We start from the raw sequence: 98,187 nt of genomic DNA on the forward strand, positions 1-98,187 counted from the left end.
GGCCGCGGCGCTGGCGTCGGCCGCGGGCACCAATGGCGCGACGGCGATGCGCAGCGCGCCGCCGCGGGTGCCCGCCGAGGAACTCGTCGGCGTGCACGCGCAGGCCACGAAGCTGGCCGAATGGCTCAGCCTCGCGCTCGACGAACCCGAGCTGCTCAAAACCCTCGGTGCCACACCGCATCTCGGGGTGCTGATCACCGGGCCCGCCGGTGTCGGCAAGGCCACCCTGGCCCGCTCGGTGACCGCACCGCGGCGCATCGTCGAACTGGACGGGCCCTCGGTCGGCGCGGCGGAGGGCGGCGCTCGGCTGCGCGAGGTGGCCGAGGCGGTCGCCGATGTCGCGTCCGGGCGCGGCGGGATCCTGCTGATCACCGACATCGATGCACTGCTGCCCGCCGACCCCGAGCCGGTCGCGACGCTGATCCTCGACCAGTTGCGCGCGGCGATGGCCGAGACCAGCGTGGCGTTCATCGCGACGACCGCGCATCCGGCCGGTGTGGACGCGCGGCTGCGCGCGCCGGATCTGTGCGATCGGGAACTCGCGCTTCCGCTGCCTACCGCGACGATGCGCAAGGCGCTGCTGGAGCAACTGCTGCGCAAGGTGCCGACCGGTGATTTGAAACTCGAGGCGATCGCTTTGCGCACACCGGGTTTCGTGGTGTCGGATCTCGCGGCGCTGTGCCGGGAGGCGGCGCTGCGCGCGGCGTCGCGGGTCAGCAAGGAGCAGGCCGACCCGCGCCTGACCCAGGAGGACCTAGTCGGCGCGCTGGCGGTGATCCGTCCGCTGTCTCGTTCCGGCATGGAGGAATTGGCCATCGGCAGTCTCGGCCTGGACGACGTGGGCGACATGGTCGAGACCAAGCAGGCGCTCACCGAGTCGGTGCTGTGGCCGCTGCGCCATCCGGATTCCTTCGCCAGGCTCGGCATCGAGCCGCCGCGCGGCGTGCTGCTCTACGGCCCGCCCGGCTGCGGCAAGACCTTCCTGGTGCGGGCGCTGGCGGGCTCGGGCCAGCTCAGCGTGCACGTGGTGAAGGGCGCGGAGCTGTTGGACAAGTGGGTCGGCGCATCCGAGCGCGCGGTCCGCGAATTGTTCCAGCGGGCACGGGATTCCGCGCCGTCGCTGATCTTTCTCGACGAGGTGGACGCGCTCGCGCCGCGGCGCGGGCAGAGCTCCGACTCCGGCGTCGGCGACCGGGTGGTCGCCGCGCTGCTCACCGAGCTCGACGGGGTGGAGCCGCTGCGGGACGTGGTGGTACTCGGCGCGACGAACCGGCCCGAGCTGATCGATCCCGCGCTGCTGCGGCCCGGCAGGCTGGAGCGGCTGGTGTTCGTGCCGCCGCCGGACGCCGCGGCGCGGCTGGAGATCCTGCGCACCGCGGGGCGGTCGGTGCCGCTCACCGACGACGTCGATCTCGTCGCACTGGCCCAGGACCTGGACGGCTACTCCGCCGCCGACTGCGCCGCGCTGCTGCGCGAGGCGGCGCTGGCGGCGATGCGCCGCGACGTGGCCGCCGCCGACGTCAGCGCCGCGGATCTCGCCGCCGCCCGTGCGGTGGTGCGTCCGTCGCTGGACCCGGACCAGGTCGAAGCGCTGCGCAAGTACGCGGAAAACCGCAGCTGACAGACATTCGACATGCGGCGGCAATCCGTCGGCAATCACCGGTTCGGCGCCGCGGCGCGGGTATGTTGCCCAGGTGCGGCGATGGATCGGCGACGGAGTCGACGTGGTCACGGCCTTCCTCGGGGCCGCGGTCGCGGGAATCGCGCTGTTCCTGCCGATCACCTTCAGCTGGACCGCGCAGAGCACCCCCTACCGGATCGCCAGCCTGATCAACAGCGTGCCGCGCGGCGCGACGATCGGCATGATCGTCGCGGTCACCGTCGCGGTGCTGATCACCACCTTCGCCAGGCCGCTCACCGGCTGGATCGTGGCGTTCGGCGGCGCGCTCGGTCTGTTCGTCAACCACTTCGCCGGCCGCAACGTCTCCTCCGCCGACCTGCTCACCACGCTGAACTACATCGACGTGGTGTTCGGCGGAATCCTGTTGGGCGCGTTGGGCACCGCCGCACTGCGCAGACCGGACACGGCCTTCGGCTACGCGCTCGGCGCGGCGAGCTTCTTCGTCTTCGGAGACCTCGCCGACCTGCTCGACCTGTCCGATCAGGACCCGTGGGCGATACTCGAGACACCACCGCGCTGGATGATCGGCACCGCGGTGGTGCTGCTGTTCGTCGCCGTCGCCCGCCATCGCAACCGGGTCGGACCGCACAGCGACTCGACCGTGCCGATCGATCTGCCGATCGCGCCGATCCTCGCGGCGACCGTGCTCGGCCTGATCGTCCTTGCGGCGACCGAATGGCTGGCGGGCCAGTACAACAACGTCTCGGCCCCGGGCGACAACCGGCTGGAGATCTCGATCGCCGTCGCGGCCACCATCATCGCCGCGCTCATCGCGGCCATGCTGCTGCCGGGTCGCGACGGGATCGGCGTGCTGCTCGCGGTGAGTCTGGTCGCGACCGCCGACGCGCTCGGTTACGCGCCGCGGCCCTGGTGGAGCGTCTTCGCGGTGCTCGCGCTCACCGCGCTCGGCCTGTTCGCCGGTCTCCGCGCGCCCTCGCCGTTCCTGGCGCTGCTCGCGCTGATGGGCGTCACCGTGTTCGCGTTCGTCGACGCGCACGGCGACGGCGCCGTGCACTACATCGTCGCGACCGTGCTGCTCACGGTGACCACCGGATACTGCTGCGGCGCCGCCCGGCCCCACTACGGCCCCAGCGCCGTGCTCGCCCTCGGCGCGCTCTTCCTCCCGAGCATCGTCACCGCGCTGCCGGTGGAGGACGAGACCTGGCCGCCGCGGGACAATATGGCCGCCGCCACGACTCCGGGCCGGGTGGCCTTGGTGATCGTGTCCGGCTGTGCGATCGCCCTGCTCCTGCTGTACCGGCTGCGGCAGCACCCGCACCGCAAACCCGCGCCCCCTGCGCGGGAAGACAAGGTAGCGGACATATAGCCGAGGCGCGCCGACATGGCTGACGCCATAGTCGGCGCTCACGCGAAAAACCCTGGCTCCACGTAGGCTGAAACCGCACCACCGCCCGCCACGACCTGACGGAGTGCAGTTTGCTCGTAATCCTGCTCGCGCATGCGCTTGCCGCACTGGCCGCGCCGCTGTGCGTACGGGTATTGGGCCGCAACGCGTTCGCGGTGCTCGCGCTGGTGCCACTGGCCGGCTTCGGCTGGGTGGTCGCGAATTGGAATAGCACGCAGCAGGTTCGGCTGACCTGGGCGCCCGGCATCGCGATGAACATCGATCTGCGCTTCGACTCGCTGGCGGCCGTCATGGCCGCGCTGGTGCTCGGTGTCGGCACGCTCATCCTGCTCTACTGCACCCGCTACTTCGAGGACGACGAACCTCGGCTCGGTCTGTTCGCCGCCCAGTTCGTCGGCTTCGCCGGAGCCATGTTCGGACTGGTCACCAGCGACAACATGCTGCTGCTCTACGTCTTCTGGGAGACGACGACGGTGCTGTCGTTCCTCCTGGTCGGCCACAACGCCGAGCGCGCGATCAGCAGGCGCGCCGCTCTGCAGGCCCTGCTGGTCACCGGCGCGGGCGGGCTGACCATGCTGATCGGCATCGTCGTCCTCGGGCAGACCTGCGGCACCTATCTGCTGTCGGATCTGCTTGCCATGGACAACCCGCCGAGCGGGGTCGCGGTGTCGGTGGCGGTTGCTCTCCTGCTCGTCGGCGCGCTCAGCAAGTCCGCGATCGTGCCGCTGCACTTCTGGCTTCCCGGCGCGATGGCCGCGCCGACCCCGGTCAGCGCGTACCTGCACGCGGCGGCCATGGTGAAGGCAGGCGTGTATCTGGTGGCGCGGCTCGCGCCGGTCTTCGCGAGCAGCCCGCCGTGGCATCCGATGGTGCTCGTCCTCGGCGCGGTGACCATGCTGCTCGCGGGCATTCGCGCGTTGCGCGTGACCGATCTGAAGCTGCTGCTCGCGTTCAGCACCGTGAGCCAGCTGGGTTTCCTGATCGTGCTGCTCGGGCTCGGCACACCGGACGCGGCGCTGGCCGGGACGACGCTGGTCGTGGCGCACGCGCTGTTCAAGGCGTGCCTGTTCATGGTGGTCGGGATCGTGGATCACGGTGCGGAAACCCGGGATCTGCGCGAGTTGTCCGGACTGGGGCGGCGGGCTCCCGTGCTGTGTGGCGTAGCCGTGCTCGCGGCGCTGAGCATGGCGGGGATTCCGGTGCTGCTCGGGTTCGTCGGCAAGGAGAGCGCGCTCGGCGCGATCCTGGACGCCGAGACCCTTGCGGCGCCCGCGCGCACGGCGCTGTGCGCGGCGATCGTGCTCGGTTCCATGCTGACCGTGGGATACAGCGCCCGCTTCGTGTGGGGCGCGTTCGGCGACCGGCCGCTCGACAAGGATGTGTCGTGGCATGCGCCGGGATGGCTGTTCCTCGCGCCGCCTGCCGTGCTCGCGCTGGCGGGCCTGGCGGCGGGCCTCGGCGCGCAACGGCTGGACGAGCTGCTGCGCGGATACCCGGAAACGCTTCCGGGAGAATTGGTTTCGCACCTGGCGCTATGGCACGGATTCACCGTGCCGCTGGCATTGTCGGTCCTGATCATCGCCGCGGGTTCCGCACTTTTTCTGGTGCGCAACCGATTCGGCGAGACCGCGCATCCGCGCCTCGGCAATGCCGACCGCGCCTACGACGCCACCCTGCGCGCGATGGACCGGCTCTCGCTGCGGATGACCGGCTCGGTGCAGCGTGGTTCGCTGCCGCTGACCCAGGCCACCATCCTCGGCACCCTGATCATCCTGCCCTCGGCCGTGCTCGCACTGCGCACCAGGACGGGAATCGAACTGCGCCTGTGGGATTCGCCGCTGCAACTGGCCATCGCCGGAATCATGGCGGCCATGGCGTTCGCGGCCACCGTGCTGCGCAACCGGCTCGCCAGCGTGCTCGTCGTCGGCGTCACCGGCTACGGCTGCGGCGTCGTCTTCGCGCTGCACGGCGCGCCCGACCTCGCCCTCACCCAGTTCCTCGTGGAGACGCTGACGCTGGTGGTCTTCGTGCTGGTGCTGCGTGCCTTCCCGGCCGAGATCGAAGAGAGCAGGACCGCCGCCTTCAAGGCGCGCCGCGCCGTGCTCGCCGTCGCGGTCGGCTCGACCGTGGCGGTGCTTGCCGGGTTCGCCACCGCCGCCCGCGGCGCGGAACCGATCTGGCACCGCATCCCCGAGGCCGCCTACCGGATCGGCGGCGGCAAGAACGCGGTCAACGTGCTGCTGGTCGACATCAGGGCGTGGGACACCCTCGGCGAGGTCTCGGTGCTCATCGTCGCCGCCACCGGCGTCGCCTCGATGGTGTTCCGCACCAGGCGTTTCGGCGCCGCGCCCCGCGCCGCCGACGCGCCGGACTACAACCCGGACCTGGTCAGCTGGCTTCCTGCGGGGCGGCTGGTGGATCGCCGGGAACGCTCGATGGTCTTGCAGATCACCACCCGCCTGCTCTTTCCGACGATCATGGTGATGTCGATCTACTTCTTCTTCGCGGGCCACAACGCCCCCGGCGGCGGCTTCGCGGGCGGACTGACCGCGGGCCTTGCGCTGACCCTGCGCTATCTCGCGGGCGGCCGCTACGAACTCGGCGAGGCGCTGCCGATGGAGGCGGGCCACGTGCTCGGCGCCGGGCTCACGCTGGCGGCGGGCACCGCGGCCGGCTCGCTGCTGCTCGGCGCCCCACCGCTGTCCTCGGCGATCGTCGAGCTGACGCTGCCGCTGTTCGGGCACGTCAAGCTGGTCACGTCACTGTTGTTCGACCTCGGCGTCTACCTGATCGTGGTCGGCCTCGTTCTCGACGTGCTGCGCAGCCTCGGCGCCCGCCTGGACAGCGAACTCGCCGGCACCACGGCCGAGCCGACCCAGACCCCGCGAGGCGGCGGCGCATGAGCGAACGCAGTGAGCGAATCATGTCGCAGCGCGCTTTCGCGCATGCCGGAGCCGAGCGCCAGCGAGGTGCAGGCATGAGCGAACGCAGTGAGCGAATCGTGTGGCAGCGCGCATCGCGCATGCCGGAGCCGAGCGCCAGCGAGGCGCAGGCATGAGCGCAAACCTGACCCTGCTCGTCCTCATCGGCGTCCTGACCGCGTGCGGCGTGTATCTGATCCTGGAGCGCGCCGTCTCCAAGATGCTGCTCGGCATGATCCTGTTCGGCAACGCGGTGAACCTGCTGATCCTCACCGTGGGCGGCCCGGACGGCGAGCCGCCCATCGGCGACGGCGAAGGCGCGCCCGAGGGGATGACGGACCCGCTGGCCCAGGCGATGGTGCTCACCGCGATCGTCATCACGATGGGCCTCGCGGCGTTCGTGCTCTCCCTCGCCTACCGGTCCTACATCCTCACCACCACCGACGACGTGCAGAACGATCCCGGTGACGCGGAGGTGGCGGCCCAGCGCGACCGAGAGGATCCGGAAGATTGACCCTCTCGCCCCACCTGTTGCCCGCGCTGGCGCCGCTGCCGGTACTCGTTCCGCTGCTCGGCGCGGCGGCCACGCTGGTGTTCGGACGCCGGCCGCGCATCCAGCGCACGGTCACCCTGTCGGCACTGACCGCGGTCGTGGTCATCACCGGCCTGCTGCTGTACCTGGCCGACCGGGACGGCACCACCGCGGTGCAGGTCGGCGGATGGGACACCCCCATCGGCATCACGCTCGTGGTGGACCGGCTCTCCGCGGCCATGCTGCTCATCTCGGCCATCGTCCTGCTCGCCGTCTCCGTATACGGCGCGGGCCAGAACATCCGCGACGGTGACGCGCGTCAGCCGACGTCCATCTACCGCCCCACGTATCTCGTTCTCACGGCGGGTGTTTCGGCGGCCTTCCTGGCCGGTGACCTGTTCAATCTCTTCGTCGGCTTCGAGATGTTGCTCGCCGCGTCGTTCGTGCTGCTCACCGTCGGCGCGACCACCGAACGCATCCGTGCGGGCGTCGGGTACGTCATGGTGTCGATGCTCTCGTCGCTGATCTTCCTGACCGGCATCGGCCTGGTCTACGCGACCACGGGGACGCTGAATCTGGCGCAGATCGCCGTGCGTCTCGGCGCGGCTCCCGAGGGCGTGCGCGGGGCGATCTACGCGGTGCTGCTGGTGGCCTTCGGCATCAAGGCGGCGGTGTTCCCGCTCTCGAACTGGCTGCCCGATTCCTACCCGACGGCGCCCGCGCCGGTGACCGCCGTCTTCGCGGGCTTGCTGACGAAAGTCGGTGTGTACTCGATCATCCGGACGCACACGCTGCTGTTCCCCGACGGTGGTTTCGACAACGTCCTGCTGATCGGCGGCCTGCTCACCATGGTGATCGGCATTCTCGGCGCGATCGCCCAGCACGACATCCGACGGCTGCTCTCGTTCACCCTGGTCAGCCACATCGGATACATGATCTTCGGCGTCGGGCTGGCCACCACCGCAAGCCTGGCGGGCGCGGTGTTCTATGTGGCGCACCACATTCTGGTGCAGACCACCCTGTTCCTCGTGGTCGGCCTGATCGAGCGGCAGGCCGGATCGACCTCGCTGCGCAGGCTCGGCGGACTGGCCACGGCGAGTCCGGTGCTCGGCGTCCTCTTCCTGGTCCCCGCACTGAATCTCGGTGGGATACCGCCCTTTTCGGGGTTCATCGGCAAGGTCGCGCTGCTCCAGGCCGGCGCGTCCGACGGCAGCGTGCTGGCCTGGGTGCTGGTCGCAGGCGCGGTGCTGACCAGCCTGTTGACGCTGTACGCGGTCGCGCGGGTCTGGGCCAAGGTGTTCTGGCGGCCGCGCTCCGAAGCGCCGGAAGGGCACCTCGCGGCTGCGAGTCCGCCCACCCTCATCGAGGATTCGACCGACGTGCTCTACGACGAGCGCACCGATCCCGGCCGCATCCCGCCGCTCATGCTGGTGTCGACCGCGGCGCTGGCCGCGGTCGGTCTCGGCCTGACCGTGCTGGCCGGGCCGATCCTCGGCATCGCCGACCGCGCCGCGGCCGACCTGCACGATCCCGCGGTGTACGTCGGCGCGGTGCTCGGCGAACCGGAGGCGTATCGATGAGCGCGGGCGACGAGATTCGCGAACCGCCCGACGAGCCCGGCGGGCGGCGGATCGGCAGGGACAGCGTGGTCCGCGGCGGGGTGCTGCTCTGGCTTGCCGCCGTCTACATGGCGCTGTGGGGCGATCTGAGCATCGGCAACCTGGTGGCCGGGCTCGCGGTCGGCGCGCTGGTCATGGTGGCGCTGCCGCTGCCGAGGATTCCGGTGAGCGGCAGGCTCAACCTGCTCTCGCTGGCCGAGGTCACGGTGGTGAGCGCCTACTACGCGCTCGAATCCAGCCTGCAGATCGCCTGGTTCGCCATCCGGCCTGCTGGGCCGCCGGTCTCCGGTGTGCTGCGGGTGGGGCTGAGCACGAAGTCGGACCTGGTGCTGGTGCTCACCACCGACCTGCTGAACCTGATCCCCGGCACGATGGTGCTCGAGATCGACCGGAACCGCTGCCTGGTCTACGTGCACGTGCTCGATGTCGGCAGCGACGCCGCGGTGGCGCGGTTCTACCACCAGACCCGTCGCCTGGAGCGGCTGCTGATCTCCGCCTTGGAGCGGCCCGTCCCGAAACCCACTCGGAGGTGAACGCATGACCGTCGTCGCCGTGCTCGCGGGCGCCCTGCTCGCGGCCGCCGCCGTCATCACCAGCTACCGCATCCTGGCCGGGCCGAACACGCTCGACCGGGTCGTCGGGATCGACTCGCTGATGGCCATCGCGGCGTCGGGTCTCGCCGTGTGGGCCGCCTACAGCGGCGACGCCACGATGCTGCCCGCCATCGTCGCGCTGGCGCTGGTCGGCTTCCTCGGTTCGGCCGCGGTGTCCCGCTTCCGGGTCAGGGACGACCGATGACGGCCTGGCAGTGGCTCGCGGCCGCGCTCATCCTGAGCGGCGCCGTGCTGGCCTTCACCGCCGCGATCGCCATCGTCCGCTTCCCCGACACCCTCACCCGCATGCACGCCGCGACCAAACCGCAGGTGGTCGGGCTGCTTCTGGTGCTCGCGGGCGCGGCCATCGAACTGCGCGGCAAGGGCAATGTGTGGTTGCTCGCGCTGGTCGGCCTGTTCACACTGCTCACCGCGCCGGTGATCGCGCACCTCATCGGCCGCACCGCCTATCGCGAACAGCGGCACCGCGACGGACTGTTGCGCGTCAACGAACTCGGCGACGAGCTCGACTGAGCCGGGCGCGGACCAGGCGACTCAGCGCTCGACCGGCTCGACCTCCCGCACCACGACCACCTGCTCCCGCTGCCCGGCGAACCAGGTGGCGTGGAACGCGGCCGCCACACCCGCCAGCAGCGCAAGCACGATGGTCCCCGCGGGCACCGCGTACTCCGCCATCGACACCGCCAGATAGCGGTACGAGAGCAGCAGCACGACCAGCACCGCGGTCCCGAGCGCGACGAGGCGGATACGGAACCACCCCCAGCCGCGTTCCGGCTCGCGCAGCGCGGACTCCACGGTCATGCACAGCACCGCGCCCGCGACCAGGTCGACGCCGTAGTGGTAGCCGAAGCCGAGCGTGGCCGCCAGCGTCGCGAGCAGCCAGAAGGTGCCGCCCCAGCGCAGCCAGCGCGGCGCGGGGGAACCGTCGACGTCGCGGCGGGTGTGCAGGAAGACCGAGAGCGCCCACGCGGTGTGCATGGACGGCATGCAGTTGCGCGGCGTCGCCGCGTCGAAGGGCAGCGGCGCGGGATTGCGGTCGATCGGCGGGAGCACACCCGGCCAGTAGTTGCCGACCTGGAGCCCATTGCCGTCGGCGCCGAAGGCGAACATCGGCCCGACCACCGGAAAGAGCACGTAGACGACCGGTCCGACCAGCCCGAGCACCAGAAAGGTGCGAACGAGGTAGTGGCTGGGCCACCGCCCCGAGTCGACCACCCGCCGCAACTGCCACACCGCGACGACGATCGCGGCCACCGGCAGCTCGATGTAGACCCAGTGCAGCACGGCGTAGACCACCGGGCCGAGCGTGTCGATGACCCGGCCCATCACCCAGGACGGATCGCCGAGCGCGTGGTCGGCGAGCATCACGTACTCGTCGAGCACGTCCGGGCTGCTCATCACGGTGATGTGCAGCCACACGTCGCCGACCTTGGTGGCGAGGATCAGCAGCGCGCCGAGCGCCGCGGCGCGCAGTGCGTTGCGCCGCTCGCTGCCGCTCCAGCGCAGCCAGGCGATCAGGGCCAGCGCGGTGAGCACGAGCACCGGACCGTTGCCGACCGTCGGAGCGTCACCGGCGAGCAGACGCGCGCCCGCGCACGCCAGGTCGATGGTCACCGCCGCGCCGAGCGCGACGAGCCTGCGCTGCATGGGGATACCGACCAGCGCCAGAATCAGCCCGGCCCACGGCACCGACATCGATTTCGGCGTGCCGACGTAGTCGTGCCACAGGCTCTCCAGCGGACCCTCGAATCCCCGCTGGAAGGCGACGATCTGGAGCACGATCAGCAGCGCGGGCACGGCCGCGACGGCCACGACCACCCAGACCCGAGACGGCGGTATCTTCAACCGCCGCACCGCACTTCCTACGCTGGAACCCGGGTCTTCGACAAGCACGTCGACCATAGTAAACGGGGGATGAACGCCGTCCCCCTGGCCAGCTGAACGGAATGCGACCGCTCGCCGTGGCGAAACGCTACTTGTCGAGCTCCTTGACCAGCGCGTCCACCACCGCGATCAGGTCACCCTGGGTCGCCGCGGCCACCTTGCGCTGGCGCTGATAAGACGCCCCACGCTGGGGAATTTCGGCGATATAAGACAATTCGTCGGCGCAGCCGAGCCGCTTGGCCGTCGGCTCGAGCCGGTTCAGCACGTCCATCAGGTCGTCGGTGACCAGCCGCTCGGTGTTGTCGGAGTCTGTGATGACGATCGCATCCAGGCCGTAACGCGCGGCCCGCCACTTGTTCTCCTGAACGTGCCAGGGCGGCAGCGATCCGAGATCCTCACCTTCCACGACGCGGCGGTCCAGATCCACGATCAGGCAGTGGATGAACGCGGCGAGCGCGGCCAATTCGGCCCTGGTGGAGATGCCGTCGCAGATCCGCACCTCGATGGTCCCCCATTTGGGTGCTGGCCTGATGTCCCAGTGCATGCCGCCCAGCTGCTCGATGACCCCCGTCTGCATCTGGTCGTGCACGAAATGCTCGAACTGAGCCCAGTTCTCGAACTGGAACGGTAGCCCCGCGGTGGGCAGCTGCTGGAACATCAGCGTGCGGTTGCTCGCGTATCCGGTGTCGGCGCCTGCCCACATCGGCGAGGAGGCCGAGAGCGCGAGCAGGTGCGGGTAGGTGAGCAGCAGCGAGTTCAGGATCGGAAAGACCTTCTCCCGGTGCGAGACTCCCACGTGCACGTGCACGCCCCAGATCATCATCTGGCGGCCCCACCACTGGGTGCGCTCGATCAGCTCGTCGTAGTGCGGCGAACGGGTCAGCTGCTGGGCCGACCACTGGGCGAACGGATGGGTACCCGCGCAGAACAGATCGACGCCGAGCGGATCGGCGGCGCGGCGCACCGTGTCCATGGTGCCGCTCAGATCGTCCACCGCGGCAGCCACGGTGTCGTGCACGCCGGTGACGATCTCCACGGTGTTGCGAAGCAGTTCCTTGGTGACCTGCGGCGTGCCGTCCCAGGCCCGCAGATCACCGACGGCATCGAAGACCGCCGCGGCCGTGTTGGAGAGATCGCGCGTCACCTTGTCGACGAGCGCGACCTCCCATTCGATGCCGATGGTCGGCCGGGGCGAACCTGGAAATGGAACGTTCTCGATTGCCCCGCCCATATCGACACCTTGTCTACTGGACTACACCGCACGCAACGCGGCCGCCCGCGTCGCCGGTCGCCAGCGTGTTGTCGTCCGGTCCTGCCACGCCGTCGGCACGGACGTAACGGTTGGGAATATTGCCGAAGTTGTCGGCATCGGCGTGGATGATCAGCGCGCGATTCTTCAGGTCGTCGAGTGTCACCGTGTCGGTGGTGGTGACCAGCTTGCCCTGGCCGTCCGAGCGGACCTGCAACGAGGTGAGGTCGCCGCTGGCGGGGTGGGCGTTGGCGGTGCCTACCTGGAGGTGGCCGCCCGCCGAGAGGAAGTCGCCCGCCGCACCGCCCGTGGGCGCCACGGAGTTGGCCTCACACTTGCCGACCTGGTGGAAGTGCAGACCGTGGAAACCGGGCTTCAGGCCGTGCGCCTCGACGGTGATCACGAGGTGGTTGCCGTCCTTGGCGATGTTCGCGGTGGCGACCGAGCTGCCGGAGGCGTCCTTCAGCTCGACCTTGGTGCCCGGGTCGGTGGCCGGGCTGCCGTGCTCGGTACCGGTCCCGTGTCCCTCGGCCGGGGCGGAGGCACCGGTCCACACCGGCGGGGTGGTTCCCTTGACGTCGCTCGACTCCTGACTGTTCGAGCAGGCAGCGAGGCCGAAGACCGCGACCGCAAGCACCGGGGTCACAGTCCGCCAGGACGGGCGACGAGTTGTGGACGGGGCCATCGGGGAACTCCTTTACGAGTACCGAGTTTACGAGTAAAGCTGGGTGGACACTGTCGTTACCGGACAAGATGATGCCACGAGCGCCGTGTCGCGCCTCGAAGGGGCCGTTCGACGGCGGGCTCGGTTTTCAGTTACCCGTCAAGATGACGACTACACCCGGACCGTTGTCCCCGATCACGGCCGACTTGGGTTCGGCCGTCGCGCCGATCTCCCGGGCGATGGCCATCGCCGCTTCCCGCTCACCGGCCGTATTCCCGTAGTACACAGTCGTTTTGGCGATATTGCCGCCCGCGTAGTTGCCCGGCGCGACATTGGTCCAGCCGTTCGCCGTCAACTGATCGGCGGTACGAGCGGCCAGACCGGCGACCAGACTGTTGTTCAGCACGCGCACCGGCACGGCGCGATCGACCCCGGCCGCGGGCGCGCCCGTGGTCGTCTGGGCGGCGGTCGTGGTGGTCGGCGCCGCCGTCGTCGCCACTGTGGTCGTCGCCACTGTGGCCGGCGCGGCCGTCGTCGCGGGCGCGGCCGAGGTGACCTGCTGGGCCGCGGTGGCCGACGACTCCTCGGCGTTCGTGGCGTCGGAATCGGAACTCGACAACGACATCGCACCGAGACCCGCGAACACGATGGCCAGCGCGATCAACACCATCGCCAGCGCGCGCAACGGCGGCCCGCCGGAGGTGGGATTGGTTTGACTCACGCTGTCGACCCTAGTCGCATATCGGGCCCCGATGCCTGCACCACGGCCCGGAGATGTGTCATACCTGGAAACCGAGACGCCGTGCGGCTCTGGCCTTCTGCCTGCTCGCACGGAGCCTGCGCAGCCGCTTCACCAGCATCGGATCCACCGCGAGGGCCTCCTGCCGGTCCACAACGGCGTTGAGCACCTGGTAGTACCGGGTCGGTGACATACCGAACAGTTCGCGGATGGCCTCTTCCTTGGCGCCCGCGTACTTCCACCACTGCCGTTCGAAGGCCAGGATCTCGTGTTCGCGACGGCTGAGACCGCTGCCGTCGCCCTCCTCGGCCGGGGCCGTGGCGCCCGCCGTCGTCGCTTCGCTCGCGGAAGGGCCGTCCTGGATCGCGGAAAGATTCCGAGCCGCTGCGCCGTCCATCTCGCTCCCTCGCCGAGTTACCACCAGACGAACTTGTACGTCGCGGACATTCAACCATGCGGCATCGGGGATGATCCTCCTTCCTTCCGGCGTGTTGTTTACGCCCAGGTAGGCGCACATACCGACGCCCGCGCGCGGCCCGGTAGGCTTCCTTCCCATGGCAATCCTCCCCATCGTGATCGTCGGTGACCCCGTGCTACACAACCCGACCGAGCCGGTCACCAAAACACCGGAGGACCTCGCCCCCCTGATCTCGGACATGTACGAGACCCTGGATGCCGCCAACGGCGTCGGGCTGGCCGCCAATCAGGTCGGGGTGCCGCTGCGCCTGTTCGTCTACGACTGCCCGGACATCGGTGCCGACGGCGAAGCCGTCCGGCGCCGCGGCGCGGTGATCAACCCCGTGCTGGAGACCTCCGCGGTACCCGAGACCATGCCGGACCCCGACGACAACGAAGAGGGCTGCCTCTCGGTACCCGGTGAACAGTTCCCCACCGGCCGCGCCGACTGGGCGCGGGTCACCGGCACCGACGAGCACGGCGAGCCGGTCACGATCGAGGGCAGCGGCTTCTTCGCCCGCATGCTGCAGCACGAGGTCGGCCACCTCGACGGCTTTCTCTACGTGGACGTACTGATCGGCCGCAACGCCCGCGCCGCGAAGAAGGCGATCAAGCGAAACGGCTGGGGCACACCGGGTCTCAGCTGGGTGCCGGGTACCGTTCCCGATCCCTTCGGGCATGACTGATCCGGCCCCGGCGCAGATTCCGCTCGGCAGGCGGGTGGTGATGCGCTACGAACTGCCCGCGGGACATCCCCAACCGCTGACCGACGTGATCGGCGAGCTGGTTTCGCTGGATCCGCCGACGGTGCGCGGCGCCGACGGACAGGTGGTCTCGGTGTCGCCCGATCGGGTGGTCGCGCTGAAAGCCATCGGGCCGAGGCCGATTCGGACCAGGGAGATCAGGGCACTGGAGGCGGCCGCGGCGCACGCGTGGCCGGGAGTCGAGAGCGCCTGGCTCGACGGCTGGCTGCTGCGCGCCGGGCACGGCTACACCAATCGCGCCAATGCGGCTGTGCCGCTGGGCGATTCCGGACGACCCGCCGAACTCTCCACCGACACCCTGCACCGCATCGGCGAGTGGTACACCGCGCACGGCCTGCCGCTGCAACTGCTGCTGCCCGATCGGCTCGCCCCGGTGCCGCCCGGCTGGCGCACCTGGAACGAGACCCTGGTGCTCGGCATCGACATCGACAATTTCGTGCTGCCGCAAGGCCCCCCGATGGTGCGGATCGCGCAGCAGCCCGACGAGGCCTGGCTTCGGCTGCACCGCTACCGTGGCGAAGACGCTGCGGCACATCATGTTCCGGAGCCGGTGCGCGAGGTGCTGACCGCTGTGCACGAGGGCGAGCTCGGTTTCGCCTCGCTCGGGCTGCCGAGCCCCATCGCCATCGGACGCGGCGCGTGCACGACCGCGCCGGACGGGCGCCGCTGGGTCGGGCTCACCTGCGTCGCGGTGGCCGCCGAGCATCGCAGGCACGGACTGGCCACGCTGGTGTGCGCCGAGCTGCTCCGCTGGGGGCACGAGCGCGGCGCCACCCACGCCTACGTTCAGGTGGAGACCGGCAACGCGGGCGCTCTCGAGCTCTACCGCGGCCTCGGCTTCCTCGACCACCACGGCTATCGCTACGCGGCTCCGCACGGCGGAGAATAGACCCGACAGCAAGAGGAAGGCATTTCGTGCGACTGGCGACCTGGAACGTCAATTCGATCCGCTCCCGTCTCGACCGGGTGGCGGCCTGGCTGGATCGCCAGGACATCGACGTGCTCGCCATGCAGGAAACCAAGTGCCGCGACGACCAGTTCCCGTTCGAACGCTTCGAGGAACTCGGCTACGAGGTGGCCCACCTCGGCATCAACCAGTGGAACGGCGTGGCGATCGCGTCCAGGGTCGGCCTGGAAGACGTCGAGCTGGGCTTTCCTGCCCAACCCGGTTTCGACAAGGACGCGGGCGAATCCCTCATCAGCACACCGGTCGTCGAGTCGCGCGCGCTCGGCGCGACCTGCGGCGGCGTGCGCGTCTGGAGCCTGTACGTACCCAACGGCCGTGCACTCGCCGACCCGCACTACACCTACAAGCTCGAATGGCTGAAGACGCTGCGCGACAACGCCGCCGCGTGGCTGACCGAGGACCCGAACGCCAAGATCGCGCTGGTCGGCGACTGGAACATCGCGCCGACCGACGACGACGTGTGGTCGCCCGCGTTCTTCGAGGGCAAGACGCACACCTCCCAGCCCGAGCGCGACGCCTTCACCGCCATGGTGGACACCGGCTTCGCCGACGTCATGCGTCCCTTCGCCCCCGGGCCCGGCGTCTACACCTACTGGGACTACACCCAGCTGCGCTTCCCGCGCAAAGAGGGCATGCGCATCGATTTCGTCCTCGCCTCCCCCGCCCTCGCCGCCGCCACCACCGACGCGGGCGTCGACCGCGAGGAGCGAAAAGGCAAGGGCGCCAGCGATCATGCCCCGGTCGTCGCCGAATTCGACATCCCCGTAGAGCGCCGCTGACGGCGGCGAGGTTTGTGTCTCAGCCCGCCGACGCGTTGCCGCCAGCGGCCCGGCCGTAGCGTTCGCGAGCCTGTTTCGGGGTAACCGTGACCGGGTGCTGCGGTACCCCGGCGGCAAGGTGTTCCCGGTAGAGGCGCGCGGTCATCGGGCCGAGGAAACTACCCAGCACGGCGAGCTTCGCGCGCTCGCTGCCGAGCACCTTGATCGCGGCGCGCATCGGCAGCCGGTAGGCGGCGTCGACGAGGGCGGGCTGATCGAAACCACCGGTCGACCGCATCCAGGCGGGGAGCGTGGCGATCGCCGCCGGTGCGACGAGGCGGCTGCCCGCCCATAGCTTGAAGCCCCGGTCGCGCGGGGTGTGCAGCAGGTAGTGCATGCCGCGGTGCGTGCGTTCGGAACTGCACAGCGTCGGACGGACTGCGGCGAAGTACTCGCGGACCTCCGCGCGCGACGACGGCACGTCGGCGGGCTTGCAGGTCTGCAACTCCGCGGCGATCACGCATTCGGCCCAGTAGCGCCGTTCCTCCTCCGGCGAGAGCGGGCCGGGCCCGTAGACCTCGTAGCACTTGAGCACCGAATGCCAGCCCGTGACGTGGATCCACAGCTGGGACGCGGGATTGTTTGCGCTGTAACGCTTTCCGGTGATGGGCTCGACGCCGGTCGCCTGGGCGTGCACCGTCATCAGGCGCTCGGACGCCTCGATGGCCATCCGGCTGTCGGCGACGGCGGCGATGAGGAAGTAGGCGAAGGTGTGGTCGAGCCTGCCGGTCGGATCCTTGTAGATGCCCTCGACATCGGCGACCGCCGCGGTCAGCGCCGGGTCGAAGTGTTCGAGCACCACCGAACGCTGGAAGCCGATGACCGCGGTCGGCGCGGTCCACACCTTCCAGGTCGGTGAGTCAGGGCCGAAGAATCCGTAGTCGACCTCCCGGATGGTCCGGGCGGGCGCGTCGAAATGCGGACGCGTTGCGGCGGTGGTCATCGTCTGCTCCCTTGCATGCGATGTTCCGGGCTTGCCGGAGATTCCTTCATGACGGTGGTGATCGGGCCTACGAGTTCATTTCGTAGGCGCCTGCGTGCGCGCGAGCCTCGGCGAGCACCTTGTCGAAGCGGGCGGCATCGAACGCGGGGCGGCGGACCAGGTCCAGCGCCCTTGCCTGCTGCGCCTTGGTCGCGTTCGGCTTGCTGTGCAGGGCGAGCGCGTTCTTGGCGAATTCCCGCACGAAGACGTCGAAGAGCTGGTCGAGCACGGCGGCGTCGGTGTGCTCGATCGCGGCCTGCTCCAGGATCAGCTGCGCGTACGGGATCGCCGTGAACAGTTCCCCGATCGCGAAGAGGAAGTCCACGTCGCGCTGCTGTTCGGCGGTGGGCGCGGCCGCGGCGAGCAGCGTCTGGAAGGACAGCGCCTGCTCCAGGAACACCGCGACGTTCGGCACGTGCGCGAACTTCTCGAACACCGGACGCCAGTCGGCGAACCGGATGCGGCCGAGACCCGCGCTCGGACCCTGCCGGAACAGGAATTCGTCGTCGGCGGCGTCGCGGCGGGTCGGCACCTCGGGGTACCGCGCGGCCGCGAGTTCCGCGCGCAGCTTGGGCACGGCCGCACCCGCCCGCGGGGCAAGCCGGCGGCTGGACCAGCTCAGCGCCGAGGACACCGCCCGCACCGCACCCTTGGGCGCGGCGGCCGTGCCGGGCAGCACGCGCAGTGCGGCCAGTCCGGCATCGGACGGGTGGAACATGTAGTTGGCCAGGAACTTCAGCGACAGCGCCATGTTCACGTGCACCGTGCCCTCCAGGCGGGGCAGCCCGAACAGGCCGAGCATGGCCATCGGGAAGTACATGTCGTTCTCGAAGCCGCGGGCGGCGATCACGTCGGCGAGATCCTCGATGATGCGCTGCCCCTGGCGCGTCACGGTCATCTTCTCGATCGCGTTGAACAGCAGGTAGCGCCGGTCGTCCGGGGACGCCGAGCGCAGATAGTCGATGGCTCGCTCGCTGTAGAGCTTCATGCCGATCAGCCGGGCGTAGGAGTCGGTCAGCAGCGAGCGCACCTGCGGGAACTCGGTCACCCTGTGCCCGAACAGGATTCGATTCTCGGCGTGCGTGATCGACTCGTAGAAGGCGTGTTCGCAGGCGCCGACGGCGCCGAAGCCGAGGTTGAACTTGCCCACGTTGACGGTGTTCATCGCGGCGTGGAAGGCGGCCTCACCGCGATGCAGGATGTCCTCTTCGGCCACCGGATACTGCTCCAGATCGAAAGCGGCCACGTACATCTGGCTGTCCACCACATTGCGGCGCAGCTTGTAGTTCTTGTGCTTGCTGTCCGCGACGAAGAACAGATACCCCTCGTAATCATCCTGCGCCGGTTTGGCATTCAGCGCCTTGGCGCTGTCGATGATCGGCATGTCGGCGCGGCGGCCGAACACCGAGACCATCCCGGCCAGGTTGCCGTTGCCGATGTAGTGCTTGCTGCCGGTCGCGGTGAAGCCGCCGCCGCGCTTGGGCTTCAGCACCATGTCGGTGGAGTACACGTCGGCGCCGTGCTCCTTCTCCGAGAGCCCGAACGCGAAGATCTCGCCGGAGTCGAGCAGCGCCGCCGCGCGCTGCTTGGCGGCCTTGTTGTCGCTCTGCCAGATCGGGCCGAGCCCGAGGATGGTGACCTGCCAGACGTACCAGTAGGACATGCCGTAGAAGCCGAGGATCTTGCTCATCATCGCGATCCGGCCGGTGTCCCAGCGCTTGTTCGGATCGCCGTTGGCCTCGGCCGCCGGGGTGAGGAAGGTCGCGAAGACCCGCTCACGCTTGACGAAGTCGAGGAACTCGGAGTACCAGACGCGCTCCCGGTCGTCCCGCTTCAACGCCGCCTTGCCGCGCACCTCGAACCACTCGACCGTGGCGCGCAGCAGCCGCCGGGTCTCGGCGTCGAACTCGGCGAACTCGCAGGTCTTCGGGTTGAACAGGGTCTCGGTCATCGGTGGCTCCTCGGCCGTGTCGGCGGCGCCCGGCGTCCGACCGGGCCACTTCATTCACGAATGTAGCATTATTGTTCATCAGTGTAGGAAACTGAGCAAGGGCCGCCCGACCTGGGAGAAAACCGGAGGACTTCGCTGCTATGTTGGTGCCCATGGGTACCGAGCAAGCCGTGCGACCGCGTCAGCGGGCACGGCACCTCGGACCGGAACGCCGCCGCCCGCAGGTGCTCGACACGGCGCTGGCCATCGCCGTCGAGCACGGCGTCGCGTCCGTCACCATCGCCGCCGTCGCCGAGCGGATGAACGTCACCCGGCCGGTGATCTACGCCTGCTTCGCCGATCGCGTCGAACTCATCCAGGAACTCATCCGCCGCGAGGAGGCCCATCTCGTCCGAGGCCTGCTCGAGGCCACCCCGCGCCGCGCGGTCGACGCGGGCGAGACCGTCTTCGTCGAGGGTTTCCAGACGCTGCTGGAGATCGCCGCGGCCCGGCCGGATTCGTGGCGGCTGCTCTACGGCAATCCCGATCCCGCCGTGGCGGATTCGTTCGGCCGCGGCCGCAAGCTCGCGGTCGAGCGCTGCACCGAGCTGCTGCGCCCCACATTGCGCGCGTGGGGCACCGAAGACGCCGAGCGGAAGCTGCCGATCCTGGTGGAGCAGTGGGTCTCGGCCGGTGAGGGGGCGGTGCGCTCGCTGCTGGCCGACGAGGGCGACTGGACGCCGCAGACGCTCGGCGCCTTCGTCGGCGCCGCGGTCTATCGCGCGCTGCGCCAGGCCTGACCCGCTGGTCGAACGAAATCCGCCCGTGGTGGCCGCGGCGAAGGCACGCCCCGATCGCCGCCGGACTCGATCCGCCCGAAGCCCACGCGGCCAGCTCTCGTCCGGTATTTCTCCGGCGATCCCGCTTGGTTGTAGTCGAGATGCCGCCGAGTGGATCGATACATCGGCAGATTTGCACCCACACGGGCGCGTTTCCCGATCGTCTCGGGCGTCGGCTCACTACGATGGACGTCGACTGATCCGACCGGCGATCTGGCGGGAGGTGCGAGCATGGCGTTCTATCGGCAGGTCGGCGCGGTGCCGCCGAAGCGGCACACCCAGCACCGCGACGAGCAAGGCAGGCTCTACTACGAAGAGCTGATGGGCGAGGAAGGGTTCTCCGGCGATTCCGCGCTGCTCTATCACCGCGGCCTGCCACCCGCGATCGTCGACGCCACGGTCTGGGAGCTGCCGGACCAGACGACGACGACGAACCATCCGCTGCGCCACCGGCATCTGCGCCTGCACGATCTGTTCCCCGGCGACACCGCGGCCGAGACCGATCCGGTGACCGGCAGGCGGCTGCTGCTCGGCAACGCCGACGTGCGGATCTCCTACGTCGCGGCCAAGGGTGCCTCGCCGTTGTACCGCAACGCCATCGGCGACGAACTGGTGTACGTGGAAGCGGGCGAGGCCACCGTCGAGACCGTCTTCGGCGCGCTGCCCGTCCGCCAGGGCGACCAGGTCCTCATCCCGCGCGCCACCACCCACCGCTGGCTGCCCACTGGGCCGGAACCGTTGCGCGCGTATACGATCGAGGCCGCCAGCCACATCACGCCACCCAAGCGGTACCTGTCGAAATTCGGCCAGCTGCTGGAGAATTCACCGTACTGCGAACGAGACCTGCACGGCCCGAACGGTCCGCTGCTCGAATCCGGTACCGACGTCGAGGTGCTGGTGAAGCATCGCGCGAGCGGCCGCGTGGTCGGCACCCGCATGATCTACGCGACCCACCCGTTCGACGTGGTCGGCTGGGACGGGTGCCTGTACCCCCTGACGTTCAACATTGCCGACTTCGAGCCGATCACCGGGCGCGTGCACCAGCCGCCGCCCGTGCACCAGGCGTTCGAGGGGATCAACTTCGTGGTGTGCAATTTCGTGCCGCGCAAGGTCGACTACCACCCGCTGTCGATCCCGGTGCCGTACTACCACTCCAATGTGGACTCCGACGAGATCATGTTCTACTGCGGCGGAAACTACGAGGCGCGCAAGGGGTCCGGAATCGGACCGGGCTCGGTGTCGGTCCATCCTGGCGGCTACGCGCACGGACCGCAGCCCGGCGCCTACGAGCGCAGCATCGGCATCGAGTTCTTCGACGAACTGGCCGTCATGGTGGACACCTTCCGGCCGCTCGAACTCGGGGAGGGCGCGCGGGCCTGCGAGGATCCCGCCTACGCGTGGACGTGGTCCGGTCGGGGACCGCAGTGAGGGCCCGCCTCGAGACACCGGACGATTCGCTGTTCGGCCCGGACAACCTGCCCTACGGGGTCTTCGCACCGCCCGGCGGCGGACATCGGATCGGTGTGCGGTTCGGCGATCAGGTCATCGATCTCGCTCTGGCGCTGGATGATTCGGCCTTCGTCGCGACCGACCTGAATCCGCTTCTCGCGCGAGGACCCGCGCGCTGGCGCGAGGTACGCGAGCGGGTGCGCGAACTCGTCGAGTCCGAACTTCCCGTCGAGGCGGTGCATTCGCTCGCGGACGTGTCGATGGCGCTGCCGATCCGCGTCGGCGACTACGTGGACTTCTACGCGAGCATCGACCACGCCACCAACCTCGGACGCCTCTTCCGCCCGGATGCCGAACCGCTGCTGCCGAATTGGCGGCATCTGCCGGTCGGCTACCACGGCAGGGCCGGAACCGTCGTCGTCTCCGGCACCGATATCGTCCGGCCGCACGGCCAGCGCAAAACGGACTCGGGCGCACCGGATTTCGGTCCCGCACGGCGGCTGGACATCGAGGCCGAACTCGGCTTCGTCGTGGGCGTCGGTTCCGAAATCGGCACGCCGATCGACATCGCCGAGGTCGAGGACCACCTGTTCGGCGTGGCACTGGTCAACGACTGGTCGGCGCGCGACATTCAAGCCTGGGAGTACCAGCCGCTAGGACCGTTCCTCGGCAAATCGTTCGCGACCTCGCTGTCGGCCTGGGTAACACCGCTGGCCGCCCTCGATGCGGCGCGGATCGCGCTGCCGGAGCAGTCGCCACCGCCGCTGCCCTATCTCACCGCCGCGGACCCGTGGGGGCTGGACATCGACCTGACCGTGCGCTGGAACGGCCACACCGTCGCCCATCCTCCCTACGGTCGCATGTACTGGTCACCCGCGCAGATGCTGGCGCACCTGACGGCCAATGGCGCCGCCACCCGCACCGGCGACCTCTTCGCCTCGGGCACCATCTCCGGCCCCGATCCGGACCAGCGCGGGTCGTTCATCGAATTGTCCTGGGGTGGAAAGGAACCCGTGCCCGTCGGCGACGAGAAGCGGACGTTCCTGGAGGACGGTGACGACGTGGTGATCACCGCCTCGGCACCGGGAACCGGCGCGGCCCGCATCGGGCTCGGCGAGGTGCGCGGGCGGATTCTGCCCGCGCGCAATCGGTCCTGATCTATTCGGCCCGATGCCCGCAAGGCAACGGCCTGCCACCGCGAAAGCCTGCCTTGCGGGCGGTTATTGGAGCCTCAGAAGTCAGAGCCGGATGATGCGCCCAGCCACACCCCATCCGGCGCTGGACCAGTTGGGGCCGAAGCACGCCACCGTGCCCGCCTGTCCGACAGGCAGGTCCTGGCGCACCGTGAACTGGCCGAGGGCCGGCGGAAGGGCGGCGAAGTTGTATCCGATGCAGTCGACCTCGAGCCGGTAGCTGCCCGCACCGCCTTGGCAGATCCCGTTGTAGGCCCACGGTCCGTTCATCGATCCTGAGCAACCGGGCTCGGCGGCAGCCGTTCCGGTGGCCGTCCCCGTGAGGGCGACTGCCACAGCGGGAGCTGCCAGACACATCGCTATTGCTCGAGCCGAGATTCGCATACTGAGCTCCGAATGTTGTTGGGGATTGATTACATGGGATGTATTCGACGCTGTGGCGCAACACGTTACAGAGTTGAGGCTGTGGCAAGGAGGCGAACGCGCACGAATCGCGGACGCGCGGTAGTCGGAGGTTCACCGAGATCGGCGCGGACTCCAAAGCGGGAGATAGCCCCGGTTCCCTAATAGTGATGGCTCACACTTCTATCCACAGACGTGCTCAGCATCACCATCGCTGCCGATTCAGTTCGGTCGGCCGTCCGGTCTACGGTTCGGGGGATCACCCATCGGAGGGGAGCCCGCGGCCATGTTGACCACCCTCGCTCGGTTCGCCGCAGCGCGCCCGCGCGTCGTTCTCGGCATCGCGCTCCTGCTGATGCTGCTGTGCGGCCTGTTCGGGGCGACCGCGCAGTCGCACATGAAGTCCGGCGGGTTCGTCACCGAGGACCTGGATTCGGTGCGGGCCGGCGAGTTCATCACCGACCACTTCACCGGCGGGGACCCGAACTACGTCCTGCTCATCCGCGCCGAGGACGGGGTGGACAGCGCGGCCGCCAAGGCGGCCGGACAGCGAGTCACCGATCAGCTGCGCACCTATCCCGAGGTCAGCGGCATCCAGTCGTATTGGTCGACGCGGCCCGACCTGGCGCAGGCGCTGCGCGGCGCGGACGGTCGAAGCGGGCTCGTCGTGGCCAGCATCGAGGGTGACGACGGCGAACTCAGCGAGCGCGCGGCGAAGATCAGCGCGGTGGTCCAGAGCAGCGACGAGGGCGTTACCGTTCAGGCGGGCGGGTTGGCCGCCACTTTCGCGGACATGAACGCGCAGATCAGCGAGGACCTGATCGTCGCGGAGGCGATCGCTTTGCCGCTGACCGCGCTCTTGCTGATCCTGGTGTTCGGCAGCGTGGTCGCCGCCGCGCTGCCGGTTGCGATCGGCCTGTTCGCGATCGCTGCCGCGATGGGCATTCTGCGGGCGCTGACGGCGATCACCGACGTCTCGATGTACGCGCTGAACATGACCACCGCGCTCGGTCTCGCGCTGGCCATCGACTACAGCCTGTTCATCGTCAGCCGCTACCGCGAGGAACTGGATCGCGGCCTGGATCCCGCTGCGGCCGTGGTGCGCTCGATTCAGACGGCCGGACGCACCGTGGTGTATTCGGCCTTGGTGGTCGCGCTGTCGCTGGCGGCACTCGCCGTGTTTCCGCAGTACTTCTTCAAGTCGTTCGCCTACGCGGGCATGGCGGTGGTCGCTGCGGCGGCGGGCGCCGCGGTGATCATTCTGCCCGCGATTCTGGTGCTGGTCGGCGATCGGGTGAACGCCCTGGACCTGCGGGTCCCGTTGCGCCGCATGCTCGGTCGGCCCGCACCCGCGGAGCGCGCGCCGGAGCGAAGCCTGTGGTACCGGTGGGTCGTCGGGGTGATGAAGCGCGCCGCGCCGGTCGCGGTGATCACGACCATCGGACTGCTGCTACTCGGATCCCCTTTCCTATCCGCGCATTTCGGCTATCCCGATGATCGAGCGCTGACGCAGTCCGCGCCGAGCCGCCAGGTCGGTGACGCGCTACGCAGCGACTTCTCCGCCGACCTCGGCGCGAGCGCCTATGCCGTGCTGCCCGAATTCCACGGCAGCCAAGCCGAAATCGGGGCGTACGCCGCGGCGCTGTCCAAGGTGGCCGACGTGCCCGCGGTGTTGTCGAGTGACGGCGTCTACGTCAACGGCCTGCGGGCGGCCGCCGCGCCGCCCGGGATGTCCGGCGCGGAAGGCGCTTTCCTGTCCATCGGGACCCGGCTCGATCCGTACTCGACGGCGGGCAAGGATCAGCTCGCCGAGTTCCGTGCGATCCCGGCACCCGGCGATGTGCTGTTCGGCGGCGCGGCCGCGCTCAACCAGGATTCGGTCTCCGCGATCGCCGACCGGCTGCCGCTTGCCGGCGCGCTCATCGCCGTCACCACCTTGCTCCTGCTGTTCCTCTTCACCGGCAGCCTGCTGCTTCCGGTGAAAGCCCTACTGCTCAACATCCTTTCGCTGGCCGCGACCTTCGGCGCGATGGTGTGGATATTCCAGGACGGGCACCTGTCCGGACCGCTCGGCTTCACCCCGACCGGAAAACTCGACCTCGCGATGCCGATCCTGATGTTCAGCCTCGCGTTCGGTGCGTCGATGGACTACGAGGTGTTCCTGCTCTCCCGGATCAGGGAGGAGTGGCTGGCGGGCGAGAAGACCGCGGCGGGCAATACCCACGCCGTCGCCATGGGTGTGGCGAGGACCGGCCGGATCTTCACCGCCGCCGCGCTGTTGATGAGCATCGTCTTTCTGGCGCTGGCCAGTTCCGGTGTCGCGGCCATGAAGCTGTTCGGCATCGGGTGCGCGCTCGCGGTGCTCAGCGATGCGACGGTGATCCGAGCGCTGCTTGCACCGGCGCTGATGCGGGTGATGGGGACCGCCAACTGGTGGGCGCCCAAACCTCTTGCGGCGCTGCACCGGCGCTTCGGATTGTCCGAGGAAACGGAGCGAGACGTGGTCCTCACCACTGGGACCGACGCTGGGCGGGCGCCCGTCGACAAGGTTCCCTCCGCGGTGCACGAATAGCGCCGCAGAGCCCTACGACTGCATGCCCCGCCCGACGTAGACCACGCCGACGAATTCGGTCAGATCGTCGATCAGCGTCTGCACGTCGTCACGTGCGCCGCCGTCGTCGTGGTGGTGCAGCCAGTCGGCGACCAGCTCGAACAAGCCGCCGATGGTGGCAAGGGCCAGGGCCAGCCGCCTGCGCTGAGCGCGCTCGTCCGGCGCGGGGCCCATCGACCACTCGCCGTCCAGGAATGCCGCCGCCCAGCGCCGGTTGCCGCGGCGCTGCTTCTCCACCGTCGGCGAAATGCCGCCCGCCTCACCGAAAGTCACCTTTGCCAGGCGCGGGTCGTCGGCGATCGCGTGCACGAACGCGCCGATGACCGCCGCCGCGCGCTGCGACCAGTCGAGCTCCGACACCTCCGCCGCCACCTCGGCCACGCGCTGCTGGATCTGCACCGTGATCTGTTCGAGCAGCGCGGTGTAGCAGGCCTCCTTGCTGTCGAAATGGTCGTAGAACCCCTTCGTTCCGACGTAGGCGCGCTGACAGATCTGTTCGATCGATGTACCCGAAAAGCTTTGTTCGGCAAACAGTTCGGTCGCGGCCTCCAGCAGTTGACTGCGTCGCTGCGCGCTGCGCTGCTCGGCGTCGAGGCCGCGGATCCGGCGCCGGGCCGGGGCCGGGCGGGATCGCGCGGCGGATTCGCTGCGGGTCATGTCACGACGATAGCGGTAGCCATTTCAGAAAGATGTCTTGTTGGTAACGCGAACTCGTGCTGTAATCGCTGCACCGATGAGGGAGGGACCGAGGTGTCAGTGATCAAAGGCGATCCGGCCGTGGGAAGCCCGGCGTTCGTTCGCGTCGTCGTCGCGGTGATCGTCGCCATCGCGGCCACCGCGCTCTCGGGCGGCGGCTCGGTAGTCCCGGCCGCGGCAATGCCGCTGCCGCAGCATGATTCGTTCTACGAGCCGCCCGAGGACTTCGCGAGCGCCGAGCCGGGGACCGTGCTCCGTTCGCGCGAGGTGCAGCTTGCCGTGCTCACGCTGCTACCTCTGAACGTGCGATCCTGGCAGCTGCTGTATCGCACGACCGACCTGTTCGACGAACCCGCGGTCGCGGTCACGACCGTGGTGCTGCCCGCGGGCGCCGACCCGAACCGCCCCCGGCCGCTGGTGTCGCTGCAGTTCTACTACGACAGCGCAAGCCCGTCCTGCGCACCGTCGTATGTGCTGCGGCAGGGTTCCGGGCTGCCCGGCGTCGAGGGCATCCATTCCAACAGCGAGCTGATCGCGCTGGCCGCGCTGATCAGTCAGGGCTGGGCCGTGTCGATTCCGGACTACGAGGGTCCGCTCGGTCATCTCGCGGTCGCCAAGGAGCCCGGGTACATGACCCTCGACGGGATCAGGGCCGCACAACGATTCGAGCCGATGGGCTTGGACGGCGCGAATACTCGTGCGGCCCTGTGGGGTTACTCCGGCGGCGGGATGGCCACCGGGTGGGCCGCCGAGATGCATCCGAGCTACGCGCCGGAGCTGAACATCGAGGGCGCTGCCCTCGGTGCGCCCGTCTCGGACGTCGAATCGCTTTTGCACGTCAACGGATCCCTGTTCGCCAGTCTGATCGGCATCGGGATCGCCTCGCTGTCCAACGCCTATCCGACCTTCCGTGAGGTGACCTACCGGCACCTCACGCCGGAGGGCAGGGCGCTCATGGACCGCACCAACGCGCAGTGCCTCCCGCGCAACGCGCTCACCCAGATGTTCGTGAACTACCAACGGCTGCTGACGATTCCGATCGCGGAGTACCTCGCGCTGCCGGAGATCCGCGAGGTCTTCGACGCGACGGTACTCGGCGGCAATACCCCGACCGCGCCGATCCACCTGTACCAAGGCGTCTTCGACGAAGCGGTGCCGGTGTGGACGAACGACCGCCTCGCCCAACGGTATTGCGCGGCGGGCGGCTCCGTCGTCTACACACGCGATCACCTCAGCGAGCACTTGACGCTGCCCTCGCTCGGCATGGCGGACACCTTCGACTGGTTGAAGGGCAGGCTGGCGCCGAATCCGCCGGAACAGGTCGGCTGCCGGACCGAGAACGTGGTCTCCATGCTCGCCGACGTCGACGCGCTGCTGACCCAGATCGAGATCAATCTGAATGCCGGCTTCGGCGCACTCGGGTTCCCGATCGGCCCCCGCGAACGCTGACCGCGCATGCCTGCGACCCTGACCTGAATCGGACCGGTCGCGGATTTTGTCCCGGGAGGTGCGATGAATTCGGCCGGGCTGGGAAGTCTGCACAGGCGAGGACCCGACCCGACGTCAGGAGATGGCCATGCAGAAGATCGTCACGAACCTCTGGTACGACACCCAGGCCGAGGAAGCGGCGGAGTTCTACTGTTCGCTCTTCCCGGACTCCAAGATCACCGACATCCAGTACTACGGCGAGGCGGGGCCGCGCGAGGCCGGGCTCGCCATGGTCATCGACTTCGAGCTGAACGGCCAGAAGTTCACCGCCATCAACGGCGGCGGCGAGTACCACTACACGCACGCCATGTCGCTGCTGGTCAACTGCGAAAGCCAGGTGGAGGTCGACCGCTTGTGGCTGGCGCTGCTCGCCGACGGCGGCCAGGAGATCGAGTGCGGCTGGCTCAACGACAAGTACGGCATCCCCTGGCAGATCTGGCCTGCGCAAGCCAACGAGCTGATGAAGGGCGATCCCGCCGCAGTCGCCCGCGCCACCAAGGCCATGCTCGGCATGAAGAAGATCGACGTGCAGGCCATGCGGGACGCTTACGAGGCGGTCTGACCGCTCACTCACCCCGGTTCGGTCATCGCCGGGCGTGTCCGGATGGCGGGCGGGTATGGTCGGGCGGGAAAATTCACATCGCCAACGGGGGCTCGCACCAGCGGGCTGAGAGGACGGCTAGCCCGCAAGGGCGATACAGGGCCGTCGACCGTATGAACCTGACCGGGTAATGCCGGCGTAGGGAGGAGAAGCATGGCCACCGCCAACGGCGCCGCCGCGCCCGTCGACACCGTGACCACCGGCCCCATCGAGGGCAGCGTCAAGCACTACCTGGAAGTCGACGACCTGCGCATTCCGGTACGTCGCATCAATCTCACCAACGGTGACACCTTCGACGTCTACGACACCTCGGGCCCGTACACCGACGACAGCGCGACCATCGACCTCGAGGCCGGTCTGCCCAAGCTGCGCGACACCTGGGCCAAGCCGCAGGTGGACGGCCCGCCGACCCAGCTGGCCTGGGCGCGGCAGGGGATCGTCACCCCGGAGATGCGGTACATCGCGGCGCGCGAGGGCGTCGAGCCCGAGCTGGTGCGCGACGAGGTCGCGGCCGGTCGCGCGGTGATCCCGGCCAACCACAAGCACCCGGAGCTGGAGCCGACGATCATCGGCAAGAAGTTCCTGGTCAAGATCAACGCCAACATCGGCAACTCGGCAGTGTCCTCCTCGATCGCGGAGGAGGTGGAGAAGATGGTGTGGGCCACCCGCTGGGGCGCGGACACCATCATGGATCTCTCCACCGGCAAGAACATCCACGAGACCCGCGAGTGGATCATGCGCAACTCCCCCGTCCCGGTCGGCACCGTGCCGATCTACCAGGCGCTGGAGAAGGTGAACGGCGATCCGACCCAGCTCACCTGGGAGATCTACCGCGACACCGTCATCGAGCAGTGCGAGCAGGGCGTGGACTACATGACCGTGCACGCGGGCGTACTGCTGCGCTACATCCCGCTGACGGCCAAGCGCGTCACCGGCATCGTCTCGCGCGGTGGCTCGATCATGGCCGCGTGGTGTCTGGCACACCATCAGGAATCCTTCCTGTACACCCACTTCGAGGAACTCTGCGAGATCCTGGCGAAGTACGACGTGACCTTCTCCCTCGGCGACGGCCTGCGTCCCGGCTCTATCGCGGACGCCAACGACGCGGCCCAGTTCGCCGAGCTGCGCACCCTCGGCGAGCTGACGAAGATCGCGAAATCCCATGGCGTGCAGGTGATGATCGAAGGCCCCGGGCACGTGCCGATGCACAAGATCGTGGAGAACGTGCGGCTCGAGGAGGAGCTGTGCGAGGAGGCGCCGTTCTACACCCTCGGCCCGCTGGCCACCGACATCGCGCCCGCCTACGACCACATCACCTCGGCCATCGGCGCCGCGATCATCGCCCAGGCGGGCACGGCCATGCTCTGCTACGTCACGCCGAAGGAACACCTCGGCCTGCCCAACCGCGACGACGTCAAGGTCGGCGTGATCACCTACAAGATCGCCGCCCACTCCGCCGACCTCGCCAAGGGCCACCCGCACGCCCAGCAGCGTGACGACGAATTGTCCAAGGCCCGTTTCGAATTCCGCTGGCGCGACCAGTTCGCCCTCTCGCTGGACCCCGACACCGCGCGGGAGTACCACGACGAGACCCTGCCCGCGGAGCCCGCCAAGACCGCGCACTTCTGCTCCATGTGCGGCCCGAAGTTCTGCTCGATGCGGATCTCCGCCGACGTGCGCGAGTACGCGGAGAAGAACAACCTCACCGACGTGGAGGCCATCGAAGCCGGCATGGCGGAGAAGTCCGCGGAGTTCGCGGAGACGGGGAAGCAGGTTTACCTGCCGGTGGTTTCGTAGGGTTCATCGGTTTACGCCCGTCTCGGTCTTTGTGATCGGGGCGGGCGTTGCTGTTCATGGGGGTTACCTGGCGCGGCGTGAGCGTGGGTTGGTCCCACACAGCGTTCACACTCCTCACACAGGCGGTGCCGTTGTGCGGCGTATGCGGGGTGTGTGGGATGGGAACCGCTGACCGGCAACGGGTTCTATTGCACGGTGCTGTCGATCAGGCGCCGAGCGGCCTTGTCGGTGCGGCTGGCGTCCCCGCTGATGATTCGGTCCTGGAGTATCCCCCGCAGTCCCGAAACCAGCAGAGTGGCAACCACTTCCGGCTCGTCTACTTTGATCGAACGCAACCCGTCGGCCAGTGCTGCAACAAAGGTGCCGATGGCGTCGGTGGCGTACGCCGCGTACGGACCGTCGGAGGCGCACGCCGCACCGAGCACTTGAAGCATCACCTTGACGCTGGTCGCCCCCGCACCGGTGGTGTTGGCGCACCAGAACTCCCACAGCCGGGCGCGTAGGGCAGGGGCGTCGGCGAGGTCGGCGAATACCGCCCGGATGTCCGGGCGTTGGGTGGCGAGGGCTTGGACCAGCAGTTCTTCCTTGGTGTCGAAGTAGTAGATGAGCATGCGCGAGCTGGTGCCGAGTTCGGCGGCGAGTGGGCGCAGCGAGAGTTCGGCGAGGCCGTGGGCGGCGATGTAGTCGACGACGCCGTTGAGGAGTTCGGCGCGTTTGGCGTGGTCGAGTGGGCGGGCCATGGGTTGACTGTAGCGAGTGCTACAGGTATTCATGACATCGTGACTGTAACATTCGCTTCAGAAACTACGGATTCCGTCGTCGTCACCGCCTACGCGGCCACCACTTCACTCGCCGACGACATGGATACGACCTGGTCGGAGCTGTTGCGAGGGCAAACGGGCATAGGCGTGCTCGACGACGACTTCGTCGCCGAGTTCGACCTGCCGGTGCGCATCGGCGGCAAGCTGAAGGCGCATCCGGCCGCGCAGCTGAGCAGGGTCGAACAGCGCAGGCACTCCTACGTCGAGCAGCTGGCGCTGGTCCTCGGCAGGCGGGTCTGGCAGGCGGCGGGTGCGCCCGAGGTCGAGGGCGAGCGGCTGGCGGTGGCGATCGGCACCGGCCTCGGCGGTGGCGACGCGCTGATCGACGCGGTCGATGCCATGCGCGCAGGCGGCTACCGGAAGGTCTCGCCCATGTCGGTGCCGATGGTGATGCCGAACGGTCCCGCCGCGACGGTCGGGCTCGAAATCGGTGCCAAGGCAGGTGTTTTCGCACCAGTCTCGGCGTGCTCGTCGGGTTCGGAGGCGATCGCGCACGCGTGGCGGCTGATCCGCTCCGGCGAGGCCGACGTGGTGGTCACCGGCGGGGTCGAGGGGCACATTCACGCGGTGCCGATCGCGAGCTTCGCCATGATGCGCGCCATGAGCACCCGCAACGAGGAGCCCGAACGCGCCTCGCGCCCCTTCGACCGGGATCGCGACGGCTTCGTCTTCGGCGAAGCGGGCGCGCTCATGGTGCTCGAATCCGAGCGGCACGCCAGGGCGCGCGGGGCCGAGATCCACGCCCGCGTGCTCGGCGCGGGCATCACCTCCGACGCGTTCCACATCGTCGCCTCCGACCCGGAGGGCGTCGGCGCGGCGCGCGCCATGCGCAAGGCCATCGAGACCGCCGGTCTCTCGGTCTCCGATATCGCCCACGTCAACGCGCACGCCACCTCGACACCGATCGGCGACGCGTCGGAGGCGAACGCCATCGCCGCCGTCACCCCGCACGCCTCGGTCTACGCGCCGAAATCCGCGCTCGGGCACTCCATCGGCGCGGTCGGCGCGCTCGAATCCATCCTGACGGTGCTCACCCTGCGCGACCAGATCGTCCCGCCCACGCTCAACCTCGACAACCAGGCCCCCGATATCGACCTCGACATCGTCGCGGACGCGCCCCGGCAGCAGCGAATCGACTACGCGATGAACAACTCCTTCGGCTTCGGCGGCCACAACGTCGCACTGACCTTCGGCCGCGCCTGAACCCCGGCCGCGGCACCGCGCGCTGTCCGGCCGGTTCGGCCGCTCGGCGGGCGTGGCAGAATCGTTAACCGAACGAACTATTGCCACGACCGGCAGCGGCGCCGGCCCGAGGGACGGACGATGACATGAGCGATGCCTTCTACCTCCCGGATCCGGAAGACCCGAAGCGTTTCGTCTCCACCGAACTCACGCGCGGACCGTGGTCGCCCGATGCTCAGCACGCGGGGCCACCGTCGGCGCTGCTCGGGCACGTCATCGAGCGGTGCGAACCACGCGAGGGATTCCAGGTCGGACGCGTCGCGGTGGAGATCCTAGGACCCGTCCCGCTGGAACCGCTGTTCGCCGAGGCCCGTGTCACCCGGCCGGGGCGCAGTGTGGAGCTGCTGGAGGCGACGCTGTCCACCGAGCGCGGTCCGGTGATGAAGGCCAATGCGTGGCGGTTCAAGCTGGCCGAACCCGAACTCCGGCTGCCCCAGGAAATCCAGCCGACAGGAGCGCGGCCCGGCCCCGAGCACGCGCCCGCCCCCGCCCCGTTCCCCGCGGCGCACGAGGTCGGCTTCCACACCGCGATCGAATACCGTTTCGTCACAGGCGCTTTCGGCGAACCAGGCCCGGCGATCTGCTGGATCAGGCTGAAGTATCCGATCGTCGCGGGGACCTCCCCGAGCCCGCTGGAGCGCACCCTTGCGGCCGCCGATTCGGGCAACGGCGTGAGCGCGGTGCTCGACTGGTCGCGCTACCTGTTCATCAACACCGATCTCACCGTCACCCTGCACCGGCAGCCGGTGGGCGAATGGGTCTGCCTCGACGCGGTCACCTACCCGCAGCCGCACGGCATCGGCCTGGCCGAATCGGCGCTGTTCGACGAGAAGGGCCCGCTCGGCCGCAGCACCCAGACGCTCTATCTCGGCATCCGCTGAGCTACGGCCTGGTGGAGATCTGCTGGATCGCCCAGCCGTTGCCGTCGGGGTCGGAGAAGAACACGAACCCGACGTTGTCGAGCGGATCCGGCATCTTCGTCGGGCTCTCGCCGAGCACCTGGATCTCGCCGACCTGCACACCGCGCTCGAGCAGTTCGGCGCGCGCCTTGTGCAGGTCGGGGACCACCAACTGGAGGCCTTGCAACGAACCGGGCGTCATCGAGGGCACCGCACCCTTGCCGATCACGATCGAGCACCCGGAGCCGGGCGGAGTCAGCTGCACGATGCGGACGTCGTCGCCGATCGCGGTGTCGTGATCGACCGCGAAACCGAGTTGTCGCGAGTAGAAGTCCTTGGCGCGGTCGATGTCCGACACCGGAACAATGACCACCTCGAGCGTCCAATTCATGGCGAACCCCTTCGCGTCAGACGGATGGTTCGTTCCTACCATCTCCGGCCGGACTCCGAACCGCATTCGGGCACGCCTCAGCCGCGGCGACCAGTAGTCCGCCGAGTCTCGAGCGGGCCAATAAGCAATGGATGGCCCCACCATGATGTGGCAGTATCGCCCGGATGCCAGGAGGGATGACGACCGACCAGCTTGCCGCCCGTACGTCACGGGCCCTCGACGCGGCCGTCACCGCCGGTCGCGATCTGGGGCTCACGGTGACCGACGCGGCGGTGCTCCACGACGTGTTCTCGGTTGTCGTGCACCTCGCTCCGTCGCCGGTGGTGGTGCGGGTGCCCACCGTTGTGCCGTCCTATCTCGACCCCGACGCCCAGGCGACACGACAGCGAGCGGAGCTCGATGTGGTGACCTGGCTCGCGGAACAGGGCACCCCGGTGATTCCGCCGAGTCCGCTCGTGCCACGAGAACCCGTGCGGCGCAACGGTTTCTCGATGACGTTCTGGCAGCTAGTCGAGCAGGACAGCAGCGTCGAGCCCGACTACGTGCACAACTGCCGCCTGGTCGCCGACCTGCACGCCGCGCTGCGCGACTACCCGGGCGAGCTGCCCTTCCTGTCGGCGGCCGAACCGAGAATGGTCGAAGAAGGCTTCGCCGCCCTCGAAGAGCGCCCCGACCTCATCACCCCGGCGGATCTCGACCGCGCGCGGCGGGAATGGGAGGTCTTGGCCCCCATCGTCCGCTCACGCGCAGCGTTCGAGGCGGCGTTCCCCGGCATCGATCTCCAGCCGATCCACGGGGATGCCCCCGCGGTCAATATCGTCGATACGCCGGGCGGCGCGCTGTACTCCGACTTCGAGTTGGTCACGCTCGGCCCGGTCGAATGGGATGTCGCGTTCTTCGGGCCCGAGTGCGCGGCCGCGTACAACGCCGCCGCGCAGCGACGAGGCCGCCGTCGGCTGGACGAGCGTGTGCTGCGCTTCGTCGACGCGGTGGGCATGTCCCGGACGGTGGCGTGCCTCGCGCTCGTGCCGCAGTTGCCCATGCTCGAGGAGGCGTTGCAACCGTCGATCGAGCAATGGCGAGCGACGCCGCCATTGACGTCCCTGCACTGAGCAGGAATTGCTCGCAGGCGGGTCGCACTACCCGCGCGGTTGCCAGCGCCAGGCGAATTCACCTGACTCAGGCGGCGGGCCGGGCAGGTCGCCGTCTGCCGCGAGACCCGCGACGAGCAGCGCCAGCGTCCGCCTGCGCAGCTGAGCGGTGCGCTGCGGGTCCGGCATGGCGATGGCGGCGCATGCTTCCAGGATCAGCCCGAGATCCTGCGAATTCACCTCCGGCCGTAGCCGTCCCGAGGCGTGTGCGCGGCGGATCAGTTCGGCGTTGACCTCGCCCGCGTGCAGCACATCGGGCCACATCGCGTCGTCGGGCGTGAAAGTGCCCGCCAAGTGCACGGTGAGCGAGTGCACGTCGGCGTCGACCACCCGCTCCAGGAAGCCGACCAACCCGCGCCAGCCGTCCGAATCCTCCAGTGCCGCATCCGCTTCCGCGTTGTAGCGGCGCAGCCCTTCGTGACAGAGGGTGCGCAGCAGCACCTCCTTGCTCGGATAGCGGCGATACAACGCGCTGATGCCGACGCCCGCCCGCTCCGCGACGGCCGCGATGGGGGCACTGGCGTCGGCGAGGAACACGGCCCGCGCCGCGTCCAGGATCAGGCCGTCGTTGCGGGCCGCCTGCGCCTTGCGGCCGGGCAGGCCCTTGCGAGCTGGGGCTTCTGGGGTCTTCGGCATGACTTCAGCTTAACACTTGAAACGGAATGATCCGTTCTGTTACGGTTTGAACAGAACGAAGCATTCCGTTTCAAAACGAGGAGCACCCGATGCCCGCCATCACCCCCTTCCGCATCGACATCCCGCAGGCCGAGCTCGACGACCTCCAGGCGAGGCTGGCCCGCACCCGGTGGGCCGATCAGATCCCCGGCTCCGGCGACACCTACGGCGTGAGCGTCGATCGGGTGCGTCACCTGGTCGACTACTGGCGCACCGGCTTCGACTGGCGCGCGGTGGAGTCGAAGCTCAACGCCCACCCCCAGTTCACGACCGAGATCGACGGTCAGACCGTGCACTTCCTGCACGTGAAATCGCTGCGGGACAACGCCTTTCCGCTGATCCTCAGCCACGGCTGGCCCGGCACCTTCGTCGAATTCCTCGACATCATCGCCCCGCTCTCCGCAGCCGGATTCGACCTGGTGATCCCGTCCGTGCCCGGATACGGATTCTCCGGTCCGACAAGGGAATCCGGTTGGGGCAACACCCGCATCGCCAAGGCGTGGGCGGAGCTGATGAACAGGCTCGGCTACGCCCGCTACGGCGCGGTCGGCAACGACGGCGGTGCGCAGATCTCCGCCGAGATCGGCCGGGTCGATCCCGAACACGTTGCGGGCGTGCATGTCTCGCAGGTGTACTCGTTCCCGTCCGGCGATCCGGCCGAGCTGACCGATCTCACCGAGGACGAGCAGCAGTCGCTGGCGACGCTGGAGTGGTTCGCGCAGAACAAGATGAGCTTCAACATCCTGCAGGCACAGCAGCCGCAGACCTTGGCGCACGCGATCACGGATTCGCCGACCGGGCTCGTCGGGTGGAACGCCCAGCTGCTCGGCCCCGAGCTGGACGACGAATTCGTGCTGACCAATATCGCGATCCACTGGTTCACCGCCACCGCGGGCTCGGCGATCCGGCAGTACTTCGAGAACGCCAAGGCGCAGCAACCGTCCGAGCCGACCACGGTGCCGTTGGCGCTCTGCGGCTCGACCGGCGATTTCCACGGCATCCGGCGCTTCGCCGAGCGCGACCACAAGGCCATCGTGTCCTGGAGGACGAACGACGTGCCGACCCACTACCTGCACCACTCGGCGCCCGAGCTCATCGCGGGCGAGATCACCGAGTTCTTCGCGACGTACCGGTAACGCGCACCCGGCCTCGGCGCACCTCCGTCCCCCGGGGGTGCGCCGAGGCACGTGGACGTTCGCTTATGCCATCGAGAGTCACGGCCATGGTTCGTCTCGCCTCGCGTTGATGTACTGGATTCACCAACGACACACCAGCTTTCACCGCAAGGAGAACACCATGAAAATCGCAGTCTTCGGAGCCACCGGAACCGTCGGCCGACTGGTCGTCGAGCAGGCGCTCGAGCAGGGCCACGAGGTCACCGCCTTCACCCGCAACGCCGCGGGCATCACCCAGCGGCACGAGCGGCTGCGGGTGGTGGAGGGCGACGTCTTCGACACCCACCAGGCCGAGCGGGCGGTCGCGGGCCAGGACGCGGTGGTGATCGCGCTCGGCGACGGCCGCAAGGGCCTGGTCCGCTTCGGCGGCACCAAGTCGGTCGTGGAGGCGATGCACCGCACCGGGGTGAAGCGGCTGATCTGCCAGAGCACGCTCGGCGTCGGCGACAGCCGCGACAACCTCAACTTCCTGTGGAAGCACCTGCTGTTCGGCATCCTGCTGCGCCGCGCCTACAACGACCACGTCGCGCAGGAGGAGTACGTGCGGGCCAGCAACTTGGAGTGGACCATCGTGCGCCCCAGCGCGTTCACCGACGGGCCTCGCACCGGCAGCTACCGGCGCGACTTCCCCGGCTCCGAGCGCGGGCTCACGCTGAAGATCGCGCGCGCCGACATCGCCGACTTCCTGCTCGAACAGCTCACCGACTCGACCTACCTGCACCGGACGCCGGGCATCTCGCACTGATGCCGCGCCGCCCGCGCACCCGCCATCGAGAGTTCTCACACACGCCACGCACCCATCACAGCGCCAGCGCTTATGTGAGGCGTGTGAACCCTCTGTGCGATCACCCGAGAATTCGGGTGAGGCCGCGACCCACGCCCCCTCAATTGCGCGTGGGTCGCGGCGGGTTGGGTGAGTCGGCGGCGGCAGGAGGAAGCGGACGCGATATTTCACCGGCGCGCTCACTGCGGTTGGCCACGATTCACGCGTGCTCGTGCAACTCGCCCCACGCGGGGAACGGGTCGTCGAAGTCGGCCCAAACGTCCTGGCCCGCAGCGAATTCGGCGTCGGTGAGGAGTGCGGCATCCAGCGACGTCCGCACCCGGTCGCCGTCCAGGTGCACGCCGATGAAGACGATCTCCTGCCCGGCAGGCACTTCCAGCGACGACCACCACGCGGCGGGCTCGAAGGTCAGGTTGGGTCCGGCCTGCGACCAGATCGCCGCCAGGCTCGCCCGGCTGGCGAGCCAGCAGAATCCCTTGCTGCGCAACATGCCTCGCAGTTGTTCCAGGGCCGCGGCCAGCCGAGCCGGATGGAACGGGCGTTCGGCGGTGTAGGTGATACTGCGGATGCCGTATTCCTCGGTCTCCGGAACATGGCCGCCCGCAAGCTCTTCGTCCCACCCCTCGGCCTCCGCGGCGACCCGCGGGTCGTACCGTCCGGTGCCGAGCACCTCGCCGAGCTCGACCACGCCGCGCTCGGTGCGCAGCACTCGCGCGCGCGGATTGAGCCGTCGCACCGTGGCTTCCACCGTCCCCGCGGCGTTCGCGCTCACCAGGTCGGTCTTGTTGATCACCAGTACGTCGGCGAATTCCACCTGGTCCACCAGCAGGTCGGCGATGGTGCGCTCGTCGCCCGCGCCCGCCTCCAGATTCCGTTCCGCCAGCGCCTGGCCCCGGACCACCTCGCCGAGAAAGGTCGAGGCGTCGACCACCGTCACCATGGTGTCCAGCCGGGCGATGTCGCCGAGCTTGAAGCCGTCCTCGAATTCCCAGTCGAAGGTCGCCGCCACCGGCATCGGCTCCGAGATTCCCGTCGACTCGATGACCAGCTGATCGAAGCGGCCCGCCCTGGCCAGCCTGCCCACCGCCTCGATGAGGTCCTCGCGCAGCGTGCAGCAGATGCAGCCGTTGGTGAGTTCGACGAGCTTCTCCTCGGTGCGGTCCAGGTGCCCCTGGCCCGCGACGAGCGCGGCGTCGATGTTCACCTCGCTCATGTCGTTGACGATGACCGCGACCCGGCGGCCCTCGCGGTTGGCCAGGATGTGGTTGAGCAGCGTGGTCTTGCCTGCTCCGAGGAATCCGGACAGCACGGTGACGGGCAGCAGATCGGAGCGCGATGAAGTGGTCACGCACTAATGATAATGGTTTTCATTTGCTTCGTCGCCGCCGGGTGGAACGCCCACTAAGGTCAGGCCTGTGAAACTGCTGCCCCTTCCCGCCGACGGACAGACCCCGGTCCGCGTCCTCACCATCGCAGGCACCGACTCCGGCGGCGGCGCCGGAATCCAGGCCGACTCGCGCACGATGGCGATGTGCGGGGTGCACGCGTGCGTCGCCGTCGCGGCGGTGACGGTGCAGAACTCGGTGGGCGTGAGCGGCTTCCACGAAATTCCGCCGCAGATCGTCGCCGACCAGGTGCGTTCGGTGGTCGGCGATATCGGCGTCGGCGCGGCCAAGACGGGCATGCTCGCCTCGACGGCCATCATCGAGGCGGTGGCCGAGGTCTGCCGCGAAGTGGGCATCGGCCGCGACAGCACGATTCCGCTGGTGGTCGACCCGGTGGCGGCTTCCATGCACGGCGACGCGCTGCTGCACGCCGAGGCGCTGGATGCGGTGCGCCACACGCTGATTCCGCTGGCCACGATCGTGACGCCCAACCTCGACGAGGTCAGGCTGATCACCGGGATCACGGTCACCGACCAGGCCTCGGCGCGGCGCGCGGCCGAGGCGCTGCACGCGCTCGGCGCGCGCTGGGCGATCGTGAAGGGCGGACACCTGCGCTCCTCCGAGACGAGCACCGACCTGCTCTTCGACGGCGAGAACTTCCACGAGTTCACCGCGCCGCGCCTCACCACCGGTAACGACCACGGCGGCGGCGACACCCTCGCGGCGGCCATCGCCTGCGCCCTCGCGCACGGTTACCCGGTGCCCGAGGCGGTCGAGTTCGCCAAGGAATGGACCCGGCGCTGCCTGGCCGCCGCCTACGATCTGGGCGCGGGCCACGGGCCGGTCTCGCCGCTGTGGCGGCTGCATCTTTCCTGACAGCCGCGGCGCCGAAACTTGTCGGTGGGCAGGCTCATACTGGGTATGTCGCGAACACAGCCGGCCTCAACGGCGCGGCTCGGCTAGGAACAACGGCGTTCGCAGTGGACGCGGCAAGGCCCCCGTGCCGTCCGCGGGCGGCACCTTCGGGGTCGGCTTCAGGATGATTCGGCCGAAAAGGCGAGGTGCAGGGGCAGATCGGCGTCGATGACGATGCCGTTGAGACGGGCGTTGGCCTCCGCGAGCGCCGAGGCGATCTCGGCGATGTAGGCGACGAACTTCTCGATCGGCATCGCGTTGGCCCGAAGCCGGTTCGCGCCGAGCCACCAGTCGGTGGCCGAGGCGACCGCGCCGAATATCGAATAGTTGACGAGTTCGACGCTGGCGACGTCGATCGAGTCGTCCTCGACCAGACCGGCGAACAGTTCGGCCGCGCGGCGCGCCGATTGCCTGGCCGATTGCAGCGCCCGCTCGGACTCGTCGGCCTGCTGGGTGAAGTGGCTGTGCAGCATGAAACGGAAGACGTTCGGGTGCTCGGTGACCACCAGCGCGTACTCCGCGGCGCCGCGGCGCACCAGTTCACGAGCCGAGTCGTTGCTCAGATCGATACTCGAGATGATGCGCTCCCACAACATGTCGCGCACCCGGTCGACGATGGCGTTGTAGAGGTCGGTCTTGTCCTCGAAGTGCCGGTACAACTTCGGCTTCGCGGCGCCCGCCTCCTTGGCGATATCGCCCATGCTGACTTCGGGACCGAACTTGTCCAGCGCGCGGAACGCGGCGTCGACGAACTCGTCGCGCACCTTCACCCGATGCGCACGCCACCGCTCGGTCCGGGCGTCGACCCGCTTGGGTCGCGCCTGGTCGACTTCCCGGCGGCTGTGCATCACGGATCCGACCGTACCAATTCTTCAGCCGACCTCGGTCGACTCGGTGGGGACAGGAAAGGGCGGCGTGCTCTTGCCGGTGATCCGGAAGCGCCGCCACGGATCGGGGTCGCCGACGTAGCCCTCGCGGGCGCTGTGTGCGGTGCGGATGGTGACCCTGGTGCGCGGTTCGTCACCGAGCGCGGCCGCCAGGTCGTCGTTCGGGCGGATCCGGCCGAACCACCGGTAGATGCCGTCGATCGGTTCCCGATAGCCGCGCAATTCGACCTGCACCGGGATCTCGCGGCCGTGCACGACCAGGGTCGCCGCGCCGAGGTAATCGGATCCCGCGTGCGGACTGCCTGCGAAGGCGCTGTTCATCTCGACTCCTGCGTTCGGTCGTAAAGCCCCACCCGACCTCGGCCGTTGACATCGAGTGAGACGTAGGACACACTCGTAAATGTACACGGAACCGGCGGTATTGGGTACTAGGAGTTCCGCAATCGCGGCCCCCGCCTTCCCGCACCGCCTTCCGGCACAGCGCTCGAGACCCAGCACAGAGAGCTGGTGGGGACAATGACGTCCAGCCACGATTACGGATTCCGGCCCGCCACCACGCCGTCCGGCGCGTCCGTGCAGCGCCGCCGCCACATCGGCGACCGGCAGACCACCGCGCGACGGCTGTTGTTCGCGGGCGCCGCCGAAGCGGCCTACGATCCCGATCTCGACATCGACTGGGACGCCGCGCCCGATCCCACCAAGAATTGGCTTCCGCCGGAACGCATTTCGCTCTACGGCAGCGGGCTGTGGGAGCGGCTGACCCCCGAGCAGCGGCGCGAACTCGGCAAGCACGAGCTGGTCAGCATGCTCAGCGTGGGCATCTACGCGCAGTCCATGCTGTCCATGCTGATGTTTCGAGATGTCATCGAAAGCCGCGATCCCGTCGACGATCACACCCGGTTCACGCTCGCGTCGATCCACGACGAGAGCCGCAACTCCACCATGTACAGCAGGCTGATCAATGCCACCGGCCTGCCGCCCTACCGCCTGCCCGCGCCGCTACGCGCGCTGACCAAGCTCACGCTGTGGATCCCGGACGGTCCCGCCGCGCTCGGCTTCCGCCTGCTCATCGAGGAGATGGCGGCGCAGCTGCTGCGCGACCTCACCGCCGACCCGGACATCCAGCCGCACCTGCGCCAGCTGGCGCTGCTGCACGCTGCCTCCAGTGCCCGTCACATCGAGGCGACGCGCGCGGAGTTGTTGCGCGCCATCGACTCTCGCGGTCCGATCCGCGCCGCGCTGCACCGCTGGGCGCTCAGCGCCGTGGTCGCGGTCGCCTACGCGGCGCTCGTGCACCCGGCGGTCTATCGCTCCGTCGGCATCCATCCGCTTGCCGGGGCCGTGTCCGCGGTGACCACCGGCGCCTATCGACGCAACGCACGCATCGCGACGGCGACCGTGCGCGAGTTCCTACGCGAAACGTACCGGCCCCAGTGCATTTCGGGCGTTCCCTCGATCACGAACAGGAGAGCGGTGCGATGACCACCGAAGCCACCCGACCCATCGTCACCACCGCGGGCGCCTCGACGGTGCGCCGCAAGACGGTCGGCGACCGGCAGAAGACCGCCGAGCGCCTGCTGCGCTCCTCCGCCGAACGCGCCTACGACGGCGAGGTCGACATCGACTGGGACGCACCGATCGAGCCGGGCCTGCACTGGATACCGGAACACCGGCAGTCGCTGTACGGCACCGCGCTGTGGGAACGCCTCACCCCGGAACAGCGCACCGAACTCGGGCTGCACGAGCTGGTCAGCGTGCTCAGCTTCGGCATCTTCGCGGAGGCGGGGCTGAGCACGATGCTCTTGCGCACCGTGCTGGAGAGCGAACAGCTGGTGGACGACCACACCCGCTACGCGCTGGCCGAAATCGGCGAGGAGACACGGCATTCCACGATGTTCGGCCGCCTGGTGAATCTCACCGGCCTGCGGCCGTATCTGCTGCCGAAGACCGGACGCAAGCTCGGTCGCCTCACCGCCTTCATTCCGCTCGGGCCATCCGCCTACGCGGGCACCCTGCTCATCGAGGAGATCCTGGACCGGTTGCAGCGCGAGGCGATGAACGATCCGAACCTGCAACCCCATGTGCGCCAGCTGATGAAGATCCACGTACTGGAGGAGGCGCGCCACATCACCTACGCCCGTGAGGAATTGGTGCGCGCCATCGAGGCCCGCGGCAAGGCGTCCAACGCCTTCCACCGGCTGGTTTTCGCGGTGATGGTGCTCGGCGTCTATCCCGTGCTGATCAATCCGCGTGTGTACCGATCGGTGGGCATCGATCCGCTGCACGGGTTCCTCGCGGCGTTCACCTCACCGAACTTCCGGGTGAACGCGACCTTCGCGGGCGAACCGCTGCTGCGTTTCGCCCACGAGGTGGGCATGCTCGACGGCGCGGTGACGCGGCGGCTCTACCACATGTCGCGCAGTGTGCCGCAGGACGTTCTCGACGATCTCGACCGCCGCGCGGCGGCGTGATCCGCACCGATCGGAAGTGACGCGATGACAGCGCAGCATTCGTCTCCGGTCCGCACCGAGGTGCTGATCATCGGCAGCGGATTCTCCGGCCTCGGCATGGGAATCGCCTTGGACAAGGCGGGACTCGGCGACTACCTGATCGTGGAGAAGGCCGACGAGATCGGCGGCACCTGGCGCGACAACACCTATCCCGGCTGCGCCTGCGATGTGCCGACCCACCTGTACTCGTATTCCTTCGAGCCCAGGTCGAATTGGCAACGGCTGTTCTCCGAGCAGCCGGAGATCTTCGACTACCTGAAGGAAGTCGCCGCCAAGTACCGGCTGCGCGACCGTATCCGGTTCGGCCAGCACATGGTTCGCGGCCACTGGGACGACGGCGAACGGCGCTGGCACGCATTCGGCGCCGACGGCCAGGAGTACGTCGCGCGCTTCATCGTCTCGGCCATCGGGGCGCTGCACATTCCGAGCATTCCGGAGTTCCCCGGTCGCTCCGAATTCACGGGCGCCGCTTTCCATTCGGCGCAGTGGGACCACGGTGTCGACCTGCGCGGCAAGCGGGTGGCGGTGATCGGGACCGGGGCGAGCGCGATCCAGTTCGTGCCGGAGATCGTGGACGAGGTGGGCGCGCTGACGGTGTTCCAGCGCACCGCCCCGTGGGTGCTGCCGCGCGCCGACGTGGTCTTCTCCGACCGGTTCCGCACCGCGCTGCGCCGGGTGCCCGGACTGCGGTTCGCACTGCGCAACGGCATCTACTGGGGCGCGGAGGTCGGCGCCTACGCGATGACCCGCAGACCCGACCTGCTGAAGACGCTGGAGTGGGTCGGCAAGCGGCACATCGCGCGCCAGATCGCCGATCCCGCGCTGCGCGCCGCGGTGACACCCGACTATCGCGCGGGCTGCAAACGGCTACTCGGCTCGGACACCTACTATCCGGCGCTGGCCGACCCCAAGACCACCGTGGTCACCGACCACATCGACCATGTCACCGCCCGGGGCATCGTCACCGCCGACGGCGTCGAACACCCGGCCGACGTGATCGTCTACGGCACCGGATTCCACGTCATCGATTCGTTCACCAACCTGTCCATCACCGGCCGCAATGGCGTCGACCTCGGCGAACGCTGGACCGAGGAGGGCGTGCAGGCGCACCGCGGTATCACCGTGGCCGACATACCGAACGCCTTCTTCCTGCTCGGCCCGAACACCGGGCTCGGCCACAACTCGATCATCTTCATGATCGAGTCGCAGATCCACTACGTGCTGGACGCGATCCGGCAGGTGCGGGCGCGCGGCGCGGTGGCGCTGGCGCCCCGGCGGGCGGCGCAAGACCGCTTCAACGCCGGACTCCAGCACAAGCTGGCCCGCTCGGTGTGGAACACCGGCGGCTGCCGCAGCTGGTATCTGGACGAGCACGGCAACAATCGCACGCTGTGGTCCGGCTTCACCTGGCAGTACTGGCTCCAGACCAGGCGGCTGCGCGCGGGCGAGTACGAGTTCATCGGTCCAGCGCCGAGCACGCCGGTGCGACCGACCACGGTGCTGGAAAACGAACCCGCCCAGACCTTCCCGACCACGGTCACCGGCAACTGACAGGGGAATCCCGTGCGCCACTTCGACAACAAGGTTGCCGTCATCACCGGTGCGGGCTCCGGCATCGGCCGGGCGCTCGCACTGGAGCTGGCGCGCCACGGCAGCCGCCTCGCCCTGTCCGACATCGACACCGGCGCGGTCGCCGACACCGCAGGCTGCTGCGAAAAGCTCGGCGCCACCGCGATTCCGTACCAGCTGGACGTGGCGCAGCGGGCCGCCGTCTACGCCCACGCCGAAGACGTGCGTACCGAGTTCGGCGGCGTCGACCTGGTGGTGAACAACGCGGGGGTGGCGCTGAGCGCCGACGTCCTCGATATGGACTGGGACGATTTCGACTGGCTGATGAACATCGACTTCTGGGGCGTCGCACACGGCACCAAGGCCTTCCTGCCCGACGTGATCGCCTCCGGGGATGGGCACATCGTCAACGTCTCCTCGGTCTTCGGACTGATCGGCATCCCGTCCCAAAGCGCATACAACGCCGCCAAATTCGCGGTGCGCGGCTTCACCGAGGCGTTGCGGCAGGAGATGCGCATCGCCGGGTATCCGGTCGGGGTCACCTGCGTGCATCCCGGCGGTGTGTCGACCGGCATCGCCGCGAGCGCGCGCGGCATCCCGGACGGGCTGGACCGGGAGACGGTGCGCCGCGGCTTCGAGCTGATCACCATGACCAGCCCGGAAGCGGCCGCGAAGATCATCCTGCGCGGCGTGCGCAAGAACAAGGCGCGCGTGTTGATCGGGCCGGACGCACGCGGCTTCGACCTGGTCCCGCGGCTGCTCGGGCCGCACTACGAGGATCTCGGCGTACCGCTGTATCGGCTGGGCAAGCGGGCCGCGGGCCGGTTCGGCATCGAGCTGTAGGCGGGACCGATGACGCAGGTCAATTCCCACGTACACATCCTGGAAGTGGTGGAGGTGATCAAGGAGACGGACGCGGCGGTCTCGCTGGTGTTCGAGATTCCCGACGCGCTCGTCCCTCGATTCCGCTATCACCCCGGGCAATTCCTCACCCTCGAGGTGCCGAGCGAACGCACCGGCTCGGTGGCCCGCTGCTATTCGCTGTCCAGCTCACCGCATCTGGACGACGACGCCATCGTGACCGTGAAGCGCACGGCGGACGGGTACGCCTCGAATTGGCTGTGCGACAACGCGTCCGTCGGCATGCGGCTGCGGGTGCTCGCGCCGTCCGGGGTGTTCGTGCCGAAATCACTGGACGCCGATCTGCTGCTGCTCGCGGCGGGCAGCGGCATCACCCCGATCATGTCCATCGCGAAGTCGGCGCTGATCGCGGGGTCGGGCACTGTGCTGCTGATCTACGCGAACGACGACGCGGACTCGGTGATCTTCGGCGCGGAGCTCGACGAGATGGCGGTCGAGTTCCCGGACCGGTTCACGGTGGTGCACTGGCTGGTCGACGAGCGCGGCCTGCCAACGACGACCGCGCTGCGCGACCTGTTCACACCGTACCCGCGCTACGACGCCTTCCTCTGCGGCCCAGCGCCTTTCCTCGCGACGTGCACCGCGGCGCTGCGCGCGATCGGCATGCCGGACTCACACATTCACCACGAGAAGTTCCAGTCGTTGACCGGTGATCCATTCGCCGACATCGAACTGCCGGGCGCGGACGCCGAATCCGGCACGGCCACAGCGACGGTCGAGCTCGACGGACGCACGCTGGAGCTGCCGTGGCCGCGCACCCGCACGCTGCTCGAGGTGCTGCTGGCCAACGGCTACGACGCGCCGTTCTCCTGCCGAGCGGGCGAGTGCAGCGCGTGCGCCTGCACGATCCGGGCGGGCGAGGTGCGAATGCTGCGCAACGAGACGCTGGTCGACGCCGATCTCGCGCTCGGCCTCACCCTCGCATGCCAATCCGTTCCCGTCTCCGACCGCGTCCACATCGACTTCGATCAGTGAACCTTTGCTGAAACAGCAACGAAACTGGCTCCGCCTCGCGGCCCGCGGGCACCATGCCCTGAGCGGGTTCTCCCCGCGGTCCATCCACGGCATACGCAGGTCAGGAGAGGCGTTCGATGACCGAAACCACCGCTCAGAAGTACTGGGAAGACTTCTACCGTGAGCGCGATCGAGTCTGGACCGGCAAACCGAATGTGTTGCTGGTCCGTGAAGTCTCCGATCTCACGCCGGGCTCCGCGCTCGACCTCGGCTGCGGCGAGGGCGGCGACGCCATCTGGCTGGCCGAGCGTGGCTGGCGGGTGCGCGCCGTCGACGTGTCGGTCATCGCGTTGTCGCGGGCAGCCGAGCGCGCCGCCGGGGCTGGCGTCGGCGACCGAATCACTTGGGAGCGGCACGATCTGGCGCATTCCTTTCCCGCGGGCTCGTTCGATCTGGTGACGTCTCAGTTCCTGCACTCGCCGGTCGCCGCGGACGGCGAACGCGACAAGATCCTGCGGCACGCCGCCAAGGCCGTCGCGCCCGGCGGTGTGCTGCTCATCGTGGCGCACGCGGGCTGGCCGACCTGGATGACCGAGGCGCCGTTCCTCGAATTCCCAACCATCCCCGGCACGCTCGCCGCCCTCGATCTGTCCCCCGAGGCATGGCAGGTCGAGACCGGGGAAGTCATCGATCGCGAATGGCCCGGTCCCGAGGGACAGGCGGGCCGCAGGGAAGACACGGTGCTGCGCATCCGCCGGCTGCGGTAGTTGGGGCGTACCCCCAGCAACCTCACAGCCCGGTCCCAGCGCCACGGCAGGTGCGCCGCCGACGGTAGACGCCATGACCGAAACCGTGGCCGTCGCCAGCGCGGCGCAACAGAATCGAGCCACGGGCCGCCCGCCCGTGCTCGACGTGGTGATTCCCGTCTACAACGAGGAGGCCGACCTGGGCATCTGCGTGCAGCGACTGCACGCGTACCTGGGCGGCGGCTTCCCCTTCCCGGCGCGCATCACCATCGCCGACAACGCGAGCACCGACGCGACCCTCCAGGTCGCCCGGCTGCTCGCGGCCGAATACAACGACGTGCGCGTGGTGCACCTGGACGCCAAGGGCCGCGGCCTGGCACTGCGCGCCGTGTGGGAGCACTCCGACGCGCAGGTCGTCGCCTATATGGACGTCGACCTGTCCACCGACCTCGACGCACTGCTGCCCCTGGTGGCTCCGCTGGTCTCCGGCCACTCCGACCTGGCCATCGGCACCCGCCTGACCGCGGGCTCGCGGGTGGTGCGGGGACCGAAGCGCGAATTCATCTCCCGCAGCTACAACCTGATCCTGAAAGCCGCGCTGCGCACCGGGTTCTCCGACGCGCAGTGCGGTTTCAAGGCGATGCGCACCGATGTCGCACGGCGGCTGCTGCCGCTGGTGCAGGACGGCGAATGGTTCTTCGACACCGAACTGCTGGTGCTCGCCGAACGCGCGGGCCTGCGCATCCACGAGGTGCCGGTGGACTGGATCGACGATCCCGACAGCCGCGTCGACATCGTCGACACCGCGCGCAAGGATCTCCATGGCATCTGGCGGCTGGGCCGGGCCATGGCCACCGGCGCGCTGCCGCTGGACGACGTGCGGCGGGCCATCGGGCGGGAACCGCTGCTGCCGGGCGTACTGCTGGGCATGGTGGGTCAGGCGGTGCGATTCGCGCTCATCGGCGTCGCCTCGACGGTCGCGTACCTGCTGCTCTATCTGTTGTGGCAACCGCTGGCCGGGCCGCAGGCGGCGAATTTTATCGCGCTGCTGGTGACGGCCGTCGGCAACACCGCGGCCAACCGTGCCTTCACCTTCGGTGTGCGCGGCACGAACGGCGTTGTCGCACATCACTTCCAGGGACTGCTGCTCTTCGGATTCGGCCTGCTGGTCACGAGCGGCTCCCTGTTCGCGCTGCACCGCTGGGCGCCGGACGCGCCCGTGCACTTGGAGCTGCTGGTGCTGGTGGTCGCCAATCTCGTGGCGACCCTGGCGCGGTTCGTCGGATTGCGCTGGGTCTTCCGGGACGCGGGCGACCGAGGGTACCGGACGACCGTTGTGGACGAGGGCCGCCGATGAGCACCGCGACGCTGACGCCGCCGGAATCCGTTTCGCTTCACCGGAACTCGAACTCGTCGAAGCGCGATCGCTGGGAGCATCCGGCACTCGCCGTGCTGCTCATCGGGACCGGCGTGGCCTACCTCTGCAACCTCGGCGCGAACGGCTGGGCGAACTCCTTCTATTCGGCTGCGGTGCAAGCTGGTTCGCAGTCGTGGACAGCGTTCTTCTTCGGCTCCTCGGATGCGGGGAACTCGATCACCGTCGACAAACCGCCCGCCTCGCTGTGGCTGATGGAACTCTCGGTGCGCCTGTTCGGGCTGAGCAGCTGGAGCATTCTGGTGCCGCAGGTGCTGCTCGGCGTCGGCACCGTGGCACTGCTGTGGGCGACGGTGCGGCGGTCGTTCGGCCCCGCCGCGGGTCTGCTCTCCGGGCTGGTCGTCGCCGTGACTCCCGTTGCCGCGCTGATGTTCCGGTTCAACAATCCCGACGCGCTGCTGGTGTTCCTGATGGTCGCCGCGGCGTGGGCCATGCTGCGCGCGGTGGCGGACGGACGTTGGCGCTGGCTCGTGCTCACCGGAGCTTTCATCGGTTTCGGATTTCTGGCCAAACAGTTGCAGGTGCTGCTCGTGGTTCCCGCGCTGGCGCTGACCTATCTGATCGCTGGTCCGCCCGCGCTCGGCAAGCGGATCGCGCAGCTGTGCGCGGCGGGCGTCTCGATGGTGGCAGCGGCGGGCTGGTGGCTGCTGGCGGTGGAACTCTGGCCCGCGTCTTCGCGACCGTGGATCGGTGGTTCCCAAAGCAATTCGATCCTGGAACTCACGCTCGGCTACAACGGACTCGGCCGCCTCAACGGCAACGAGACCGGCAGCGTCGGCCCGGGCGCCAAAGGCGGGCGCAGTCCGATGTGGGGCGATGCCGGGATCACCCGGCTGTTCGAACCCGCGCAGGGTGGGCAGATCGCCTGGCTGATCCCCGCGGCGGCGGTAGCGCTGATCGCCGGGATCATGCTGCGCGGCAGGGCTCCTCGAACCGACGGCAGGCGAGCCGCGCTGGTGCTGTGGGGCGGGTGGCTGCTGGTGACCGGCCTGGTCTTCAGCTTCATGGCGGGGATCTTCCACCAGTACTACACCGTCGCGCTGGCGCCCGCGATTGCGGCATTGGTCGGCTCCGGCATGGTCCTGCTGTGGCGCGAACGGGACCGCGTCCACGTGCGGGTGGCACTGGCCATCGCTACCGGCACGACCACCGCGGCGGCTTGGATATTGCTCTCGCGCAGCGCGGATTTCGTGCCATGGTTGCGGTGGACGATCCTGGTGGCCGATGTCGCCGCGACGGTGGCGCTGCTGTTTCCCCTGGGGCGCAAGCGTTCTGTCGTCGCCGCGCTGACCGCCGCGTTCGTCGGCCTGGCCGGGCCGGTGGCCTACACCGTCCACACGCTGGCCACACCGCATTCCGGTCCGATCCCGACGGCGGGGCCGAGTGTCGGTTTCGGCTTCGGCGGTCGACCGGGCGGCGGCGGCGCGACGGGTGGTGGACCGATGATGCCGGGCGGCAACGGAAGCGATAGGCCACCGAGAGGTGCTCCGGGGGCGAGCGATACCGCACCGGCTCCCGGCGGCACGGGAGACGGCGCCGCCGCGATCCCTGGCGGCACCACAGGTCCGAACGGCACAGCACCGGCCCAGTCCTCGCCAAGTGGCGGAACACGCGGCGGCCCAGCTGGTTTCGCTGGCCCGGGCGGCGGGTTCATGAGCGCCAGCACCCCCGGCGACCAACTGGTCGCCTTGCTCGAGGACAACGGTGACGCCTACACCTGGGTGGCGGCGACGGTCAGTTCCAATCGCGCGGCGGGCTATCAGCTCGCCACCGAGCTGCCCGTGATGCCGATCGGCGGCTTCAACGGCACCGATCCGTCGCCCACGCTGGCCCAGTTCCAGCAGTACGTGGCCGACGGGAAGATCCACTACTTCCTCGGCGGCGAGGACTCCCGACCGAACGGCGACGAGTCCTCGGAGAGCGCGAAGATCACCGCGTGGGTGCGGGCCAACTTCACCGCGATGGAAGTCGACGGGGTCACCGTCTACGACCTCACCACTCGCTGAAAACCGTTGCGCACCGGATCTTTCGAGATCCGGTGCGCAGCGTCATCGAACATTCAGCCGACGGCCGGGTACGTCGCTTCGACCCACTCGGCGAACGTCGGACCCGCCAGGGTGGCGTGCGGGCCGGGCAGCAGCGTGCCGTCCTCGAACTGCTCGCGGTCCGGGTTGGCCGGGTCGCTGACCTCCTGCACCCGGATCGCGTCGCCGCGCCGGGCGACGAGCACCGCGGCCGCGCCCGCCATGGTCTCGGGCCGGGGTCCGGCGATCTCCGGGAACGGTCCGACGGTGCTCGCCGGGGCCGGGTGCACGGCCAGCTCGACGAGCTTCTCGGCGACGGTGCGGGCGGCCACCAGCTGCGTGCGCATGTTCGCCAGGTAGGCGACCTCGCCCTGGGTGCCCCACTGCGTCATCACCTCCACCAGCTCGTGGAACTGCGCTGCCCGCAGGATCTGCACCGGCAGCGGGCCTTTCGCAAGCTCCTGCTCGTGCGCCAGCTTCGCGGCGTTGTAGCCGGAGACCGAGTTGTCGATACCGATGATGGACACCACGACCAGCCGCTCGACCCCTGCCTGGGTACCCGCTTCGTGGAGGTTGCGCGCGGCGGCGGTGAAGAACGCGGTGGCGACGTCCCGATCGGCGGAGGGCGTGCTGGAGGCGTCGATCACCACGTCCACCCCGGCCAGTGCCTCGGCGAGACCGACGCCGGTCTCGATGTCCACGCCGTTGGCGCGGGAGAAGGCCACCACTTCGTGGCCCTGCTCGTTCAGCACGTCGACGACGTGGCGGCCCAGACGTCCGGTGGCTCCGGCAACGGCGATCTTCTTGCTGGCGTTCATGTCCGCTCCTTGTGCTCTGCTGCGGCGGTGTTCCGCGTTCACAGGAAGGACGACACAGCGACGACGAGTGTGACATCGCAAAGAACGCGCAGGTCAGGAGCTACTGTCGGGCCATTGCTTCGCGACGAATCCACTGGAACAAGGTGGGGTTGTCGACGGTGGTGATGACGCTGATCGCTGTGCGCAGGTAGCGGTCGTCGTCCAGCACGGCCAGCAGGCTCGCCGCCAGATCCACACGGGCAGTGAACCGTCCGTCGGCGTGGCCTTCGACGACGGTGTAGTCGGTGACCGACGGCAGGTGGTAGAGCCCACTCGGGCGCACGATCGTCCAGTCCAGATCGGTGGCGCGGATCAGCGCTTCCATGCGCCGCATGTCGTCATAGAGGGTTTTGCCGAGCACCCTCGTCACATACGGGAGCAGCACCCGGTTGAACAGGATCCCACCGTCGGAGTACGGGGGTGGATCGACCCCGCTCGAGCTGACCACGGCGAGCCGACGCACCCGATGCCGCTGCATCGCTGCGACGATATTGGCCGCACCACGCGAATAGGTGCTGATCGGTTCCTTCCCGGCGGGTACCCCGAGCGTCGACAGCACCGCATCCCGCTGCGCCACGGCGGCATCGACGGCTGCCGGATCGAGCACGTCGGCGCCGACCACCTCGAGCCGATCGTGGTGCAGCGGAAACGATTTCGGCTGCCGGGTGACCGCAGTGACCTGATGCCCGGCAGTCAGTGCCTGATCGGTCAGTAGACGACCGGTGGGACCATTGGCGCCGAAGACGGTGATACGCATGACGGTTTGTCCTTCCTAGAAGCTGGAGAAGCCGGTGTGGGCGGGTAATGGGGGGCGAACACAAGTGCCCGACAGCCGCGGACCCGTGACGGCGCGGCCCTGTGACGTGCACCACCACGTCCGGGTGTCACAAAACGGTCGGTGCTCGCCACTGATGCATGACATCGTCGACGAAGCCGACAGACAGGACCCACCATGAGCGACGGCGAACGCACTGCCCCCGCCACCGAGGCCTTCGTCGTCCACCGCAACCTGCTCTTCACCGTTGCCTATGAGATGCTCGGCTCAGCCGCCGACGCCGAGGACGTGCTGCAGGAGACCTGGCTGCAATGGGCAGCCGTCGATCTCGGCACGGTGCGCGATCAACGCGCCTTCCTGGTCAAGATCACCTCCCGGCAGGCAATCCGGCGAATGCGCACCCTAGGCCGCCGCCGGGAGTCCTACGTCGGCCCTTGGCTGCCCGAGCCGCTGCTCACCACGCCCGACGTCGCCGAGGACATCGAGCTGGCCGATAGCCTCTCGATGGCGATGCTGCTGGTGCTCGAAACGCTCGCCCCGACCGAGCGGGCGGTGTTCGTGCTGCGCGAAGTGTTCGGCATGGCCTACGACGAGATCGCGCACGTCGTGGACAAAAACCCAGCCTCGGTCCGCCAGATCGCCCACCGCGCTCGCGCACACGTCGCCGCGCGCCGGCCGCGCGGCGCCGTGACTGCCGTCGAGGCCCGGCAAGCGCTCGGAGCATTCCAACGAGCAGTCGAAACCGGCGATCTACAGGGCCTGCTCGACATCCTGGCGCCGGATGTCGTCTTCCTGGGCGACGGCGGCGGAGTCAAGCAGGCAACGCTGCGGCCCATTGTGGGCGCCGATCGCGTGATACGTGTGGTGAGCGGCGGCACAGGCTGGATGGGTGGGCCGGCCTCGGCCGAACCCGCTCACGTCAACGGCTGGCCCGCACTGGTCATCCGACTCAACGGAGAGATCGACGGTGTCGTGGCGGTGCGGATCGACAACGGCCTGGTCACCGGGCTCTACTACGTGCGCAACCCCGCCAAGCTCGAGCACCTTCACCGGGAAACCGCATTGGACCGTTGACCGGTAGTGCAGACCCTCAGCGTTGTGTCGTGAGCGCCGAGTGCAGTGTCGCCGACCACTGCTGGACGATCTCCTTGCGGCGGGCCGAGTCGTCGGTGAGGACGTCGGCGAGGCCGAGGCCGCGAGCCAGGTCGAGGGTGGCCTGTACCAGGTGGTGCGCGACGGGATCGGAGTCGTCGACGCCGAGCGCCTCGACGGCCCTGCGGTGCGCGATCCGGCCGAACTTCGCTTCCAAGGGCACGATGCGTTCGCGCAGAACCGGGTCGGCGGCGGCGTGCGTCCACACCTGGAGTGCCGCCTTGAACAGCGGGGAGGTGTAGGACTCGACCAGTCCCGCCACGACGGCCTCGGTCCGCCCCACTCCTTCGGCCACGTCCGCGACCGTCCGAGCCTCCGCCGTGGCCTGATCCATGCGGGTGTCGAACATGTACTCCAACGCACCGGTGATCAGGTCTTCCCTGGTCGGGAAATGATGCTGTGCCGCACCGCGCGACACCCCCGCCCGTTCGGCGACCACCGCGACCGTGGCGGCGGCCCAGCCCATCTCGGCCAGGCAGTCGATGGTCGCCTCGAGCAGGCGCTGCCGGGTTGCTCGGCTGCGGTCCTGCTTGGGTTCGTGGGGTGTCGCCATGGCGCTTATTCTGCCCAGCTCGGTGCGCGCCGCTGCAGGAAGGCCAGCATGCCTTCGTGCACCTCGGGGGTGCCGAAGAAGCTCGCCGAACGCCGCGCGAGTTCCTCGGCCGAGGCGTCGAACCCCGCCAGGATGTCCGCGTTGACCAGACGCTTCGCCTCGGCCAGTCCCTGCGGCGAGCCTTTGCGCAGCTCGCCGATCAGCCGCGCGACTTCGGCCGCAGGGTCCTCGGCGGTGATGGTGACCAGCCCGATCTCGGTGGCGACGTCGGCGCCGAACTTCTCGCCGGTCATGTAGTAGCGGCTGGCGGCGCGCGGGCTCAGCCGCGGCAGCAGGGTGAGCGAGATCATGAAGGGCGCCAGCCCGATTCGCACCTCGGTGAGCGCGAAGGAGCTGCCCGGCCCGGCCACCACCAGGTCGCAGGCCGCGACGATGCCCATGCCGCCCGCGCGCACATTGCCGTCGATCTGCGCGATCACCGGCTTCGGGGTCTCCACGAGCCTGCGCAGCACGCCGATCATCACGCGCGTGCGCTGATCGGCGGCCACCGCGGGATCGGCGTCGCTGGCCTCGCTGAGGTCGGCGCCCGCGCAGAAGGTGTTGCCGGTATGCGCGAGCACGATGCCGCGCACCGCGGGATCGGCGGCCGCGTCATCGAGGCCGCTGAGCAGTTCGGCGACCAGGCGCGAGGACAGTGCGTTGCGGTTGTGCGGAGAGTCGAGGGTGAGGACCGCGAAGCCGTCGCGGACCTCGTAGCGAACGAGCGGCGCGGTGGAAGTGTCGGTCATTCGGGCCTCCTGTGGTTCGATCGAGAATCCCGCTCCAGCCGGTGCCGACCGGAGCGGGATCGGCTGCGTCAGTAGGACTTCGGCAGGCCCAGCGAGAACTGGGCGACGAAGTTGAGCACCATCTCACGGCTGACCGGAGCGATCCTGCCGATGCGCGACGCGGCGAGCATGGCCGCCAGACCGTAGTCCGCGGTGAGACCCGCGCCGCCGTGCGTCTGGATCGCCTGGTCCAGCGCCTTGATGCTGGCCTCGGCCGCCGCGTACTTGGCCATGTTCGCGGCTTCGGCGGCGCCCATCTCCTCGCCCGCGTCGTAGAGCGTCGCGGCCTTCTGCATCATCAGCTTGGCCATTTCCAGCTCGATCTTCACCTGCGCCAGCGGATGCGAAATGCCTTGGTGCGCACCGATCGGCGTCTTCCAGACCTTGCGCTCCTTGGCGTATTCCACGGCGCGGTCGATGGCGTAGCGGCCGAGACCGACAGCCATCGCGGCGCCCATGATCCGCTCCGGGTTCAGGCCGGCGAACAGCTGCATCAGCGCGGCGTCCTCCTTACCGACCAGGGCGTTGGAGGGCAGGCGGACGTCGTCGAGGAACAGGTTGTACTGGTGGTCCGGCTCGATGATGTCCATCTCCTGCGCCGTCTTGGTGAAGCCGGGCGCGTCGGTGGGCACGATGAACAGGGCGGGCTTGAGCTTGCCGGTCTTGTGGTCCTCGGTGCGCGAGACGATCAGCACCGCTTCGGCCTGGTCCACGCCCGAGATGAAGATCTTGCGGCCGTTGAGAATCCAGTCGTCACCGTCGCGGCGGGCGGTGGTGGTGATCTGGTGCGAGTTGGACCCGGCGTCGGGTTCGGTGATGCCGAAGACCATCCGGCCCGTGCCGTCGGCGAGCTTGGGCAGCCACTCCTGCTTCTGCTCGTCGGTGCCGTACTTGGTGATGATGGTGCCGCAGATGGCCGGGGAGACCACCATCAGCAGCAGGCCCGCGCCCTGCGCCGACAGCTCCTCCATCACCAGCGCCAGCTCGTACATGCCCGCGCCACCGCCGCCGTACTCCTCGGGCAGATTCACACCGAGGAACCCGAGTTTGCCTGCCTCGTCCCACAATTCGGTGAGCGGCTCGTTCTTGCGTGCCCTGGGCAGCACGTAGTCGCGGTAGGTGTACTTCGCGGCGAGGGCGGCTACCGCGGCCCGCAGCTGCTTGCGCTCGTCGGATTCGATGAAGGACATGAGGTTACTGCTCCTGGTTCTCGTTGACCGCGTCGTCGGGATCCACGACGGCAAGGACGGCGCCGATGTCGACCTGCTGGCCGACGGTGACATTGAGTGCGCTCAGCACACCGGAGGCGGGCGCGGCGATCGTGTGTTCCATCTTCATCGCCTCCAGCCACAGAATCGGCTGCCCGGCGTCCACCCGGCTGCCGACCTCCGCGCCGAGCCGGATCACGCTGCCCGGCATGGGCGCGAGCAGCGAACCGGTGGCCACCTGGTCGGCCGGATCGCTGAAGCGCGGTAGCCTGCGGGCGCTCACCGGTCCGAGCGGCGAGTCGACGCAGACCAGATCGCCGTAGCGCGCGACGGTGAACACGCGCCGCACCGGTCCGCGTTCGCCCGGGACGTTCAGCACCACCCGCTCGGGGCTCAGCTCCACCAGCTCGACGCCCTCGTGGCCGTCGATCGTCGCGCCGTCGCGGGTGAACCGGTAGCCGACCTCGTGCACGCCGCTGGTGCGGCTCTCGTAGGACTTGCGCTGCGACTGCGAAGGCAGGTTGCGCCAGCCGCTCGGCAGCCCGCCGCCGACCCGCGCCGCCGCGCGTTTGTCCGCGGCATCCGCGAGAGCCGCGGCGACGAGGGACAGCGCCTCGTCGGACTCCCACGCCAAAGGTTCTGCGAGCGAATCCAATCCGTGCGTCTCGAAGAACGCGGTGTCGGTGTCGCCCGCCAGGAAGGCCGGGTGGCGCAGCACCCGCACCAGCAGGTCGCGGTTGGTCACCAGACCGTGGATACGGGCCCGCTGCAAAGCCGAGGCGAGCAGACGCGCTGCCTCCGTGCGGGTCTCGGCGTAGGAGATGACCTTGGCCAGCATCGGGTCGTAGTGCACGCCGACGACCGAACCATCGACGACGCCGGTGTCCAGGCGCACGCCCGCTCGGTCCAGTAGATCGAATTCCGTAGTGACCGAAGGGATGTCGATGCGGTGCACGGTGCCGCTCTGCGGCTGCCAGTCGTGCGCCGGGTCCTCCGCGTAGAGCCGGACCTCGATCGAATGTCCGCGCATGGCGGGCGGTTCGGCGGGTAGCGCACCGCCCGCGGCCACCTCCAGTTGCAGGCGAACGAGATCCAGGCCGGTGGTGCATTCGGTGACCGGATGTTCCACCTGGAGACGGGTGTTCATCTCCAGGAAGAAGAAGTCGCCCTGTTCGTCGGCCAGGAACTCGACGGTGCCCGCGCCGGTGTAGCCGATCGCACCGGCCGCGAGCCGCGCCGCCTCGAACAACCTCTCGCGCATGCCGTCCACGCGCTCGACCAGCGGCGACGGCGCCTCCTCGACCACCTTCTGGTGACGCCGCTGAATCGAGCACTCGCGCTCACCGACCGACCAGATCGTGCCGTGCGTATCGGCCATCACCTGGACTTCGATATGCCTGCCGGTCTCGAGGTAGCGCTCGCAGAACACGGTCGGGTCGCCGAACGCGGATTCGGCCTCGCGCCGGGCCGCCGCGATCTGCGGTTCCAGGTCGGCGAGTTCGCGCACCACCCGCATACCGCGCCCGCCGCCACCGGCGGACGCCTTGATCAGCACCGGCAAGTGCGCCTCGGTGACCTCGGCCGGGTCCAGCTCCGCGAGCACCGGCACGCCCGCGGCGTCCATCATCTTCTTGGACGCGACCTTCGAGCCCATCTGCTCGATGGCCTCGATCGGCGGTCCGATCCACACCAGTCCGGCGGCCTGCACGGCGCGGGCGAATTCGGCGTTCTCCGAAAGGAATCCGTAGCCGGGGTGGATAGCGTCGGCACCGGCCGAGAGCGCGGCCTCGACGATCAGCTCGCCGCGCAGGTAGGTCTCGGCGGGGGTGTTGCCGGGGAGCCGGACCGCGGCGTCGGCCTCGCCGACGTGCGGGGCCGCGGCGTCCGCGTCCGAGTACACGGCGACGGTGCCCAGACCCATCCGCCGACAGGTGGCGAAAACCCGGCGGGCGATCTCGCCGCGATTGGCGACCAACACATTGGAAAGCCCGCCCGTCACCCGGCCGCCACCCCTCACGGAATCACTGCGTGATGCTGTCATATTCACGGCTGGCCTCACATCCGGAAGACGCCGAAGCCCTCGGCGCCCTTGATCGGGGCATTGTGGATGGCCGAGAGCGCCATGCCCAATACCGTGCGGGTGTCGCGGGGGTCGATGACGCCGTCGTCGTAGAGCCTGCCCGACATGAACATCGGCAGCGACTCGGCCTCGATCTGCGCCTCGATCATGGCGCGCATGCCCGCGTCGGCCTCCTCGTTGAACGGCATGCCCTTCGCCTCGGCGGCGGCGCGGCCGACGATCGAGATGACACCGGCCAGCTGCGCGCCGCCCATCACCGCGGATTTCGCACTGGGCCAGGCGAAGACGAAGCGCGGATCGTAGGCGCGACCGCACATGCCGTAGTGCCCCGCGCCGTAGGAGGCGCCCATCAGCAGCGAGATGTGCGGCACCTTGGAGTTGGAGACCGCGTTGATCATCATCGCGCCGTGCTTGATGATGCCCTTCTGCTCGAACTCCTTGCCGACCATGTAGCCGGTGGTGTTGTGCAGGAACAACAGTGGCGTATCCGACTGGTTGGCCAGCTGGATGAACTGCGCCGCCTTCTGCGCTTCCTCGGAGAACAGCACACCGCGCGCGTTGGCCAGGATGCCGACCGGATAGCCGTGCAGCTCGGCCCAGCCGGTGACCAGGCTGCTGCCGTACAGCGGCTTGAACTCGTCGAAATCGGAGCCGTCCACGACGCGCGCGATCACCTCGCGCGGATCGAACGGGATCTTCAGATCGGAGGGGACGATGCCGAGCAGCTCCTCCTGATCGAACAGCGGCTCGATCACCTCCGCGCGCGGCGCGGGACCCTGCTTCTTCCAGTTCAGGCGTCTGACAATGGATCGACCGATGCGGATCGCGTCCTGCTCGTCGATGGCCAGGTAGTCGGCCAGACCCGATGTCCTGGCGTGCATTTCGGCGCCGCCGAGGGATTCGTCGTCGGACTCCTCACCGGTGGCCATCTTCACCAGCGGCGGACCGCCGAGGAACACCTTGGAGCGCTCCTTGATCATCACGGTGTAGTCCGACATGCCCGGGACATAGGCGCCGCCCGCCGTGGAGTTGCCGAACACCAGCGCGATGGTCGGAATGCCCATCGCGGACAGCTTCGTCAGGTCGCGGAACATCCGGCCGCCGGGGACGAAAACCTCCTTCTGCGTGGGCAGGTCGGCGCCACCGGACTCCACGAGGCCGATCACCGGCAGCCGGTTCTCCATGGCGATGTCGTTCATGCGCAGGTTCTTGCGCAACGTCCACGGGTTGGAGGTGCCGCCGCGCACCGTGGGATCCGGTGCGACGATCATGCATTCGACGCCTTCGACGATGCCGATGCCCGCGATGACGCTGCCGCCCACGTGGAAGTCGCTGCCCCACGCGGCAAGCGGGCACAGCTCGAGGAACGGCGAGTCCTCGTCGATGAGCAGTTCGATGCGTTCGCGCGCGGTCAGCTTGCCGCGCTTGCGGTGCCGCGCCATCTTGTCCGGGCCGCCGCCCGCGACGTTCTTGGCGAATTCGGCACCGATCTCGGTGAGCTTGGTGGTCATCGCCTCCGCGGCGGCGGTGTACTCCACCGATCCGCTGTCGAGGGTGCTGTGCAGAGTCGTCATGACTGGTACCCCAATCGTTTGGCGGCGAGTGCGGTCAGGATTTCGGTGGTGCCACCGCCGATGCCGAGAATGCGGATGTCACGGTACTGGCGCTCCACCTCGGACTCGCTCATGTAGCCGAGACCGCCGAAGAGCTGCACGGCCTGATTGGCCACCCACTCGCCCGCCTCGACGGCGGTGTTCTTGGCGAAGCACACCTCGGCGATCAGGTCGGTCTCGCCATTGGCACTGCGCTGCACCACATCTCGGGTGTACACGCGGGCGACATCGATGCGCCGGGCCATCTCGGTCACCGTGTTCTGCACGGCCTGCCTGCTGATCAGCGGGCGGCCGAAGGTCTCGCGGTTGCGCACCCATTCGAGGGTCAGGTCCAGGCAGCGCTGCGCCTGCGAATACGCCTGCACCGCGAGGCCGACCCGCTCGCTGACGAACGCGCCCGCGATCTGATAGAAGCCGGAGTTCTCCGTGCCGACCAGGTTCTCGACCGGCACCCGCACGTCGACGTAGGACAGTTCCGCGGTGTCGGAGGCGCGCCAGCCCATCTTGTCCAGCTTGCGGCTGACGGTGAACCCGGGCGTGCCCTTCTCCACGATCAGCAGCGAGATGCCACCGGAGCCGGGGCCGCCGGTGCGCACCGCGGTGACCACGAAGTCGGCGCGGCAGCCGGAGGTGATGTAGGTCTTCGCGCCGTTGACGATGTAGTGGTCGCCGTCGCGGCGCGCGGTGGTGGTGAGGTGGCCGACATCGGAGCCGCCGCCCGGTTCGGTGATGGCCAGCGAACCGATCTTCTCCCCGGCCAGGGTCGGACGGGCGAAGCGCTCGATCAGGTCCTCGTTGCCGGAGGCGATGATGTGCGGCACCGAGATGCCGCAGGTGAACAGGGAAGCGAACAGTCCGCCGGAGGCACCCGCCTGGTGGATCTCCTCGCAGACGATCATGGCGTCCACACCGTCGCCGCCGGAACCGCCCGCCGACTCGGGGAACTGCGCGCCGAGCAGGCCCAGCGCGCCCGCCTTCTTGTGCAGCTCACGGGGGATCTCGCCGTCACGCTCCCAGTCGCCGAGGTATGGCAGAACCTCGCGCTCGACGAAACCGCGCACGGTGGCGCGCAATTCGCGCCGCTCCGGTGTATTCCACGGACTGACTATGGTCATGAGAGCAGCTCCACGGGGATATCGAGGTGGCGGGAGCGCAGCCATTCGCCGAGCCCCTTGGCCTGCGGATCGAAGCGAGCCTGGTAGGCCACGCCCTTGCCGAGCAGGCCGGAGATGATGAAGTTCACGGCGCGCAGGTTCGGCAGGACGTGCCGGGTGACGGTCAGCGGCGCGGCCTCCGGCAGCAGTTCCTTGACCCGCTCCACGGTGAGCGTGTGCACCAGCCAGCGCCACTGATCGTCGGTGCGCACCCACACACCGATGTTCGCGTCGCCGCCCTTGTCGCCGCTGCGGGCCAGCGCAATGGCGCCGAGCGGCGCGCGGCGAGTCTCGCTCGCGGCCAACGGCTCCGGCAGCTCGGGTTCCGAAACACTTTCCAGCGCCGTGGTTTCCGTCGCGGGCGCGACCTCGACGCGGGTGCCTTCCGGTAGCACCGCGGTGTGCGGCACCTCGACGGCGTCGACGAAACCGGGCGTGAACACGCCGTACGGCGAGCCGTTGCCGGGCAGGGTGGTGAAGGTGCACCCCGGGTAGCTGGCCAGGGCCAGCTCCACCGCGATGCTGGAGAAGGCGCGGCCGACCTTGTTCGGATCCGGGTCGCGCACCACGCAGCGCAGCAGCGCGCTGGCCTGCTCCTCGGTGTCGGCGTCCGGCCGGTCCAGCCGGGCAAGCGTCCACTCCAGCTCGGCCGGGCGCACCGCCAGCCAGGATTCCAGCTGACGTTGCGCCAGTGCGGCTTTCGCCTCGATGTCCAAGCCCGTCAGCACGAATTCCATCTCGTTGCGGAAGCCGCCGAGGGTGTTCAGCGAAACCTTGAGCTGCGGCGGCGGCGCCTCGCCCGCGACACCGCTGATCAGCACCCGGTCCCGGCCCTCCTGCGTCAGCCGGATGGTGTCGAGCCGCGCCGTGACGTCCGGCCCCGCGTAGCGCGCGCCCTGGATCTCGTACATCAGCTGCGCCTCGACCGTGTCGACAGTGACCGCGCCGCCGGTGCCCTCGTGCTTGGTGATCACACTGCTGCCGTCGCGGCGGATCTCGGCGATCGGGAAGCCGGGCCTGCCGAGATCGGCGAGTTCGGTGAACAAGGCGAAGTTGCCGCCGGTGGCCTGGGTGCTGCACTCGATGACGTGGCCCGCCACCACCGCGCCCGCGAGCGCGTCGTAATCCGTTCGGCCCCAACCGAAATGCGCGGCCGCTGGGCCCACGATCACCGAGGCGTCGGTGACCCGGCCGGTGACCACGATGTCGGCGCCCGCGTTCAGGCATTCGACGATGCCCCACGCGCCGAGGTAGGCGTTGGCGGTGAGCGGGCTGCCGAGGCCGAGTTCGCCTGCGCGCGAGAGCAAATCGTCGCCCTCGACGTGCGCGACCTTGGCGTCCAGCCCGAGATCGGCGGCCACCTTGCGCAGCTTCTCGGCCAGCCCGGCCGGATTCAGGCCGCCGGCGTTCGCGACGATCTGCACATTGCGTTCCAGAGCGAGCCCGAGGCAGTCCTCGATCTGTTTGACGAAGGTCTTGGCGTAGCCGAGGCTCGGGTCCTTCATCCGGTCCCTGCCCAGGATCAACATCGTCAGCTCGGCGAGATAGTCGCCCGTGAGCACATCGAGCTGCCCGCCCTCGAGCATCTCGCGCATGGCGCTGAGCCGATCGCCGTAGAACCCGGAGCAGTTGCCGATGCGGATGACATCCCGATCGGCGGCCAACTTACTCATCAGCCGGAGGCCTCCCTTGCGGTGGAGTTCGCGTTCCGGTGTTCAGCATCACATCCGACCGGGAAAAAATCAAGCGTGCGTGCTTGTTAATTGTTCAAGCAGGTCAGGGGCACAGGCGGGCGCCCGGCGGGCGGCCTGCCGGGGCCGGGCGGGCAGAATGAGCCCCATGTCCACCGACGTCACCGTGATCCTGCTGCTCGCCCTCGCCGGCTTCCTGATCGGCGGCGCGTACTCCACGTGGAAAACCTCCCGTCCCCTCTCCATCTCCCTCGCGGCCTGCGCCGTTCTCGCCGCGGGCGGCGCCATAGCCTGGGGCTTCGCGTAACAACAGGCGAATCCCGTGACTGCCGTCGGCCCGTCCCCGGTGAATGAGAACACTCAGTATCCGTCGGCCGAGTGCTGATCGACTGCGATCAGTCGAAGTGACCGGCCCGCGGCTGCTCACTTTCGCCGAGGCCGTCGCCGAAATCGCCGCCGCCGCAGGGCGTCCGATCGAGTTCGTGCGGGTCGAGCCGGAGGACTACGCAGCCGCGGCGCGCGGCCAGGGCCTGCCGGACGAACTGGTCGACTTCCTGATCTACCTGTTCACCACGGTGCTGGACGGCCGCAACGCCCACGTGACGGACGGCATCGATCGCGGGCTGGGTCGCAAGCCAGGCGATTTCGCCGATTACGTGCGCAAGACCGCCGCCACCGGCAGCTGGAATGCGTACGAGTAAGTGCATCGGCGCGGCTCGAACCGACGGCCTCGACCTGCGGTTCTGGTTTCCGCCAGCTCGGGGCTGACTTAGTTCCTCGATAGCCGGAAGATGCGGAGGTCTTCCGGCACACCACTGAGCGGGGCCGCGAAGAAACTGCGTCGGTAGGGCTTGACGGTCAAGCCCAGTTCCGCGAGCGTTTCCGGCTCCAGGGACTGGAGGGTGGCCTCGGAGACCATGGTGTTGCCGTTGCCGCCCGCCTCCATGACGCGTGCGGCAATGGTGACGTCGACGCCGAGCCAGTCGCCGCCGATTTCGCGCGGCGAGCCGGTATGCAGGCCCATCCGCATCCTCGGGCGATAACCGCGCAGGTCGATCTGGGACAGGTTGCGTTTGGCCTGGACGGCGGCGCGTACGGCGCGGTCTGCGGAGGGGAACACGGCCATGACGCCGTCGCCCATCCGCTTCACCACTCGGCCGCCGCGATCGGCGATCGGCGGTTCGATGGCCTTGGCGACCTCGCGCAGCAGTTCGAGGGTCACCTCGTCGCCCGCCGTGAGCGACCAACTGGAGAAGGCCACCAGGTCGGTGAACATGACGGTGATCTCTTCGCTGCCTTTGCCGCGGCCGACGCGCTCCAGCATGGCCTGCCAGACCTGCAACGCGCCGAAACCGATCTCGCGGGCCGCGCTGGGGGTGTCGCCGACCAGTTTGTCGGCGGCCCTGGCGACCGCGCGGGCGCCGCCCGGCCCGGTGACGGAAAGCGGATCGCCGAAGGACGGATCGCCAGGAAGTTGTTCGCGCGCCTTGCGGAGCACCTCGATCAGATCCGAACGCTGATTGGCCGCGTTCATCAATGCGGAGAGCTGCTTCTTGCGAAGAACCGACCCCGGACGACGGCCGCCGTCCGGCTCGTCGGTGGGCTCCAACGGAATCACCACCTCGCCGCCGTTGTCCTCCGACCGCGACCCTGGCTCGGCACCGCCGGGAGGTGTATCGCTCACGCCCCGAGCGTATCTCAGCTGAAGGAGCGTAGGCCGGTTACGCACGTTCACCCTCTCGACGCAGACGGACGCGGACTGCCCGAAACCGCCCGTGTCCGGAGGCGGGAGTAGCGAAACGACCACCGGCCCGGTGGTGAAGGGGGATTGTCTTCACGCACCGGGCCGGTGGTCCGCACAGTCCGCCGGGCAGTGGCGGACAGTGCTACCGGGTCGCGGACCTCCCGACAAGGTCGCGTCCCCGAGCCCGAGTGGCGAGGGAGGGCAACTCGGGCAGCTCTTCGGTTTTTCTCAGGCGTCGCGCTTGTTCACCACGACCAGCGCCGCGCCGAACACGAGGGCGACGAAGGCCGCGAAGTAGAGCAGCGCGGGCCAGGCGCCCCAGTGCCACGGCAGCCCGGTGTCCTCGAGGCCGAGGAAGCGGTTCGCATTCTGGAAGGGCAGGAACACCTGGATGTTGCGGCCGTACTTGCCGAAAGCGCCGATGATCGGCTCGATCAGCACCGGCCACACGATCAGCAGCGACAGCGCGCCCGCCGACTGGCGGATCAGGGCGCCGACGCCCACCGAAAGGAAGACGACCAGCGCGGCGAAGATCGGGACCGCGTAGAAGACCTTCAGGTCGCCGTCGGTGAGGCTGAGCTTGCTGCCGACATCGCTGTCGGTCAGCGCCTTCAGGATGAGGAAGCTGAGGAAGGTCAGGATCGCCGAGAGCACCGCGGCGCCGACCGCGATCATGCTCGCCTTGGTGACCAGCACCGCGGAACGGTGCGGCACGGCGAGGAAGGTGGCCTTGATGGTGCCGAAGCGATATTCGCTGGTCACCGCCAACGCGGCCAGGATCATGATCAGGATGTAGCCGAAGCCGGGGATGAACGAGACGCCGGTGATGCCGAGGCCCGCCATCACGTTCTCCGCGTACGGCGGTTCCGCCGCGATCGACGGGTCTTCCTGGTAGGCGTTCATCGACACGTTCAGCAGCAGGCTGAACAGGGCCGTGATGCCGAGGGCGAAGGCCACCGTGAGGGCGGCGCACCACCAGGGCGACCTGGTCGAGGTGAGCTTGATACGTTCCGCTGCCAACACGCCCATCAGAGCGCACCTCCCATCACCTGATCGAAACCTTCACCGTGGTACTGCACAGACCCACCTGTCATCCGCATGAACGCCTCCTCCAGCGAGGCCCGCTGCGGCGAGAGCTCGAACAGCGTGATGTCGTTCGCGCCCGCCAGCTTGCCGACGGCGTCGCTCGGCACGCCCGCCACCAGCAGCGCAGGTCCCTCCGTGCCCGCGCCGTCCTCGCGCACCGTCATGCCGTTGGAGGTGAGCAGGCTGCGCAGCTGGTCCAGCTGCGGGCTGCGCACCCGCACCGACTGCTCGGAGGCGCGCTCGATGAACTCCTGCGTCGTGGTGTCGGCGATCAGCTTGCCGCGACCGATCACCACCAAGTGCTCGGCGGTCTGCGCCATCTCCGAGAGCAGGTGGCTCGAGACCAGCACGGTGCGGCCCTCGGCGGCCAGGCGCTGCATGAACCGGCGGATCCACAGGATGCCCTCCGGGTCGAGGCCGTTCACCGGCTCGTCGAACAGCAGCACCTGGGGATCGCCGAGCAGGGCGCCCGCCAGGCCGAGCCGCTGCGACATACCCAGCGAGAAGCCGCCCGCGTTCTTGCCCGCGACCTCGGAGAGGCCGACGAGCCGCAGCACCTCGTCCACGCGCGACTTGGCGATGCCGTTGGACGCCGCGAGCCACTGCAGGTGCGAGCGCGCCGAACGGTTCGGATGCACCCACTTGGCGTCCAGCAGCGCGCCGACGGTGCGTAGCGGATGGTCGAGGTCGTGGTACGGCTTCCCCTGAATGAGCGCGGTACCCGCGGTCGGCTTGTCAAGGCCCAGGATCATCCGCATCGTGGTCGACTTACCGGCGCCGTTCGGTCCCAGGAAGCCCGTCACCTGTCCGGGTCGCACGGTGAAGGACAGATCCTGAACCGCGGCGGTCTGGCCGTAATGCTTGGTCAGGCCCCTCAGTTCGATCATGGGGTCCAGCATTGCGTAAAACCGCGCGTCGCGCGTCACTACAAAGTTGCGATCCCGTCATCCTTGCGGATGAGTTGCCCCTGAGTCTCCGGTCGGGGTTCAGAGCTCAGGGGAGGACGCCTGCGCCCAGAAGCGCTTGGGGATGCGACCGGCCTGCCTGGCGAGGTAGCCCGCCCGGACGGCGTCGGCCATCGCCGCCGCCATCAGCTCGGGACGCTTCGCCCGGGTGACGGCGGTGGCCAGCAGCACCGCGGAGCAGCCGAGCTCCATGGCGAGCGCCGCGTCGCTCGCCGTGCCGATGCCCGCGTCCAGAATCACCGGGACGCCCGCGGCGGCCACGATCATCTCGATGTTGTGCGGGTTGCCGATGCCGAGACCGGTGCCGATCGGGGCGCCGAGCGGCATGACGGCGGCGCAGCCCGCGTCCTCCAGGCGCCGTGCCAGCACCGGGTCGTCGGAGGTGTAGGGCAGCACCACGAAGCCCGCGTCCACCAATTGTTCTGCGGCGCTCAGCAATTCGATCGGATCGGGCAGCAGGGTCCGTTCGTCGGCGATCACCTCGAGCTTGACCCAGTTGGTGCCGAGCGCCTCGGCGGCCAGCTGCGCGGTGAGCACGGCCTCGGCGGCGGTGCGGCAGCCCGCGGTATTGGGCAGCGGCATGATGTCGAGCCGCTTCAGCAGGTCGAGCACGCCGGTCCCACCCGCGGCGTCCACCCTGCGCATGGCGACCGTGGTGAGCTCGGTGCCGGAGGCGACCAGCGCCTCCTCCAGCACCGCGAGGCTCTCCGCGCCGCCGGTGCCCATGATGAGCCGGGAATCGAACTCGCGGTCGGCGATACGTAGCGGTGCGTTACCCACCTTGGACCGCCGTCAGCACCTCGATGTTCCAGCCGCGGCCGACGGGCTCGTCCCAGCGCGACTTCGGGAACACCGCGCCGTCCACGGCCAGCGCCACACCCTGACAGGGCAGCTCGAGGGCAGCCAAAAGCTCACGGACGGTGAGCGGTTCGGCGAATTCGTGATCCTGCCCGTTCACGGTGACGCCGATGGGAACGGATGTCGCGGTCATCGAACTCCTTCTGCGGTGACTGGGGACGACACTGCCGTCGTCGAAAAGCGTTGCGGATCGGCGGCTTCCGCCTCGGGAAGCGGCGCGCCGCCGAGCACCCCGAGTACGGCGTCGACGGTCAGCGGCATGGTGAGCATGCCGTTGCGCCCGTGCCCGGTGGCGGCGATCACCCGATCGGCGAGCCTGCCGATCAGCGGCAGGTTGTCGGGACTGCCCGGCCGGGAACCCGCCGCGGCCTCGGTCAGTTCGTATTCGCCGATGCCGGGCAGCACGGCCTCGGCGTCGGCGATCAGGTCGCGGACACCGGCCACGGTCACCGCCGTGTCGAAACCCGCCTCGTATTGCGTTGCGCCGACGACGATTCCGTCTCGACGCGGCACGAGATACACCGGCCTGCCGTGCACGCGGGCGCGGATCACCCGCCGCGGCGCGGGCGCGGCGCCCGGCCGATGACGCAGCCGCAGGATCTCCCCCTTGACGGGCCGCACCGGCAGCTCGGGCCACAGTCGTGCCGAGGCCGCGCCCGCGGCGAGCACGATCTGATCGAAGGCAAGCGCGTCGAGGTCGGTGACCTCCTCGGCGCGCAGGTCGACGCCCGCCGCGGCCACGGCCGTCCGCAGGCCGTCGAGCAGGCGCCGGTTGTCGATGGCTGGTTCGGCCGATGCCAGCAAACCGGCGCGCACGGTGCGGGCGAGCACCGGTTCCAGTTCGCGCACGCCCGCGCGGTCGAGCACGCGCAGTTCGTGGCCGTGGCCGCCGACCCAGTCGGCGACGGTGCGCAGGTCGGCGGCGTCCGCGGCGTCCAGCGCGACGGTCAGGGTCTCGTCGGCGACGAAGACCTGCGCGCCGGAGACGGACTCCAGCCGGGCCGCGAACTCCGGCCACCGGGCCAGCGCGGCAGCGCCGAATTCGAGAACACGATCCTCACCGGGCCAGCCCTCCGAGAGCGGGGCCAGCATCCCACCGGCGACCCACGAGGCGCCGGATCCGGCGGCGGGATCGAACAGCGTGACCTGCCATCCCGCCTCGGCGGCCCGCCACGCCACCGCCAGGCCGATGGCGCCGCCACCGACGACGGCGAGTGTCCGCATCCTGTCCACCTAACCTCATCCGTGCGGGGTACTCACGCACCATGTCAACGCGCCGCGGCCACCGTGCTCGTCCCGCCTTCTGTTCGCATCCCCACGGTAGCGCGGCTACCGTCGAAGGCGTGCAACCCTCCCACCCGAACCGAACGCTGCCGCCACGGGAGCGCCTGGCTACCGCGCGGCTCTATCTGTGCACCGATGCCCGGCGCGAGAAGGGCGATCTGGCCAGGTTCGCCGAAGCCGCGCTCGCGGGCGGGGTCGACATCATCCAGCTCAGAGACAAGGGATCACCGGGCGAGGCCGAATTCGGCCCGATGGAAGCCAAGGCGGAACTCGGCGCGCTCGCCGAGCTGAAAGCCGCGACCCGCAGGCACGGCGCGCTCCTCGCGGTGAACGACCGCGCCGACATCGCGCTCGCCGCGAACGCCGACGTGCTGCACCTCGGTCAGGGCGACCTGCCGCCCTGGTACGCGCGCCGCATTCTCGGGCCGGACGTGGTGATCGGCCGGTCGACGCACAACCGCGCCCAGGCCGGGCTCGCCGCCATCGACGAGCACATCGATTACTTCTGCACCGGCCCGGTGTGGTCCACCCCGACCAAGCCGAGCCGCCAGGCTGCGGGCATCGACCTGATTCGCTCGACCGCCGACGCGCATCCGACCCGGCCCTGGTTCGCCATCGGCGGGATCGATCAGGAGCGGCTGCCCGAGGTGCTCGCGGCGGGCGCCAACCGGATCGTGGTGGTCCGCGCCATCACCGAGGCCCGCGATCCCGAGGCCGCCGCCCGCGAACTCAAGTCCGCGCTGCTGGCCAACGCCAGGCCGTAGTCAGGCCAGGACCTGTCCCCTGGTCACCGAGAGCACCTCGACCGGGGACGGCAGTTCCGCGGTGGCCTGCTCCTCGGTCGCCGCGTCGACGATCCGTGCGACGCCGCCGGGGCCTTCCGGATCGGAGTGCAGCCAGATGAACCCCTGATCGGCGAGATCGACCGTGCGCGGGAGAGCCTCGGCAACGGCTCGCGAGTCGTCGAGCTCGGTGAGGCTGACGCGGGCCGGGACGGCGCGCAGGGCGGGCCAGGCCACGGCGAAACCGGGGTGCAGCGGCCGCGCCTCGACCTCGTCCTCCGGCACCCAGGCCAGTTCGGTGCTCTCCCGGTTGGCGCTGGTCGGCAAGGTCATCACCGCGTCGGCGATCACCGTGGTGTAGGTCCAGCCGCTCAGCGCGGAGGCCGTGATGCGTTCCGCGCGCACCCGGACGTCGGCGGGATGGATGCCCGCCTCCTCCCATGCCTCGCGCACCGCCGCGTGCACCGGGGTCTCGTGACTGTCGCGCGCACCGCCCGGCAGCGCCCAGGTGCCGCCCTGATGACTCCACGGGGCGCGATGCTGGAGCAGCACCGCCGAGCCGCCCGCCGCAAGCGGCGCGCGCAGCAACAATCCGGCAGCGCCGAACTTGCCCCAGTGCTTCAGGCCGTCCGGACCTCGCGACCACCCGTCACCATCACCGCGCATCGCTAACCATCCTCATCCAGCCGCGGTCGTGTTCGCATCGCAGGCACCCCATGAGGGGGTGTTTCACACGCCACGGCACCGGTAGGACCACAATAAACTGCGACTAAGGCGCACAGGTTGGGCGCAGACCCGGAGGTGGACCATGGCTCGGACCGAGCAGCTGGCGGCCGCGCGGCCGCCGTCGGTCGCCGCCGACCATGCGCGCAAACACCTCGGCGCCGCGTCCGCCGCGTCCGTCCGCGAGCACCTCGACCCCGCCAACGTGCGGTCCTTCGCGAAGTCTTCGCCGGGCCGGCTGCTTGCCCTCGCATTGCTGCTCATCGGCCTGTGCCTGACCGCGGGCGGGGTGACCGCGTCGATGGTGAGCGATCGCCAAGAGGCGCTGCGCATTCTGCTCGACGACACCGAGCCGGACTCGCACTCCGCACACCGCCTCTACACGTCGCTGTCCATCGCCGACGCCGCCGCGAGTACCGCCTTCATCGCGGGCGGCGTTGAGCCGGAAACGGTGCGCGACAGGTACTCCCAGGCGGTCGGCGAGGCGGCGGCCGAGCTGGTCATCCAGTCCGGGCACACCGCGGGGCACGCCGACGAGAGCGCCGACGTACGGCTGCGGACCGGCATCGCGACCGGACTGCCGGTCTACTCCGGCTTGATCGAAACCGCGCGCACCAGCAATCGCAGCGGCTATCCCGTCGGCGCGGCCTATTTGAGCGAAGCGTCGAACCAGATGCAGACCACCCTGCTGCCGATGGCCGAGGAACTCCAGGATCACCGTTCGGAGGCCGTGAACGCCGCGCAGCGCGCCCACGTCCGTCCGCCGTGGACGGCGATCGGCCTGCTGATTCTGACGTTGGCCGCGCTGGTGTGGGCGCAGACCCAGCTGGCGAGGAAGTGGCGGCGCACCTTCAACGTCGGCCTGCTGCTGGCCTCCGCCGCGATGCTCGCTCTCTTGGCATGGACGGTGGTCGCGGGATCGGTGTCGGCCACCGCGATGATCAACGGTCGCGACGACGGGGCGGTGCCCGCCTCCCGGCTCATCGAAGGCCGCATCCTCACCCAGCAGGCACGCACGGCGGAGACGCTGAAACTGGTGCGCCGCGACGCGACCGGCGACTACGACCGCACCTACGACATCGGCATCGCCCGCCTCGCCGACCTGCTCGACGGCTACCCGAATGCCGCTCCCGCCGGCGAGGACGTCGCGAATGCCCGTGCCGCACTGGACCGTTGGCGGGCCTCGCACCAGCGGACCAACGAGGCGCTGGCGCGCGGCGATTTCGTGGGAGCGGCCGCGGTGGCCACCGGACCGGGCGCGGAACAGTCCACCGCGCACGTCGACGCGCTCGACCGCTCGCTCGACAGCGGCATCACCGAGACGCGAAACGCCTTGCGCGAGGAGATCTCCCAGGCCGTCCTTGTGCTCGACTTCCTGGCCACCGGCGCCATCGTGCTCGGCATCGTCGCCGCCGCCTACGTCGGCCTCGGCCTGTGGCCCCGACTACGGGAGTACCGATGACCACCGCACGCGGCCTGCTGGCCGCCGCACTGACCGCCACCGCCTTGCTCAGCGGCTGCGCGACAGGTCCCGACCCCGCCGACAACGTCGAGATCGGCACCTACACCGAGCCGCCGCTGCCCGCGAAAGCCAGTCCGGTGCAGACCGATGCGCCGCTGCCGAGCGGCGTCGAACCGCAGTGCGGCGACCCGACCGCCAGCCTGCGACCCACCGGTTCCGGCCGGGCCGCCAGCGGCCCCACCATCGACGCCATCCGGGCCCGCGGCCGGTTGCTGGTCGGCCTGGACACCGGCAGCAACCTGTTCAGCTTCCGCGATCCGCTCAGCGGCACCATCTCCGGCTTCGACGCCGACATCGCCCGCGAGATCGCGCGCGACCTGCTCGGCAGCCCGGACCTCATCGAATTCCGCAGCCTCAACTCGGCCGATCGGGAACAGGCGCTGCAGAACCGCGCGGTGGACGTGGTCGCCAAGACCATGACCATCACCTGCGAGCGGCGCACCAAGGTCGAGTTCTCGACCGTCTACCTGCTGGCCCAGCAGCGGGTGCTGGCCATGAAGAACTCCGGCATCACCGGCATCGCCGATCTCGCGGGCAAGCGGGTGTGCGTGGTGCCCGGCACCACCTCGCTGGACCGCATCCGCCTCCAACAGCCCGCCGCCACCATCCTGACCGTGCCGACCTGGGCCGACTGCCTCGTGGTGCTACAGCAACGGCAGGTCGACGCGGTGAGCACCGACGACCCGATCCTGGCCGGTCTGGCCGCCCAGGACCCGTACACCGAGTTGGTCGGCGAAAGCATCGCCGCCGAGCCGTACGGCATCGGCATCCCCAAGGAAGCCGATGATCTGGTGCGTTTCGTCAACGGCACGCTGGAGCGGCTGCGCACCGACGGCACCTGGAGCCGGATCTACAGCCGGTGGCTGGCCACCCTTGGCCCGCCGCCGGATCCGCCCGCTCCCACGTATCAGGACTGAGGGGCGATGACGACGCGATACCAACCGTTCCCGCGACCGGACGACAGCGATCAGCCCGCGGGTGGTTCCGGACCTTCCGGCTCGGAATCGGAAGAGGCCGAAGCGCCGCCGACCATCCGCTGGTCCGATCCGCTCCACGACCGACCGGACCAATCATCCAGCGGTACAGCACATTCGGATGACAACTCACAGGGCACGCAGCGGAACCCGGCGTCCTCGCGCGCCGGCGACGAGCACACCCAGTCGATCGGGCGCGGGACCGAGTCCGACGAACCACCCGACACCATGGCGGCCGTCGAACCACCGGGCACGATTGCCGCCGCCCAACCACTGGGCACCGAGATCGGCGACGACACCCGGCGTCCCGAACCGGATTCCGGTGCGGCACTGCGCTCCTCGGGCCGCAGCGTGCGCACCGCGTGGTCGCGGCCCTCGGTCCGCAGGCTCGGCGGCGGCTTGGTACCGATCCCGGCGGTGCCGCCCGCGGACCCGATGTCGGCGGTGCTCACCGATCCGGTGGTCGCCGAGGGCAGGCGCTTCTGCTGGCGCTGCGGCAATCCCGTCGGCCGGGCGACCGCGGTGCGCCCGGCGACGACGGCGGGCACCTGCGAGACCTGCGACGCGCCTTACGATTTCCGTCCGTCGCTGCACCCGGGCGACATGGTCTCCGGCCAGTACGAGATCCAGGGCTGCCTGGCGCACGGCGGCCTCGGCTGGATCTACCTCGCGATCGACCGCAATGTCAGCGACCGATGGGTGGTGCTGAAGGGCCTGCTGCACGCGGGCGACGCCGAGGCGCAGGCGGTGGCGGCGGCCGAGCGCGAATTCCTCGCCGAGGTAGCCCATCCCAGCATCGTCAAGATCCACAATTTCGTCGAGCACCCCGGCCCGGACGGCTCCCCGATCGGCTACATCGTGATGGAGTACGTCGGCGGGCGTTCGCTGCGCGCGGTGCTGGACACCTACGAGCGGCCCGCCCGGATGCCGGTCGCCGAGGCGATCGCCTACGTGCTGGAGATCCTGCCCGCGTTGGACTACCTGCATTCGGCCGGCCTGACCTACAACGACCTCAAGCCCGACAACATCATGATCACCGAGGACCAGGTCAAGCTGATCGACCTCGGCGCGGTGTCCACCATCGAGGCATACGGAAACCTGTACGGCACCAGGGGATTCCAGGCACCGGAGATCGCCAGGACCGGACCGACGGTGGCCTCCGACATCTACACCGTCGGGCGCACGCTGGCCGTGCTCACCCTGAACATGCCCATGGAGCATGGCCGCTACCTGGACGGCATCCCCGATCCCGCACAGCATCCCGTGCTGGAACGCTACGAGTTCTTCCACAGGCTGCTGCTCACCGCGACCGATCCGGACCCGGCGCGCCGGTTCGGCTCGGCCCGTGCGATGGCCGCCCAGCTGGCGGGCGTCCTGCGCGAAATCCTCGCGCTGGACACCGGCGCCGAACATCCACAGTTGTCCACAGTGTTCAGTCCACAGCGCGCCAGCTTCGGCACCGACGAACTGATCAGTCAGACCGACGCCTACGCCGACGGTATCGGCCGCAGCAGCCTGGTGCCCGCCGCGGATATCGCCGCGGCGCTACCGATTCCGCTGACAGACCCGGCCGATCCGTCCGCTCCCCTGCTGGCCGCCGCCGTGCACCCGGAACCGAGACAGGCGCTGGAGGCCCTCCACGAGGCGCGCGAACGCGCCGCGGCCGACCCCGAGAACACCCCGGAGACTTGGGCTCTGGAACTCCCCCTCGCCGAGACCAGGCTGCGGCTGGACATGGGCGAACCGGCCACGGCGCTGTATCTGCTGTCCCGAATCCCGGCCTACAACTGGCGCATCGACTGGTTCACCGGGCTCGCGGAGCTCCAGGAGCACAACTACGAGCAGGCGTTCGCCGCCTTCGAGGCGGTGCTGCACGTGCTGCCCGGCGAGATCGCACCCAAGCTGGCCCTCGCCGCGACCGCCGAACTGGTGCTCCAGCACTGGGATTCGGAGGATCCGGAACAGTGGCGGGCGTACGCGGAGAAGTTCTACGGCACCGTATGGCGCACCGATCGCGCGGTCGTGAGCGCGGCCTTCGGGCTGGCCAGGCAGCTGGCGGCGGCGGGGCGGGTCGAGGCCGCGGTGGACGCGCTCGACGAAGTCCCCGCGACCTCGCGCTCTTACGCCACCGCACGAATGACCGCGGTGCTCTTGCTGCTCACCGCTTCTCCGGTGGACCAGCTCGACGAGTCGACGCTGCACGTGGCGGCCTCGCGGGTGCAGACGCTGCCCGCCGGTGAGGGCCGCGCGCTGCAGATGCGGGTGCTCGTCCTCGGCGCCGCGCTGGCCTGGCTGCAAGCGGGGAACACCCCGAAACGCCCCAATGCCAAGCTGTTCGGCGCCGGGTTCACCGAACGGGATCTGCGCGGCGGCACCGAATCGGGCCTGCGCGCCCTCGCCCGCCACGCACCCGGTCGCAACCACCGCTACGCCCTCGTCGACCTCGCCAACACCATTCGCGCCCACACCTGGTTCTGACCCGAGAAAACCCGGCCGCTGCGGCGGAACAGCGGCCGGGCCGGATCCGGGCGCGGGAGCAGTCGGCAGCCGGGAAGGTCCCGCGGGCCGCGCCGGTCCGGGGGCAGCCGGAGCGGCTGTGGGAGGCGAGGGCATCGCTCCCGACGGACCGCGGGGCTCCTCGGATACCTGGCGACCCCGATCCGCTTCCATGCTGGCGCGGTGACCATGAGGATTCCGTGAGGTTTTCTAGAGCGCACGGCCGCCGGGATGAAAGCGCGGCCGGGTGAACCAGTCTCGCGCGCTCCGCTGCGCGAGCAGGCAGACAACCGCGACTCCCTCGATGGTGGCCTGTACGAGCCATTCAAGATCATCGGAGGGCAGGTGGCAAGCGTTGCGCTACCTACCCTGGCCTACGCGAGAAAAGGTGCGGTTCTATGGGTTTCGCCCGATCGGCTACCGCTCCGAAACCACCTGCCGGGCGGCGCGGGCGATGGCGAGTTCCTCGTTGGTCGGCACCACCAGGACCGCGACCGGCGCATCGGGCGGGGAGATTCGCCGGGCGGAGCGGTCGGCGGCCGTGTTGCGCGCCGGGTCGACCTCGATGCCGAAACCGGACAGACCGGCCAGCGCGTCGGCGCGGACCTTGGGGCTGTTCTCACCGACTCCCGCGGTGAAGGTGATGGCGTCGACGCCGCCCAGCTCGATCAGATACGCACCGAGGTAGCGGCGCAGCCGATGGATGTAGACGTCGTAGGCGAGCCGGGCCGCGGCGTCGCCCGTGTCGATCAGCCGCTGCAGTTCGCGGAAGTCGTTGACCCCGGACAGGCCCTTGATGCCGGAGTTGCGGTTGAGGAGTTCCTCGATCCGGTCGACGTCGAAGTGCGCCGAACGCACCAGGTGACCGATGATGCCGGGGTCGATGTCCCCGCCCCGCGTGCCCATGACGAGGCCTTCCAGCGGCGTCAGACCCATGCTGGTGTCGATCGGCCTACCGCCGCGGATCGCCGACGCGGACGCACCGTTGCCGAGGTGGAACACGATCTGGCGCAAGGTTTCCGGGTCGCGATCGAGCACCTCCGCGACCCGGCCGGACACGTATTCGTGCGAGGTGCCGTGGAAGCCGTACCTGCGGATGCCGTGCGCGGCGGCGACTTTCGCATCGATGGCGTACGTCCTCGCCGCCTCGGGCAGGCCGTGGAAGAAGGCGGTGTCGAAGACGGCGACCTGCGGCACACCGGGCAGCAGCTCCCTGGTGCTCTCGATGCCGGTGACATTGGCCGGATTGTGCAGCGGGGCAAGGGCGGACAGCTTCGAGATCTCCTCGACCACTTCATCGGTGATCAGCGTCGGCTCGTAGAAGACCTCACCGCCGTGCACCACCCGGTGCCCGACCGCCCGCACGCCCGCGCCCGCGAGGTCGTGGCCGGTCTCGGCGAATACGTCGAACACCAACTGCAGCCCGGCCTTGTGGTCGGCGATCGCCTCGGTGCGCTCGACGGTGCGGCCCGCGGCGCGGTGCTCGACGGCGCCCTCCCGTTCCCCGATCCGTTCCACCAGACCGGAGGCCGCCACCGCCCCCGCCTCCGGGTCGAGCAGCTGGTACTTGATGGACGAGGAGCCGGAATTGATCACCAACACAAGGTCATCGGCCGCGTTGCTCATCATGCCTCCTGCGTCTTCTTGCGACCTCGCACCGGCCTGGTGCGCGGTCCCTACCCGCGGCAACCCCGCTCACCGCACCTTTGTTCCTGACAGGCGAGTGCGAAGATTCACTGCCCCTGCGCCTGGATGGCGGTGATCGCCACGGTGTTGACGATGTCGGCGACCAGCGCGCCGCGCGAGAGGTCGTTGACCGGCTTGCGCAGTCCCTGCAGCACCGGGCCGATCGCGACCGCGCCCGCGCTGCGCTGCACCGCCTTGTAGGTGTTGTTGCCGGTGTTGAGATCCGGGAACACGAATACCGTGGCCCGCCCGGCCACCTCGGAGTCGGGCAGTTTCGTATCGGCGACCGTCGGCTCGATGGCCGCGTCGTACTGAATCGGGCCCTCCACCAACAGTTCCGGGGCGCGCTCGCGGACCAGCTTGGTCGCCACCCGCACCTTGTCCACATCGGCTCCGCTGCCGGATTCGCCGGTGGAGTAGGACAGCATCGCGATCTTCGGGTCGATGCCGAATCGCGCGGCGGTCTGCGCGGAGGAGATCGCGATATCGGCCAGCTGCTCCGAACTCGGGTCGGGGACGACGGCGCAGTCGCCGTAGGCGAGCACCCGGTCGGCCAGGCACATGAGGAACACACTGGAGACGGTGGCGACGCCGGGCACCGTCTTGATGATCTCGAACGAGGGCCGGATGGTGTGCGCGGTGGTGTGGGCCGCGCCCGAGACCATGCCGTCGGCGATGCCCTTGTGGACCATCATGGTGCCGAAATAGGAGATGTCGGAGACGGTTTCGCGGGCTCGCTCCAGAGTCATGCCCTTGTGCTTGCGCAACTCGGTGTACTCGGCCGCGAATTCGTCGAGGTAGCCGGAGGTGCGCGGGTCGAGCACCTCGGCTTCGGAGATGTCGACGCCGAGTTCGGCGGCGCGCGCCCGGATGGCGGACTCGTCGCCGAGGACGACCAGATCGGCGATCTTGCGCTGCAGCACCCGGCCCGCCGCGCGCAGGATGCGGTCGTCGTTGCCCTCGGGCAGCACGATTCGCTTGCGATCGGCCCTGGCCTGCTCGATCAGCTGGTATTCGAACATCTGCGGGGTGACAACGGAGCTGCGCGGAACACTGATGCGCCGCAACAACTCCGGCGCGTCCACGTGCTGCTCCATCAGGGCGAGTGCGGTGTTCACCTTGCGCGGGTTGCCCGCCGACATCCGGCCCCGCGTGCGGTAGGCGGCGCTCGCCGTGTCGTAGGTGCCCAAGTCGGTGGTGAGGATCGGCAGCTTCTGTTTCAGGCCCGCCATCAGGCGCGCGACCGCGGGATGCGGCAGCATGCCGCCGTTCATGATGATGCCCGACAGCGAGGGAAAGCCCTCGGCCTCATGGGCGTTCACCACGCTGAGCAGCACGTCGGAGCGGTCGCCCGGCGCGATCACCACGACGCCGTCGACCAGCCGCTCCAGGATGTGCTCGGCCGTCATGCCGCCGACCATGACCTCCAGTGCCTCGCGCTGCAGCAGTTCGTGGTCGCCGCTGTACATTTCGCCGCTCACCGCCTCGCACAGCTCGGCCATCGTCGGCGCGATCAGCAACGGCACCTCCGGCAGCGACCAGGATGGGACGGCGAAATCGCCCAGCACGGAACAGATTTCCTTCAACGCATCCGGATCGCAGCGGTTCGCGACGATCGCGACCAGTGCCGCGTGCTCCTGATGTAGTTCGCTCGCGCACAACTCGGCCAGCTGCCTGATCTCGGCCGGGGTGCGGTCGGAGCCGCGCACCACAAGCAGCACCGGCGCGCCCAGGTTCACCGCGATCCTGGCGTTGAAGCGCAGCTCGCTCGGGCTGGCCACGTCGGTGTAGTCGCTGCCGATCACCACCACCGCGTCGCAGACCTTGGCCACCTCGTGGAAGCGCATCACGATCTCGCTGATAGCGGCGTCCGGATCGGCGTGCACCTGGTCGTAGGTGACGCCGACGGCCTGGGAGTAGTCGATGTCCGCGGTGCTGTGCTCTAGCAGCAGCTCCAGGATGTAGTCGGGCTCGGTGGTCGAGCGGGTGATCGGCCGGAACACCCCGACCCTGGCGGTGGTGGCGCACAGCATCTGCAGCACGCCGAGCGCGACCGTCGACTTCCCGGTGTCGCCCTCCGGCGAGGCGATGTAGACGGTGGAGGGAGCGGATTCGACCATGATCCCGAGCTTAGTGAGCCGACACGCCGAGGCCCGGCCAACCGATGGCAAATATTCGGGAAATCACGTTCGATCGCCGAGGGGATGATCCGGGCTTGTCGGGCGACGCGGGCACTCCGCCGAACCCGGTCCCGCCGGTATATTCCGGCCCATGACGACGCAGTTCCCGGACCGGCAGTGGGGTTCGCGCACCAATCTTCTGTCCCGTGTGGCGAACAAGTTCGCCGCGACCAAGCCGGGATCGTGGGTGATTCGCAAGATCACGCCGCTGGATCGCCAGGTGCTGGAACGTACCGACGCCAAGTACACGATTCTGGGACCGATCGGCGCACCGGTCATCCTGCTGACCACCACGGGCCGCAAATCAGGACAGCCACGCACCCAGCCGCTGCTGTACGTGCACGACGGCGACACCCTGTACGTCATCGGCAGCAACTTCGGCCAGGCGCACCACCCCGCCTGGACCGCCAACCTGCTCGCCGATCCGACCGCGACCGTCGCCATCGCGGGCGAACGCATCCGGGTCACCGCGACGCCGGTCGAGGGCGCCGCCAAGGAACCGATCTTCCAACGGTTCGTCGAGGTGACCGGCGCGTACGCCGCCTACCGCGACCGAACCAGCCGCGATCTGCGAATCTTCGCGCTGACCCGCGCCTGATCCGGCCGGGCGCTGCCTTGCAGGCTTCGCAGCCCGTCTTCACGCCTCGCAGCCGCTACAACCTGTGCGAAGCGTCGACAAGGTATGCGAAGTGCGGTCGTCCGCGAACTGGTCTCAGCTTCGAGCTGGTCCGGGGATACGTGCGGCGTCCTATCGTGGTGACATGCGGATCTCGGTGGCGGCGGACGAGTACGTCGGCGTGGCAAAGGAACTGGTAGAGGAGCTGGGCAGGCGCGGATTCGGCGGCGTGCTGACGCATGGTGCGCTGTCGGAGACCGAGCGGGACGACTGGGCATGGGCCAGCGAGGCCGCGGCGCGGGACGTCGCCGAGGGGCGCGCCGATCAGGCGATCGTGTGCTGTTGGACCGGCACCGGCGCGTCCATTGCGGCCAACAAGGTGGCAGGCATCCGCGCCGCGCTGTGCGGCGACGCCGCGACCGCGGCGGGCGCGCGCAAATGGAACGACGCGAATGTGCTTGCGCTGAGCCTGCGTTCGACCTCGGCGGCCGAGCTCACCGAGATTCTCGACGCCTGGTTCGCGGGCGAGCCGAGCGCGGACGCGGCCGACCGGGCCAATATCGCGCATCTGACCAAGATCGAGCGGGGGCACTAGAACCACGGCCGTGCGCGCCGTGGCGCCGGGGACCTGTTGACAGCATGCTGTCAAATATGACAGGATACTGTCATGGCAACGAAGACAGTGCACACCGCGATCTACGACACCCTCGCCGACTGGGAGGTTGGAGCCGCCACCGCCCACATCAACAATCCGGCCTGGCAGGTCGCGCCCGGCACTTTCCAGGTCAAGACGGTCGGACTCACTCGCGAACCGATCACCACCAAGGGCGGCATGCGCATCACGCCCGATCTGGCGCTGGACGAACTGTCCCCCGCCGAGAGCGCGATGCTCATCCTGCCGGGCGCGGACACCTGGATGACCGGCGAACTCACGCCGTTCGCACGCAAGGCGCGCGAATTCCTCGACGCGGGCGTGCCGGTCGCGGCCATCTGCGGCTCGACCTTCGGCCTGGCCAAGGAGGGCCTGCTGGACGACAAGGCGCACACGAGCAATGTCGCCGAGTTCCTCGTCTACAGCGGCTACGCGGGCGCGGACCGCTACGTCGAGCAGCCCGCGGTGACGGACGGCAACGTCGTCACGGCCTCGGCGACGGCGCCGTTCGAGTTCGCCCGCGAGGTGCTCGGACTGCTCGGCGTCTACGAGCCGCACATCCTGGACGCCTGGTATCGGCTCTACGCGCACAACGACCCGGCGGCCTACGCGGAACTCGACGCCTACGACAACGCCGCATCGCGAGCATGACGGAATCACCGGCGCAGGAGTTGTTCAGCACGGCCGCGATCACCTCGTTCCGGCTCAACGGCCAGTTCCTCGCCATCGCCGAGGAACTGGCCAAGCCCGCCGGGCTGACCGCGGCGTGGTGGCAGGTTCTCGGCGCGGTGCTGCGCGAACCGCTGCCGGTGGCGGGCATCGCGCGCGCCATGGGCATCACCCGCCAGAGCGTCCAGCGCATCGCGGACCTGTTGGTGGACAAGGGACTCGCCGAGTACCGCCCGAACCCCGCGCACCGCCGCGCCAAGCTGGTCGCCGTCACCGACGAGGGCCACGCCGCCATCGGGCGCATCAATCCCCGGCACGCGGTCATCGCCGACCGGCTCGCCGCCGAACTCGGCATGGACGAATTCACCCGGATCGTCGAGGCGGTGACCCGGCTATCGGCCGCGGTCGACGCGATCACCGAACGCGAGGACTGACGGATTCGGTCAGTCGAACGGCTTGTGGGTGCGCCCGACCAGGTCCGCGACCGAATCGATGACGCTCGTCGGGCGGTACGGGTACTGCTCGACGGAGGCGCGGGTCGAGATGCCGCTGGTCACCAGGATGGTGCGCATGCCGGCCTCCAGTCCGGAGATGACGTCGGTGTCCATGCGGTCGCCGATCATCACGGTGGACTGCGAGTGTGCGCCGATGCGGCGCAGCGCCGAACGCATCATGAGCGGGTTGGGCTTGCCGACGTAGTACGGCTCGCGGCCGGTCGCACGGGTGATCAACGCGGCGACCGAGCCGGTGGCAGGCAGCACGCCCTCGCGGGACGGTCCGGTGGCGTCCGGGTTGGTGGCGATGAAACGGGCGCCGCGTTCGACCAACCGGATGGCGGTGGTGATGGCCTCGAAGGAATAGGTGCGGGTCTCGCCGAGCACGACGTAGTCGGGGTCGCTGTCGGTCAGCACGTACCCGATCTCGTGCAGCGCGGTGGTGAGCCCGGATTCGCCCACCACGTAGGCGGTTCCGTTGGGGCGCTGATCGTCGAGGAAGGTGGCGGTGGCGAGTGCGGAGGTCCAGATGGCCTCCTCCGGGATGTCGAGCCCGGACTTGCGCAACCGCGCCTGCAGATCGCGGGGTGTGCGGATCGAGTTGTTGGTGAGCACGAGGAACGGCGTCTCGTTGGCGCGCAATTCGGCGAGGAAATCGTCGGCGCCCGGCACCAGGTGCTCCTCGCTCACCAACACCCCGTCCATATCGGTCAGGTAGGACAGGATCGGCTCGTTGTCTGCGGTCACCAGACAATTGTCCGTTATCGCGGCACGGAAGGCAGCGGACCCGGCGCAGATGCGGCCGGTCACACACTCCTTCGCCACCGTGACTATCGTCGAAGCAGGCCGCGCGAGACCCCTGATCGCGCGTGCCCGTCCGTCCGATGCGGCGGGGCGATCCCGCTCGGCACAGGGGATGCGGCACCGATCGGCGCGTCCGAACGACCGACGGGATGCGGAAATCCGCATCCGCACAGCGAAGCGACAGGAGTGGCGCACATGGGTGATCTGAAGCTCGGATACAAGGCGTCTGCGGAACAGTTCGGACCGCGTGAACTGGTGGAGATCGCGGTGCTCGCGGAGGAGCACGGCCTGGACAGCGCCACGGTGAGCGACCACTTCCAGCCCTGGCGGCACAAGGGCGGGCACGCACCGTTCTCGCTGGCCTGGATGGCCGCGGTCGGCGAGCGCACCAAGCGTATCCAGCTCGGCACCTCGGTCCTCACGCCGACCTTCCGGTACAACCCCGCGGTGATCGCGCAGGCCTTCGCCACCATGGGCTGCCTGTACCCGAACCGCGTCATGCTCGGCGTCGGCACCGGCGAGGCGCTCAACGAGATCGCCACCGGCTACACCGGCGAATGGCCGGAATTCAAGGAGCGTTTCGCCCGGCTGCGCGAGTCGGTGGAGCTGATGCGCGCGCTGTGGACGGGCGATCGCGTCGACTACGACGGCCAGTACTACCGGACCGTCGGCGCGTCCATCTACGACGTGCCCGAGGGCGGCATCCCGATCTACATCGCCGCGGGCGGACCGCTGGTGGCGCGCTACGCGGGCCGCGCGGGCGACGGCTTCATCTGCACCTCCGGCAAGGGCATGGACCTCTACACCGAGAAGCTGATGCCCGCCGTCGCCGAGGGCGCCGCCAAGGCCGACCGCACCGTCGACGACATCGACAGGATGATCGAGATCAAGATCTCCTACGACACCGATCCCGAACTGGCGCAGGAGAACACGCGCTTCTGGGCGCCGCTCTCGCTGACCGCCGAGCAGAAGCACAGCATCACGGACCCGATCGAAATGGAAGCCGCCGCCGACGCCCTGCCCATCGAGCAGATCGCCAAGCGCTGGATCGTCGCCAGCGACCCCGACGAAGCCGTCGCCCAGATCCAGCCCTACCTGGACGCGGGCCTCAACCACCTGGTCTTCCACGCCCCCGGCCACGACCAGCGCCGCTTCCTCGACCTCTTCCAGCGCGACCTCGCCCCCCGCCTCCGCAAGCTCGGCTAGGCCCAGCTCGCAGAAGTTCCACACGCTTCGCAGGGGCTACAACCTCTGCGAGGCGTGCGAAGACTCTGCGAAGGCCTACTTCAGCGAGGCGTGCTGATCGCCGCATCCAGTGACGCTGCGGCGGCGGATCAGGAGGGCAGCTGCGCCCAGCATCACCAGGTACGCGATCACGTAGGCGTTCATCAGCACCGGCGCGATCGTCCAGGACGGGGGCAGCAGGAAAACGCCCACGCTCACCCAGGTTTCGCTCCAGTGGTAGGTCCAGCTGCCGATCGAGAAGTAGAGGACGGCCGCGGCGATCCACCAGCGCGGGTTGGACTGCGCACGGTGCACCAGGTAGACGAGCAGGGGAACGAACCACACCCAGTGGTGGCCCCAGGAGAACGGGGAGACCGCGCACGAGGTCAGGCCCGCGAGGGTGACCGAGAGGAGCCGTTCGCCGTTCCTGTGCAGCGCGGTGGCGAGGACCAGACCGATGACCAGCACGGGCAGCGCGAGGAGCAGCCACAGCCACATCGGCGCGGGGCCGTGCGTCAGGTGAGCGATGACACCGCGCAGTGATTGGTTGGCGGGATGGGTGTCCGGGGCGATGCGCCCGGACTGGAAGAAGGTCGAGGTCCAGTATTTGCGGGAATCGGCGGGCAGCACGAACCAGGTGAGCACGACGGAGGCGAAGAAGGTCAGCGCCGCCGTGCTCGCCGAGCGCCATTGCCGCGACGCGAGCAACTGGACGACGAAATAGAGCGGCACGAGTTTGATGCCCGCGGCGATGCCGACACCGATACCGCGGAGTCTGCTGCGATCCTCGCGCGAGAAATCCCAGAGCACGAGCAGCATGAGGATGAGATTGATCTGCCCGTAGAACAGTGTGGTGCGGACCGGCTCGATGAAGGTGCAGGTGAGCGCGAGCAGGGCGCTGCCGGCGGCCAGGCGCCCGGTGAACCGGTAGCCGAGCAGCCGCCAGCTCATCATGATGCAGCCGAACAGCACACCGAGGTTGAGGGTCAGCCAGGTGGGGCTGAGGTAGTGCCAGGGTATGAGGTTGGTCGGCAGGAAGACGATCGCCGAGAACGGGGTGTAGGTGTAGAGCAGCCCGCGCAGGGTGGGCTCGGTGTAGAGGGGCTGGTCGTGCAGGATGCGCCAGGCGCCGTCCCGATAGACGTGCACGTCGAGCCCGCCCACCAGGATGCCCGCCTTGTCCAGCCACGGATCGACGGTGGTGAAGATCAGCGTCACCGCGGCGATCGCGCAGGTGAGCAGGAGGAGCAACGTCGCGTTGGTCGGCGCTGCGACGGGCCGGGTGTTCACGCAGGCGGGCGCTCGCACGGAGCCCGGTCTTCGAGGTGCCCGCGACGAAGGAGAATGTCTGTGCACAGCCGTGTTGGAGCTGTGCCGATGCAACTGACCGATGCCTGCGTCGTGGCGGTCCCCCGTGTCCACGGGGGCTTCACAGCGACGTTCGTTACCGAGCCTCATCGACTTCGACCATAACGGCCGCCGTCCGGACGGTATCGGCCGAGTCGATGGACCTATCCCTGCACGGCAGCGGATTCGGGTTCGGGTCGCGCAGATCAGCTGCAGCGCAGGATCATTCGATCGCGGGGAACGGAATCGTATCCGCCGGTTCGATTCTCGGCAGTTCGTCGCGGCGCAGCGGGAGGGTCGGCTGCTCGGTGCGGTGCAACGGCAGCGTCGGGGCTGGGTCGTTCGTCGGACGCTCCCTGGCCGGGAGGCGGTAGAAGGAGCGGGCGTTGTCCTCCAGGACCGCGTACATGTCGACGCCGACCACGTCGCAGATCAGATCGACGTCCGAATCCCGGAACGGCCGTCCGGCGCGGGTGCCGGGCAGGTCGGTGCCGAACATCAGCGCCTGCGGGTTGACGGCGTGGATGCGGCGCAGGGTGTCGGCGACGTTCATCGCGACCCGCCCGAACCCGGTGGCCTTCACGCGGGCGCCGCGATCGACGAGGTCGAGCAGGTACGGCAAGCCCTCCTCGGACATGCCGAGGTGATCGACCGACAGGGCGGGCAGCTTGGAGATCACCGGCTGCAGCGACGCCAGCATCTGGCCGTCCATGTACAGCTCGACGTGCCAGCCGACGAGCTCGTGGGCGCGCAGGGCCTGCAAGGTCATCTGGGTGATGTCGGCGGCGGCGCGCTTGAGGTTGAAGCGCAGCGCGCGCACGCCGACGCGATCGAGTTCGACGATCTCCTCGTCGGAAGCGTCCAGGTCGAGCCGGGTCACCCCGACCCATCCCTCGCCGAGCTCGGCCAGCGCCGCCTTCAAATAGGCCTGGTCGGCCCCCTGGAACGACGCGCTGACCACGGCCCCGCCGCCGATGTCGAAGCGGGACATGCGCTTTCGATAGTCGGCGATGGTGTACGGGTCGGGCAGGTAGCCCTCGTTCTCGATCAGCGGATACCGCGGATCGATGATGTGGACATGGGCATCGAACACTTGTACAGAATGCCAGGGGCGGGTGAACCTTGCCACGGGGAGGTTCTCCGGATGAGTACCTGAAACGGAAAGACGGGGGCTGCTCGTGCGCCGTCTACGCACAGGCTCACCCGCCCCCGGCAGGTGCTCATGTGCGAGAGGTGCTCATGTGCGGCAGGTGTTCATGTGCGTAGAGGGCACACAAGCAACCTGGTCTTATCCGTTGGCAGGTGCTCATATGGAGAACCACACCATGCGCAGGTAAACCTGCTCACACCTTGTGCGGCTCGCTGGCGCGGAGCATGTCTTCGCGCTCCACCACCTTGACGCGCTCGCGGCCCTCGGGCTCGCCGAGTGCGCGCTCGTGGGCGTCGAGGCGGTACCAGCCCGCCCAGGTGGTGAACGGGATGCCCTTGCCCTCGAGGAACTCGGTGACGGCCTGCGGGTCCGGGTTCTCCGCCGGGACGAAGCCGGGGGCGTCGTCGAGCAGGCAGGCGATGGTCTCGTTGGCGTCGCCCTTGGTGTGGCCGATCAGGCCGACCGGGCCGCGCTTGATCCAGCCGGTCACGTACGTGCCGGGCAGGTAGCGGGCCGGGCCGTCGGCGTTCTCGTCGGCGATGACGCGACCGGCCTCGTTGGGCACGGTGCCCGCCTGGTCGTCGAACGGCAGCTGGTGGATGTTCTGCGACAGGTAGCCGACGGCGCGGTAGATCGCCTGCACGTCCCAGTCCTTGAACACCCCGGTGCCCTTGACGTTGCCGGTGCCGTCGAGCTGGGTGCGCTCGGTGCGCAGACCGACGACCTTGCCGTCCTCGCCGAGCACCTCGGCCGGGGACTCGAAGAAGTGCAGGAACAGCTTGTGCGGGCGATCGCCCTGGTCGCGGATGGCCCACTGCTCGAGGGTGTTGGCGACCATGTCGACCTGCTTGGAGTGCCGGCGCGCGGCTTCCGAACCCTCGTCGTAGTCGATGTCCTCCGGATCCACGATGACCTCGATGGTCGGGGAATGATCCAGCTCGCGCAGCTCCAGCGGGGTGAACTTCGCCTGCGCCGGACCACGACGCCCGAACACGTGCACCTCGACGGCCTTGTTCTGCTTGAGGCCTTCGTAGACGTTCGGCGGGATCTCGGTCGGCAGCAGCTCGTCACCGGTCTTGGCCAGCACGCGCGCCACGTCCAGCGCCACGTTGCCGACACCGAGCACCGCGACCTTCTCCGCGTCCAGCGGCCACGAGCGCGACACGTCGGGGTGCCCGTCGTACCAGGACACGAAGTCCGCCGCACCGTAGGAGCCGTCCAGGTCGATGCCGGGGATCGGCAGCGCACGGTCGGCGTTGGCGCCGGTGGAGAAGATCACCGCGTCGTAGAAGCGACGCAGGTCGTCGAGGGTGATGTCGGTGCCGTAGTCGATATTGCCCAGCAGCCGCACCTGCTCCTTGTCGAGCACCTTGTGCAGGGCGGTGATGATGCCCTTGATCCGCGGATGATCCGGCGCCACGCCGTAGCGGATCAACCCGAACGGAGCGGGCATACGCTCGTACAGGTCGATGCTCACGTCGGCATCGGACTTCATCAACGCATCGGCGGCGTAGATCCCGGCCGGTCCTGCGCCCACGATCGCAATGCGGAGCGGGCGGGTCGCTGCACTCTGTTCGGTCATCTCTTACGCGCACCCTTATGGTCGAAACGTTCAATGGCGTCCGGCTTAGCTTAGGCTAAGTTGACGGACCGCTTGGTTGCACCCGGCACTACGAGCACTGGTGATGCTGGCTCGTGACTCCACGGTCCCCAGGTCGCTGCGACGGTGAGCTGCCATTTACCTATGACAGCAGGTCTCAATCTCGCGATTCTATCGGTGCTGCCGGTGGTCGCCCGCGCCGGTGCGGTGAACCGAATGGTTGCCCACATGCGCAGCCTCCCTACCGGACGGCCCCCTTCTCCACGATAGCGACACCGAACGGGCCGCTCAGGGGCCCGCGCGGGCCGCACCGGGGCCGAGCGTCGGATACCCCCGCCGACCAGGGATGATCGATCCATGACCGAGCAGCAATCCCCCGACGAAGGCGAACCGATCGAGGTCGATCAGACCGACAAGCGCTCCATGGTGCCGTTCCTGGGCGCGGCCGTGCTGGCCGTCGTCGTGCTGGTGGCCATCGGGCTCGGCGGCGTGCTCTCGCCCGCTGAGAAAAATGTCACAGAGGCCGAGAAGATCGCGGGCGCCGTCGGCAATTTCGTCGAGGGCGCCAACAACACCGATATGGTGCCGCCGCCCGGCACGGGCTGCCCCGATTTCGACCCCGCGAAGTCGCCGTTGGCCGGACAGGAAGGCGTCGGCAAGACAATCGAACTCATCGCCGTCACCGATCAGACCCTCAACGGTGATCGGGCCAAGGCCACGGTGACCACGAAGGTCGACGGCAAGGAGTCCACCACGACCTGGAACCTCACCCGGTCGGACGGCAAATGGCTGGTCTGCAATGTTTGACACGGTGACCTCGGTGCAGGCAATCTCAGTCCCTAGGTCATGAGAACCAGCGCCAAGCCCCGGCTCAGCTGGTCGGCAACCCTCCTCCGCGGTGGGGTGCTCCGGGTGACGACCTGGCCGCGCACCGAACCAGGTGCGGCAAGTGCGGATTCACAGGAGGTTCGAGATGAGTTATGCCGGTGACATCACCCCGCAGCAGGCGTGGGAAGTGTTGCGCGACAACCCCGCCGCCGTCCTGGTGGACGTGCGCACCGAAGCGGAATGGCGCTTCGTCGGAGTGCCCGACACCAGTTCGATCGAGCGGCCCACCGTGCTGATCGAGTGGGTGGACGGCACCGGCGCGCGCAACGCGGAGTTCACCGAGCAGCTGAGCAAGACGCTGGAGGGCCGCGACCCGGAGGCGCCCGTCGTCTTCTTGTGTCGTTCGGGCCAGCGCTCGGCGCACGCCGCCACCGTCGCCACCCAGCTCGGCATCGGGCCCTCCTACAACGTGATCGAGGGCTTCGAGGGCTCGCTCGACGCGTCCGGACATCGCGGCGCCACCGGCTGGCGCGCCACCGGCCTGCCGTGGAGGCAGTCGTGATCACCGGCGGCGCGTTCGACAAGCCGCTGCCCGAGGGCGTCGGTCCCGCCACCCTCGGCGTGCGCGGTGGCCTGCGCCGCTCCGGCTTCGAGGAGACCTCCGAGGCGCTGTACCTCACCTCCGGCTTCGTCTACGAGAGCGCGGAGGCGGCCGAGGCGGCGTTCACCGGCGAGGTGGAGCACTTCGTCTACTCCCGCTACGGCAACCCGACGGTCGCCATGTTCGAGGAGCGTATCCGTCTGCTCGACGGCGCCGAGGCGGCTTTCGCGACCGCCAGCGGCATGTCGGCGGTGTTCACCGCGCTCGGCGCGCTGCTGAAGGCGGGCGATCGGCTGGTGGCCGCGCGCAGCCTCTTCGGATCCTGCTTCGTGGTGTGCAACGAGATCTTGCCGCGCTGGGGCGTGGAAACGGTGTTCGTCGACGGTGAAGACCTCGACCAGTGGGAGCAGGCGCTGTCGGTGCCGACCACCGCGGTGTTCTTCGAGACCCCGGCCAACCCCATGCAGACGCTGGTCGACGTGCGCCGGGTCACCGAGCTCGCGCACGCCGCGGGCGCGAAAGTGGTGCTGGACAACGTCTTCGCGACCCCGCTGTTGCAGAAGGGCTTCGAACTCGGCGCCGACGTCGTCGTGTACTCGGGCACCAAGCACATCGACGGCCAGGGCCGCGTCCTCGGCGGCGCCATCCTCGGCTCCCAGGAGTACATCGACGGACCGGTGAAGACGCTCATGCGCCACACCGGGCCCGCGCTCAGCCCGTTCAACGCGTGGACCCTGCTCAAGGGTCTGGAGACGATGCCGTTGCGCGTGCGCCACAGCACCGAATCCGCGCTGCGGATCGCGCGCTTCCTGGAGACCAACAAGGCGGTCAGCTGGGTGAAATACCCGTTCCTGGAATCGCATCCGCAGTACGACCTGGCGCGCGGCCAGATGTCCGGCGGCGGCACGGTGGTCACCTTCGAGCTGAACGCGCCCGCCGACGAGGGCAAGAAGCGCGCCTTCGAGGTCCTGAACCGCTTGCGCGTCATCGACATCTCCAACAACCTCGGCGACGCCAAAACCCTCATCACCCACCCGGCCACCACCACCCACCGCGCCATGGGCCCCGAGGGCCGCGCCACCATCGGCCTCTCCGACGGCGTAGTCCGCATCTCCGTCGGCCTCGAAGACGTCGAAGACCTCCTCACCGACCTCGACCACGCACTGAGCTAGGTGTACTGACCTGAGAGGTTAGGAACGCGGCTGGCTGGTGGGTGTCCGCCGAGTGCGGTGTGGCCGCGGTGGTGATTGTAGGTGTGCAACCAGGCTGGAAAGGCAGCGCAGCGTTCGTTGTCGCTGCGGTAGAGCCGGGTGTAGGCCCATTCGTCGGCCAGGGTGCGATGGAAGCGTTCGACTTTGCCGTTGGTTTGTGGCCGGTAGGGTCGGGTCCGTTTGTGGACTACCGGTCCGAGCGCGGCGGCGAAAGTGTGTGATCGATAGCAGGAGCCGTTGTCGGTCAACACTTTTCGCACTGTGATGCCGTTGCCGGCGAACCAGGCGGCGGCGCGGATCCAGAATCCAGCGGCGGTGTCTTTGCGTTCGTCGGGCAACAGCTCGCTGTAGGCCAATCGGGAATGGTCGTCCAGCGCGGTGTGCAAGTAGTGATAGCCGTGGCGTGGGTTGCCGTAGGCGTTGCTCTGACCGCTGGTCTTGTCGGCGCGGGAGTTGTGGTTGCCGACGGTCCGGCCGAGTTTGCGCCAGCCGCCGCCGTCGGGGACCTTGCCGAGTTTCTTGACGTCGACGTGCACCATATCGCCGGGATGGGCGTGCTCGTAGCGGCGTACGACCTGGCCGGTGGCGCGGTCGAGCCAGCGCAGCCGCGTCAGTCGGTAGCGAGTCAGAATCCGGTGCACCGTCGAGGGATTCAACCCCAGCAGATACCCGATCCGGGCTGGACCCCAGCGGCGCAGCAGGCGGACCTTGATGACGCGCCGCTCGGTCCGCGTCGGGGTCCGGTGTGGGCTGTGATGCGGGCGGCTGGGCCGGTCGGCCATGCCAGCGGCTCCGAATCGTCGGTAGCGGTCGGCCCACCGCCATGCAGTGGTGGCCGAGACCTGGAACCGTTCGGCTGCTCGTCGCAGCGACCAGCCGTCCTCGACGACACAACGAGCCAGCCGCAACCGGCCCAACTCCGACAACGGCGCATTACGGTGAGACACGAAGACCTCCGACAGGTGAACTGCTTTGCTTGGCAGCTCGCACTTCACCCGGAGGTCTTCGCCATGTCAGCTCGCCACGCCGTCACCAACGTCCGTGCTCAGTACAGCTAGCGCAGGGAGTAGCGGATCGGGGAGGAGACCGAGAGGTCTGCGAGTAGGCGGTCGCAGATGATGACCGGGGAGATGCCCGCGCGGGCCATCCGGGCGACGAGCGCCAATCTTCGCTCCGGCGTGTCCCATTCGACGGTCAGGGGTCCGCGGCCGGGGCCCGCGTCGACAGTCGCCATCACACGGGGCGGGCCGTACGGGACCGGTTCTTCGATCAGTTTCAGAACCATGCCGCGCTGCCAGGCGTGATAGGCGTCCATGTCGGCGCCGACCACCAGCTTGTCGGTGGCGGCGCACAGGCCCTGCGCGATCTCGTCGGCGACGGCGCCGCGATCGAAGTGGTGCCTGCGGCAGCGGCGCAGCACCTCGATCAGGTCGGCGCGGACCTCGCGCAGCAGCGCGCTCTGGCGTTGCCGCCGCCGATCCTGCTCCGAGGGAACTCCCGCGGGAGCTTTCAATCCGATCCGGCGGGCGCGGTCATTGTCACGCATCATGTCGGCGCGCAACGCGGCTCTGGGGTCGCGCTCGACTTCGCCCTCGTCGATCGCGAACTGCTCGAGAATTTGCGCGGCGCGGCACGCTGTCGCCCGGGCGGATTCGTGACTCATGAGCTCGGCGCCTAGCGTCAGGGCTGCGAGAACCATGCTGTCCAGCCTGCGTCTGGCCAACACGACCTCGCGCACGACGTCGAGTTCTAGTTGTTCGCGGGCAGGTGGGCGATCCAGGCCCATAGCCAACGCCCCTTACGAGAATTGCGGGATCCGTCCATCCCCAGCATGGCACACCCCGGCCCCCTTCGCGTCACCCTTTTTCACCTGATCGGGCGCCCATTCCCGGGGACGGAAACGGACGCCCGAAGGCGATCTCATTCGGGCGCCTCAGGCCCGCTGGCTGCTCACCGAGACGACCTCACCGGTGAGGTAGCTGGTGTAGTCGCTGGCCAGCATGGCGATGGTCGCGGCGACCTCCCAAGGCTCCGCCGCGCGGCCGAACGCCTCCTGCCGGGAGAGCTGGTCCAACAGCTCGGTGGAACTGACCTTGTCGAGGAACGCGTGCCGCGCGATGCTCGGCGCGACGGCATTGATCCGCACGCCGAGTTCGGCGGCCTCGACCGCGCTGCACCTGGTCAGCGCCATCACACCGGCCTTGGCCGCGGCGTAGTGCGCCTGGCCGTACTGCGCGCGCCAGCCGAGGACGCTGGCGTTGTTCACGATGACGCCGCCGTGGCCCGCCGAACGGAAGTAGGCCAGCGCGGCGCGGGTGCAGCGGAAGGTGCCGTTGAGCGTGATGTCCAGGACGCGGTCCCACTGCTCGTCGGTCATGTCGACGACCGGCGTCTCACCGCCGAGGCCCGCGTTGTTGACCATGATGTCGATGCGGCCGAGCGCCTCCGCCGCGCCGCGAACCAGCGCGTCGACCTGCTCGGTGCTCTGCACGTCGCAGGCGATCGCGGCGACCCGGCGCTCCGGGAACTCGCCCTTCAGCTCGACCTCGGTCTCGGCCAGCCTGCGCTCGTGCCAATCGGAGACGACCACGTCGGCGCCCTCGGCGAGCAGCCTGCGCGCGGTGGCCGATCCGATACCGGTCCCGGCGGCCGCGGTGACGACGGCGACGCGTCCGGTCAGCAGGCCGTGCCCGCCGACGGGCTCAGGGGCGACCGACAGGGGCCGCGCCGTCACGGCCGGGCCTCGCGCGGCAAGCCGAGCACGCGCTCGGAGATGATGTTGCGCTGCACTTCGTTCGAACCTCCGTAGATGGTGTCGGCGCGGGTGAACAGATACAGCCGCTGCCATTCGTTGAGATCGTCGTCCTCGTCGGCCACCAAGCCGCGCGCGCCGAGCACGGCCATGGCGAGTTCGCCGAGACCGCGGTGCCAGTTGGCCCAGAGCAGCTTGGCGACCGAGGCCTGTCCGCCATCGTCCACGCCGGTGCCTTCCATGGTGCGCAGGGCGTGCGCGCGCAGCACCCGCAGACCCACCCAAGCCCGGTCGATCCGGTCGGCGATGAGCGGGTCGTCGGCCGCGCCGACGCGGCGGGCCAGCGCCTCGACGTCGGCGAGTTCCCTGGCGAAGCGGATCTGCTGGCCGAGGGTGGAGATGCCGCGCTCGAAGGTCAGCGTGCCCATCGCGATGCGCCAGCCGTCGCCCGGCGCGCCGACGACCAGGTCGGCGGCGGTGCGGGCGTCGTCGAAGAAGACCTCGTTGAATTCCGAGGTTCCGGTGAGCTGGATGATCGGGCGCACCTCGATACCCGGCTGCTTCATGGGAACCAGCAGGTAGGACAGGCCCTTGTGGCGGGAGGAGCCCTTCTCGGTGCGGGCGACCACGAAGCACCAGTCGGCCACGTGGGCCAGCGAGGTCCAGATCTTCTGGCCGTTGATGGACCACTCGTCGCCGTCGAGGTGCGCGGCGGTGCTGATGGCGGCCAGGTCCGAGCCAGCGCCCGGTTCCGAATAGCCCTGGCACCACAGCTCGGTGACGTTGCGGATGCCGGGCAAGAAACGGTCCTTCTGCGCCTGGGTGCCGAAGGCCAGCACGGTCGGGCCGAGCAGCTCCTCCCCCACGTGCGAGACCCGCGCGGGCGCGTTGGCCTTGGCGTACTCCTCATGGAAGATCACCTGCTGGCGCACGGTGGCCTCGCGACCGCCGTACTCCTTGGGCCAGCCCAGGCAGGTCCACCCGGACGCGGCCAGGTGCCGGTCCCAGGCCAGGCGCTCGTCGAACGCCTCGTGCTCGCGGCCTGGACCGCCTAGTCCGCGCAGTTCGCGGAATTCTCCGTTGAGATTCTCGGCCAGCCATTCCCGCACTTCGGCGGAAAACCGCGCGTCCTGTGCGGCAGTGTCGGAATCTGAGGTCTGGATCGCAACCACGCCGGTAGGATAACCTACCAAGCACTTGCTTTGTAGAGTGCATGCATAAGTACTCGCGTGAACGGTGAGGAACACCCGTGACAACCCCTGCACAAACGACACCGATGGCCCTGCACGATGCCGCGCGGACGTTCGGTGCCGCCCCCGCACTGGCCGACGGCGACGCCCGTCTCGACTGGACCCAGCTGCTGGCCGCGGTCCAGCAGACGGCGCGTGCGCTGATCGCACGCGGCGTGCAGTCCGGCGACCGGGTGGCCATGTGGGCGCCGAACACCCAGCACTGGGTGATCGCCGCGCTGGCCGCCCACTACGCGGGCGCGGCGCTGGTGCCGCTGAACACTCGCTACGTCGCCGACGAGGCCGCGGACGTGCTGTCCAGGGTCGACGCGAAGGCGCTGTTCATCGCGGGCGCCTTCCTCGGCCGCGACCGCCTGGCGGAATTGCGGGCAGCCGCGCCCGAATTGGCCATTCCCACCATCGTGGTGATTCCCGTGGAGCCGGGCGGCGAGACGACGAGCACCGACGCGGCCGTGCTGAACTGGTCCGATCTCGCGGTGATCGCCGAGACCGTCCCGGTCGAGGACGCCGAGAAGCGCGCCGCCGCGGTGGACGCCGAGGACATCTCCGACATCCTGTTCACCTCCGGCACCACCGGCCGCAGCAAGGGCACGCTCGTCGCGCACCGGCAGGCGCTGTCGGTGGTGCGCGCGTGGGCCGAGTGCACCACGCTGAACAGCGACGACCGCTACCTCGTCGTCAGCCCGTTCTTCCACAACTTCGGCTACAAGGCGGGCATCCTCGCCTGCCTGGTCACCGGCGCGACGATCGTTCCGCAGGCCACCTTCGACGTGCCGCAGACGATGCGGCTGGTCGGCCAGGAGAAGATCACCGTGCTGCCCGGCCCGCCGACGATCTACCAGACGATCCTGGATTTCCCTGACCGCGACTCCTACGACCTGAGCACCCTGCGGGTGGCCGTCACCGGCGCCGCGACCGTGCCGGTCGTCCTCGTCGAGCGGATGCGTTCCGAGCTCGAATTCGCCGTCGTCATCACGGGTTACGGCCTGTCGGAGGCGGCCGGGTTCGGCACCATGTGCCGCGCCGACGACGACGCCGAGACCATCGCAACCACCTGCGGCAGGCCGATCGCCGGCTTCGAGCTGACGCTCAGCGACGCGGGCGAGGTGCTGCTGCGCGGCCCCAACGTCATGCTCGGCTACCTGGACGATCCGCAGAGCACCGCCGAAACCATCGACGCCGAGGGCTGGCTGCACACCGGCGACATCGGCACGCTCGACGAGCGCGGCTACCTCCGGATCACGGACCGGCTCAAGGACATGTACATCTCCGGCGGCTTCAACGTCTATCCGGCCGAGATCGAGCAGGCGCTGGCCCGGCTCGACGGCGTGGCCGAGTCGGCGGTCGTCGGCGTGCCCGACACCAGGATGGGCGAGGTGGGCAAGGCCTACGTGGTGCGCAAGCCCGGCTCGCCGCTGACCGAGGACCAGGTGCTCGCCCACGCCACCACTGTGCTGGCCAATTTCAAGGTGCCGCGCTTCGTCGAATTCCGCGACCAGCTGCCCTACAGCGCCGCCGGGAAAGTGCTCAAGCGTCAACTACGTGAGGAGAAGTCGTAATGCCAGACCAACCCGCTGCGGAGCGCTCAGACGAACCACAGCACGGCTCGGTGCCGGACGAAGGTGAGGTCGTCACCTACGAGCGGCGCGGCCGGGTCGCGATCGTCACGATGAACCGGCCCGACTACCGCAACGCGCAGAACTCGGTGATGACCTACGCGCTCGACGCCGCCTTCCAACGCGCCGTCGAGGACGACGAGGTCGGCGTGATCGTGTTGGCGGGCAACGGCAAACACTTCAGCGCCGGACACGACATCGGCACGCCCGGCCGCGACCACCACGTGCGCTACGAGAACAAGGCCACGCTGTGGTGGGACCACGTCGACAAGCAGGGCGGCGATCAACGGTTCGCCAGGGAGTCCGAGGTGTACCTCGGCATGTGCCGCCGCTGGCGAGAGATCCCCAAGCCGACCATCGCCATGGTGCAGGGCGCCTGCATCGCGGGCGGGCTCATGCTGGCCTGGGTGTGCGATCTGATCGTCGCCTCCGACGACACGTTCTTCTCCGATCCCGTGGTGCGCATGGGCATTCCGGGCGTGGAGTACTTCGCGCACCCGTGGGTGATGGGACCGCGCGCGGCCAAGGAGTTCCTGTTCACCGGCGACCGCTTCGGTGCGGCGCAGGCCAAGGAATGGGGGATGGTCAACCGGGTGGTCCCGCGCGCCGAGCTGGAGGCCGAGACCATGGCGCTGGCCGAGAAGATCGGAACCATGCCGCGTTTCGGCCTCGCGCTCACCAAGAAGGCGGTCAACCAGGCCGAGGACCTGATGGGCATGCGCACCGGCATGGACTCGGTCTTCGGTTTGCACCACTTCGCGCACGCGCACAACGCCGAGGTCGGCGCGGACTCACTGGGGGGCATGAATGCCAAGACGATGAAGGCCAGTGCGAGCACGGCCGAACAGAACGGGACGACGTAGTGGATCTGGATCTGGACCAGGCGACCCAGGAATTCCAGCGGGAGGTCCGCGAATTCCTGGCCGCCGAGAAACCCTCGGCACCACTGCCTTCGATGGACACGAAGGCCGGGTTCGAGGCGCACCGCGACTGGGAGCGCAAACTGGCCGACGCGCGGCTGTCGGTCGTCGCCTGGCCGGAGGAGTACGGCGGGCGCGACGCCTCGCTGCTGGAATGGGTGCTTTTCGAGCAGGAGTACTACGCCGCCGGTGCGCCGGGGCGGGTCAGCCAGAACGGCATCTTCCTGCTGGCGCCGACGTTGTTCGAGCACGGCACCCCCGAGCAGCTCGACCGCATCATGCCGCGCATGGCGCGCGCCGACGACATCTGGGCGCAGGCCTGGTCGGAGCCCGAGGCGGGCAGCGACCTGGCGGGCATCCGGTCGACCGCGCGGCGCACCGAGGGCGGCTGGCTGCTCAGCGGGCAGAAGACGTGGAGCTCGCGGGCGGCGTTCGCGGACTGGGCCTTCGGCCTGTTCCGCAGCGATCCGGAGGCGGAGCGGCACAAGGGCCTCACGTACGTGATGTTCCCGCTCACCGCCGACGGTGTCTCGGTGCGGCCGATCCCGCAGCTCGACGGTGAACCCGGCTTCGCCGAGATCTTCCTCGACGACGTCTTCGTGCCGGACCGCGACGTGATCGGCGCGCCGGGCGAGGGCTGGCGGGTGGCCATGAGCACCTCGAGCAACGAGCGCGGTCTCTCGCTGCGCAGTCCGGGCCGGTTCAGCGCGACCGCGCGACGGCTCGTCGACCTGTGGCTGGACAGCGGCGACCGCACCAACACCGCCCAGCGCGACGCCGTGGTCGACGCGTGGATCGGCAGCGAGGCCTACCGCCTGCACACCTTCGGCACCGTCACCCGGTTGAACGAGGGCGGCAAGCTCGGCGCGGAATCCTCGATCACCAAGGTGTTCTGGTCCGAACTCGACATCGCCATGCACGAGACCGCGCTGGATGTGCTCGGTGCGGCCGCCGAGCGGTCCGGACCGTGGACCGACGGCTACCTGTTCTCGCTGTCCGGCCCGATCTACGCGGGCACCAACGAGATCCAGCGCAACATCATCGCCGAGCGCATCCTCGGCCTACCGAGAGGGAACGGCCGATGAGATTCGCGCTGAGTCCGGAACAGATCGATTTCGCCGCGAGCGTGCGCAAGCTGCTGGACGCCGGGCGCACGCCCGCCGCGGTGCGGGCCTGGGCGAAGGACGACTCGCTGCCAGGCCGCACGCTGATCCAGCAGCTGGCAGGCGCGGGCGTGCTCGGCCTCGCGGTCGACGAAGCGTACGGCGGTGTCGGCGCGGAGCCGATCGACCTCGTCGTCGCGTTCGTGGAAATCGGCCGGTCCGCCGCGCCGGGACCGCTTGTCGAGACGGCCGCCGCGATCCCCGTTCTGCTCCAGTCGCTTCCGGATTCCGCGGCGGCCGAGCGCTGGCTGCCCGGGCTCGCCGAGGGCACCGCGCTCGGCACGGTCGCCTTCGCCACCCCCGGCGTGGATCCGATCGCGCTGGACGCCGATGT

Annotated in this window: 93 protein-coding genes and 1 riboswitch; of the genes, 52 read left to right on the forward strand and 41 right to left on the reverse strand. The window is 69.0% G+C overall.

The window, feature by feature from the left end; genetic code table 11:
- The 9 genes from NL1_RS11855 to mnhG form a co-directional block, all read left to right on the forward strand.
- Positions 1 to 1,621, forward strand: a 1,621-nt coding sequence (locus NL1_RS11855; RefSeq protein ID WP_067837968.1) for an AAA family ATPase, incomplete at its 5' end; no start/stop codon positions are given.
- A gap of 73 nt (positions 1,622 to 1,694) precedes the next feature.
- Positions 1,695 to 3,008, forward strand: a complete 1,314-nt coding sequence (locus tag NL1_RS11860; RefSeq protein WP_067837970.1) for a hypothetical protein — start codon at positions 1,695 to 1,697, stop codon at positions 3,006 to 3,008.
- Positions 3,009 to 3,118: 110 nt separating this feature from the next.
- On the forward strand, positions 3,119 to 5,950 hold the full coding sequence (locus NL1_RS11865) for a Na+/H+ antiporter subunit A (protein ID WP_067837972.1): 2,832 nt from the start codon (positions 3,119 to 3,121) through the stop codon (positions 5,948 to 5,950).
- Positions 5,947 to 6,105: a hypothetical protein gene (locus NL1_RS37480; protein ID WP_156094814.1), complete on the forward strand. Its 159-nt coding sequence runs from the start codon at positions 5,947 to 5,949 to the stop codon at positions 6,103 to 6,105. Before NL1_RS11865 ends, NL1_RS37480 begins: the two co-directional genes overlap by 4 nt.
- Positions 6,102 to 6,482 (forward strand): Na(+)/H(+) antiporter subunit C, encoded by a 381-nt coding sequence (locus NL1_RS11870; RefSeq protein ID WP_067838156.1) that lies wholly within the window; start codon positions 6,102 to 6,104, stop codon positions 6,480 to 6,482. Before NL1_RS37480 ends, NL1_RS11870 begins: the two co-directional genes overlap by 4 nt.
- Positions 6,479 to 8,080 carry a Na+/H+ antiporter subunit D gene (locus NL1_RS11875; protein ID WP_067837974.1) on the forward strand — a complete coding sequence of 534 codons (1,602 nt, stop codon included), beginning with the start codon at positions 6,479 to 6,481 and terminating at the stop codon, positions 8,078 to 8,080. Before NL1_RS11870 ends, NL1_RS11875 begins: the two co-directional genes overlap by 4 nt.
- 50 nt (positions 8,081 to 8,130) lie before the next feature.
- Positions 8,131 to 8,652: a Na+/H+ antiporter subunit E gene (locus tag NL1_RS11880; RefSeq protein ID WP_067838159.1), complete on the forward strand. Its 522-nt coding sequence runs from the start codon at positions 8,131 to 8,133 to the stop codon at positions 8,650 to 8,652.
- A 4-nt stretch (positions 8,653 to 8,656) separates the two neighbouring features.
- Positions 8,657 to 8,917, forward strand: a complete 261-nt coding sequence (locus NL1_RS11885) for a monovalent cation/H+ antiporter complex subunit F (RefSeq protein WP_067837976.1) — start codon at positions 8,657 to 8,659, stop codon at positions 8,915 to 8,917.
- On the forward strand, positions 8,914 to 9,246 hold the full coding sequence (gene mnhG, locus NL1_RS11890; protein ID WP_067837977.1) for a monovalent cation/H(+) antiporter subunit G: 333 nt from the start codon (positions 8,914 to 8,916) through the stop codon (positions 9,244 to 9,246). Before NL1_RS11885 ends, mnhG begins: the two co-directional genes overlap by 4 nt.
- A gap of 21 nt (positions 9,247 to 9,267) precedes the next feature.
- On the opposite strand, the gene NL1_RS11895 is transcribed toward mnhG, so the two are convergent.
- The 5 genes from NL1_RS11895 to napA all read right to left on the reverse strand — a co-directional run bounded on the left by NL1_RS11895 (position 9,268) and on the right by napA (position 13,666).
- The gene (locus NL1_RS11895) at positions 9,268 to 10,635 is read right to left on the reverse strand and encodes a phosphatase PAP2 family protein (protein WP_067837979.1); all 1,368 of its coding nucleotides are present in this window, start codon (positions 10,633 to 10,635) and stop codon (positions 9,268 to 9,270) included.
- A gap of 70 nt (positions 10,636 to 10,705) precedes the next feature.
- Complete coding sequence (locus tag NL1_RS11900) at positions 10,706 to 11,848, reverse strand: glutamate--cysteine ligase (RefSeq protein WP_067837982.1); 1,143 nt, start codon at positions 11,846 to 11,848, stop codon at positions 10,706 to 10,708.
- A 13-nt stretch (positions 11,849 to 11,861) separates the two neighbouring features.
- A complete protein-coding gene (sodC, locus tag NL1_RS11905) occupies positions 11,862 to 12,551 on the reverse strand; it encodes a superoxide dismutase[Cu-Zn] (RefSeq protein ID WP_067837985.1) in 690 nt (229 codons plus the stop codon).
- A 127-nt stretch (positions 12,552 to 12,678) separates the two neighbouring features.
- Positions 12,679 to 13,251 (reverse strand): LytR C-terminal domain-containing protein, encoded by a 573-nt coding sequence (locus NL1_RS11910; protein ID WP_067837988.1) that lies wholly within the window; start codon positions 13,249 to 13,251, stop codon positions 12,679 to 12,681.
- 58 nt (positions 13,252 to 13,309) lie between these two features.
- Complete coding sequence (gene napA, locus NL1_RS11915) at positions 13,310 to 13,666, reverse strand: nucleoid-associated protein NapA (RefSeq protein ID WP_067837991.1); 357 nt, start codon at positions 13,664 to 13,666, stop codon at positions 13,310 to 13,312.
- 157 nt (positions 13,667 to 13,823) lie between these two features.
- Here napA and NL1_RS11920 point away from each other — a divergent pair, with 157 nt between their 5' ends.
- The 3 genes from NL1_RS11920 to NL1_RS11930 are packed head-to-tail and all read left to right on the forward strand — an operon-like array spanning position 13,824 to position 16,235.
- Entirely contained in the window at positions 13,824 to 14,411 is a 588-nt protein-coding gene (locus NL1_RS11920; RefSeq protein ID WP_067837994.1) for a peptide deformylase, read from the forward strand.
- Positions 14,404 to 15,378: an N-acetylglutamate synthase, CG3035 family gene (locus NL1_RS11925; protein ID WP_067837997.1), complete on the forward strand. Its 975-nt coding sequence runs from the start codon at positions 14,404 to 14,406 to the stop codon at positions 15,376 to 15,378. The genes NL1_RS11920 and NL1_RS11925 overlap by 8 nt, the downstream gene beginning before the upstream one ends.
- A gap of 26 nt (positions 15,379 to 15,404) precedes the next feature.
- Positions 15,405 to 16,235, forward strand: coding sequence for an exodeoxyribonuclease III (locus NL1_RS11930; protein WP_067838000.1), 831 nt, complete (start codon positions 15,405 to 15,407; stop codon positions 16,233 to 16,235).
- Between the two features lie 19 nt (positions 16,236 to 16,254).
- Here NL1_RS11930 and NL1_RS11935 read toward each other — a convergent pair whose 3' ends face one another.
- On the reverse strand, positions 16,255 to 17,217 hold the full coding sequence (locus NL1_RS11935; protein ID WP_067838002.1) for an oxygenase MpaB family protein: 963 nt from the start codon (positions 17,215 to 17,217) through the stop codon (positions 16,255 to 16,257).
- A 67-nt stretch (positions 17,218 to 17,284) separates the two neighbouring features.
- Positions 17,285 to 19,207 (reverse strand): acyl-CoA dehydrogenase family protein, encoded by a 1,923-nt coding sequence (locus NL1_RS11940; RefSeq protein ID WP_067838162.1) that lies wholly within the window; start codon positions 19,205 to 19,207, stop codon positions 17,285 to 17,287.
- A gap of 152 nt (positions 19,208 to 19,359) precedes the next feature.
- Here NL1_RS11940 and NL1_RS11945 point away from each other — a divergent pair, with 152 nt between their 5' ends.
- The 3 genes from NL1_RS11945 to fahA all read left to right on the forward strand — a co-directional run bounded on the left by NL1_RS11945 (position 19,360) and on the right by fahA (position 22,631).
- A complete protein-coding gene (locus NL1_RS11945) occupies positions 19,360 to 19,986 on the forward strand; it encodes a TetR/AcrR family transcriptional regulator (protein WP_067838164.1) in 627 nt (208 codons plus the stop codon).
- A 270-nt stretch (positions 19,987 to 20,256) separates the two neighbouring features.
- Positions 20,257 to 21,453, forward strand: coding sequence for a homogentisate 1,2-dioxygenase (locus tag NL1_RS11950; RefSeq protein WP_067838004.1), 1,197 nt, complete (start codon positions 20,257 to 20,259; stop codon positions 21,451 to 21,453).
- Positions 21,450 to 22,631 carry a fumarylacetoacetase gene (fahA, locus tag NL1_RS11955; RefSeq protein WP_067838167.1) on the forward strand — a complete coding sequence of 394 codons (1,182 nt, stop codon included), beginning with the start codon at positions 21,450 to 21,452 and terminating at the stop codon, positions 22,629 to 22,631. Before NL1_RS11950 ends, fahA begins: the two co-directional genes overlap by 4 nt.
- Positions 22,632 to 22,712: 81 nt before the next feature.
- On the opposite strand, the gene NL1_RS11960 is transcribed toward fahA, so the two are convergent.
- Positions 22,713 to 22,937 (reverse strand): hypothetical protein, encoded by a 225-nt coding sequence (locus NL1_RS11960; protein WP_067838005.1) that lies wholly within the window; start codon positions 22,935 to 22,937, stop codon positions 22,713 to 22,715.
- Positions 22,938 to 23,355: 418 nt separating this feature from the next.
- On the opposite strand from NL1_RS11960, the gene NL1_RS11965 reads away from it, so the two are divergent.
- Entirely contained in the window at positions 23,356 to 25,641 is a 2,286-nt protein-coding gene (locus tag NL1_RS11965; protein ID WP_084510523.1) for an MMPL family transporter, read from the forward strand.
- 12 nt (positions 25,642 to 25,653) lie between these two features.
- Here NL1_RS11965 and NL1_RS11970 read toward each other — a convergent pair whose 3' ends face one another.
- Positions 25,654 to 26,337, reverse strand: a complete 684-nt coding sequence (locus tag NL1_RS11970) for a TetR/AcrR family transcriptional regulator (protein WP_067838008.1) — start codon at positions 26,335 to 26,337, stop codon at positions 25,654 to 25,656.
- Positions 26,338 to 26,430: 93 nt separating this feature from the next.
- Between NL1_RS11970 and NL1_RS11975 the strand changes: the two genes are divergently transcribed.
- The 3 genes from NL1_RS11975 (at position 26,431) to thiC (ending at position 30,262) form a co-directional block, all read left to right on the forward strand.
- Positions 26,431 to 27,825 carry a lipase family protein gene (locus tag NL1_RS11975; RefSeq protein ID WP_156094815.1) on the forward strand — a complete coding sequence of 465 codons (1,395 nt, stop codon included), beginning with the start codon at positions 26,431 to 26,433 and terminating at the stop codon, positions 27,823 to 27,825.
- 127 nt (positions 27,826 to 27,952) lie between these two features.
- Positions 27,953 to 28,426, forward strand: a complete 474-nt coding sequence (locus NL1_RS11980) for a VOC family protein (RefSeq protein ID WP_067838170.1) — start codon at positions 27,953 to 27,955, stop codon at positions 28,424 to 28,426.
- A gap of 192 nt (positions 28,427 to 28,618) precedes the next feature.
- The gene (thiC, locus tag NL1_RS11985; protein WP_067838013.1) at positions 28,619 to 30,262 is read left to right on the forward strand and encodes a phosphomethylpyrimidine synthase ThiC; all 1,644 of its coding nucleotides are present in this window, start codon (positions 28,619 to 28,621) and stop codon (positions 30,260 to 30,262) included.
- A 185-nt stretch (positions 30,263 to 30,447) separates the two neighbouring features.
- Here thiC and NL1_RS11990 read toward each other — a convergent pair whose 3' ends face one another.
- A complete protein-coding gene (locus NL1_RS11990; RefSeq protein WP_067838015.1) occupies positions 30,448 to 31,002 on the reverse strand; it encodes a TetR/AcrR family transcriptional regulator in 555 nt (184 codons plus the stop codon).
- A gap of 39 nt (positions 31,003 to 31,041) precedes the next feature.
- Here NL1_RS11990 and NL1_RS11995 point away from each other — a divergent pair, with 39 nt between their 5' ends.
- Positions 31,042 to 32,286 carry a KasA/KasB family beta-ketoacyl-ACP synthase gene (locus NL1_RS11995; protein WP_067838016.1) on the forward strand — a complete coding sequence of 415 codons (1,245 nt, stop codon included), beginning with the start codon at positions 31,042 to 31,044 and terminating at the stop codon, positions 32,284 to 32,286.
- A 125-nt stretch (positions 32,287 to 32,411) separates the two neighbouring features.
- Positions 32,412 to 33,206: a thioesterase family protein gene (locus tag NL1_RS12000; RefSeq protein ID WP_067838019.1), complete on the forward strand. Its 795-nt coding sequence runs from the start codon at positions 32,412 to 32,414 to the stop codon at positions 33,204 to 33,206.
- A 1-nt stretch (position 33,207) separates the two neighbouring features.
- On the opposite strand, the gene NL1_RS12005 is transcribed toward NL1_RS12000, so the two are convergent.
- Positions 33,208 to 33,615 (reverse strand): VOC family protein, encoded by a 408-nt coding sequence (locus NL1_RS12005; RefSeq protein WP_067838020.1) that lies wholly within the window; start codon positions 33,613 to 33,615, stop codon positions 33,208 to 33,210.
- A 176-nt stretch (positions 33,616 to 33,791) separates the two neighbouring features.
- Here NL1_RS12005 and NL1_RS12010 point away from each other — a divergent pair, with 176 nt between their 5' ends.
- Entirely contained in the window at positions 33,792 to 34,727 is a 936-nt protein-coding gene (locus NL1_RS12010; RefSeq protein ID WP_218024395.1) for a phosphotransferase family protein, read from the forward strand.
- A 27-nt stretch (positions 34,728 to 34,754) separates the two neighbouring features.
- Here the strand turns inward: NL1_RS12010 and NL1_RS12015 are convergent, their stop codons facing one another.
- Positions 34,755 to 35,402 carry a TetR/AcrR family transcriptional regulator gene (locus NL1_RS12015; RefSeq protein WP_067838024.1) on the reverse strand — a complete coding sequence of 216 codons (648 nt, stop codon included), beginning with the start codon at positions 35,400 to 35,402 and terminating at the stop codon, positions 34,755 to 34,757.
- Between the two features lie 89 nt (positions 35,403 to 35,491).
- Between NL1_RS12015 and NL1_RS12020 the strand changes: the two genes are divergently transcribed.
- Complete coding sequence (locus tag NL1_RS12020; protein WP_067838027.1) at positions 35,492 to 36,577, forward strand: epoxide hydrolase family protein; 1,086 nt, start codon at positions 35,492 to 35,494, stop codon at positions 36,575 to 36,577.
- A gap of 160 nt (positions 36,578 to 36,737) precedes the next feature.
- Positions 36,738 to 37,361, forward strand: a complete 624-nt coding sequence (locus NL1_RS12025; protein WP_067838173.1) for an NAD(P)-dependent oxidoreductase — start codon at positions 36,738 to 36,740, stop codon at positions 37,359 to 37,361.
- Between the two features lie 238 nt (positions 37,362 to 37,599).
- Here NL1_RS12025 and NL1_RS12030 read toward each other — a convergent pair whose 3' ends face one another.
- Positions 37,600 to 38,748, reverse strand: coding sequence for a GTP-binding protein (locus NL1_RS12030; protein ID WP_067838029.1), 1,149 nt, complete (start codon positions 38,746 to 38,748; stop codon positions 37,600 to 37,602).
- Positions 38,749 to 38,815: 67 nt separating this feature from the next.
- On the opposite strand from NL1_RS12030, the gene thiD reads away from it, so the two are divergent.
- Positions 38,816 to 39,661 carry a bifunctional hydroxymethylpyrimidine kinase/phosphomethylpyrimidine kinase gene (thiD, locus tag NL1_RS12035; RefSeq protein ID WP_067838030.1) on the forward strand — a complete coding sequence of 282 codons (846 nt, stop codon included), beginning with the start codon at positions 38,816 to 38,818 and terminating at the stop codon, positions 39,659 to 39,661.
- Positions 39,662 to 39,819: 158 nt separating this feature from the next.
- On the opposite strand, the gene NL1_RS12040 is transcribed toward thiD, so the two are convergent.
- Positions 39,820 to 40,548, reverse strand: coding sequence for a TetR/AcrR family transcriptional regulator (locus tag NL1_RS12040; RefSeq protein WP_067838175.1), 729 nt, complete (start codon positions 40,546 to 40,548; stop codon positions 39,820 to 39,822).
- A gap of 24 nt (positions 40,549 to 40,572) precedes the next feature.
- Positions 40,573 to 40,908, reverse strand: a complete 336-nt coding sequence (locus NL1_RS12045; protein ID WP_067838032.1) for a DUF4873 domain-containing protein — start codon at positions 40,906 to 40,908, stop codon at positions 40,573 to 40,575.
- 195 nt (positions 40,909 to 41,103) lie between these two features.
- On the opposite strand from NL1_RS12045, the gene NL1_RS12050 reads away from it, so the two are divergent.
- The 8 genes from NL1_RS12050 to NL1_RS12085 all read left to right on the forward strand — a co-directional run bounded on the left by NL1_RS12050 (position 41,104) and on the right by NL1_RS12085 (position 50,728).
- Complete coding sequence (locus NL1_RS12050) at positions 41,104 to 42,069, forward strand: diiron oxygenase (protein WP_067838035.1); 966 nt, start codon at positions 41,104 to 41,106, stop codon at positions 42,067 to 42,069.
- Positions 42,066 to 43,058, forward strand: a complete 993-nt coding sequence (locus NL1_RS12055) for an AurF N-oxygenase family protein (protein WP_067838038.1) — start codon at positions 42,066 to 42,068, stop codon at positions 43,056 to 43,058. Before NL1_RS12050 ends, NL1_RS12055 begins: the two co-directional genes overlap by 4 nt.
- A 24-nt stretch (positions 43,059 to 43,082) precedes the next feature.
- Positions 43,083 to 44,648, forward strand: coding sequence for a flavin-containing monooxygenase (locus tag NL1_RS12060; protein WP_067838041.1), 1,566 nt, complete (start codon positions 43,083 to 43,085; stop codon positions 44,646 to 44,648).
- A 12-nt stretch (positions 44,649 to 44,660) separates the two neighbouring features.
- On the forward strand, positions 44,661 to 45,509 hold the full coding sequence (locus tag NL1_RS12065) for an SDR family NAD(P)-dependent oxidoreductase (RefSeq protein ID WP_067838045.1): 849 nt from the start codon (positions 44,661 to 44,663) through the stop codon (positions 45,507 to 45,509).
- Between the two features lie 9 nt (positions 45,510 to 45,518).
- Positions 45,519 to 46,562, forward strand: a complete 1,044-nt coding sequence (locus tag NL1_RS12070; RefSeq protein WP_067838046.1) for a ferredoxin--NADP reductase — start codon at positions 45,519 to 45,521, stop codon at positions 46,560 to 46,562.
- 116 nt (positions 46,563 to 46,678) lie between these two features.
- On the forward strand, positions 46,679 to 47,308 hold the full coding sequence (locus NL1_RS12075) for a class I SAM-dependent methyltransferase (RefSeq protein WP_067838050.1): 630 nt from the start codon (positions 46,679 to 46,681) through the stop codon (positions 47,306 to 47,308).
- 73 nt (positions 47,309 to 47,381) lie between these two features.
- Positions 47,382 to 48,644, forward strand: a complete 1,263-nt coding sequence (locus NL1_RS12080; RefSeq protein WP_067838052.1) for a bifunctional glycosyltransferase family 2/GtrA family protein — start codon at positions 47,382 to 47,384, stop codon at positions 48,642 to 48,644.
- Positions 48,641 to 50,728 (forward strand): glycosyltransferase family 39 protein, encoded by a 2,088-nt coding sequence (locus NL1_RS12085; protein WP_067838055.1) that lies wholly within the window; start codon positions 48,641 to 48,643, stop codon positions 50,726 to 50,728. Before NL1_RS12080 ends, NL1_RS12085 begins: the two co-directional genes overlap by 4 nt.
- A 53-nt stretch (positions 50,729 to 50,781) precedes the next feature.
- Here the strand turns inward: NL1_RS12085 and NL1_RS12090 are convergent, their stop codons facing one another.
- Positions 50,782 to 51,564: an SDR family oxidoreductase gene (locus NL1_RS12090; protein ID WP_067838056.1), complete on the reverse strand. Its 783-nt coding sequence runs from the start codon at positions 51,562 to 51,564 to the stop codon at positions 50,782 to 50,784.
- 100 nt (positions 51,565 to 51,664) lie between these two features.
- On the reverse strand, positions 51,665 to 52,360 hold the full coding sequence (locus tag NL1_RS12095; protein WP_067838058.1) for an NAD(P)-dependent oxidoreductase: 696 nt from the start codon (positions 52,358 to 52,360) through the stop codon (positions 51,665 to 51,667).
- A 195-nt stretch (positions 52,361 to 52,555) separates the two neighbouring features.
- Here NL1_RS12095 and NL1_RS12100 point away from each other — a divergent pair, with 195 nt between their 5' ends.
- Positions 52,556 to 53,452 (forward strand): RNA polymerase sigma-70 factor, encoded by an 897-nt coding sequence (locus tag NL1_RS12100; protein ID WP_067838060.1) that lies wholly within the window; start codon positions 52,556 to 52,558, stop codon positions 53,450 to 53,452.
- Positions 53,453 to 53,468: 16 nt separating this feature from the next.
- Here NL1_RS12100 and NL1_RS12105 read toward each other — a convergent pair whose 3' ends face one another.
- The 7 genes from NL1_RS12105 to NL1_RS12135 form a co-directional block, all read right to left on the reverse strand.
- Entirely contained in the window at positions 53,469 to 54,083 is a 615-nt protein-coding gene (locus NL1_RS12105) for a TetR/AcrR family transcriptional regulator (RefSeq protein WP_067838063.1), read from the reverse strand.
- A gap of 5 nt (positions 54,084 to 54,088) precedes the next feature.
- Positions 54,089 to 54,871, reverse strand: a complete 783-nt coding sequence (locus tag NL1_RS12110; protein ID WP_067838066.1) for an enoyl-CoA hydratase family protein — start codon at positions 54,869 to 54,871, stop codon at positions 54,089 to 54,091.
- A gap of 68 nt (positions 54,872 to 54,939) precedes the next feature.
- The gene (locus NL1_RS12115) at positions 54,940 to 56,100 is read right to left on the reverse strand and encodes an acyl-CoA dehydrogenase family protein (protein ID WP_067838068.1); all 1,161 of its coding nucleotides are present in this window, start codon (positions 56,098 to 56,100) and stop codon (positions 54,940 to 54,942) included.
- Positions 56,101 to 56,104: 4 nt separating this feature from the next.
- Complete coding sequence (locus tag NL1_RS12120) at positions 56,105 to 58,117, reverse strand: acetyl/propionyl/methylcrotonyl-CoA carboxylase subunit alpha (protein ID WP_245673196.1); 2,013 nt, start codon at positions 58,115 to 58,117, stop codon at positions 56,105 to 56,107.
- 56 nt (positions 58,118 to 58,173) lie between these two features.
- Positions 58,174 to 59,772 carry an acyl-CoA carboxylase subunit beta gene (locus NL1_RS12125; RefSeq protein WP_067838075.1) on the reverse strand — a complete coding sequence of 533 codons (1,599 nt, stop codon included), beginning with the start codon at positions 59,770 to 59,772 and terminating at the stop codon, positions 58,174 to 58,176.
- Positions 59,769 to 60,926 carry an acyl-CoA dehydrogenase family protein gene (locus NL1_RS12130; protein WP_067838077.1) on the reverse strand — a complete coding sequence of 386 codons (1,158 nt, stop codon included), beginning with the start codon at positions 60,924 to 60,926 and terminating at the stop codon, positions 59,769 to 59,771. Before NL1_RS12130 ends, NL1_RS12125 begins: the two co-directional genes overlap by 4 nt.
- The gene (locus NL1_RS12135; RefSeq protein ID WP_067838080.1) at positions 60,923 to 62,638 is read right to left on the reverse strand and encodes an acyclic terpene utilization AtuA family protein; all 1,716 of its coding nucleotides are present in this window, start codon (positions 62,636 to 62,638) and stop codon (positions 60,923 to 60,925) included. The genes NL1_RS12130 and NL1_RS12135 overlap by 4 nt, the downstream gene beginning before the upstream one ends.
- A gap of 166 nt (positions 62,639 to 62,804) precedes the next feature.
- Here NL1_RS12135 and NL1_RS38535 point away from each other — a divergent pair, with 166 nt between their 5' ends.
- Together NL1_RS38535 and NL1_RS12140 are read left to right on the forward strand one after the other, a co-directional pair.
- Positions 62,805 to 62,963, forward strand: a complete 159-nt coding sequence (locus NL1_RS38535) for a CG2302 family histidine operon protein (protein WP_169813581.1) — start codon at positions 62,805 to 62,807, stop codon at positions 62,961 to 62,963.
- 97 nt (positions 62,964 to 63,060) lie between these two features.
- Entirely contained in the window at positions 63,061 to 63,357 is a 297-nt protein-coding gene (locus NL1_RS12140; protein ID WP_067838082.1) for a Rossmann-fold NAD(P)-binding domain-containing protein, read from the forward strand.
- 68 nt (positions 63,358 to 63,425) lie between these two features.
- Here NL1_RS12140 and NL1_RS12145 read toward each other — a convergent pair whose 3' ends face one another.
- The 6 genes from NL1_RS12145 to thiO all read right to left on the reverse strand — a co-directional run bounded on the left by NL1_RS12145 (position 63,426) and on the right by thiO (position 68,533).
- Positions 63,426 to 64,340 carry an adenylate/guanylate cyclase domain-containing protein gene (locus NL1_RS12145; protein WP_373862554.1) on the reverse strand — a complete coding sequence of 305 codons (915 nt, stop codon included), beginning with the start codon at positions 64,338 to 64,340 and terminating at the stop codon, positions 63,426 to 63,428.
- Between the two features lie 288 nt (positions 64,341 to 64,628).
- Positions 64,629 to 65,429, reverse strand: a complete 801-nt coding sequence (locus NL1_RS12150) for an ABC transporter permease (RefSeq protein WP_067838086.1) — start codon at positions 65,427 to 65,429, stop codon at positions 64,629 to 64,631.
- Entirely contained in the window at positions 65,429 to 66,373 is a 945-nt protein-coding gene (locus NL1_RS12155; RefSeq protein ID WP_067838181.1) for an ABC transporter ATP-binding protein, read from the reverse strand. The genes NL1_RS12150 and NL1_RS12155 overlap by 1 nt, the downstream gene beginning before the upstream one ends.
- Positions 66,374 to 66,472: 99 nt before the next feature.
- A complete protein-coding gene (locus NL1_RS12160) occupies positions 66,473 to 67,231 on the reverse strand; it encodes a thiazole synthase (RefSeq protein ID WP_067838088.1) in 759 nt (252 codons plus the stop codon).
- Positions 67,224 to 67,442, reverse strand: coding sequence for a sulfur carrier protein ThiS (gene thiS, locus NL1_RS12165; RefSeq protein WP_067838091.1), 219 nt, complete (start codon positions 67,440 to 67,442; stop codon positions 67,224 to 67,226). Before thiS ends, NL1_RS12160 begins: the two co-directional genes overlap by 8 nt.
- Positions 67,439 to 68,533, reverse strand: a complete 1,095-nt coding sequence (gene thiO / locus NL1_RS12170) for a glycine oxidase ThiO (RefSeq protein WP_156094816.1) — start codon at positions 68,531 to 68,533, stop codon at positions 67,439 to 67,441. Before thiO ends, thiS begins: the two co-directional genes overlap by 4 nt.
- 119 nt (positions 68,534 to 68,652) lie before the next feature.
- Here thiO and thiE point away from each other — a divergent pair, with 119 nt between their 5' ends.
- Positions 68,653 to 69,357, forward strand: a complete 705-nt coding sequence (gene thiE / locus NL1_RS12175) for a thiamine phosphate synthase (protein WP_067838097.1) — start codon at positions 68,653 to 68,655, stop codon at positions 69,355 to 69,357.
- Here the strand turns inward: thiE and NL1_RS12180 are convergent, their stop codons facing one another.
- Complete coding sequence (locus NL1_RS12180; protein WP_067838099.1) at positions 69,358 to 70,041, reverse strand: NUDIX hydrolase; 684 nt, start codon at positions 70,039 to 70,041, stop codon at positions 69,358 to 69,360.
- Between the two features lie 142 nt (positions 70,042 to 70,183).
- Here NL1_RS12180 and NL1_RS12185 point away from each other — a divergent pair, with 142 nt between their 5' ends.
- The 3 genes from NL1_RS12185 to NL1_RS12195 are packed head-to-tail and all read left to right on the forward strand — an operon-like array spanning position 70,184 to position 75,072.
- On the forward strand, positions 70,184 to 71,560 hold the full coding sequence (locus tag NL1_RS12185) for a GlnX family signal transduction membrane protein (RefSeq protein ID WP_084510524.1): 1,377 nt from the start codon (positions 70,184 to 70,186) through the stop codon (positions 71,558 to 71,560).
- Positions 71,557 to 72,537, forward strand: a complete 981-nt coding sequence (locus NL1_RS12190) for a glutamate ABC transporter substrate-binding protein (RefSeq protein WP_067838104.1) — start codon at positions 71,557 to 71,559, stop codon at positions 72,535 to 72,537. Before NL1_RS12185 ends, NL1_RS12190 begins: the two co-directional genes overlap by 4 nt.
- A gap of 6 nt (positions 72,538 to 72,543) precedes the next feature.
- Positions 72,544 to 75,072 (forward strand): serine/threonine-protein kinase PknG, encoded by a 2,529-nt coding sequence (locus NL1_RS12195; protein WP_245673197.1) that lies wholly within the window; start codon positions 72,544 to 72,546, stop codon positions 75,070 to 75,072.
- A 435-nt stretch (positions 75,073 to 75,507) separates the two neighbouring features.
- Here the strand turns inward: NL1_RS12195 and NL1_RS12200 are convergent, their stop codons facing one another.
- Both NL1_RS12200 and pta read right to left on the reverse strand, forming a co-directional pair.
- Positions 75,508 to 76,716: an acetate kinase gene (locus NL1_RS12200; RefSeq protein ID WP_067838188.1), complete on the reverse strand. Its 1,209-nt coding sequence runs from the start codon at positions 76,714 to 76,716 to the stop codon at positions 75,508 to 75,510.
- Between the two features lie 107 nt (positions 76,717 to 76,823).
- Entirely contained in the window at positions 76,824 to 78,896 is a 2,073-nt protein-coding gene (gene pta / locus NL1_RS12205; protein ID WP_067838107.1) for a phosphate acetyltransferase, read from the reverse strand.
- 151 nt (positions 78,897 to 79,047) lie between these two features.
- Here pta and NL1_RS12210 point away from each other — a divergent pair, with 151 nt between their 5' ends.
- The 4 genes from NL1_RS12210 to NL1_RS12225 all read left to right on the forward strand — a co-directional run bounded on the left by NL1_RS12210 (position 79,048) and on the right by NL1_RS12225 (position 81,327).
- A complete protein-coding gene (locus tag NL1_RS12210; protein WP_067838110.1) occupies positions 79,048 to 79,554 on the forward strand; it encodes a nitroreductase/quinone reductase family protein in 507 nt (168 codons plus the stop codon).
- 163 nt (positions 79,555 to 79,717) lie between these two features.
- The gene (locus NL1_RS12215; protein ID WP_067838114.1) at positions 79,718 to 80,167 is read left to right on the forward strand and encodes an RpiB/LacA/LacB family sugar-phosphate isomerase; all 450 of its coding nucleotides are present in this window, start codon (positions 79,718 to 79,720) and stop codon (positions 80,165 to 80,167) included.
- A gap of 72 nt (positions 80,168 to 80,239) precedes the next feature.
- A complete protein-coding gene (locus tag NL1_RS12220) occupies positions 80,240 to 80,875 on the forward strand; it encodes a type 1 glutamine amidotransferase family protein (protein WP_067838117.1) in 636 nt (211 codons plus the stop codon).
- Positions 80,872 to 81,327 (forward strand): MarR family winged helix-turn-helix transcriptional regulator, encoded by a 456-nt coding sequence (locus tag NL1_RS12225; protein ID WP_067838120.1) that lies wholly within the window; start codon positions 80,872 to 80,874, stop codon positions 81,325 to 81,327. The genes NL1_RS12220 and NL1_RS12225 overlap by 4 nt, the downstream gene beginning before the upstream one ends.
- Positions 81,328 to 81,336: 9 nt before the next feature.
- On the opposite strand, the gene NL1_RS12230 is transcribed toward NL1_RS12225, so the two are convergent.
- A complete protein-coding gene (locus tag NL1_RS12230; RefSeq protein WP_245673201.1) occupies positions 81,337 to 82,092 on the reverse strand; it encodes an HAD-IIA family hydrolase in 756 nt (251 codons plus the stop codon).
- A gap of 294 nt (positions 82,093 to 82,386) precedes the next feature.
- On the opposite strand from NL1_RS12230, the gene fgd reads away from it, so the two are divergent.
- On the forward strand, positions 82,387 to 83,397 hold the full coding sequence (gene fgd, locus NL1_RS12235) for a glucose-6-phosphate dehydrogenase (coenzyme-F420) (RefSeq protein WP_067838123.1): 1,011 nt from the start codon (positions 82,387 to 82,389) through the stop codon (positions 83,395 to 83,397).
- A 75-nt stretch (positions 83,398 to 83,472) separates the two neighbouring features.
- On the opposite strand, the gene NL1_RS12240 is transcribed toward fgd, so the two are convergent.
- From NL1_RS12240 to NL1_RS12250, 3 genes are all read right to left on the reverse strand, one after another.
- On the reverse strand, positions 83,473 to 84,705 hold the full coding sequence (locus tag NL1_RS12240; RefSeq protein WP_245673198.1) for a glycosyltransferase 87 family protein: 1,233 nt from the start codon (positions 84,703 to 84,705) through the stop codon (positions 83,473 to 83,475).
- 280 nt (positions 84,706 to 84,985) lie between these two features.
- Positions 84,986 to 85,855, reverse strand: a complete 870-nt coding sequence (locus NL1_RS12245) for an amidohydrolase family protein (RefSeq protein WP_067838125.1) — start codon at positions 85,853 to 85,855, stop codon at positions 84,986 to 84,988.
- A gap of 250 nt (positions 85,856 to 86,105) precedes the next feature.
- Positions 86,106 to 87,494 (reverse strand): FAD-dependent oxidoreductase, encoded by a 1,389-nt coding sequence (locus tag NL1_RS12250; RefSeq protein WP_067838128.1) that lies wholly within the window; start codon positions 87,492 to 87,494, stop codon positions 86,106 to 86,108.
- A 375-nt stretch (positions 87,495 to 87,869) separates the two neighbouring features.
- Between NL1_RS12250 and NL1_RS12255 the strand changes: the two genes are divergently transcribed.
- From NL1_RS12255 to NL1_RS12265, 3 genes are all read left to right on the forward strand, one after another.
- Positions 87,870 to 88,319, forward strand: coding sequence for an Rv0361 family membrane protein (locus NL1_RS12255; RefSeq protein WP_067838131.1), 450 nt, complete (start codon positions 87,870 to 87,872; stop codon positions 88,317 to 88,319).
- Between the two features lie 35 nt (positions 88,320 to 88,354).
- Positions 88,355 to 88,470, forward strand: a riboswitch (SAM riboswitch).
- Between the two features lie 15 nt (positions 88,471 to 88,485).
- Positions 88,486 to 88,902, forward strand: a complete 417-nt coding sequence (locus NL1_RS12260; RefSeq protein WP_067838134.1) for a rhodanese-like domain-containing protein — start codon at positions 88,486 to 88,488, stop codon at positions 88,900 to 88,902.
- Entirely contained in the window at positions 88,899 to 90,113 is a 1,215-nt protein-coding gene (locus NL1_RS12265) for an O-succinylhomoserine sulfhydrylase (protein WP_067838196.1), read from the forward strand. Before NL1_RS12260 ends, NL1_RS12265 begins: the two co-directional genes overlap by 4 nt.
- On the opposite strand, the gene NL1_RS12270 is transcribed toward NL1_RS12265, so the two are convergent.
- The 4 genes from NL1_RS12270 to NL1_RS12285 all read right to left on the reverse strand — a co-directional run bounded on the left by NL1_RS12270 (position 90,110) and on the right by NL1_RS12285 (position 94,076).
- Complete coding sequence (locus tag NL1_RS12270) at positions 90,110 to 91,099, reverse strand: IS481 family transposase (RefSeq protein WP_067838199.1); 990 nt, start codon at positions 91,097 to 91,099, stop codon at positions 90,110 to 90,112. The two genes, NL1_RS12265 and NL1_RS12270, sit on opposite strands and share 4 nt — an antisense overlap.
- A gap of 107 nt (positions 91,100 to 91,206) precedes the next feature.
- Entirely contained in the window at positions 91,207 to 91,938 is a 732-nt protein-coding gene (locus tag NL1_RS12275) for a hypothetical protein (RefSeq protein ID WP_067838137.1), read from the reverse strand.
- A gap of 147 nt (positions 91,939 to 92,085) precedes the next feature.
- On the reverse strand, positions 92,086 to 92,886 hold the full coding sequence (locus tag NL1_RS12280) for an SDR family oxidoreductase (protein WP_067838140.1): 801 nt from the start codon (positions 92,884 to 92,886) through the stop codon (positions 92,086 to 92,088).
- Positions 92,883 to 94,076 (reverse strand): acyl-CoA dehydrogenase family protein, encoded by a 1,194-nt coding sequence (locus NL1_RS12285; RefSeq protein WP_067838144.1) that lies wholly within the window; start codon positions 94,074 to 94,076, stop codon positions 92,883 to 92,885. Before NL1_RS12285 ends, NL1_RS12280 begins: the two co-directional genes overlap by 4 nt.
- Before the next feature lie 77 nt (positions 94,077 to 94,153).
- On the opposite strand from NL1_RS12285, the gene NL1_RS12290 reads away from it, so the two are divergent.
- From NL1_RS12290 to NL1_RS12305, 4 genes are all read left to right on the forward strand, one after another.
- On the forward strand, positions 94,154 to 95,713 hold the full coding sequence (locus tag NL1_RS12290; protein WP_281180817.1) for a FadD3 family acyl-CoA ligase: 1,560 nt from the start codon (positions 94,154 to 94,156) through the stop codon (positions 95,711 to 95,713).
- Positions 95,713 to 96,633, forward strand: a complete 921-nt coding sequence (locus NL1_RS12295; protein WP_067838150.1) for an enoyl-CoA hydratase — start codon at positions 95,713 to 95,715, stop codon at positions 96,631 to 96,633. Before NL1_RS12290 ends, NL1_RS12295 begins: the two co-directional genes overlap by 1 nt.
- Positions 96,633 to 97,775, forward strand: coding sequence for an acyl-CoA dehydrogenase family protein (locus NL1_RS12300; RefSeq protein ID WP_067838153.1), 1,143 nt, complete (start codon positions 96,633 to 96,635; stop codon positions 97,773 to 97,775). The genes NL1_RS12295 and NL1_RS12300 overlap by 1 nt, the downstream gene beginning before the upstream one ends.
- The coding region (locus tag NL1_RS12305; protein WP_162272721.1) for an acyl-CoA dehydrogenase family protein at positions 97,772 to 98,187 on the forward strand (416 nt) is incomplete at its 3' end. The genes NL1_RS12300 and NL1_RS12305, both read left to right, overlap by 4 nt.

This window comes from Nocardia lijiangensis NBRC 108240 (assembly GCF_001613045.1).
GTDB lineage: Bacteria > Actinomycetota > Actinomycetes > Mycobacteriales > Mycobacteriaceae > Nocardia > Nocardia lijiangensis.

What these genes read in the sequence shown, in the direction of transcription:
- NL1_RS37480 (WP_156094814.1), top strand. Translation starts at nt 5,947, where the DNA reads ATGAGCGAACGCAGTGAGCGAATCATGTCGCAGCGCGCTTTCGCGCAT.
- NL1_RS11870 (WP_067838156.1), top strand. Translation starts at nt 6,102, where the DNA reads ATGAGCGCAAACCTGACCCTGCTCGTCCTCATCGGCGTCCTGACCGCG.
- NL1_RS11885 (WP_067837976.1), top strand. Translation starts at nt 8,657, where the DNA reads ATGACCGTCGTCGCCGTGCTCGCGGGCGCCCTGCTCGCGGCCGCCGCC.
- mnhG (WP_067837977.1), top strand. Translation starts at nt 8,914, where the DNA reads ATGACGGCCTGGCAGTGGCTCGCGGCCGCGCTCATCCTGAGCGGCGCC.
- NL1_RS11895 (WP_067837979.1), bottom strand. Translation starts at nt 10,635, where the DNA reads ATGGTCGACGTGCTTGTCGAAGACCCGGGTTCCAGCGTAGGAAGTGCG.
- NL1_RS11900 (WP_067837982.1), bottom strand. Translation starts at nt 11,848, where the DNA reads ATGGGCGGGGCAATCGAGAACGTTCCATTTCCAGGTTCGCCCCGGCCG.
- sodC (WP_067837985.1), bottom strand. Translation starts at nt 12,551, where the DNA reads ATGGCCCCGTCCACAACTCGTCGCCCGTCCTGGCGGACTGTGACCCCG.
- napA (WP_067837991.1), bottom strand. Translation starts at nt 13,666, where the DNA reads ATGGACGGCGCAGCGGCTCGGAATCTTTCCGCGATCCAGGACGGCCCT.
- NL1_RS11920 (WP_067837994.1), top strand. Translation starts at nt 13,824, where the DNA reads ATGGCAATCCTCCCCATCGTGATCGTCGGTGACCCCGTGCTACACAAC.
- NL1_RS11925 (WP_067837997.1), top strand. Translation starts at nt 14,404, where the DNA reads ATGACTGATCCGGCCCCGGCGCAGATTCCGCTCGGCAGGCGGGTGGTG.
- NL1_RS11935 (WP_067838002.1), bottom strand. Translation starts at nt 17,217, where the DNA reads ATGACCACCGCCGCAACGCGTCCGCATTTCGACGCGCCCGCCCGGACC.
- NL1_RS11940 (WP_067838162.1), bottom strand. Translation starts at nt 19,207, where the DNA reads ATGACCGAGACCCTGTTCAACCCGAAGACCTGCGAGTTCGCCGAGTTC.
- NL1_RS11945 (WP_067838164.1), top strand. Translation starts at nt 19,360, where the DNA reads ATGGGTACCGAGCAAGCCGTGCGACCGCGTCAGCGGGCACGGCACCTC.
- NL1_RS11950 (WP_067838004.1), top strand. Translation starts at nt 20,257, where the DNA reads ATGGCGTTCTATCGGCAGGTCGGCGCGGTGCCGCCGAAGCGGCACACC.
- NL1_RS11960 (WP_067838005.1), bottom strand. Translation starts at nt 22,937, where the DNA reads ATGAACGGACCGTGGGCCTACAACGGGATCTGCCAAGGCGGTGCGGGC.
- NL1_RS11965 (WP_084510523.1), top strand. Translation starts at nt 23,356, where the DNA reads ATGTTGACCACCCTCGCTCGGTTCGCCGCAGCGCGCCCGCGCGTCGTT.
- NL1_RS11970 (WP_067838008.1), bottom strand. Translation starts at nt 26,337, where the DNA reads ATGACCCGCAGCGAATCCGCCGCGCGATCCCGCCCGGCCCCGGCCCGG.
- NL1_RS11980 (WP_067838170.1), top strand. Translation starts at nt 27,953, where the DNA reads ATGCAGAAGATCGTCACGAACCTCTGGTACGACACCCAGGCCGAGGAA.
- thiC (WP_067838013.1), top strand. Translation starts at nt 28,619, where the DNA reads ATGGCCACCGCCAACGGCGCCGCCGCGCCCGTCGACACCGTGACCACC.
- NL1_RS11990 (WP_067838015.1), bottom strand. Translation starts at nt 31,002, where the DNA reads ATGGCCCGCCCACTCGACCACGCCAAACGCGCCGAACTCCTCAACGGC.
- NL1_RS12000 (WP_067838019.1), top strand. Translation starts at nt 32,412, where the DNA reads ATGAGCGATGCCTTCTACCTCCCGGATCCGGAAGACCCGAAGCGTTTC.
- NL1_RS12005 (WP_067838020.1), bottom strand. Translation starts at nt 33,615, where the DNA reads ATGAATTGGACGCTCGAGGTGGTCATTGTTCCGGTGTCGGACATCGAC.
- NL1_RS12010 (WP_218024395.1), top strand. Translation starts at nt 33,792, where the DNA reads ATGACGACCGACCAGCTTGCCGCCCGTACGTCACGGGCCCTCGACGCG.
- NL1_RS12015 (WP_067838024.1), bottom strand. Translation starts at nt 35,402, where the DNA reads ATGCCGAAGACCCCAGAAGCCCCAGCTCGCAAGGGCCTGCCCGGCCGC.
- NL1_RS12020 (WP_067838027.1), top strand. Translation starts at nt 35,492, where the DNA reads ATGCCCGCCATCACCCCCTTCCGCATCGACATCCCGCAGGCCGAGCTC.
- NL1_RS12025 (WP_067838173.1), top strand. Translation starts at nt 36,738, where the DNA reads ATGAAAATCGCAGTCTTCGGAGCCACCGGAACCGTCGGCCGACTGGTC.
- NL1_RS12040 (WP_067838175.1), bottom strand. Translation starts at nt 40,548, where the DNA reads ATGCACAGCCGCCGGGAAGTCGACCAGGCGCGACCCAAGCGGGTCGAC.
- NL1_RS12045 (WP_067838032.1), bottom strand. Translation starts at nt 40,908, where the DNA reads ATGAACAGCGCCTTCGCAGGCAGTCCGCACGCGGGATCCGATTACCTC.
- NL1_RS12050 (WP_067838035.1), top strand. Translation starts at nt 41,104, where the DNA reads ATGACGTCCAGCCACGATTACGGATTCCGGCCCGCCACCACGCCGTCC.
- NL1_RS12055 (WP_067838038.1), top strand. Translation starts at nt 42,066, where the DNA reads ATGACCACCGAAGCCACCCGACCCATCGTCACCACCGCGGGCGCCTCG.
- NL1_RS12060 (WP_067838041.1), top strand. Translation starts at nt 43,083, where the DNA reads ATGACAGCGCAGCATTCGTCTCCGGTCCGCACCGAGGTGCTGATCATC.
- NL1_RS12070 (WP_067838046.1), top strand. Translation starts at nt 45,519, where the DNA reads ATGACGCAGGTCAATTCCCACGTACACATCCTGGAAGTGGTGGAGGTG.
- NL1_RS12075 (WP_067838050.1), top strand. Translation starts at nt 46,679, where the DNA reads ATGACCGAAACCACCGCTCAGAAGTACTGGGAAGACTTCTACCGTGAG.
- NL1_RS12080 (WP_067838052.1), top strand. Translation starts at nt 47,382, where the DNA reads ATGACCGAAACCGTGGCCGTCGCCAGCGCGGCGCAACAGAATCGAGCC.
- NL1_RS12085 (WP_067838055.1), top strand. Translation starts at nt 48,641, where the DNA reads ATGAGCACCGCGACGCTGACGCCGCCGGAATCCGTTTCGCTTCACCGG.
- NL1_RS12090 (WP_067838056.1), bottom strand. Translation starts at nt 51,564, where the DNA reads ATGAACGCCAGCAAGAAGATCGCCGTTGCCGGAGCCACCGGACGTCTG.
- NL1_RS12095 (WP_067838058.1), bottom strand. Translation starts at nt 52,360, where the DNA reads ATGCGTATCACCGTCTTCGGCGCCAATGGTCCCACCGGTCGTCTACTG.
- NL1_RS12100 (WP_067838060.1), top strand. Translation starts at nt 52,556, where the DNA reads ATGAGCGACGGCGAACGCACTGCCCCCGCCACCGAGGCCTTCGTCGTC.
- NL1_RS12105 (WP_067838063.1), bottom strand. Translation starts at nt 54,083, where the DNA reads ATGGCGACACCCCACGAACCCAAGCAGGACCGCAGCCGAGCAACCCGG.
- NL1_RS12110 (WP_067838066.1), bottom strand. Translation starts at nt 54,871, where the DNA reads ATGACCGACACTTCCACCGCGCCGCTCGTTCGCTACGAGGTCCGCGAC.
- NL1_RS12115 (WP_067838068.1), bottom strand. Translation starts at nt 56,100, where the DNA reads ATGTCCTTCATCGAATCCGACGAGCGCAAGCAGCTGCGGGCCGCGGTA.
- NL1_RS12125 (WP_067838075.1), bottom strand. Translation starts at nt 59,772, where the DNA reads ATGACGACTCTGCACAGCACCCTCGACAGCGGATCGGTGGAGTACACC.
- NL1_RS12130 (WP_067838077.1), bottom strand. Translation starts at nt 60,926, where the DNA reads ATGACCATAGTCAGTCCGTGGAATACACCGGAGCGGCGCGAATTGCGC.
- NL1_RS12135 (WP_067838080.1), bottom strand. Translation starts at nt 62,638, where the DNA reads ATGAGTAAGTTGGCCGCCGATCGGGATGTCATCCGCATCGGCAACTGC.
- NL1_RS38535 (WP_169813581.1), top strand. Translation starts at nt 62,805, where the DNA reads ATGTCCACCGACGTCACCGTGATCCTGCTGCTCGCCCTCGCCGGCTTC.
- NL1_RS12150 (WP_067838086.1), bottom strand. Translation starts at nt 65,429, where the DNA reads ATGGGCGTGTTGGCAGCGGAACGTATCAAGCTCACCTCGACCAGGTCG.
- NL1_RS12155 (WP_067838181.1), bottom strand. Translation starts at nt 66,373, where the DNA reads ATGATCGAACTGAGGGGCCTGACCAAGCATTACGGCCAGACCGCCGCG.
- thiS (WP_067838091.1), bottom strand. Translation starts at nt 67,442, where the DNA reads ATGACCGCGACATCCGTTCCCATCGGCGTCACCGTGAACGGGCAGGAT.
- thiO (WP_156094816.1), bottom strand. Translation starts at nt 68,533, where the DNA reads ATGCGGACACTCGCCGTCGTCGGTGGCGGCGCCATCGGCCTGGCGGTG.
- NL1_RS12180 (WP_067838099.1), bottom strand. Translation starts at nt 70,041, where the DNA reads ATGCGCGGTGATGGTGACGGGTGGTCGCGAGGTCCGGACGGCCTGAAG.
- NL1_RS12185 (WP_084510524.1), top strand. Translation starts at nt 70,184, where the DNA reads ATGGCTCGGACCGAGCAGCTGGCGGCCGCGCGGCCGCCGTCGGTCGCC.
- NL1_RS12190 (WP_067838104.1), top strand. Translation starts at nt 71,557, where the DNA reads ATGACCACCGCACGCGGCCTGCTGGCCGCCGCACTGACCGCCACCGCC.
- NL1_RS12195 (WP_245673197.1), top strand. Translation starts at nt 72,544, where the DNA reads ATGACGACGCGATACCAACCGTTCCCGCGACCGGACGACAGCGATCAG.
- NL1_RS12200 (WP_067838188.1), bottom strand. Translation starts at nt 76,716, where the DNA reads ATGAGCAACGCGGCCGATGACCTTGTGTTGGTGATCAATTCCGGCTCC.
- pta (WP_067838107.1), bottom strand. Translation starts at nt 78,896, where the DNA reads ATGGTCGAATCCGCTCCCTCCACCGTCTACATCGCCTCGCCGGAGGGC.
- NL1_RS12210 (WP_067838110.1), top strand. Translation starts at nt 79,048, where the DNA reads ATGACGACGCAGTTCCCGGACCGGCAGTGGGGTTCGCGCACCAATCTT.
- NL1_RS12215 (WP_067838114.1), top strand. Translation starts at nt 79,718, where the DNA reads ATGCGGATCTCGGTGGCGGCGGACGAGTACGTCGGCGTGGCAAAGGAA.
- NL1_RS12220 (WP_067838117.1), top strand. Translation starts at nt 80,240, where the DNA reads ATGGCAACGAAGACAGTGCACACCGCGATCTACGACACCCTCGCCGAC.
- NL1_RS12225 (WP_067838120.1), top strand. Translation starts at nt 80,872, where the DNA reads ATGACGGAATCACCGGCGCAGGAGTTGTTCAGCACGGCCGCGATCACC.
- NL1_RS12230 (WP_245673201.1), bottom strand. Translation starts at nt 82,092, where the DNA reads ATGGACGGGGTGTTGGTGAGCGAGGAGCACCTGGTGCCGGGCGCCGAC.
- fgd (WP_067838123.1), top strand. Translation starts at nt 82,387, where the DNA reads ATGGGTGATCTGAAGCTCGGATACAAGGCGTCTGCGGAACAGTTCGGA.
- NL1_RS12250 (WP_067838128.1), bottom strand. Translation starts at nt 87,494, where the DNA reads ATGACCGAACAGAGTGCAGCGACCCGCCCGCTCCGCATTGCGATCGTG.
- NL1_RS12255 (WP_067838131.1), top strand. Translation starts at nt 87,870, where the DNA reads ATGACCGAGCAGCAATCCCCCGACGAAGGCGAACCGATCGAGGTCGAT.
- NL1_RS12260 (WP_067838134.1), top strand. Translation starts at nt 88,486, where the DNA reads ATGAGTTATGCCGGTGACATCACCCCGCAGCAGGCGTGGGAAGTGTTG.
- NL1_RS12275 (WP_067838137.1), bottom strand. Translation starts at nt 91,938, where the DNA reads ATGGGCCTGGATCGCCCACCTGCCCGCGAACAACTAGAACTCGACGTC.
- NL1_RS12295 (WP_067838150.1), top strand. Translation starts at nt 95,713, where the DNA reads ATGCCAGACCAACCCGCTGCGGAGCGCTCAGACGAACCACAGCACGGC.